The 105931-nt window shown below is 63.1% G+C and carries 100 protein-coding genes, 5 pseudogenes and 1 other annotated feature (1 of these 106 running past the window's edge); of the genes and pseudogenes, 57 read left to right on the top strand and 48 right to left on the bottom strand.

The genetic code is table 11. The features are described from left to right. Window positions 1–78 (top strand) — a sequence feature (AL1L pseudoknot). This feature is flagged as partial in the annotation. After that, window positions 1–910, top strand: a 910-nt coding sequence (locus NOF55_RS08610; RefSeq protein WP_306410931.1) for an IS3 family transposase, incomplete at its 5' end; no start/stop codon positions are given. (Overlaps the previous feature by 78 nt.) 46 nt (window positions 911–956) lie before the next feature. Next, a complete protein-coding gene (locus NOF55_RS08605; RefSeq protein ID WP_306410930.1) occupies window positions 957–2513 on the top strand; it encodes an ATP-binding protein in 1557 nt (518 codons plus the stop codon). Between the two features lie 4 nt (window positions 2514–2517). On the opposite strand, the gene NOF55_RS08600 is transcribed toward NOF55_RS08605, so the two are convergent. Further along, window positions 2518–3450, bottom strand: a complete 933-nt coding sequence (locus NOF55_RS08600) for a LysR family transcriptional regulator (RefSeq protein WP_306410929.1) — start codon at window positions 3448–3450, stop codon at window positions 2518–2520. Between NOF55_RS08600 and NOF55_RS08595 the strand changes: the two genes are divergently transcribed. The 7 genes from NOF55_RS08595 (at window position 3443) to NOF55_RS08565 (ending at window position 11110) form a co-directional block, all read left to right on the top strand. Beyond that, on the top strand, window positions 3443–4390 hold the full coding sequence (locus tag NOF55_RS08595; protein WP_306410928.1) for an ABC transporter ATP-binding protein: 948 nt from the start codon (window positions 3443–3445) through the stop codon (window positions 4388–4390). The two genes, NOF55_RS08600 and NOF55_RS08595, sit on opposite strands and share 8 nt — an antisense overlap. Continuing rightward, entirely contained in the window at window positions 4380–5222 is an 843-nt protein-coding gene (locus tag NOF55_RS08590; protein ID WP_306410927.1) for an ABC transporter ATP-binding protein, read from the top strand. The genes NOF55_RS08595 and NOF55_RS08590 overlap by 11 nt, the downstream gene beginning before the upstream one ends. Before the next feature lie 19 nt (window positions 5223–5241). Then, complete coding sequence (locus tag NOF55_RS08585; protein WP_306410926.1) at window positions 5242–6756, top strand: ABC transporter substrate-binding protein; 1515 nt, start codon at window positions 5242–5244, stop codon at window positions 6754–6756. 63 nt (window positions 6757–6819) lie between these two features. After that, the gene (locus NOF55_RS08580) at window positions 6820–7737 is read left to right on the top strand and encodes an ABC transporter permease (RefSeq protein WP_306410925.1); all 918 of its coding nucleotides are present in this window, start codon (window positions 6820–6822) and stop codon (window positions 7735–7737) included. 2 nt (window positions 7738–7739) lie between these two features. Continuing rightward, a complete protein-coding gene (locus NOF55_RS08575) occupies window positions 7740–8627 on the top strand; it encodes an ABC transporter permease (RefSeq protein WP_306410924.1) in 888 nt (295 codons plus the stop codon). Between the two features lie 21 nt (window positions 8628–8648). Beyond that, window positions 8649–10061, top strand: a complete 1413-nt coding sequence (locus tag NOF55_RS08570) for an amidase (protein WP_306410923.1) — start codon at window positions 8649–8651, stop codon at window positions 10059–10061. Beyond that, window positions 10061–11110, top strand: a complete 1050-nt coding sequence (locus NOF55_RS08565; RefSeq protein ID WP_306410922.1) for an AbrB family transcriptional regulator — start codon at window positions 10061–10063, stop codon at window positions 11108–11110. The genes NOF55_RS08570 and NOF55_RS08565 overlap by 1 nt, the downstream gene beginning before the upstream one ends. Window positions 11111–11131: 21 nt before the next feature. Here NOF55_RS08565 and NOF55_RS08560 read toward each other — a convergent pair whose 3' ends face one another. Together NOF55_RS08560 and NOF55_RS08555 are read right to left on the bottom strand one after the other, a co-directional pair. Beyond that, the gene (locus NOF55_RS08560) at window positions 11132–12502 is read right to left on the bottom strand and encodes an amidase (protein WP_306410921.1); all 1371 of its coding nucleotides are present in this window, start codon (window positions 12500–12502) and stop codon (window positions 11132–11134) included. A 113-nt stretch (window positions 12503–12615) separates the two neighbouring features. Beyond that, complete coding sequence (locus NOF55_RS08555; RefSeq protein WP_306410920.1) at window positions 12616–13545, bottom strand: LysR family transcriptional regulator; 930 nt, start codon at window positions 13543–13545, stop codon at window positions 12616–12618. A gap of 218 nt (window positions 13546–13763) precedes the next feature. Between NOF55_RS08555 and NOF55_RS08550 the strand changes: the two genes are divergently transcribed. The 9 genes and pseudogenes from NOF55_RS08550 to NOF55_RS08510 all read left to right on the top strand — a co-directional run. Beyond that, window positions 13764–14561 (top strand): substrate-binding periplasmic protein, encoded by a 798-nt coding sequence (locus NOF55_RS08550; protein ID WP_306410919.1) that lies wholly within the window; start codon window positions 13764–13766, stop codon window positions 14559–14561. Window positions 14562–14576: 15 nt separating this feature from the next. Next, entirely contained in the window at window positions 14577–15224 is a 648-nt protein-coding gene (locus tag NOF55_RS08545; RefSeq protein ID WP_306410918.1) for an amino acid ABC transporter permease, read from the top strand. Continuing rightward, window positions 15221–15988: an AroM family protein gene (locus NOF55_RS08540; RefSeq protein ID WP_306410917.1), complete on the top strand. Its 768-nt coding sequence runs from the start codon at window positions 15221–15223 to the stop codon at window positions 15986–15988. Before NOF55_RS08545 ends, NOF55_RS08540 begins: the two co-directional genes overlap by 4 nt. Further along, window positions 15985–16638 carry an amino acid ABC transporter permease gene (locus NOF55_RS08535; RefSeq protein WP_306410916.1) on the top strand — a complete coding sequence of 218 codons (654 nt, stop codon included), beginning with the start codon at window positions 15985–15987 and terminating at the stop codon, window positions 16636–16638. The genes NOF55_RS08540 and NOF55_RS08535 overlap by 4 nt, the downstream gene beginning before the upstream one ends. Then, a complete protein-coding gene (locus NOF55_RS08530) occupies window positions 16635–17456 on the top strand; it encodes an amino acid ABC transporter ATP-binding protein (protein WP_306410915.1) in 822 nt (273 codons plus the stop codon). The genes NOF55_RS08535 and NOF55_RS08530 overlap by 4 nt, the downstream gene beginning before the upstream one ends. A 30-nt stretch (window positions 17457–17486) precedes the next feature. Continuing rightward, a complete protein-coding gene (locus tag NOF55_RS08525; RefSeq protein WP_306410914.1) occupies window positions 17487–18848 on the top strand; it encodes a dihydroorotase in 1362 nt (453 codons plus the stop codon). 10 nt (window positions 18849–18858) lie between these two features. Continuing rightward, the gene (locus NOF55_RS08520) at window positions 18859–19785 is read left to right on the top strand and encodes a dihydrodipicolinate synthase family protein (protein WP_306410913.1); all 927 of its coding nucleotides are present in this window, start codon (window positions 18859–18861) and stop codon (window positions 19783–19785) included. Further along, window positions 19785–20543 (top strand): SDR family oxidoreductase, encoded by a 759-nt coding sequence (locus tag NOF55_RS08515; RefSeq protein WP_306410912.1) that lies wholly within the window; start codon window positions 19785–19787, stop codon window positions 20541–20543. The genes NOF55_RS08520 and NOF55_RS08515 overlap by 1 nt, the downstream gene beginning before the upstream one ends. A gap of 214 nt (window positions 20544–20757) precedes the next feature. Beyond that, a pseudogene (locus NOF55_RS08510) lies at window positions 20758–21003 on the top strand (transposase); the annotation flags it as partial. Between the two features lie 208 nt (window positions 21004–21211). Here NOF55_RS08510 and NOF55_RS08505 read toward each other — a convergent pair. The 8 genes from NOF55_RS08505 to NOF55_RS08470 are packed head-to-tail and all read right to left on the bottom strand — an operon-like array spanning window position 21212 to window position 29549. Continuing rightward, window positions 21212–21604 carry an acyl-CoA thioesterase gene (locus NOF55_RS08505; RefSeq protein ID WP_306410911.1) on the bottom strand — a complete coding sequence of 131 codons (393 nt, stop codon included), beginning with the start codon at window positions 21602–21604 and terminating at the stop codon, window positions 21212–21214. 17 nt (window positions 21605–21621) lie between these two features. Continuing rightward, on the bottom strand, window positions 21622–23604 hold the full coding sequence (locus tag NOF55_RS08500; protein ID WP_306410910.1) for a 3-hydroxyacyl-CoA dehydrogenase NAD-binding domain-containing protein: 1983 nt from the start codon (window positions 23602–23604) through the stop codon (window positions 21622–21624). Window positions 23605–23612: 8 nt separating this feature from the next. After that, on the bottom strand, window positions 23613–24008 hold the full coding sequence (locus NOF55_RS08495; RefSeq protein WP_306410909.1) for a RidA family protein: 396 nt from the start codon (window positions 24006–24008) through the stop codon (window positions 23613–23615). A gap of 4 nt (window positions 24009–24012) precedes the next feature. Further along, window positions 24013–24417 carry an acyl-CoA thioesterase gene (locus NOF55_RS08490; RefSeq protein ID WP_306410908.1) on the bottom strand — a complete coding sequence of 135 codons (405 nt, stop codon included), beginning with the start codon at window positions 24415–24417 and terminating at the stop codon, window positions 24013–24015. A 2-nt stretch (window positions 24418–24419) separates the two neighbouring features. Beyond that, complete coding sequence (locus NOF55_RS08485; RefSeq protein ID WP_306410907.1) at window positions 24420–25580, bottom strand: acyl-CoA dehydrogenase family protein; 1161 nt, start codon at window positions 25578–25580, stop codon at window positions 24420–24422. Window positions 25581–25583: 3 nt separating this feature from the next. Further along, window positions 25584–26435 carry an enoyl-CoA hydratase family protein gene (locus NOF55_RS08480; RefSeq protein ID WP_306410906.1) on the bottom strand — a complete coding sequence of 284 codons (852 nt, stop codon included), beginning with the start codon at window positions 26433–26435 and terminating at the stop codon, window positions 25584–25586. Then, entirely contained in the window at window positions 26432–27220 is a 789-nt protein-coding gene (locus tag NOF55_RS08475) for an SDR family NAD(P)-dependent oxidoreductase (protein WP_306410905.1), read from the bottom strand. The genes NOF55_RS08480 and NOF55_RS08475 overlap by 4 nt, the downstream gene beginning before the upstream one ends. Before the next feature lie 13 nt (window positions 27221–27233). After that, the gene (locus tag NOF55_RS08470; protein WP_306410904.1) at window positions 27234–29549 is read right to left on the bottom strand and encodes a bifunctional salicylyl-CoA 5-hydroxylase/oxidoreductase; all 2316 of its coding nucleotides are present in this window, start codon (window positions 29547–29549) and stop codon (window positions 27234–27236) included. 385 nt (window positions 29550–29934) lie between these two features. On the opposite strand from NOF55_RS08470, the gene NOF55_RS08465 reads away from it, so the two are divergent. Both NOF55_RS08465 and NOF55_RS08460 read left to right on the top strand, forming a co-directional pair. Continuing rightward, window positions 29935–32088: a ferredoxin family protein gene (locus NOF55_RS08465; RefSeq protein ID WP_306410903.1), complete on the top strand. Its 2154-nt coding sequence runs from the start codon at window positions 29935–29937 to the stop codon at window positions 32086–32088. Between the two features lie 10 nt (window positions 32089–32098). Continuing rightward, window positions 32099–33649 (top strand): indolepyruvate oxidoreductase subunit beta family protein, encoded by a 1551-nt coding sequence (locus tag NOF55_RS08460; RefSeq protein ID WP_306410902.1) that lies wholly within the window; start codon window positions 32099–32101, stop codon window positions 33647–33649. Window positions 33650–33697: 48 nt separating this feature from the next. Here NOF55_RS08460 and NOF55_RS08455 read toward each other — a convergent pair whose 3' ends face one another. Next, window positions 33698–34204, bottom strand: a complete 507-nt coding sequence (locus NOF55_RS08455) for a MarR family winged helix-turn-helix transcriptional regulator (RefSeq protein ID WP_306410901.1) — start codon at window positions 34202–34204, stop codon at window positions 33698–33700. 165 nt (window positions 34205–34369) lie between these two features. Here NOF55_RS08455 and NOF55_RS08450 point away from each other — a divergent pair, with 165 nt between their 5' ends. Then, a complete protein-coding gene (locus NOF55_RS08450) occupies window positions 34370–34531 on the top strand; it encodes a hypothetical protein (protein ID WP_306410900.1) in 162 nt (53 codons plus the stop codon). Here NOF55_RS08450 and NOF55_RS08445 read toward each other — a convergent pair whose 3' ends face one another. Continuing rightward, complete coding sequence (locus NOF55_RS08445) at window positions 34532–35317, bottom strand: cyclase family protein (RefSeq protein WP_306410899.1); 786 nt, start codon at window positions 35315–35317, stop codon at window positions 34532–34534. Between the two features lie 421 nt (window positions 35318–35738). Here NOF55_RS08445 and NOF55_RS08440 point away from each other — a divergent pair, with 421 nt between their 5' ends. Both NOF55_RS08440 and NOF55_RS08435 read left to right on the top strand, forming a co-directional pair. Next, entirely contained in the window at window positions 35739–36275 is a 537-nt protein-coding gene (locus NOF55_RS08440; RefSeq protein ID WP_370868947.1) for a MarR family winged helix-turn-helix transcriptional regulator, read from the top strand. A gap of 150 nt (window positions 36276–36425) precedes the next feature. Beyond that, a complete protein-coding gene (locus NOF55_RS08435; RefSeq protein WP_370868959.1) occupies window positions 36426–37112 on the top strand; it encodes a GntR family transcriptional regulator in 687 nt (228 codons plus the stop codon). A gap of 76 nt (window positions 37113–37188) precedes the next feature. On the opposite strand, the gene NOF55_RS08430 is transcribed toward NOF55_RS08435, so the two are convergent. After that, window positions 37189–39147 carry an alpha/beta hydrolase domain-containing protein gene (locus NOF55_RS08430; protein WP_306410897.1) on the bottom strand — a complete coding sequence of 653 codons (1959 nt, stop codon included), beginning with the start codon at window positions 39145–39147 and terminating at the stop codon, window positions 37189–37191. 114 nt (window positions 39148–39261) lie between these two features. Here NOF55_RS08430 and NOF55_RS08425 point away from each other — a divergent pair, with 114 nt between their 5' ends. Both NOF55_RS08425 and NOF55_RS08420 read left to right on the top strand, forming a co-directional pair. Further along, the gene (locus NOF55_RS08425; RefSeq protein ID WP_306410896.1) at window positions 39262–40383 is read left to right on the top strand and encodes a succinylglutamate desuccinylase/aspartoacylase family protein; all 1122 of its coding nucleotides are present in this window, start codon (window positions 39262–39264) and stop codon (window positions 40381–40383) included. A 69-nt stretch (window positions 40384–40452) separates the two neighbouring features. Continuing rightward, window positions 40453–42039 (top strand): ABC transporter substrate-binding protein, encoded by a 1587-nt coding sequence (locus NOF55_RS08420; protein ID WP_306410895.1) that lies wholly within the window; start codon window positions 40453–40455, stop codon window positions 42037–42039. 196 nt (window positions 42040–42235) lie between these two features. Here the strand turns inward: NOF55_RS08420 and NOF55_RS08415 are convergent, their stop codons facing one another. From NOF55_RS08415 to NOF55_RS08400, 4 genes are all read right to left on the bottom strand, one after another. After that, window positions 42236–43354 carry a pyridoxal phosphate-dependent aminotransferase gene (locus NOF55_RS08415; RefSeq protein WP_370868946.1) on the bottom strand — a complete coding sequence of 373 codons (1119 nt, stop codon included), beginning with the start codon at window positions 43352–43354 and terminating at the stop codon, window positions 42236–42238. A gap of 84 nt (window positions 43355–43438) precedes the next feature. Continuing rightward, window positions 43439–45472: an alpha/beta hydrolase domain-containing protein gene (locus NOF55_RS08410; protein WP_306410893.1), complete on the bottom strand. Its 2034-nt coding sequence runs from the start codon at window positions 45470–45472 to the stop codon at window positions 43439–43441. 8 nt (window positions 45473–45480) lie between these two features. Then, window positions 45481–46404, bottom strand: a complete 924-nt coding sequence (locus NOF55_RS08405; protein WP_306410892.1) for an NAD(P)-dependent oxidoreductase — start codon at window positions 46402–46404, stop codon at window positions 45481–45483. Beyond that, window positions 46401–47684, bottom strand: coding sequence for an NAD(P)/FAD-dependent oxidoreductase (locus NOF55_RS08400; protein WP_306410891.1), 1284 nt, complete (start codon window positions 47682–47684; stop codon window positions 46401–46403). Before NOF55_RS08400 ends, NOF55_RS08405 begins: the two co-directional genes overlap by 4 nt. Window positions 47685–47777: 93 nt before the next feature. Here NOF55_RS08400 and NOF55_RS08395 point away from each other — a divergent pair, with 93 nt between their 5' ends. After that, window positions 47778–48155: a RidA family protein gene (locus NOF55_RS08395; RefSeq protein WP_306410890.1), complete on the top strand. Its 378-nt coding sequence runs from the start codon at window positions 47778–47780 to the stop codon at window positions 48153–48155. A gap of 38 nt (window positions 48156–48193) precedes the next feature. Here NOF55_RS08395 and NOF55_RS08390 read toward each other — a convergent pair whose 3' ends face one another. Next, entirely contained in the window at window positions 48194–49234 is a 1041-nt protein-coding gene (locus tag NOF55_RS08390) for an ABC transporter ATP-binding protein (protein WP_370868945.1), read from the bottom strand. Further along, window positions 49231–50148: an ABC transporter ATP-binding protein gene (locus NOF55_RS08385; protein ID WP_306410958.1), complete on the bottom strand. Its 918-nt coding sequence runs from the start codon at window positions 50146–50148 to the stop codon at window positions 49231–49233. Before NOF55_RS08385 ends, NOF55_RS08390 begins: the two co-directional genes overlap by 4 nt. A 304-nt stretch (window positions 50149–50452) precedes the next feature. Here NOF55_RS08385 and NOF55_RS08380 point away from each other — a divergent pair, with 304 nt between their 5' ends. The 3 genes from NOF55_RS08380 (at window position 50453) to NOF55_RS08370 (ending at window position 54049) form a co-directional block, all read left to right on the top strand. Next, window positions 50453–52054, top strand: a complete 1602-nt coding sequence (locus NOF55_RS08380; RefSeq protein ID WP_306410889.1) for an ABC transporter substrate-binding protein — start codon at window positions 50453–50455, stop codon at window positions 52052–52054. Window positions 52055–52115: 61 nt separating this feature from the next. After that, the gene (locus tag NOF55_RS08375) at window positions 52116–53093 is read left to right on the top strand and encodes an ABC transporter permease (RefSeq protein ID WP_306410888.1); all 978 of its coding nucleotides are present in this window, start codon (window positions 52116–52118) and stop codon (window positions 53091–53093) included. Beyond that, on the top strand, window positions 53090–54049 hold the full coding sequence (locus NOF55_RS08370) for an ABC transporter permease (RefSeq protein WP_306410887.1): 960 nt from the start codon (window positions 53090–53092) through the stop codon (window positions 54047–54049). Before NOF55_RS08375 ends, NOF55_RS08370 begins: the two co-directional genes overlap by 4 nt. A 116-nt stretch (window positions 54050–54165) precedes the next feature. Here the strand turns inward: NOF55_RS08370 and NOF55_RS08365 are convergent. Then, window positions 54166–54939 (bottom strand): annotated as a pseudogene (locus NOF55_RS08365) (integrase core domain-containing protein); the annotation flags it as partial. A 77-nt stretch (window positions 54940–55016) separates the two neighbouring features. Here NOF55_RS08365 and NOF55_RS08360 point away from each other — a divergent pair. Next, window positions 55017–56135 (top strand): baeRF11 domain-containing protein, encoded by a 1119-nt coding sequence (locus tag NOF55_RS08360; protein WP_306410886.1) that lies wholly within the window; start codon window positions 55017–55019, stop codon window positions 56133–56135. Between the two features lie 49 nt (window positions 56136–56184). Here the strand turns inward: NOF55_RS08360 and NOF55_RS08355 are convergent, their stop codons facing one another. The 3 genes and pseudogenes from NOF55_RS08355 to NOF55_RS23445 all read right to left on the bottom strand — a co-directional run. Then, entirely contained in the window at window positions 56185–57075 is an 891-nt protein-coding gene (locus tag NOF55_RS08355; RefSeq protein WP_306410885.1) for a universal stress protein, read from the bottom strand. A gap of 99 nt (window positions 57076–57174) precedes the next feature. Continuing rightward, a pseudogene (locus NOF55_RS08350) lies at window positions 57175–57381 on the bottom strand (ATP-binding cassette domain-containing protein); the annotation flags it as partial. After that, a pseudogene (locus NOF55_RS23445) lies at window positions 57380–57814 on the bottom strand (sulfonate ABC transporter permease); the annotation flags it as partial. The pseudogenes NOF55_RS23445 and NOF55_RS08350, both read right to left, overlap by 2 nt. 645 nt (window positions 57815–58459) lie before the next feature. Here NOF55_RS23445 and NOF55_RS08340 point away from each other — a divergent pair. Genes NOF55_RS08340 through NOF55_RS23440 form a run of 3 tightly spaced genes read left to right on the top strand, consistent with a single transcriptional unit; the run spans window position 58460 to window position 59527 of the window. Next, window positions 58460–58957 (top strand): hypothetical protein, encoded by a 498-nt coding sequence (locus NOF55_RS08340; RefSeq protein ID WP_306410883.1) that lies wholly within the window; start codon window positions 58460–58462, stop codon window positions 58955–58957. Beyond that, complete coding sequence (locus NOF55_RS08335; RefSeq protein ID WP_503128508.1) at window positions 58881–59135, top strand: Na+/H+ antiporter subunit E; 255 nt, start codon at window positions 58881–58883, stop codon at window positions 59133–59135. The genes NOF55_RS08340 and NOF55_RS08335 overlap by 77 nt, the downstream gene beginning before the upstream one ends. After that, entirely contained in the window at window positions 59132–59527 is a 396-nt protein-coding gene (locus NOF55_RS23440; protein WP_370868944.1) for an MrpF/PhaF family protein, read from the top strand. The genes NOF55_RS08335 and NOF55_RS23440 overlap by 4 nt, the downstream gene beginning before the upstream one ends. Here the strand turns inward: NOF55_RS23440 and NOF55_RS08330 are convergent. The 5 genes from NOF55_RS08330 to NOF55_RS08310 all read right to left on the bottom strand — a co-directional run bounded on the left by NOF55_RS08330 (window position 59411) and on the right by NOF55_RS08310 (window position 64043). Further along, window positions 59411–60067, bottom strand: coding sequence for an ATP-binding cassette domain-containing protein (locus tag NOF55_RS08330; protein ID WP_306410881.1), 657 nt, complete (start codon window positions 60065–60067; stop codon window positions 59411–59413). The two genes, NOF55_RS23440 and NOF55_RS08330, sit on opposite strands and share 117 nt — an antisense overlap. Further along, complete coding sequence (locus NOF55_RS08325) at window positions 60067–60813, bottom strand: ABC transporter ATP-binding protein (protein ID WP_306410880.1); 747 nt, start codon at window positions 60811–60813, stop codon at window positions 60067–60069. The genes NOF55_RS08330 and NOF55_RS08325 overlap by 1 nt, the downstream gene beginning before the upstream one ends. Beyond that, window positions 60810–61742 (bottom strand): branched-chain amino acid ABC transporter permease, encoded by a 933-nt coding sequence (locus NOF55_RS08320; RefSeq protein ID WP_306410879.1) that lies wholly within the window; start codon window positions 61740–61742, stop codon window positions 60810–60812. The genes NOF55_RS08325 and NOF55_RS08320 overlap by 4 nt, the downstream gene beginning before the upstream one ends. A gap of 2 nt (window positions 61743–61744) precedes the next feature. Further along, window positions 61745–62644 carry a branched-chain amino acid ABC transporter permease gene (locus tag NOF55_RS08315; protein WP_306410878.1) on the bottom strand — a complete coding sequence of 300 codons (900 nt, stop codon included), beginning with the start codon at window positions 62642–62644 and terminating at the stop codon, window positions 61745–61747. A gap of 94 nt (window positions 62645–62738) precedes the next feature. Then, complete coding sequence (locus NOF55_RS08310) at window positions 62739–64043, bottom strand: ABC transporter substrate-binding protein (protein WP_306410877.1); 1305 nt, start codon at window positions 64041–64043, stop codon at window positions 62739–62741. 234 nt (window positions 64044–64277) lie between these two features. Between NOF55_RS08310 and NOF55_RS08305 the strand changes: the two genes are divergently transcribed. Both NOF55_RS08305 and NOF55_RS08300 read left to right on the top strand, forming a co-directional pair. Beyond that, entirely contained in the window at window positions 64278–64964 is a 687-nt protein-coding gene (locus NOF55_RS08305; RefSeq protein ID WP_306410876.1) for a DUF2848 domain-containing protein, read from the top strand. A 148-nt stretch (window positions 64965–65112) separates the two neighbouring features. Continuing rightward, complete coding sequence (locus NOF55_RS08300) at window positions 65113–65811, top strand: GntR family transcriptional regulator (RefSeq protein WP_306410875.1); 699 nt, start codon at window positions 65113–65115, stop codon at window positions 65809–65811. On the opposite strand, the gene NOF55_RS08295 is transcribed toward NOF55_RS08300, so the two are convergent. The 4 genes from NOF55_RS08295 to NOF55_RS08280 are packed head-to-tail and all read right to left on the bottom strand — an operon-like array spanning window position 65795 to window position 69614. Next, window positions 65795–67165, bottom strand: coding sequence for an amidase (locus NOF55_RS08295; RefSeq protein WP_306410874.1), 1371 nt, complete (start codon window positions 67163–67165; stop codon window positions 65795–65797). The two genes, NOF55_RS08300 and NOF55_RS08295, sit on opposite strands and share 17 nt — an antisense overlap. Window positions 67166–67190: 25 nt before the next feature. Then, window positions 67191–67571, bottom strand: a complete 381-nt coding sequence (locus NOF55_RS08290) for a cupin (RefSeq protein WP_306410873.1) — start codon at window positions 67569–67571, stop codon at window positions 67191–67193. A 14-nt stretch (window positions 67572–67585) separates the two neighbouring features. Beyond that, the gene (locus NOF55_RS08285; protein ID WP_306410872.1) at window positions 67586–69064 is read right to left on the bottom strand and encodes a 4-hydroxyphenylacetate 3-hydroxylase family protein; all 1479 of its coding nucleotides are present in this window, start codon (window positions 69062–69064) and stop codon (window positions 67586–67588) included. A gap of 28 nt (window positions 69065–69092) precedes the next feature. Beyond that, window positions 69093–69614, bottom strand: coding sequence for a flavin reductase family protein (locus NOF55_RS08280; RefSeq protein ID WP_306410871.1), 522 nt, complete (start codon window positions 69612–69614; stop codon window positions 69093–69095). Between the two features lie 121 nt (window positions 69615–69735). Between NOF55_RS08280 and NOF55_RS08275 the strand changes: the two genes are divergently transcribed. Next, complete coding sequence (locus NOF55_RS08275; protein WP_306410870.1) at window positions 69736–70287, top strand: MarR family winged helix-turn-helix transcriptional regulator; 552 nt, start codon at window positions 69736–69738, stop codon at window positions 70285–70287. A gap of 314 nt (window positions 70288–70601) precedes the next feature. Here the strand turns inward: NOF55_RS08275 and NOF55_RS08270 are convergent, their stop codons facing one another. The 4 genes from NOF55_RS08270 to NOF55_RS08255 all read right to left on the bottom strand — a co-directional run bounded on the left by NOF55_RS08270 (window position 70602) and on the right by NOF55_RS08255 (window position 75812). After that, window positions 70602–72749, bottom strand: coding sequence for a methyl-accepting chemotaxis protein (locus NOF55_RS08270; RefSeq protein ID WP_306410869.1), 2148 nt, complete (start codon window positions 72747–72749; stop codon window positions 70602–70604). Window positions 72750–72763: 14 nt separating this feature from the next. Continuing rightward, window positions 72764–73693, bottom strand: coding sequence for a substrate-binding domain-containing protein (locus NOF55_RS08265; protein ID WP_306410868.1), 930 nt, complete (start codon window positions 73691–73693; stop codon window positions 72764–72766). Between the two features lie 298 nt (window positions 73694–73991). Continuing rightward, window positions 73992–74657: a GntR family transcriptional regulator gene (locus NOF55_RS08260; protein WP_306410867.1), complete on the bottom strand. Its 666-nt coding sequence runs from the start codon at window positions 74655–74657 to the stop codon at window positions 73992–73994. Between the two features lie 81 nt (window positions 74658–74738). Beyond that, on the bottom strand, window positions 74739–75812 hold the full coding sequence (locus NOF55_RS08255; RefSeq protein WP_306410866.1) for a glycerol dehydrogenase: 1074 nt from the start codon (window positions 75810–75812) through the stop codon (window positions 74739–74741). Between the two features lie 529 nt (window positions 75813–76341). Between NOF55_RS08255 and NOF55_RS08250 the strand changes: the two genes are divergently transcribed. The 8 genes from NOF55_RS08250 (at window position 76342) to NOF55_RS08215 (ending at window position 83900) form a co-directional block, all read left to right on the top strand. After that, window positions 76342–77238, top strand: coding sequence for a transketolase (locus tag NOF55_RS08250; RefSeq protein ID WP_306410865.1), 897 nt, complete (start codon window positions 76342–76344; stop codon window positions 77236–77238). 1 nt (window position 77239) lies between these two features. After that, window positions 77240–78223 carry a transketolase family protein gene (locus NOF55_RS08245; RefSeq protein WP_306410864.1) on the top strand — a complete coding sequence of 328 codons (984 nt, stop codon included), beginning with the start codon at window positions 77240–77242 and terminating at the stop codon, window positions 78221–78223. 283 nt (window positions 78224–78506) lie between these two features. After that, on the top strand, window positions 78507–79769 hold the full coding sequence (locus NOF55_RS08240) for an ABC transporter substrate-binding protein (RefSeq protein ID WP_306410863.1): 1263 nt from the start codon (window positions 78507–78509) through the stop codon (window positions 79767–79769). 122 nt (window positions 79770–79891) lie between these two features. Next, window positions 79892–80773, top strand: coding sequence for a branched-chain amino acid ABC transporter permease (locus NOF55_RS08235; protein WP_306410862.1), 882 nt, complete (start codon window positions 79892–79894; stop codon window positions 80771–80773). A 10-nt stretch (window positions 80774–80783) separates the two neighbouring features. Then, a complete protein-coding gene (locus tag NOF55_RS08230; protein ID WP_306410861.1) occupies window positions 80784–81776 on the top strand; it encodes a branched-chain amino acid ABC transporter permease in 993 nt (330 codons plus the stop codon). Continuing rightward, window positions 81773–82507 carry an ABC transporter ATP-binding protein gene (locus tag NOF55_RS08225; protein WP_306410860.1) on the top strand — a complete coding sequence of 245 codons (735 nt, stop codon included), beginning with the start codon at window positions 81773–81775 and terminating at the stop codon, window positions 82505–82507. Before NOF55_RS08230 ends, NOF55_RS08225 begins: the two co-directional genes overlap by 4 nt. After that, window positions 82488–83204 carry an ABC transporter ATP-binding protein gene (locus NOF55_RS08220; protein ID WP_306410859.1) on the top strand — a complete coding sequence of 239 codons (717 nt, stop codon included), beginning with the start codon at window positions 82488–82490 and terminating at the stop codon, window positions 83202–83204. The genes NOF55_RS08225 and NOF55_RS08220 overlap by 20 nt, the downstream gene beginning before the upstream one ends. A 3-nt stretch (window positions 83205–83207) precedes the next feature. Further along, window positions 83208–83900 (top strand): SDR family NAD(P)-dependent oxidoreductase, encoded by a 693-nt coding sequence (locus NOF55_RS08215; protein WP_306410858.1) that lies wholly within the window; start codon window positions 83208–83210, stop codon window positions 83898–83900. Window positions 83901–83928: 28 nt separating this feature from the next. Here NOF55_RS08215 and NOF55_RS08210 read toward each other — a convergent pair whose 3' ends face one another. After that, window positions 83929–85146 (bottom strand): LysR family transcriptional regulator, encoded by a 1218-nt coding sequence (locus NOF55_RS08210; protein WP_306410857.1) that lies wholly within the window; start codon window positions 85144–85146, stop codon window positions 83929–83931. A gap of 232 nt (window positions 85147–85378) precedes the next feature. On the opposite strand from NOF55_RS08210, the gene NOF55_RS08205 reads away from it, so the two are divergent. The 10 genes from NOF55_RS08205 to NOF55_RS08160 all read left to right on the top strand — a co-directional run bounded on the left by NOF55_RS08205 (window position 85379) and on the right by NOF55_RS08160 (window position 93983). Then, the gene (locus NOF55_RS08205; RefSeq protein ID WP_306410856.1) at window positions 85379–86431 is read left to right on the top strand and encodes an ABC transporter substrate-binding protein; all 1053 of its coding nucleotides are present in this window, start codon (window positions 85379–85381) and stop codon (window positions 86429–86431) included. Next, the gene (locus NOF55_RS08200; protein ID WP_306410855.1) at window positions 86428–87420 is read left to right on the top strand and encodes a PhnD/SsuA/transferrin family substrate-binding protein; all 993 of its coding nucleotides are present in this window, start codon (window positions 86428–86430) and stop codon (window positions 87418–87420) included. The genes NOF55_RS08205 and NOF55_RS08200 overlap by 4 nt, the downstream gene beginning before the upstream one ends. A gap of 51 nt (window positions 87421–87471) precedes the next feature. Continuing rightward, the gene (locus NOF55_RS08195; RefSeq protein ID WP_306410854.1) at window positions 87472–88353 is read left to right on the top strand and encodes an amidohydrolase family protein; all 882 of its coding nucleotides are present in this window, start codon (window positions 87472–87474) and stop codon (window positions 88351–88353) included. Further along, a complete protein-coding gene (locus NOF55_RS08190) occupies window positions 88346–89257 on the top strand; it encodes a substrate-binding domain-containing protein (protein WP_306410853.1) in 912 nt (303 codons plus the stop codon). Before NOF55_RS08195 ends, NOF55_RS08190 begins: the two co-directional genes overlap by 8 nt. Window positions 89258–89286: 29 nt before the next feature. After that, window positions 89287–90099: an ABC transporter ATP-binding protein gene (locus tag NOF55_RS08185; RefSeq protein ID WP_306410852.1), complete on the top strand. Its 813-nt coding sequence runs from the start codon at window positions 89287–89289 to the stop codon at window positions 90097–90099. A 25-nt stretch (window positions 90100–90124) separates the two neighbouring features. Then, window positions 90125–90970, top strand: a complete 846-nt coding sequence (locus NOF55_RS08180) for an ABC transporter permease (protein ID WP_306410851.1) — start codon at window positions 90125–90127, stop codon at window positions 90968–90970. Window positions 90971–91122: 152 nt separating this feature from the next. After that, on the top strand, window positions 91123–92178 hold the full coding sequence (locus tag NOF55_RS08175) for an amidohydrolase family protein (protein ID WP_306410850.1): 1056 nt from the start codon (window positions 91123–91125) through the stop codon (window positions 92176–92178). Next, a complete protein-coding gene (locus NOF55_RS08170) occupies window positions 92175–93032 on the top strand; it encodes an HpcH/HpaI aldolase family protein (protein ID WP_306410849.1) in 858 nt (285 codons plus the stop codon). The genes NOF55_RS08175 and NOF55_RS08170 overlap by 4 nt, the downstream gene beginning before the upstream one ends. Window positions 93033–93205: 173 nt before the next feature. Next, a complete protein-coding gene (locus NOF55_RS08165) occupies window positions 93206–93373 on the top strand; it encodes a hypothetical protein (protein ID WP_306410848.1) in 168 nt (55 codons plus the stop codon). Then, the gene (locus tag NOF55_RS08160; RefSeq protein ID WP_306410847.1) at window positions 93363–93983 is read left to right on the top strand and encodes a helix-turn-helix domain-containing protein; all 621 of its coding nucleotides are present in this window, start codon (window positions 93363–93365) and stop codon (window positions 93981–93983) included. Before NOF55_RS08165 ends, NOF55_RS08160 begins: the two co-directional genes overlap by 11 nt. 338 nt (window positions 93984–94321) lie before the next feature. Here the strand turns inward: NOF55_RS08160 and NOF55_RS08155 are convergent, their stop codons facing one another. The 5 genes and pseudogenes from NOF55_RS08155 to NOF55_RS08135 all read right to left on the bottom strand — a co-directional run bounded on the left by NOF55_RS08155 (window position 94322) and on the right by NOF55_RS08135 (window position 97919). After that, complete coding sequence (locus NOF55_RS08155) at window positions 94322–94717, bottom strand: hypothetical protein (RefSeq protein WP_306410962.1); 396 nt, start codon at window positions 94715–94717, stop codon at window positions 94322–94324. Between the two features lie 136 nt (window positions 94718–94853). Then, window positions 94854–94997 (bottom strand): annotated as a pseudogene (locus NOF55_RS08150) (ATP-binding cassette domain-containing protein); the annotation flags it as partial. A 14-nt stretch (window positions 94998–95011) separates the two neighbouring features. After that, window positions 95012–96250 carry an amidohydrolase family protein gene (locus tag NOF55_RS08145; protein ID WP_306410846.1) on the bottom strand — a complete coding sequence of 413 codons (1239 nt, stop codon included), beginning with the start codon at window positions 96248–96250 and terminating at the stop codon, window positions 95012–95014. Between the two features lie 10 nt (window positions 96251–96260). After that, complete coding sequence (locus NOF55_RS08140) at window positions 96261–97460, bottom strand: amidohydrolase family protein (protein ID WP_306410845.1); 1200 nt, start codon at window positions 97458–97460, stop codon at window positions 96261–96263. Window positions 97461–97559: 99 nt separating this feature from the next. Beyond that, the gene (locus NOF55_RS08135) at window positions 97560–97919 is read right to left on the bottom strand and encodes a DUF4186 domain-containing protein (RefSeq protein ID WP_306410844.1); all 360 of its coding nucleotides are present in this window, start codon (window positions 97917–97919) and stop codon (window positions 97560–97562) included. A 196-nt stretch (window positions 97920–98115) separates the two neighbouring features. Here NOF55_RS08135 and NOF55_RS08130 point away from each other — a divergent pair, with 196 nt between their 5' ends. Then, a complete protein-coding gene (locus NOF55_RS08130) occupies window positions 98116–98676 on the top strand; it encodes a DsbA family protein (RefSeq protein ID WP_306410843.1) in 561 nt (186 codons plus the stop codon). A 132-nt stretch (window positions 98677–98808) separates the two neighbouring features. Continuing rightward, a complete protein-coding gene (locus NOF55_RS08125) occupies window positions 98809–99309 on the top strand; it encodes a lactoylglutathione lyase family protein (protein WP_306410842.1) in 501 nt (166 codons plus the stop codon). A 140-nt stretch (window positions 99310–99449) separates the two neighbouring features. On the opposite strand, the gene NOF55_RS08120 is transcribed toward NOF55_RS08125, so the two are convergent. Both NOF55_RS08120 and NOF55_RS08115 read right to left on the bottom strand, forming a co-directional pair. After that, complete coding sequence (locus tag NOF55_RS08120; protein ID WP_306410841.1) at window positions 99450–100475, bottom strand: aldo/keto reductase; 1026 nt, start codon at window positions 100473–100475, stop codon at window positions 99450–99452. A 98-nt stretch (window positions 100476–100573) separates the two neighbouring features. Continuing rightward, window positions 100574–101575 (bottom strand): zinc-dependent alcohol dehydrogenase family protein, encoded by a 1002-nt coding sequence (locus NOF55_RS08115; protein ID WP_370868958.1) that lies wholly within the window; start codon window positions 101573–101575, stop codon window positions 100574–100576. A gap of 145 nt (window positions 101576–101720) precedes the next feature. Here NOF55_RS08115 and NOF55_RS08110 point away from each other — a divergent pair, with 145 nt between their 5' ends. Next, window positions 101721–102626 (top strand): LysR family transcriptional regulator, encoded by a 906-nt coding sequence (locus NOF55_RS08110; RefSeq protein ID WP_306410839.1) that lies wholly within the window; start codon window positions 101721–101723, stop codon window positions 102624–102626. 70 nt (window positions 102627–102696) lie between these two features. On the opposite strand, the gene NOF55_RS08105 is transcribed toward NOF55_RS08110, so the two are convergent. From NOF55_RS08105 to NOF55_RS08095, 3 genes are all read right to left on the bottom strand, one after another. Further along, entirely contained in the window at window positions 102697–103374 is a 678-nt protein-coding gene (locus NOF55_RS08105) for a PA3715 family protein (protein WP_306410838.1), read from the bottom strand. A gap of 260 nt (window positions 103375–103634) precedes the next feature. After that, on the bottom strand, window positions 103635–105464 hold the full coding sequence (locus NOF55_RS08100; protein WP_306410837.1) for an ankyrin repeat domain-containing protein: 1830 nt from the start codon (window positions 105462–105464) through the stop codon (window positions 103635–103637). Window positions 105465–105569: 105 nt separating this feature from the next. Further along, window positions 105570–105931, bottom strand: the 3' portion of a protein-coding gene (locus NOF55_RS08095) for a hypothetical protein (RefSeq protein WP_306410836.1). Its footprint extends 85 nt past the window's final position; only the last 362 of its 447 coding nucleotides appear in the window; the start codon falls outside the window, past its right edge — the gene reads right to left on this strand; the stop codon is at window positions 105570–105572.

Below are 105931 nucleotides of genomic sequence, written 5' to 3'. Positions count from 1 at the left end.
AGTGATGGTGTCGTTCATCGACACGCACCGGGTGATGCATGGGGTCGAGCCGATCTGTAGCGTGCTGCCGATCGCCCACTCCACCTATTACAGCCATCTGGCGAAGCGGGCCGATCCGGCGCGGCAGTCCGACAGGGCGCGCCGTGACGATGCGCTGCGCCCCAAGATCCTGCGGGTTTTTGAAGAGAATTATCGGGTCTATGGCGTGCGCAAGATCTGGCGGCAACTGCGCCGCGAAGGCTTCGATGTCGCCCGTTGCTCGGTGGCGAGGCTGATGAGGGGGCTGGGTATTCAGGGCATCATCCGTGGCAAGCCGCACAGGACGACGATCCCAGACCGCTCAGCCCCGCGGCCGCTGGACAAGGTGAACCGCCAGTTCCGGGTGCCTGCGCCGAACATGCTCGGGGTCAGCGACTTCACCTATGTCGCCACTTGGAAGGGATTTGCTTACGTCGCCTTCGTGATCGACGCCTATGCCCGCAAGATCGTCGGATGGCGTGTCAGCACCTCGGCTCACGCGGGGTTCGTTCTCGATGCCCTGGAGCAGGCCGTGCATGATCGGCAGCCCGCCAAGGGGATGGGGCTGGTTCACCACTCGGACCGCGGCTCGCAATATTTGAGCATTCGCTACAGCGAACGTCTGGCCGAAGCGGGCATCGAGCCTTCGGTTGGGAGCGTTGGCGACAGCTATGACAATGCCTTGGCTGAGACAATTAATGGCCTGTTCAAGGCCGAGGTGATCCATCGCCGCAGCCCTTGGCGCAGCTTCGAAGCGGTGGAATACGCCACACTTGAATGGGTGGACTGGTTCAACAACCGCCGACTGCTCGAGCCGATCGGGAACATCCCGCCAGCCGAAGCTGAGGTGAACTTCTACGCAGCTCTGGAAAATGAATCTAGGGCAGCGTAACTAACGAAAATCAGCCTCCGGCAAACCCGGAGCGGTTCACTCCTTTATGCAAGTTGTTTCCAACGTTGATGCCGACGGCCCTCGGTTGGAGCTTGGATCCTACACGCTTGATGAAGGAGCTGCCGCCTATCTGAATGGGAACAGGCTGTTCCAATGGCATGCTGTCGTGGTGGGAAGTACGGGTTCGGGTAAGTCAGTCACGACAGCCCGCCTCCTTGATCAAATTGCAGCCTTGCCGCTCGCAAATGCCATCCTTTTCGATATCCATGGTGAGTACGGCACGCTGCAAGGCGATGAGTTTCGCCATCTGCGCATTGCCGGGCCAGCCGATCTGGATCAGGGGCGAGGACTGGCGGACGGCGTTCTTTATCTGCCATACTGGTTACTCGGATATGAGGCCATGGTCTCTTTGTTCGTCGATCGGACGGATCAGAATGCCCCTAACCAGGCGATGGTCATGTCGAGTTGCATCACGGCGTCGAAAAGGGCATTTCTCGAAGCAGGCGCACATGCGGATATTCTTGCGAACTTCACGGTCGATAGCCCTGTGCCGTTCGACATCGACAGCGTCCTAAATGATTTAGTGCGTCTGGATACTGAGAGAGTCCCGGGCGCAAAAGCTGGCACGGATAAAGCTGGAGACTTCAATGGAAAGCTCAGCCGCCTGATCGCCAGATTTGAAGCAAAACGTGCGGATCGTCGCTTGGGTTTCCTCTTCCAGCCACATGCCGAATGCATGAAGATGGACTGGCTTGTCCAAATGGCCCATTGTTTGGTCGGCGGACGAACCGACCAGGCAGATGGCCGTGGGGGAATAAAGATTATCGATTTCTCCGAGGTTCCATCGGATATCTTGCCCTTGATGGTCAGCCTCCTTGCCCGGCTGATCTTCAATATCGCGCAATGGACACTTGCCGACCGACGGCATCCGGTCGCACTGTTCTGCGACGAGGCCCATCTCTACATTCCTGAACATTCGAAACGGGATTCCGTCGATGACATTTCGGTCGGGATATTCGAGCGAATTGCCAAGGAAGGCCGAAAGTATGGGGTCGGACTGGTTGTGATCAGTCAGCGACCTGCCGAGGTGAACAGAACGGTCCTCAGCCAGTGCAATAACGTCATCGCGATGCGGTTGACCAACGTTGACGATCAAGCGGTTATTCGGCGTTTGCTCCCCGACAGTCTTGGCGGTTTCGGTGATCTACTCCCGGTACTTGATATCGGCGAAGCTCTTGTGGTTGGAGATGCCAGTCTTCTGCCAAGCCGTGTGAGAGTGGCTGAACCGCGCTTCTGGCCGAACAGCGCGACCGTTGAATTTTGGACGAGATGGGCACAAGGGCCATCAAACATAGATACCGCAAGTTCCAATCTCTGCCTGGAGACGGCAGAGCGCGCGGTAGGATGTGCCGCATTTCCAGTCGCCAACCCTGTCAAGAAAAAGCTTGGTGGCAACTGCTACATAATGGCGGAAAACTTCGATGCCTTCATCGCTTCCGCTCCTTCTCCCAGCCGGGAAATTATCGCAGAAAACTCCAATTATGAACGATCCAGTTTTTGGGGAGCACGTCAAGCGGAGAGGACACCATATCCCTGTTCATAATCTCCTATATGAGGCATTCGCTTTCCAGTCCCCGATCCTGAAGCTCCTGGTTGAAGCTCATGATACTCTTGCGCAATATTGCCTCGAATTGCAGAACAATGCGCGAAACGGGTCTGTTGCGCGAATAAAGAAGCGCGAAAGTCAGGGGGACCTGACGTTCGTAGGGAATGGCGACCACTTTTCCCAGCGGATCGTGGGCCAGTACGAGCGGGTGGGCAAATGCGATGCCCAGTCCGCTTTGCGCCATGTGCATCGAGGTCACAGACTGGTTCGTCGTCAGAACCTGAAAACCCGCGACCTCTTCACCCAGACTTTCGCGCAGGATAAAGCCCGGAGTGGTTTCCGCGCCATGAACGATGATCGTTTGCTTCATCAGGTCGGCGGCGGTGATGATGTCATTGCCGGCGAGAGCGTGCCCGGCAGGTACAAGGCACACCATCGACATGCGCAGGAGCGGCTGCACTGAAACGCCGACCTCGTCGAGCGGCATGAACGCAAAACCTATATCGCAGTATTCCTGACGGATTTGCCTTACGACATCGCTGGCTGTGTGTACCTCGGTGCGGATTTTCACCTGACTGCGCGCCGCCCTGAACGTTTTGATGGCGTCGGGCAGTATTTGCGCCGTAAATGAAGGGACCGAAGCAATCGACAATGCGCCGGCCCGGTTGTCCTTCAGTTCTTCGGCCTTGCCTCGCAGCGATGCCATCTGGGCGAAAAGACGTTCGATTTCCGGCAATACGTTATTGGCCTCGACTGTCAGCCGGGTCCTGCCGTTCGAACGCACGAAAAGAGCAAAACCGAATTGCCCTTCCAGCTCTTTCAGCGTTTGGCTGACAGCCGGCTGCGAAACGCGCATCAGGCGTGCCGTTTCGGTGACGCTCTGCGTACGTGCGAAAAGGCGGAATGTCTCCAACTGGCGGAGGCCAATGTTCATAACCGATTCCTTATGTCGACATAGAGGTTTTGTATTAGTTCTAATGGAAAAACTCTGCAATTGTCCTTACCGGGAACAAAATAAAGAAACCGGACAGGATCAGAAAAGGTTGGATACTCTCCTCGATATCGGTGGCCTTGAGGTCGATTTCTCTCTGAAGGAAGGTCTCCTGCATGCTGTAAAGGGCGTTTCCTTTACGGTCGGGCGTAGCGAAACCCTGTGCCTTGTCGGTGAATCCGGATCCGGAAAATCGCTGACCGCGCTTTCCGTTCTCGATCTGCTGCCCGCCGGAGCGACCCGCCGCATGGACCGTGCGATCTTTGCCGGACAGGATATTTCCCGCTACGGGGAGCGGCAGATGCAGGATCTGCGGGGACGTGCGATCGGCATGATCTTCCAGGACCCGACGATGGCCTTCAATCCGACCATGACGATTGGCAGGCAGCTCGAGGAAGTGTATCTGCGCCACGTTTCGCGCGACCGGCGGAAGGCCCGTGCAAGGGCAATCGGCCTGCTGGACCGGGTTGGCGTCACCAGGCCCGAAACACGTATGGATGAATATCCACATCAGCTTTCGGGCGGCTTGCGCCAGCGGGCGATGATCGCCATGTCGCTGATGTGCGAGCCGCAGCTTCTCATTGCCGACGAGCCGACGACGGCACTGGACGTTACCATGCAGGCCCAGGTCCTTTCGCTCCTGAAATCCGTACAGGAAAGTTTCGGAATAGCGATCCTGTTCATTACCCATGATCTCGGTGTCGTTGCGGCGATTGCCGACAGGATCGCGGTGATGAAATCCGGCCTGATCGTCGAAACGGGCGATGTCAGGCAGGTGCTTGGAAACCCGCGCGAGACCTACACGAAAGCCCTGATCGCCGCCGTGCCGAAGGCGCCGGGCCTTGCTCACTTCCCGCGCGTGGAGACTGCCCATGCTGGTTAATACTGCACGCACGATTGCGCTCGAAGCGGCCATGACCACCCGCGAATTTGCCGTCAAGGGCCGCAAGGAGCCGTTCATTGCCGTCAATGAGGTCAGTCTGAGGCTTTACGAGGGAGAATCCCTCGCGCTGGTCGGTGAGTCCGGTTCGGGCAAGACGACGCTTGCGCGCATGATGCTCGGTCTGCTCGAACCTACCCGCGGCGACTTGCAGGTTTTCGGGCGTGAAATCAGCACCTATTCGCGTCTTCATCTGGCCTCTCTCGTCCAGCCGGTCTTTCAGGATCCCTATGCCTCGCTCAATCCGCGCAAGCGTCTGGTCGACATCATCTCGATGCCGTTGCGTGCCGCACACAAGGTGAGCAGGGACGAGGTGGAAGCGCGGGTGGAAGACATTCTGCGGAAGGTCGAATTACCGGCATCCTTTGCCCGGCGCTTTCCCCACGAACTTTCCGGTGGCCAGCGTCAGCGCGTGGCCATTGCGAGGGCGCTGATAAACGAGCCCAGAATTCTGGTCTGCGACGAACCGACGTCGGCGCTCGACGTATCCGTGCAGGCGCAGATTCTCGAATTGCTGAAACAGCTCAGGGTCGAATTTGGACTGTCCTATCTCGTTGTCACGCACAATATCGGTGTCGTCTCCGAACTGTGTGACCGGGTTGCCGTCATGTATCACGGAAAGCTCGTGGAGGACGGCCCGGTCGGGAATGTGCTGCGCGCGCCTGTGCATGACTATACGCGCCGCCTGCTGTCTGCTGTCCTGCCCGTGGATCCCGACCAGGCGCGCGCGCTTCTTCTTGCTGCTTTCATTCCTCTTGAAAACCGCCCGTCCTGAAATGGAGAATGCCATGACCATGAGCCTCAGAAAAAATGTTCTGTCGCTGCTTGCCGCAACGATTGCCTTCTTGCCGGTGCATGCCTTCGCAGGCAAGGATAACGATACGCTTGTCGCCGCCTTCCAGGCGAAACTCCCGAGCCTCGACCGTTATCATTCCCCGGGGCGCGAGGGTTTTCTTCTCGGTCTGCTCGCCTATGACGCGCTGGTCTATCGCGATCCGAACACATTCGAACTGAAGCCCTTGCTCGCGACCGCGTGGCGGCAGGTCGATGACAAGACCTGGGAGTTCGATCTTCGCCAGGGCGTGAAATTCCACAACGGCGACCAGATGACGGCAGAGGATGTCGCCTACAGTCTGATGTATGCGGCCGATCCTGAAAACAAGGTCTTCAACCGCATGACCGGCGGCTGGATCGAGCGCGTCGATATTCTCGATCCGTACAAGGTTCGCATTGTCGGCCACGATGTCGCGCCTCTGGCGCTGGAATACATCATCCAACTGCCGGTCGTACCGAAAAAGTACCGTGAGAGTGTGGGAATTCAGGCGTTTTCCGAAAAGCCTGTCGGAACCGGCCCCTTCATGATTGCCGAGCGCAGCGGCAACGATGTCGTGTTCAAACGCAACGAGGATTATTTCGAGGGTGGCGGCAAGAGCAAGCCCGCGATCGGTACGTTCATCTACCGCGCCATCCCTGATGTGAACACCCAGGTGGCCGAGCTGATCAGCGGTGGCATCGACTGGGCCTATTACATTCCTTCCGATCAGGCTGAAAAGCTCAAGCGCATGCCGATGGTCGATGTCATCAACGCCGAAACCTTCCGCATCGGCTTCCTGACGCTCGATGCGGCCGGCTTGTCGGACCCGGCGAGCCCGCTGAAAGACGAACGTGTCCGCCAGGCGATTGCCTATTCGATGGATCGTGAGGCAATGGCCAAATCGCTGGTCGGCGGCGCTTCGAAGCCGATCCCGTCGGCATGCACGCCTTCGCAGTTCGGCTGCTTTGCCGATGTGACGCAATATCCCTATGACGTCGAGAAGGCGAAGGCGCTGATGGCCGAGGCCGGTTACGCCAACGGTTTCGATATCGATATCTACGGTTATCGCAGCCGCCCCGTGGCCGAGGCCATCATCGGCTACCTGAATGCTATCGGCATCCGCGCGAACCTTCACTGGTTGCAATATTCGGCAGTGATCCAGGCACGACGCGACCACAAGACCCCGATCGTCATCGACGATTTCGGCTCGGCCGGCGTGAACGATGTCGGCGCCATCCTGCCGTTCTTCTTCGCCGAATCTCCCGACGACCAGTCCCGCGATCCTGTCGTGACGCAGGCCGTGAAGGAAGCGGGTACGATTGCCGATCAGGACAAGCGCAAAGCCCTTTACGAAACAGCCCTGAAGCAGATTGCCGACAAGGCTTACTGGGCGCCGTTGTTCAGCATGCCGGTCAACTACGTCATGTCGAAAAGCGTCGATGTGCCGGTTCCGGCCGACGAGAATGTCGAATTCTGGCGTGCAAACTGGAAATGAGGATGGTCCGCCCCGCATGCTTTCGCAGCGGGGCGGAATTGTTCAATGCAGGGATAAATGCCGATGGCCTATTACATTGCCCGCAGACTGGGTCTCGCCGTACTGGTCATGCTGACGATCTCCTTCATGAGTTTCCTCATGCTGAAAATGTCGGGCGACCTGGCGATCTCGCTGGCCGGCGAGGGAAGCGGCGCGGATTACGTGGAATTCCTGCGCAAGACCTATGGCTGGGACAAGCCGCTGCCGGTGCAATACTGGAACTGGCTCATCAAGGCGCTCCAGGGCGATGTGGGAACCTCGTTCTACTATGGCAGCCCGGTGCTTTCGCTGATTGCCGAACGCCTGCCCGCGACACTTTCTCTTGGAGCCATGGCCATTGCGATGGCGCTTGCCATTGCCATACCTCTCGGAATGGCCGGGGGCCGCGCTCCCGGAAGCATCATCGATCGCATTGCCCTGTTCATCGCTCTTCTCGGCGTCTCGACGCCGATCTTCTGGCTGAGCTTCCTGCTGATCCTCGTCCTTGGAATACAGTTTGCGGTCCTGCCTATCTCGGGGGGAGGGTCTGTCCGGCATCTGGTGATGCCGGCCATGGCGCTGGCCTTCTACTCGATGCCGGCCATCATCCGTATTTCCCGGGCGGGCATGATCGAGGTCATGCGTTCGGAATATATCCGCACCGCGCGGGCCAAGGGGCTGCGTCCCTGGCAGATCTATCTGCACCACGCCCTGCGCAACACGCTCGTGCCGGTCGTGGCCGTCGCTTCGGTCCAGTTCGGCTTTCTGCTCGGCGGTTCCGTCGTGGTGGAAAACATCTTCGCAATTCACGGGATCGGCTATCTCACGTGGGAAGCCATCAATCAGAATGACTATCCGGTGGTGCAGGCCGCGCTGCTGGCCGTTTCGGCGGCCTATGTCGTGCTGACGCTGCTTGCCGATATCGTCAATATGATGATCGATCCCCGCATCAAACTGGAATGACCATGAACTCTCGGATTACCGGCAGCGCCCCTGCCGCACGCCTTTGGAAAGGGCCACGTATCCCCGTCGGGCGCTGGGGTCTTCTGACCGGCGCCCTGATTATCGGCTTCATAACGCTGGTCGCCATCCTCGCGCCGTGGATCGCTCCTTACTCGCCTTATGAACAATCTCTGGCCAATCGCCTTGTCCAGCCGGTTTTCATGGAAGGCGGAACGTGGAATCATATACTCGGTACCGATCATCTCGGACGCGATTATCTCAGCCGCCTGATATATGGCGCGCGGCTTTCGCTTCTCGTCGGTTTCGGAACGATCGTGCTTTCAGCAGTCATGGGCATAGGGCTCGGCCTGCTGGGAGGGTATTTCGGCGGGCGCGTCGATATGGCGGTCATGTTCCTGCTGACCGTGCGGCTCAGTCTCCCCATCATGCTGGTGGCGATTTCCCTGGTCGGTCTTCTCGGCAATTCCCTAGGGCTGATGATGCTGATCCTTGCCTGTTTTCTCTGGGACCAGTTCCTTGTCGTGACGCGATCCCTGACGATGCGTTTTCGTAATGCCGAATTCGTGCTTGCAGCCAAGGCGGCGGGCCTTTCCAATGTGAGGATCATGATCGGAGAGATCCTTCCCAATCTTGTCAGTCCGTTGATCGTTGTCGGCACGCTGGAAATGGCGCACGCGATCCTGCTCGAGGCTGCGCTGTCCTTCCTTGGGCTGGGTATCCGTCCGCCGGACAGTTCATGGGGATTGATGATCGCCGAGGCCAAGGATTTCGTTTTCTTCGAATCCTGGCTGGTGAATATTCCCGGTCTTGCAATGTTCGTTCTGGTTGCCGGGATCACGTTCCTCGGCGAGGGGCTTCGCGCCTGGCTTGCTCCGGATTCCTCACAGTAATCGCATAGACAGGTCATTGATATGAAAGACTCGATATACCGCCTGAACCTGCGTCAGCTCGGTGCAGCATTGCGAGAAGGCTCGCTGTCGTCGATTGCTGTTCTGGAGCACTATCTCGAGCGCATCGGACGTCTGGACGGCGAGTTGAACTGCCTTGTGCATCTCGACGCCGAAGGTGCGCGTGCGGCGGCCCGGCAGGCGGACGAGCGTTTTGCCACCGGAAAGCCGCTCGGGCCGCTCGACGGCATTCCTGTCGCCATCAAGGACAATCTTCTGGTGGCGGATATGCCCTGTGTCTGGGGAACGAAGCTTTATCGCGACTATATTGCTGCGGAAGACGAACTGCCGGTACGGCTTCTGCGCCAGGCAGGGGCCGTTATCGTCGGCAAGACCAACGTTCCGGAATTCACGCTGCGGGGCTTCACAGGAAACGCGGTTTTCGGCTCGACCGGAAATCCCTGGAACCCGGCGCTGACGCCGGGCGGCTCCAGCGGCGGTTCGGTCGCGGCCGTGGCGGCCGGGCTTGTGCCGTATTCGCTGGGAACGGATGGCGGCGGCTCGATTCGCCGCCCTGCCGGTTACACCGGGATTGTCGGCCTCAAACCGTCGATTGGCCGCATTCCGCGGCAGGGAGGTCTTCCACCGCTTCTGGCCGATTGCGAGGTCGTCGGTCCGCTGGCCCGCACGGTCGACGACGTCCGTCTCATCATGAGCGTTATCGGCTGCGCCAATTCCGGGGATCCGCGCTCTTTTGGCTTTCCGGATATCGGCGCCGCCTCTGCAACGCCGGAGCGCAAGCGTATCCTGTTCGTGGAGCGGTTCGGGGATGCGCCGGTCGATCCGGAAATCGTCGCCCTGTGTTCAAGAGCCGCAGACCGGTTCGCAACGCTCGGGCATGAGGTCGAACGTGGTCCGCTGCCGCTCGATCTCGCATCGGTGAATGCCGGCTGGCCGATTCTCGCCAATACCGGGCTCGCGAAGATGGCCGCGCTCGACGCACGGTTCCACGAACTGGTTTCTGTGCCGTTTTCCGACCAGGCGAAAGCCGGAGCGAAGCTTTCCGTGACCGACTACCTGACATTCATCGAGACGCTCGACGCATTTCGCGTCGCTGCCGCAAGGCTTTTCAAGGATTTCGACGTGGTTCTCACGCCAGCATCGGCGGCGCACGCCTGGCCCCGCGACTCCCAGTTCCCACCGGTCATCGACGGGAAGGAAGCAGGTCCGCGAGGCCATGCGGTCTTCACCAACTGGGTGAATGCCTGCGGTCATCCCGGCATTTCAATCCCTGTCGGTCGGGGAGCCGGCGGTATGCCGGTCGGTTTGCAGGCCGTCGCAGCATTCGGCGCGGATGACGCTCTTCTCGATCTCGCGGGATCGTTCGAACAGGCGTATCCCTGGGCAGATCGCTGGCCGGAACTGGCTCTACGGTAATGGCCGGAAAATTGTCGGGCCTTTACGACCGCAGCTTGTGGATGCGCGTCGCGGAAACCCTTGCCATCGGGGTGGCCGGCGGGTCGCTTCTGGAACTGGCAGGCATGCCGGCCGGCTGGCTGTGCGGGTCGATGATCGCGGTCATTGCCGCTGTTTTTGCAGGACGCCCGCTCAAGATTCCCGATCGGCTGCGCAGCGCGGCCTTTATCTTGCTCGGCGCCTCGATGGGGGCGGGGCTTTCTCCTGAAATGCTCGGCAAGCTGGAAAAATGGCCCGTCAGCATTATCCTGCTTGCACTGTCGGTCATTGCGACGATGGTGGTCGGCACGCAATATCTGGCGCGGCGGCATCGATGGGACAGCGCTTCGGCCCGCCTCAGTTCGGTGCCCGGAGCGCTCTCGGCGGTTCTGGCCATAGCAAGCGACAGCCGCGGCGATCTGATGCGGATCACGGTCAGCCAGACGCTTCGCCAGATCGTGCTGGTTTCTCTCGTGCCGGTCCTGCTCCTTGTCAGCCCGGCCCTTCCCGAAAAGGCACATGCGGTCCTGGCCGGTCCGGCCGATATTTTCCTGATGCTTGCCGCCGCAGGCGCCGGCGGGCTGGCCTGCGCGCGACTGCGCATTCCGGGAGGATTATTGCTGGGGGCTCTACTCGGCAGCGGCATTCTCCATGCCACGGGGGCGGTTTCCGGCGTGTTGCCCGGAGCCGTGCTGATCTCCGCCTATGTCATCGTCGGCTCGGCGATCGGCGCGCGCCTGCGCGGAACGGATCCGGCGGCCATCATCGCCGTGCTGCGGCCTGCGATGGGAAGCATCGCCGCGGCGATTGTCATTGCGGCGATTTTTGCGGCGCTGGCTTCGTTTCTGACAGGCTTGCCGTTCAACGAGGTATGGCTGGCCTTCGCACCCGGCGGCGTCGAGGCGATGACGGTTCTCGCCTTCGCCCTCAATCTCGATCCCGGTTTCGTCAGCGGGCATCACCTGATCCGGCTAGTCGGGCTGATGCTGCTGAGCCCGCTCTGGACGGCGGGGCTGAGGCGCGGCGACTGAATTGCCGCCGCGCCCGATCCGTCAGATTTGCGGGCGACGGTCGGCCCACGGATGGTTCTGCTCGTAGAGCGCTGCGACCGACACAAGATTCCAGTCCTTCCCGAAGGGAGCAATCAACTGGAAGCCGATGGGCATGCCGTCTTCGGCAGGATCGCATGGTATGCTGATGCCCGGCAGACCCGCGGAATTTACGAAGCCCGTGAAAGCGCGGTGGTAGGGAGGGCCGAACTCTTCCGCCTTCCACGGCATGGCGCCCGCCGAAGGCGTCATGATGAAATCGTACGTATCGAAAGCGATGGCAAGCTGGGCGTAGATCGTTCGGAAAGCCATGAGCGCGTCGACATAATCGACAGCGGAAAGCGACTTGCCCTTCTCGATCATCGGCGGGTAGGCTGCCCCGATCCTACCTTCCCAGTCCGTGTCCTTCAGAAGCCAGGCAAGGCCCGATCCTCCGATAGACGGCCAATGCTTCTCGAACAGGGCAACCTCGAACGGCGCTTCGCCCGTCTCCACCTCGAAGCCGAGTGCTGCCAGATTTTCGGCGGCCCGGGCGCAGGATATGCGGATCGGCTCCTCCACCTTCATATCGGCAAGCTGCGGTACATAGAGCACCTTCAGACCCTTGCGGACAGGCTCGATCTTACCTTTGGTGAAGCCAAATGAAAGCCGGTCATGCGGGTGCGGACCCTCTGTTGCCGAAAGGGCCATCGCCAGATCGGCAGTCGTGCGGGCGATAGGCCCGATGATCTCGAAATCATGAAGAATGGGCGGCAGGCCATTGATACGGGCGACACGGCCGGTCGAGGGCTTCAGCCCCACAAGGCCGTTATGGGCGGCCGGGCGGCGGATCGAGCCTCCGCCATCGGTGCCGAATGCGATGGGGGCCACACCCGCCGCGGTGGCTGCGGCACCACCGCCCGTCGATGCGCCGCTCGTCAGTTCCGGATTCCAAGGATTGCGCGTGGTTCCGAAGGCCAGTGTGCTGACATTGCCGCGACCGAGCGTGAATTCGGAAACATTGGTCTTGCCGAGAATGACGGCACCCTGGGCGCGAAGGCGCGCGACCGGCAACTCGTCCTCTTCGGAAATCTGGTCGAGATAGAGATTGCTCCCCCAGGCACAACGCAGACCCTTGACGTGAATATTGTCCTTGATGGTTACGGGAATACCATCGAAATCGCCGAGCGGTTCGCCGCGTTCGAAACGCGCATCGCTTTCGGCCGCCGCAGCGCGCGCACCTTCCACATCCAGCGTCGCAAACAGGTTAAGGCGCGGGTCAACCACGGCGTTGCGTTCCAGTACCGCTTCCAGCACTTCGCCGGGGCGCAGCGTCCCCGCCCGGTAGGCGTCACGCAGACGGGTTGCAGAAAGGGTCCATAAGGGTTCGGTCATCGCATTTTCCTCAAGGCATGCAGGATTACATCGTGACCAAGGCTGCTCCCGCCGGAGGGTCCTGTCCAATAAGAAAGGCGGATATTTGTATAGGTGATCGCTAATACCGGCACTCAGCCGGGTTTGACGAAAAGGCCGAGTGAGTCCAGATGTGCGGCGAAGCTACGGGTTTCCTCGCGTACCTGTGCGAGAAACGCCTTGCCGAGCGCCGAAAGACCCGGTTTCTTGAGGTAGATCGCCACCAATGATCGGCGAATCTCCGGTCTGAAGGCGGAAACGGCGATGTCCTGCGTCATTCTGGGCGTGAGAACGAAGGGCAATGTAATGGCGATGCCCAGGCCTTGCCGTACCAGGTCGGCGGATACGACCGAGAGGTTCGTCGTCAGAAAGCGGCCAGCCTCGTTACCCCGCTCGAAAGACAGGCGAACGTCGAATTCCTGGCGCACCTGCTGACCGAAAGTGATGACCGTTTCGTTTTCAAGCGCTTCGGGGGTCAGTTGCACGGTTCCTGCAAGCGCGTGATCTTTCGGCAGCAGACAGACCATCGCCGTTGTCAGGAGTGGCCGGACGACCATATCGAGATTCTCGACCGGCAGGAATGTGAAACCGATATCGGCGGTGCGGTCCTGGACGTGCTTTATCACCTCGCGGCTGGAATAGGCCTCGAGCCCGATGCGGGTCTGGGGATGACTACCCTTGAGCCTCCCAAGCGCCTGGGGCAGTATCCAGCTCGTGAGGGGGTGCACAGAGGCTATGGCAAGGCTGTTATCCTGCTCGCCGCGCAATCGGGCCGCACGCTCGCGCAGGGCCTGCATGTTGTCGAGAACATCTTCCATGTTCTTCAGCAGAAGCTCTGCATTGGCTGTCAGCTTCAGAGGCCCCTGTCCGCGAATGATCAGCTCCACGCCAAGCTGGTTTTCGAGATCGCGCAACGCCTGACTGACCGAAGGCTGGGTAATGCGCAGAAGACGCGCCGTTTCGGTTACGCTCATGATGCGTGAGAAAAGGCGAAAGACCTCAAGGTGGCGAAGGTTCGGATTCATTGCGGATCCATCAACGATTGGACGGCGTCAGGGCACGATTGTTTGGTCCCCTCGCACACCATAGGCATTTCCCTATGAAAATATAGAAGGAAAATATTGGACGGAACGAGGCTCCCTGCGGTCCAATCACGCTTATGGGCAAACGGCGCCTGTCGATTTCCGCATGGCGGTCTCAAGGCAATGCCGGCTCCCCAACGACAATCAGAGGGAAACTCGTCATGAATCTGAGAATGCCCGGCTTTGCCGTTCCTTTCATGCTTTGCGCATTCGCTGTGGCGCCTGCACATGCCGCCGGACCATCCTATGCCGAAAAGCTGGCCACATCCGGCACCATCACCATCGCCACCACCGGCAACGCTCCGCCGATGACCACCGTCGGCACCGATGGCAAGCTGACGGGCTTCGATGTAGAGCTTTGCCGCAGGATCGCCGAAGGGCTGGAACTGAAAACCGAATTCGTGCGCGTGGACTTTTCCGCGACCATCCCTGGCCTGAAAGCCGGCCGTTTCGACATGATCTGCTCGGCCACCGCGCGCACGCCCCAGCGTCTCGCATCGCCCGATCTCTCCATGAGCGAACCGACGATCGAGAATTTCTCGACGCTGCTGGTCAAGGCCGGTGAAACGACGATCGCGACCGTTGCGGATGCGAAGGGCAAGACCGTGGGTACGGTTCGCGGTGGCCAGGAGAACAAGCTGCTCGCCGACATTTTCGGATCCGATATCACCATCACGACCTATCCGGGCATTGCCGAGGAGATTCTCGATCTCAAGAATGGCCGCATCGACGCGGTCGCGATCAATTATGTGACCGCAAGCCAGCACGTGAAGGACGACGCAGCGCTAAAAGTCCTCAAACCCGGTTTCGCGGTCGATGGCGTATCGCCCTACACGCATGCGCTGATCGTCAGCCGCAACCAGCCCGAACTGCTCGAGGCCGTGAATACGGAACTGAAGCGCCTGAAGGATAGCGGCGAACTTGCCGCGCTGGAGAAAGAGTGGATCGGCGGCAACTGATCCGGGCTGACGGCAATGGATTTCGCATTTCTTCTGGAGAACCTGCCCGCATTGTTGCGGGCAGCATGGACGACGGCCTGGCTGACCCTCGCAACGCTGGTTCTGTCGACGCTGATCGCGCTTCCATTGGCCGTCAGTGGGCTGCGGCGGGAAACGCCTCTGTCGCGTGGTCTTGCCGCAGCCAGCACGTTGATGCGCTCGATACCGACCCTGGTGATCCTGTTCCTGGTCTATTACGGCCTGCCGCAGGTCGGACTGGTCCTGCCTGCTCTCACCACGGCGCTGGTCGGGCTGACGCTCTCGGCGGTCGCCTATACGATGGAAATCCTCCGGGCCGGGCTCAAATCCGTCGATAGCGGGCAATATGAAGCGGCCGCCGCGCTCGGTCTGCCCGCATGGCTGATCTGGGGTCGCGTGATTTATCCGCAGGCCCTGCGCGTCATCGTCCCGACGTGGCTCTCCAATGCCACACTCATCCTGAAGGGAACATCCGTGGCCTCCATCATCACCATTCCCGAACTGACGGCGATCGCCAACGAGATCGTTTCCGAGACCTATCGCCCCTTCGAGATACTGCTGTCGACGGCGGCCATCTACATCCTGCTCGGCAGCGCGCTTGCCCTTGCGGCGCGCGCATCGGCACGCCGGTGGAGCCATCCATGACGACCGAAAACCGTTCAAAACCACGTATCGGCTTCATCAGTCTCGGGCAGGGGCCGAGACCCGACCTCGATACGTTTCACAGAGAACTGCTGGCAAAAGCCGGCCGGGATATCGGGGTCGTCTGGCGTCATGCCCTTGAAGGTCTCGGACCGGACGAACTGAATGCGATGTCAGCCCGTGAAGGTGTTCCCGCCATCCGCTCGAATATACGCGAAAACGGCGCCCGGGGACCACTCGGCGCGGGCTGGGCGGCCAGATGGTTCAACCGCGACAGCTTCATCGGGCCGGTTCAGGCATCGATCCGGGAACTCGAAACCGACGAAAATGTCGACCTGACGGTCGTTTGCGCCGCGGAGGAGTTTCCCGACGGCAGTTTCGTTTCGACAAGGCCGGTGATCTTTCCGCCGCTGGCCCTGTCGTCCTATGCCCACGCTCTTTCGATGACCAGGCCATCAGCGAAAGTCGCCTTGCTGGTCTATGGCGACAGGCAGCGCGATCAGCAGAAAGCGGGCTGGGCGGCAAAGCCTTGGGCGCGCGGTCTCGATCTGGTTTTCTGTGGTCACGGAGGCGATATCGATGCCGCGGGCGCGGAACTCGCGCTGCTCTCTCCGGATATCGTGCTGGTCTGGGCCTATGGCGCTGCCGTCGGCGGAGGAGATGCCCTGTCGGCACGTCTTGGCGTTCCGGTCATTACCGCTGCATCGGCCTCCGTCGCGATGGCGCTCAATCTCCTTCCCGCCACAGACGCGGAGACGAGGCCATGAGTGCTTTCATGACAGCCGTCGCCGACGGGTTCCCGGTCTTCGGACAGGCATTGCTCAACGCGTTCATCCTGCTGGCGACGAGCTGTGTCCTGTCCACCTTTCTGGGGGCGTTGCTATGCGTCGTCGATATCTGCGCCCACAGGTCAGTCGGCCTTCTGGTGCGTATCTATAGCTGGCTGGCGCAGACCACGCCGCCGCTCATCCTGCTGTTTCTGGCCTTTTACGGCTCGACCATGATGGGCCGCGCCATCAGTCCCATGACGGCGGCGATCATCGCTTTTGTATTCTTCGCGACGGCCTACTATTTCGAGATCTTCCGCGCCAGCTACGAGGGTGTGCCGCGCGGCCAGTTCGAGGCGGCGAGGGCGCTGGGCATACCGCCCTTGCCCTTTGCAACAGGCGTGGTCGTGCCGCAGGTCATCCGCATCGCGGCAGGCCCCTTTGTCGGCCGCACCACAGTGCTTTTCAAGGAAACCTCGCTCGCATCGGCGATTTCCGTCAGCGAGATCATGAGCACGGCCAGCGCCTATATCTATTCGGGAGCCAGCCCGTTGCTGATGGTGGCGATCGCCGGCGGCATCTACGCGGTCATCAACATCGCCCTGATCGCGCTTGAAAAGCACCTGACGCGGAAGGCAGCCGCTGCATGAGCACGCCGGAGATCCATACCCGCCCGCGGCCACGCTCCTGGCCGCAGAGGCCCGATCCGGGAATTGCCGTCGAGTTGCGCGACCTGCGTCTTTCCTACGGTGCTCACGATATTCTCAAAGGCATCGACCTTACGGTTCGCGAAGGGACGACGACGGCGCTCGTCGGGCCGAGCGGCTCCGGAAAGACCACGCTCCTGCGTTGTGTGAACTATCTCGCAACGCCAACGGCGGGCGAGGTCTGGGTGGATGGCGAACTGGTCGGTCGCGAGGAACGCGGCGGGCGGCTCTATCCGGCCCGCGAACGCATTCTGCGGGGCCATCGCCGGCGTACCGGAATGGTTTTCCAGCGATTCAATCTGTTCGCCAACCTGAGCGCGCTCGCCAATGTCGCCTTTGCTCCGGTTTCCGCCGGGCTTTGCAGCCGCGCCGAAGCGCAGGAAAGGGCGAGTGTGCTTCTCGCCAGGGTCGGGCTTTCGCATCGGGAAAATGCCTTGCCTCCGCAGCTTTCCGGTGGCCAGCAGCAGCGGGTCGCCATCGCGCGTGCCCTCGCCATGCAGCCGAAAGTCATGCTCTTCGACGAGGCGACATCGGCGCTCGATCCCGAACTGTCGCGCGAGGTTCTGGCGGTGATGCAGGAGCTGGCGCAAACCGGCATGACCATGCTGGTCGTAACCCACGAAACCGGTTTTGCCCGCACGGTGGCCGACGACATCGTTTTCATGGAGGCCGGGCGGATCGTGTCGCAGGGGTCGCCGGAGAGGATGTTCTCGGACGATGCGCCCGAGCGGGTCCGCCGTTTTCTCGGTCACGCCCGATAGCAGGTTCTTTGATTGAAAGGACAGGATACGATGTTTGATCTTGTGATACGCGGAACGCTGGCGCTTCCGGAGGGCGCTCTGCCCGGAGGCTGGATCGCGGTTTCGGACGGCGTCATCCGCGCGATCGGCAATGGTGCGGCGCCCGAAGCCGCAGAGCTTTTCGAGGCGGACGAGGGGATCGTCATCCCCGGCGTCATTGACGGGCAAACGCATGCGACGAGTTATGGCGGGTTGCCCGGTATCGGGCCGACCACGCGTTCGGCCGTCGCCGGCGGCGTCACGACCATCGTCGACATGCCGTATGACAATCCGGCTCCACTCAATTCGGTCGAACGGTTGCGGGAAAAGGTCGAGGCGATCGGGCAGCATGCCCATGCCAATGTCGCCCTTTACGGCACGGTCATGCCCGGTCAGGGCATGGAGGTCGTGGACGAGCTTGTTCGCGAGGGCGTCGTCGCCTTCAAGATCTCGACATTCGAAAGCAGCCAGACTCGGTTCCCGCGCATCGGCGCCGACCAGATACTGTCGATTTTCGATGCCCTGGCGGCAACGGATATTCCGCTGGGCGTGCATAACGAGGATCAGGAAATCGTCAGTGCCTTCGTTGCAAGGGCGAAGGCAGAAGGACGGGACGGCATCGCCGCCCATTCACAAAGCCGCCCGCCTGCGGCCGAACTGTCCGCGACGGCGCAATTTCTCGAACTCGGCGCGGCAGCTAGCGCCCACGCCCATATCGTGCATCTCAGCACCGCACGCGGTTTCGGCCTGGTGGATAACTATCTGCTCGACGGCTTCAGGGCCACGGGCGAACTGTGCGTCCACTATCTCTGGTTCGATCCCGAACGTGACGGGGCGGAACTCGGGGCGCGCATGAAGGTGAACCCGCCGATCCGCCCCGGCCAGATCGAGGCCCTGTGGAACGAGATCATCGAAGGCCGCGTCGCTTTCGTCAGCTCCGATCACGCGAGCTGGCCGGTCGACAACAAGAATACCGCCTCGATATTCGAGGCGGGCGCCGGCGTGCCTGGCCTCGAAACCCTGTTGCCGGCATTTTACACGGTTGCGGATGAACGCGGCCACGATGCGCTCGCCCTGACGGTTGCCCATCTCTGCGAACGCCCGGCGCGGTTCTTCGGTCTGTGGCCGGAAAAAGGGGCCATTCGCATCGGCGCCGATGCCGATCTCGTGGTGATCCGCCCCGACGCGCAGATATGGAATTCGGCCAATGCGCATGACGGGCTCAACTGGAGCCCGTTCGACGGACGGCGTTTTTCCATTTCCGTTGCCCGTACATGGGTCGGCGGACATCTGGCCTGGGACGGCACCGATATCGTCAATGCGTCTGGTACAGGCCGTTATGCAAGGCGGGGCTCCTCCCGCTGGTTCGAATGAGGATAGCAATATGACGCCAGTTAACACGGCCACGAAGGGTGTCTTCGTGATCGCGGTGACGCCTTTCAAGGAAAATGGTGCGCTCGACCACGACAGCATCGACCGGATGGTGGATTTCTATTACGAAAAGGGTGCGGACGGCCTGACCATTCTCGGCATGATGGGGGAAGCGCCGAAGCTGACCCAGGCCGAATCCATCGATATCGCCCGTCGCACGATCAGCCGCTCCGCCGGCAGACCGGTCGTGGTCGGCGTTTCGGCTCCGGGTCTGGCCGCAATCGGCGAATTGACCAAGGCGGTCATGGATCTTGGCGCTGCCGGCGTCATGGTTGCGCCGCCGTCATCCTTGCGGACCGACGAGCAGATTACCGGCTATTACCGCAATGTCGTGGCAACGGTGGGTGCGGATGTTCCGGTCGTTCTTCAGGATTTTCCACTGTCGACCGGCGTGCAGATATCCTCCCGCACCCTGGGTGCAATTATCGAGGAAAATGCCGGCATCGTCATGGTCAAGCATGAGGATTGGCCCGGACTTCAGAAGATTTCCGATCTGCGCGAAGCCGAGGCGAAAGGCCGGCGCCGGGTCTCGATCCTTTGCGGCAATGCGGGCGTGTTTCTTCCCGAAGAGATGCAGCGCGGAGCGGATGGTGCCATGACCGGTTTCGCCTATCCGGAAATGATGAGAGATGTCTGCCGCCTCTGCGAGGCAGGAGATCAGGACCGCGCCCAGGACCTTTTCGATGCCTATCTGCCACTGGTGCGTTATGAACAGCAGCCTGGCATCGGCCTTGCCGTGCGCAAATATATTCTGGCGAGGCGGGGAGCGATCACCAGCGCCGTCCAGAGGCGGCTGGGTGCGACACTGAACGCGCTCGCCACTGCCGAGGTCGAACGACTTGTAACCCGCCTGGAACGACGCCTGAAGGAGCTTGGCTGATGGAACATGGACTTCGCGGTAAAACCGCACTGGTGCTGGGCGCGAGCCGCGGACTGGGAGCGGCGATTGCCAAAAGCCTTGCCGACGAGGGCGTGCAGGTCCACGCCGCATCACGCAACGCCACAGTTCCGGATGCAAACGGAACGATCATCCCGGAAAAGGTCGATCTCGGCGACAGGGCTTCGGTAGATGAGCTGATCGAACGGATGCTGGCCGCTGGCGGCGTCGATATCCTGGTCAACAATTCCGGCGGGCCGAAGGCCGGACCGGCGCTTGGCCAGCCATCTGAGGCATGGCGCTCGGCTTTCGAGGCGATGGCGGTGTCGATCTTCGCAATCACGGATGCGCTCGCCCGCGGCATGATCGAGCGCAAGTGGGGACGCATCATCACTATCGGCTCGTCCGGCATCGAGCAGCCTATTCCCGGCCTGGCCCTGTCGAACGGGGTCCGTGCGGCCGTTGCGGGCTGGTCGAAAACGCTGTCCTCGGAGCTTGCGCCCCACGGCGTCACTGTCAACATGATCCTTCCCGGCAGGATCGACACCGACCGCGTTCGCGAACTGGACGGCACAAAGGCGAAGAATACCGGGCTTGAGATCGGTGCGGTGCAGGAAGCATCCCGCAAGGACATACCAAGCGGGCGTTACGGACAGGCGGAGGAATTCGCCTCTGTCGCCACTTTCCTCGCCAGCGAACGGGCGAGCTACGTCACCGGATCGATGCTTCGCGTCGACGGTGGAGCAATCCGTAGCGTGTAAGGCCAAATGGCCAGTCCATCGTGACACAATCGCAGGGCGTGCGCGGGGTAGAGCTGGCAAAGCAAGCATCGATACGGGAGAAGGACATACAATTACCTTCTGGAGGAACACCGAAGGCATCGTCGTCATGGAACACATTGCGATTGCAGGCATGGCTCATGGAATGCCGATCGATGTCGTCGGTGGTGACGTGCTCTCCTGGAATGTCCTCGTTTTGAGCTTAGTCTGTTCTCCGGAGAAGGAGACGGCGAATGCAGCGTTCCGTTTGAGCGACGAGCAGATCATCGGTATTTTGAAGGAGCATCAGGCCGGACTTTCGATTGTTGGGCTATGTCGCAAATCCGGCATCAGTGATGCAGCATTTTATAAATGGTGCTCGAAGTATGGCGGTATGGAAGTGGCTGAGGCTAGGCGGCTGAAAGCGCTTGTAGAGGAGAACGCCAAGTTGAAGCGCACTCTCGGTGCAGACGAGTCAATGAAGACAAACGCCAACGCAAGCACCTCGGAGGAACCGGACGCTGCCGCCTGTCGAATTCGAGAAGCAGCAGAAAATCCAACTCGAGAGTGTCTACGAAACGCGGGGCTATTCATGCCAACACTTTCTGCCCCTGCTGTAGAAGACCGGCCTCAGGGAGTGAGGGCAGGTCGCCCAAGGTTCAGGATGCGTTTTACGCGAGATCGACCGGGCGGGACGCGCCGTTTTCGTCGAGCGCGACCATGATGAACGAGGCTTCCGTAACCTTGCGGCGGCCGGTTCCATAGCGGCGATGCCGCGTCCAGCATTCGACGGAAATGGTCATCGAGGTGCGCCCGACCTTTACGATGTCGGTGTAGACGCAAAGCGTGTCGCCGACCTGCACCGGTTGCTTGAACACGATTTCTCTGACGGCGACGGTGGCGACGCGTCCGCTGGCGCGTTCCGCCGAGCGAATGCCGGCGGCGAGGTCCATCTGCGACATGACCCACCCGCCGAAAATATCGCCGGCGGGATTGGCGTCGGCAGGCATGGCGAGGGTGCGCAGGGTAAGGTCGCCCTGCGGCTGCTCCAGGTCGCTGGTCATGGTATTTCCTTTCTGTTTCAGGTTTTCCTGCGGGACGCGGCGAACATCGGGCCACCCCTGGCAGCAGGAAAGCCGTAGCCATTGACGAGAATGAGGTCGATGTCGTCTTCGTGACGTGCAATGCCCTCTTCGGTGAGCGCCCGGCCCTCCCGAGACATGGCGGAAAGAAGCCGGTCCATGATCTCGGCTTCCGTGAAATTGCGTGGGACGATGCCCTTGCGTGTGCGGAAATCCTCAATCAGTGCTGCGACGTCCGGATCAGGCGCGCGAGCGCCGCCGGAATAGTCGTACCAGCCGCGTCCCGTCCGGGCTCCGAAGCGCCCGGCCTCGCACAGCCGGTCGGGGACATCGAAATAGAACGCCGCCGGATCGCGGCTTGCCGCCGTGCGCTTGCGCCGTGCCCAGGCGATTTCGAGTCCGGCCATGTCGTTGACCGTGAAAAGCCCCATAGCGAAGCCGTAAGCCTCCATTGCGCGGTCGATAACTTCGGGCGAGGCGCCTTCGGCCAGCATCTTTTCCGCTTCGGCGCGATAGGCCGAGAAGATGCGGTTGCCGATGAAGCCCTCGCAGACGCCGGTCACGATCGGCAGCTTGCCGATCTTGCGGGCAAACGCTATGCCGGTGGCGAGCGCCGTATCGGCGGTTTCCGCGCAACGCACGACCTCCACCAGCCGCATGATGTTGGCCGGAGAGAAGAAATGCAGGCCGAGAAAACGCTCGGGCCGCGATGTGACGGCGGCGAGCGCGTCCGGATCGAGGTAGCTGGTATTGGTAGCGAGCAGCGTGTCCGGTTTCAGCAGACGGTCCAGTTGCCGGAACAGGTTCGCCTTGGCGTCGAAATCGTCGAAAACGGCTTCTATGACCAGACCGGCTTCCGCCAGCTGATGGACATGGGTGGTGATTTCGAGGTTCGAAAGCCCCGCCTCGACCTGTTCCCGGGTCATCTTGCCGGCGATGACCGCTCGGCGGAGGAGATCGGAGATACGGCCTTGGCCGGCGATGGCGGCCTCTTCCCGCGGCTCGTAGCCGACGACCTTGTAGCCGGCCGCAAGGCAGGCCGCTGCGATGCCGGAACCCATCAGGCCGATGCCGGCGATGCCGATGGTGGAAAGAGGCAGCGCTTCGGCGCAAAGGCCTTCGACCTTGCCGGCATTGCGTTCGGCAAAGAAAAGATGGCGAAGGGCCGCGGCCTCCTCGCTGTCGCGCAGACGAAGGAAGGTGGCTCGCTCCTCTGCAACGGCATCCTCGAAGGGCAGGGCGAACGACAGGCCGACGAGGCGTGCGGCCTCACCGGGGGCATGCGCGCCGCGCGCCCTGGAGACGATTTTTTTCGTGGCTTCGGCAAAGATCCGGGTGTCGGGCACGGCAACGGCAAGCATGCCGGTGCGGCGGATCGGCGAGCCGGTCAGCGATATGGCGAACGCGACCGCTTCCGCCATGAGTTCGGCGTCGCAAATGCGATCGACAAGTCCGAGCGCCAAGGCTTCGGCGGATTTAACGGTGCGGCCGGTTGCGGCGAGATCGAGCGCGGCGAGCGCGCCGACAAGGCGTGGAAGGCGTTGTGTGCCGCCGGCGCCGGGCACGATCCCGAGTTTGACCTCGGGCAGCGCGAAGCTGGCGTCCGGGATGGCAATGCGGCCGTGGGCGGCCAGTGCCACTTCCAGTCCGCCGCCAAGGGCTGCGCCGTTCAGCGCAGCGACGACAGGCTTTTGCATCTTCTCGATCAGGTCAATCACCGTCGGCAGGCTCGGTTCTAAAGGAGCTTTGCCGAATTCGCGGATATCCGCGCCGCCGATGAAGACCTTGCCCGCGCCGGTCAGCACGACGGCCCGGATCGTGCCGTCGCGGGCCGCATGATTGAGTGCCGCGACAAGACCGGCGCGCACCTGGGCGGAAGTGGCGTTGACCGGTGGATTGTCGATGGTCACGATAAGGACATCGGAAACGATCCGGCCGCTGACCGTGGCGGCAAAGGTGAGGGGAGCCGGTGTGTCGTTCATATCGTGTCTCAGTCCGGGATGACGGCGTAGGCCTGGATCTCGATCTTGGCGCGGTCCTCGACGAGGGCCACGACCTGCACGGCGGCCATGGCCGGGAAATGGCGGCCGATGATTTCGCGATAAACCTTGCCTATGCCCTTGAGGTTGGTAACGTATTCGGCCTTGTCGGTGAAATACCAGGTCATCGACGTGATGTGTTCCGCCCGGCCGCCGGCTTCCGCCAGAATGGCGATGATATTCGTCAGCGTCTGCGCCACCTGTTCCACGAAATCGTCCGTTTCGAACTGCTGCTGGTTGTTCCATCCGATCTGGCCGCCGATGAAGATGGTACGGCCGCGTGCTTCCACGCCGTTTGCGTATCCGATCGGTCGGGCCCAGCCCTGCGGCTGCAAAGTCTTGTGCATGATGTTATGTCTCCAGATGGGGCAGTAGCTTTTGGCGCAGGTCGTCAGGCCAGGGGCGGGATGTGTGGGTGTCGAGGTCTGTGGCGACGAGCCGGTGACGCGCGGTCCAGAGCGTGTCACCATTGGTGGAAACCGTATGGCCCAGATCGAGCGAGGTGCGGCCTATGGTTCGGACCGCGATCGCGAAATGCAGGATATCGCCCTGAAAGCCGGGCTTCAGGAAGGTCAGTTCAAGCGTGATCGTCGGCGTCCCGATCCGCGTCTCCTCGATCATCCGGCGGCGCGGCGCGCCGAGGCTTTCGAAAAAATCCTCGATCGCGCCGTCCATCAGCTTGAGATAGGACGGGTAATAGGCGATCCCCGAGGGGTCGCAATCGCCAAAGCGGAGCGGGAGTGTGGTCCGGAACATGATCAAACGGCCTTCAGCAATTCCCGGGCAACGATCAGCTTCTGCACTTCCGTTGCACCTTCGTAGATCCTGAGCGCCCGGATCTCGCGATAGAGACGCTCGACGATTTCACCGCTTTTCACGCCGCGGCCGCCGAACATCTGCACGGCACGGTCGATCACGGCTTGCGCGCTTTCCGTCGCTGTCATCTTCGCCATCGCTGCTTCCCGGGTCGCCGGAAGCTTCTGGACGTCGCGGCGCCAGGCGGCGCGATAGGTGAGAAGTGCGGCCGCATCGATGGCCGTGGCCATGTCGCCGAGCGCGGCCTGCGTCAGTTGCAGATCCGCGAGCGTGGCGCCGAACATCGGCCGTTCGCGGGCATGGGCGAGCGCCTCGGCAAGCGCCCGGCGGGCAAGGCCGAGCGCAGCAGCGGCGACCGAAGCGCGGAAGATATCCAGCGTGCGCATGGCGATCTTGAAGCCTTCGCCCGGCGCGCCAAGCCTGCGCGAGGCCGGAATGCAGCAGGCGTCGAAGCGGATCGTTGCCAGCGGATGCGGTGCGATGACGTCGATGCGCTCCGCAATCGAGAAGCCGGGATCGTCGGCGAAAACGGCGAAGGCGGAAATGCTGCGCGTACCCGGCGCTTCTCCGGTGCGGGCGAAGACGGTGTAGACATCGGCGATGCCGCCGTTGGAAATCCAGGTCTTCTCGCCGTCGAGCACATAGGAGTCACCCTCAAGGCGGGCGGCGCAGGTCATGGCGGCGACGTCTGAGCCGGCAAGCTTTTCGGAAAGCGCGAAGGCGGCGAGCCATTCGCCGGCCGCCACTTTCGGCAGCACGGCCTGCTTCAGCTCGTCCGAACCAGCGAGGCTTATCGCGCCGGTGCCGAGGCCCTGCATGGCGAAGGCGAAATCGGCGAGACCGTCATGGAAGGCGAGCGTTTCCCTCGCAATGCAGAGCGCGCGTGACGAAATGCCCTCGCCGCCGGTCTGGCCGACGGCGGCGTGAAGGAGGCCGGCCTCGCCCAGCGCCTTCACCAGCGTCCGGCAGGCCTTGTCCGTGTCCCTGTGATCGACGGCGGCGAGCGCCGGGCCGGTTGCGAATGCATCGAGCCGGGCTGCCCATCCGGCATGGGCGGCATCGAAGAATGGCCAGTCGAGATGATCGCGGGAGAGGGCGGCCATCGCTCAGTTCCCCGCAAAGACTGGTTGCCGCTTGCTGGCGAAAGCCTCGAAGGCGCGCCGGAAATCCTGCGTCGCCATGCAGACGGCCTGCGCCTGCGCCTCCGCCTCGATCAGTTCGTCGATGCCCATCGCCCATTCCTGGTTGAGCATGGTCTTGGTCATTCCATGCGCGAACCACGGACCGTCGGCAATGGCGCGGGCGAGCGCCTGCGCCTCCCCGAGGAGTTCGGCCTGCGGATGGAGCGCGTTGTAGAAGCCCCAGCGCTCGCCTTCCCCGGCGCTCATGAAGCGGCCGGTATAGAGCAGTTCGGCAGCGCGGCCCTGGCCGATGATCCTCGGCAGAATGCCGCAAGCACCCATGTCGGCGCCGGCAAGGCCGACGCGGGTGAAGAGGAAAGCCGTCTTGGCTTCCGGCGTGGCGAGACGCAGGTCGGAGGACATGGCGAGGATGGCGCCCGCGCCGGCGCAGATGCCGTCCACGGCCGCGATGATCTGCTGCGGGCACTTGCGCATGGCGCGCACCACGTCGCCAGTCATGCGGGTGAAGGCCAGAAGCTCCGGCATCCTCATGTGCGTCAGCGGCTCGATGATGTCGAACACATCGCCGCCCGAGCAGAAATTGCCGGCAGCGCCCGTAAGAACAACGGCGCGGATATCGGACGCCTGTTTCAGCGCCAGGAACAGGTCGCGCAGTTCGGCATAGCTTTCGAAGGTGAGGGGATTCTTGCGCTCGGGATTGTTCAGCGTGAGGGTTCCCACGCGGCCGTCGTCGCTCACCTCCCAGAGAAAGTGACGAGCCTCATAATTGCTGAAAGAAACCGTTTCGCCCGGCGGCCACGTCCTTTTCCCGGTCATCCTGTCATTACCTCCCCACCGGCGACCGCGATCGCCTGTCCGTTGATCGATTGCGCCGTCGGCCTTGTGAGCCACAGCACCGTTTCGGCAACCTCCTCCGGTTGCACCAACCGCCCTTGCGGATTGGATTTCGTGAACTCGGCCAGAGCCTCCTCGGGGCTGCGGCCGGTTTTCTCGACGATCGCCGCGATGGAACGGGCGATGATCGGCGTGTCGGTGAAGCCGGGGCAGACGGCATTGACCGTGATGCCCTTTTTCGCCAGTTCAAGAGCCAGCGCCCGCGTCAGGCCGACGACCCCGTGCTTGGCGGCGCAATAGGCGGAAACGTAAGGATAGCCCATCAGTCCCGCTGTCGAGGCGATGTTGACGATGCGGCCCCCTGCGCCATAGGCCTTGAGGTCCGGCAGAACGGCCTGCGTCACGTTGAAGACGCCGGTCAGGTCGACGGAAAGCACATGGTTCCAGATGTCCGGCGTCGTCTTATCGAACGGCGCGCTCGGCGCGTCGCCCGCATTGTTGATGAGAATGTCGACGGGGCCGAAGACCGCGCGGGCGCCGTCCAGCCCGGCGGCAATGGCCTTGCGGTCGGTCACGTCGAAACCACCGGCGATGAACGTCTTCTCGATGCCGAGTTCCAGCGCCAGCGCCTCCAGCGGCTCGCGCCGCCGGCCGGCCAGCGTGACGCGGGCGCCGGCGGCAACCAGCGCCCGGGCAATGGCCGCGCCGATGCCGCTGCCGGCGCCGGTGACGAGGGCGTGACGCCCCTGAAGGCTGAGTTCCGCCATGCGCGCCCGCCCCTTACGTGCCGGTCTGGGTGGCGCGGGCGAGATTGGTCTCGTATTGGACCTTGCCCGACAGGTACTGTTTCGGCCACGGCACCGATTTCAGACCGATCTTCGCCGCTTCGTGCAGCGACCATGCCGGATCGGCCAGATGCGGCCGGGCGACGGCGCAAAGATCGGCGCGCCCGGCGGCGATGATCGAGTTGGCGTGGTCGGCTTCCGAGATCGCCCCGACGGCAATCGTCGGAATGTGGATCTCGTTGCGGATCTTGTCGGAGAAGGGCGTCTGGAACAGGCGGCCATAGACCGGCTTTTCCTCCTTCCATACCTGCCCGGACGAGCAATCGATCAGGTCTGCACCGGCTGCCTTGAACATTTCAGCGAAGATCGCCGCATCTTCCTGCGTATTGCCGCCCTCGAACCAGTCGTGGCAGGACAGGCGCACCGAGATCGGCCTGTCTTGCGGCCATACGGCACGGATCGAGGCGAACACGTCTAGCGGATAGCGGGCCCGGTTCTCGTGGCTACCGCCATATTCGTCGGTCCGCCGGTTGGTGAGCGGCGAAAGGAAGGAGGATATGAGATAGCCGTGGGCGGCGTGGAACTCCAGCCAGTCGGCGCCCGCCTCCGCCGCGCGTCTGGTGGCGGCGGCGAAATCGGCCTTCACCCGGTCCATGTCGGCGCGGTCCATTTCCTTCGGCACCTGGCTGTTCTTGAGATAGGGCAGGGCAGAGGCGGAAATCAGCGGCCAGCCACCCTCTTCGAGGGGTTGGTCGATGCCGTCCCAGGCCAGCTTGGTCGCGCCCTTGCGGCCGGCATGGCCGACCTGGATGCCGACCTTGGCCGTTGTGTTGGCGTGGACGAAATCGATGAAGCGCTTCCAGCCGGCCTTCTGTTCGTCGTTCCAGAGGCCGAGGCAGCCGGGGGTGATGCGGGCATCCGGTGAGACGCAGGTCATTTCGGCGAAGACGAGACCCGCACCGCCCAGCGCGCGGCTGCCCAGATGAACCATGTGGAAGTCGTCGAGAAGGCCGTCCTTCGCCGAATACATCGCCATCGGCGAGACGACGATGCGGTTCGGCAGCGTTACGCCGCGCAGGCGATAGGGGGTGAACATCGGCGGCAGGCAGCGCTCGCCGTCCTTGACGTTGAGCCCCTGTTTCGCCGCGAACCAGCGTTCGTAGCCTTCCAGCCATGTCTTGTCGCGCAGGCGCAGGTTCTCATGGCTGATGCGCTGCGAGCGCGTCAGCATCGAATACATGAACTGTTCCGGCTCCAGCGTGTCGGCATAGCGCCGCCCGACGACCTCGAACCATTCCATCGCATTGCGGGCGGCGTTCTGGATGCGGGCGACGTCGACGCGGCGGATGTCCTCGTAGGCGGCAAGAACGTCCGGAATGGTTTCTTTCGCATGGCCGATCTTCTGGAACTGGTTGGTCAGTTCGATGGCGTCGTCAATGGCGAGCTTGGTGCCTGAACCGATGGCGAAATGCGCCGTATGGGCGGCGTCGCCCATCAGCACGACATGGGACTGGCCGTTGAAATGGCTCCACTTGCCGCAGATCAGCCGGTTGAAGTTCAGCCAGGCCGAGCCGCGCAGATGGCGCGCATTGGTCATCAGCCGGCCGCCGTCCAGAACTTCGGAGAACACCTTTTCGCAGAAGTCGATGGAACCCTGCTGGTCGAGATCGCCCAGCCTGTGCGCCTCATAGGCCTCTTCCGTGGTCTCGACGATGAAGGTCGATGTCTCGTCGTCGAACTTGTAGATATGCGCCTGGAACCAGTCGTCGCCGACCTTGCGGAAATCGAAGGTGAAGGCGTCGTAGAGCTTGTCGGTGCCGAGCCAGATGTAACGGTTCGGGCGGACGACGAGGTCTGGCTGGAAAATGTCGGCATACCGGTTGCGGACATTCGAGTTGAGGCCGTCCGAGGCGATGATGAGGTCGGCATCGGGGAATTCGAGGTCGCTGGCGACGTCGGTTTCGAAGACGAGTTCGACGCCGAGCGCCTCGCAGCGCGCCTGCAGGATGTTGAGCAGCTTCTTCCGGCCGATGCCGACGAAGCCGTGGCCGGTGGTGCGCTGGCGGGTGCCCTTGAACAGAACCTCGATATCGTCCCAGTGGTTGAAGGCATCCTGGATCTCGGCGGCGCTCTCGTCGTCCCAGACCTTCATGGCCTCCATCGTCGCATCGGAAAAGACCACACCCCAGCCGAACGTATCGTAGGGGCGGTTGCGCTCGACGACCGTGATCGAGTGTTCCGGGTGAAGCTTCTTCATCAGCAGGCCGAAATACAGTCCGGCCGGGCCGCCGCCGATACATACGATGCGCATTCTCGTCCCCCGCGATTGGGTCGTCCGGATCGGCGACCTGATATATTTTAAGTTTAAAGTATATGGATGAAGCGAAACCCGTCAAGCATTAAAGTGCCGGCCCGTGCGCTGCGTCCCCGTTGCGTGCTTCCGGTGTGCACTCCATCCCTTCCGCGGCTTTGGTGCGAGCAGGCGAAATCTTTCGCGACGGGGGTCGAAATTGCCGAAAAATGCGGCAAAAGCCAATCTAGTGTTCATTGAAAAACATGCACATGCAATCGAATAAACCGTCGCATTGCTCGTTTTCGTCTGAAATCCGCGCGATAAAAGTTGATTGTTGACAGAAACAGAAAAATATAAATATGCTTTTGCATATAAATAGAAATCAACAAAAAAGGGGATCATCATGGCTGAGCGGTCGTTCGCCCGTGAAGTCGAGGATCTGAAGCTCGGCGAAGGGGATATCTTCAGCGGCGAGGGCATCCTCGCCATCACCAAGGCGCTCCTCCAGTCCGGTGTGTCCTATGTCGGCGGCTATCAGGGCTCGCCGATCTCGCACCTGATGGATGTGCTGGCCGACGCCAAGGATGTCATGGACGATCTCGGCGTCCATTTCGAATCCTCGGCTTCGGAAGCCGCCGCCGCGGCCATGCTGTCGGCCTCGGTGATGTATCCTGTGCGCGGCGCGGTGACGTGGAAATCCACCGCCGGCACCAATGTCGCCTCGGATGCGCTGTCGAACCTTTCCTCCGGCGGCGTGACGGGCGGCGCGCTCGTCATCATCGGCGAGGATTTCGGTGAAGGCTCCTCGATCATGCAGGAGCGCAGCCATGCCTTCGCGATGAAGTCGCAGATGTGGTTGCTCACGCCGCGACCGAACCTGCCGTCGATCGTCGATGCCGTCGAAAAGGGCTTCGAGCTTTCGGAAGCCTCGAACACGCCGGTCATGCTCCAGGTCGGCATTCGCAGCTGTCACGTTCACGGCCAGTTCGCGGCCAAGGACAACAAGCGCCCGGAATATACACTGAAGCAGGCGCTGGAAAATCCGCGCCGCGACGTCAGCCGCATCGTGCTGCCGCCGGCCTCCTTCCTGCACGAGAAGGAGAAACTGGAAAAGCGCTGGCCGGCGGCGGTCGAATTCGTCAAGGCCAACAGGCTCAACGAATTCTTCGGTCCCGAGGATGGCGAGATCGGCATCATCCTCCAGGGCGGCCTCTACAACGGCGCCATGCGCGCGCTGCAACAACTCGGCCTCGCCGACGTCTACGGTACAAGCCGCGTGCCGCTTTATGTCATGAACGTGTCCTATCCGATCATCGACGACGAGGTTGTCGCCTTCGCGGCCGCTAAGAAGGCCGTGCTGATGCTGGAGGAGGGCGCGCCGGAATACATTGAGCACGCGCTGCACACGCTGGTGCGCCGCCGCGACATCCAGACGAAGATCTCCGGCAAGGACATCCTGCCGCTCGGCGGCGAATATACGACGCTGGTTCTTTTGAAGGGGTTCACCACGTTTCTGGAGGCAAACGCGCCGCATCTGCTTGGCAACCGCCCGCCGGTGCCGGACCCGACGCCGGTGCTCGACGATCCGAAGGTGAAGGCGCTGGCAGAAGTGGTGCCGCCGCGTCCCGCCGGTTTTTGCACGGGCTGTCCCGAGCGGCCGATCTTCGCGGCCATGAAGCTGGTCGAGCGTGAGCTGGGCGAACACCATGTCTCCGCCGATATCGGCTGCCATCTTTTCTCCATCCTGCCGCCCTTCAACATCGGCGGCACGACGATGGGCTATGGTCTGGGTCCGGCCTCGGCCTCGGCCTTCAATGTCGAGGCCGGCAAGCGCTCGATCTCGGTGATGGGCGATGGCGGCTTCTGGCACAACGGGCTTGCGACCTCGGTCGGCAACGCAGTCTTCAACAAGCAGGACGGCGTCATCCTCGTGGTCGACAATTTCTATTCCTCGGCGACCGGCGGCCAGGACATCATGTCCTCGCGCGCGCTCAACCCGCGCCGCAAGACCAACAACTCGGTCGTCGACGCGGTGAAGGGCATTGGCGCCACCTGGGTGCGCCAGATCGACCGAACCTACGACGTCGCGAAGATGCGCGACACGCTGAAGGAAGCGCTGACCACATCGGAGAAGGGGCCGAAGATCATCGTCGCCTCTTCCGAATGCATGCTGAACAGGCAGCGCCGCGTGAAGCCGCAATTCGCCAAGGCGGTGAAGGACGGCAAGCGCATGGTGAAGGAGCGCTTCGGCGTCGACGAGGACGTGTGCACCGGCGATCACGCCTGCATCCGCCTTTCCGGCTGTCCGTCGCTCTCCGTCAGGCATACGGACGATCCGCTGAAGGACGATCCGGTGGCATCCATCGACAATTCCTGCGTCGGCTGCGGCAATTGCGGCGAGGTGTCGGAGGCCGCCGTGCTCTGTCCATCCTTCTATCGGGCCGATGTGATCCACAATCCCACCGCATGGGACCGTTTCGTCCACCGGGTCCGTTCCACCGTCATCGGCTGGCTGCAGAAGCGCCGCCAGGCCGGTCGCATCGCCTTTGCAGACTGAGGAGCCCGTCATGGACATGCAACCGACCGCCGCTGCCGCCACGCTCTCCTCCGACAAGCCTTTTTCGGTCGCCATCCTCGCTATGGGCGGGCAGGGCGGCGGCGTTCTGGCCGACTGGATCGTGGCGCTGGCCGAAAGCCAGGGCTGGGTGGCGCAGACCACCTCTGTGCCGGGCGTCGCTCAGCGCACCGGCGCCACGATCTACTATCTCGAAATGCTGCCGGCAAAGGATGGCGTCGCGCCGATCCTGTCGCTGATGCCGACGCCGGGCGATGTCGATGTGGTGATCGCCGCCGAACTGATGGAGGCCGGACGCTCCGTCATGCGCGGCCTCGTCACCCCGGACAAGACGCTGCTGATCGCCTCCACCCATCGCTCCTATGCCGTGGGCGAGAAGGAAAAACCGGGCGACGGCATCGGTAATCCGATCACAGTTGTCGATGCGACCGAGTTTGCCGCGCGGAAGACGATCGCCTTCGACATGGATGCGCTGGCGGTGAAGAACGGCAGCGTCGTGTCCTCGGCGCTTTTCGGCGCGCTTGCCGCCTCCAGGGCGCTGCCGTTCGACAGGCAGGCCTTCGAGGCGACGATCAGGGCCGGCGGCAAGGGGATCGAGGCGAGCCTGAGGGCGTTCGACGCTGCCTACCAGCGGGCGCTGACGGGCGAGAACGAGAAGCTTTCGGCGACACCCGCCAAGAAACTGGAAGCTCTGCCGGCAACCGCCGGCCACCCGGAGCTGGATGTGCTGCTCGATCGTATCCGCGCGGAATTTCCAGCCGCCGTACATTCCATGCTCTATGCGGGGGTGAAGAAGCTCGTGGATTTCCAGGATCCGGCCTATGCCGACGAATATCTGACGCGGGTCGCCGAACTTCATGCAGCGGACAAGGCCAATGGCGGTGCGGAGAAGGATTTCGTCTTCACGCTTCAGGCCGCGAAATATGTCGCCGTCGCCATGACCTATGACGATGTGGTGCGGGTCGCCGATCTGAAGGTGCGCGGCTCGCGCTTCGAGCGCGTGCGCAAGGAGGTCGGCGTGAAGCAGGACCAGATCCTCTACACCACGGAATACATGCACCCGCGCATGGAGGAAGTGTGCGGCACGTTGCCGAAGGGGCTGGGCCGCTGGATCGAGAACCGGCCGGGCCTGTTCCGGTGGCTCGACAGGCGCATCAGCAAGGGCCGCCGCGTCAAGACCGGCACGCTTTTCTGGTTCGCCGGCCTTTATCTGGTATCCGGCCTGCGCCGTTTCCGCAGGAGCAGTTTGCGCCATCACATCGAAACGGAACATCGCGAGGCCTGGCTTGCGAGGGCGCTGGCCGTGCTGCCGAAAAATTACGATCTCGCTGTCGAGGTGCTCGGCTGCCGCCGGCTGGTCAAGGGCTATTCCGACACCCATGCCCGCGGTCTGTCGAAGTTCGACCGCGTGCTGTCCGCCCTGCCGGTGCTCGAAGGGTGGGAGGACGGCGCTGTCTGGCTGAGGCGCCTGCGTCAGGCTGCGCTTCTCGACGAGCAGGGCATCGCGCTCGACGGCGCGTTGAAGACGGTGGCGACCCTTTGACGAGGGGCGCCGGCCTTCGAGGGCATGTGGACGGGATTTCGGCCGGAATCAGATCTCGTTCTTGCGCACGTTGCGCAGGATCTTCTGCAGGGTGCCGACGAAGGCGCGGTGCTCGTCCTCGCCGATGCCCTCGAACATCTGCAGCAGGAAATCGTACATGATCGGCCAGACCTTGGCGAAGGCGGCGCGGCCTTCCTCGGTGATGGTCACGTCGCGCACGCGCATGTCTTCTGCGCGCGGCTGGCGGCGGATATAACCCTGCTCTTCCAGCGAATCGAGCGTGCGGCTCATGGTCGACTGCTCGGTGACGGCAAAGACCGACAGTTCGTTGATGGTAGCCGAAGGGGTGACGCTCAACACGGCCAGCGTCCGCACCTTGGCCGTGGTCATGTCCATGTGCTTCAGCTCTTCGGCCAGATTGGCGTTGTAGCGCGCCATCAACCGGTTCATCAGATAGGGCGCGAAATTGTTCAGGCCGATTTCGCCAAGGCTGCGCTTGACCTCGGCATTCTCGTCGTCCGGTCGCAGGACTGCTCCTGAAAAGCGCTCCGCCATTCAATTCCTCTTATTTCAGCGACGAGGCAGCAGGAAACCTGAACCGCCGGCAAGCTCCGGTCCCGCAGATGCCGCTATGAAACGATCCCGGGACATCCGTCTTGTGGTTAACGCCCGTTTTGAGCGGATGCCAGCGAAAAACGAATCGAAACCGCAGAAACGGTCATGGAGATTGCCGACAACCGGGTTGACGCTCACGTTTTCCAGATCGGCCGGCGAACGAAACCTGGGGTGGTGATGATCGGATCGAGCGCCGCCACAGTATTCTCCCGGCATGCGGGACAGGATGGCATCCGGCGCCAGACGGGCGCGCCGGATTTTCGATGATCAGGCGATCAAAGCCAGCGCGCGCACGGGCGACCCCGTTCCCTTGACGAACTTCAGCGGCGCCGCGATCAGGATCGCGCCCTTCGGCGGAAGCTGGTCGAGGTTGGAAAGGCTGGCGAGGCCATACTTGTTGGCCGCATGCATCAGGTTATGGGCGGGGAAGGGCGGTTCCATGCCGCCGGCTGCGCCGGCATCGGTGCCAACGGTTTCCTGGCCCCAGCCGATGATGCCCTTGGAAAGCAGGTACTTGATGGCTTCGGCCGTCGGTCCCGGCGAATGCGGGCCGTTCTCGTCGGCGTTGAGGAAGGTCTCGGCCGAGCCGTTGCGCTTGTACCAGTCGGTGCGCAGCAGCACCCAGCTTCCGGCCTCGATCGCGCCATGCTCGGCTTCCCATGCCTCGATGCTCTCGACGGTCAGCAGGTAATCCGGGTTTTCGGCGGATTCCTTCGAGCGGTCGATGACGTTGACCGGAGCGACGAAGTTCTGCGGCGGGATCGTATCCGTGGTGTTGTTCGGATTGTCCTTGCCAGTGATCCAGTGACAGGGCGCATCGAAATGGGTGCCGGTGTGCTCGCCCAGTTCGATCCAGTTCCAGGCCCAGAACGGACCGTCCTGATCGTAATGAGAGATTGTGTGGACCTTCACGTTGGGTGTGTTCTTGCCGAACTGCGGCGGCAGGTACAGGACCGGCGTTTCCGGACCGAGCGGTGCGGTGATGTCGACGACCTTGACGCTGCCGGACAGAAGCGCCGCGCCGAGTGTGCTAAGAATTGAACTGTCGCTCATGTCATTCCCCTTTTGTCGCCCGGAGCCGGCACCGGCACCTTGCCTGCGGTCTTGATCAACCGGTCTCTTTTCGGGCGTTGCGGCCAGCCTATGAAATAAAATATGATGCTGCAAGTATTTGTCGGCCGAATTTCGCCGGCAAATAGACGGGTGGCAGGACGGAATTTCCGTCGTATACGGTAATTTATCGGCAATAATTCCGAGGCGCACCATGTTTTGTTTCTCGTCTGTCCGTCGTTTCGTATGTCTGAAAATATATGCGTATAAGTATAATTTAAAACGAGAAAGCGACGATGATGGCAATGGCGGGGAAGGGCGCGCGCGGCGGAGCCTCGCGCGGCTCGGTTTCCGTCGATTTGGTTTACGTTTGAAATAGCCGGGTCTTGACGCCGGCGTCCGGCTCCTGCACGCAGAAAGGTGAGTGCAGGACATCGCAGGGGACGTGACCGTGGCAGCCGATCTGGAAACCATCGCCGACGACAAGCCGGAAGGCACCAAGCAGGAGCTTCGGCTCTGGCTGCAGATGCTGTCGACTACCAAGCTCATTTCCCAGGAAATCCGCCGCCGCCTGCGGAGCGAGTTCGGCGCGACGCTGCCGCAATTCGATTTGCTGGCCCAACTCTACCGCGAGCCGGACGGGTTGAGGCTCGGCGAACTGTCGAAGCGGACGATGGTGACGAACGGCAACATCACCGGCCTGGTGGAGCGGCTGGAGGCGGACGGTCTGGTGCGCCGCGAAACGCCGGGTGCCGACCGGCGCGTGACCGTCGCCCGGCTGACCGATACCGGCCGGGAAGCCTTTGCCCGCATGGCGCTTGTGCATGAAAACTGGCTGTGTGACATGATGAAGGACATCGACAGCGCGATGATCCGGACCCTGTTCGCCGAGATGGAAACGCTCAAGAAGTCGGTCCGCAATCACCTTTCCGAAGGGGAAGCAGGTCCCGCCGATCGCTGAGCGGCGGAGAACCGAAGGTGGTAGCGAGTGACGAAAGATCTTTCGCGGATGGAGAACGCTATGATTGATCTTGTGTCCTGTGATCAAAAAATCATTTCTCGGCCGTCGGGTTTGCGTGTAACGTCGGCTATCGAAAAATTTGAGATCCGTATGATTAACGTCGAGTTGCTTAAAGTTTCCTCCAGAACGACTGTGCAGGACAGTGTCTACGAGCAGTTGCGGAATGCCCTTATGTGGGGCGAGTTCGAACCGGGGCAGGCTGTGACTATCGCCTCGCTGGCGAACCAGTTCGGAACAAGCCATATGCCTGTGCGCGAGGCCTTGCGGCGGCTGGCGGCGGAGAACGGTCTCGAGGTCGCCCATAACGGTTCGGCGCGGGTTCCGGCGGTGTCGCGCGAAAGACTGGACGACCTGTGCCGGGTCAGGTCGAACCTCGAGGGACTGGCGACGGAACTTGCCGCACAGCGCATGACGACAGACGAGATCGACCATTGCCTCGCTCTTGCGCAGGCGCATGAGGCGCTCGGACGCGAAGGCAAGGTCCGGCAGATGCTTCGCAAGAACCAGGAGTTTCATTTTTCGATCTACGAACGCTCGGGGTCGGAAGTCCTGCCGCAGATGATCGAGGTGCTCTGGCTGCGCTACGGTCCCTATATGCGGATCCTGTCGAATCTCGTCGAGCAGCAGCTGGATGCCGGCGTCATTCATCCCTATTCGACCTATCATTATGAAATGATAGATGCCTTCAGGGCCGGCGACGCCAAGCGGGCCGGCGCATTGATGGTCAAGGACATCGAGGCGACGCAGGTGCTGCTGCACGGCATGCTCGATCCTTGAAATGCCTTTCCCCGGGCTGTGCAAGTTCGGGGAAGTGCGTCGCCTGTCCGATGTGAACGGACAGCGGTCGGCAATATCAGATGAAGTTGAATGTCGTGAAGTAGCCGGCTTCGGCGCGTTCCAGTATGCGTGCCTTGTCTTCCTCCAGCAGGAAGCCTTCGTCGGCCAGCCCTGCCAGTCCCTCGGCCAGGGCGTCGCGCCAGGCCTGCTCGCTGCCATAGCGCTCTTCCAGCGACGGGCGGGAATCGTTGTCCCGCAGGCGGTCGGCGCGCGTCGCCGCGAAGGGCCAGTAGGAACCGAAGACATTGAAGAGTTCGCCCTGGGCATAGCCGGCCTTGCGTATCTGCCAGCCGGTATGGGTTCCCGCCGGGGCGATGAGCAGCGGATGGGGGACGCCGCCGATGCTGTTCCCGTCGCTATCGATTGCGCTGATGCCTACCCGGTACTGCTGGCCTGTCGCGGGCGGCATGGAGGTATGATCCGTCAGCCGGAGTGCGTTGATATGGGCCGGAAATTCGGCATTGCCGATCTTGGGGAAGGCCTGTGCCGCGATCTCCGGATCGACCAGCGTCCCTGCCGCGCGGGTCGGGTAGACACTTGACGGCGGGAGTGTGCCGTTTTCGATCCACTCGACCAGCGCATCGATCAGCGCCCGCGTCAGCGTCCCGTATGTCAGGGTGTTTCCTTTCGCCGAGGCGATTTCCGGCGGCAGGGCGTAATCGCCATGCGCCACGCTGGAGGCGAGGTAGAGCCTGACATTGTCCGGCAGGGCGACGTCGTTTCCTTCGGCATCCGTCGTGACCAGCGACGAGCGCGCGGACATGTACTCCGAGTCGGTGTCGACATGCATGATCTTCGGGCAAACGCCGTCCGCAACCGGACGGTTCAGGATACCGTCCGTCCTGCCGCTGACGGGATCGAACTGGTCTGCATAGCCGAAGGGAAACTGGTCGCCGGGAAACGTGTGATCCTCGTGCTGGCGCGAAAACCGGCCCGGCTGGCTGAAGGGCTCGTTCAGGAAGATCTTGCGGGACCCGGCGATGAGCGGCATCACGGCGTCGAAAACGGGACGGCCGGCAAGATCGGCGTTGAAGCCGCGGTGGAGAAAGTCGCGCAGGAAACGACCGCTTTGCGAGAGGCCGAAGCCCAGCGCCTTGCGATAGGACGCCTTGAGGGGATGCGGCGTGCCGTCCGCCCCGCCGTAGCGCAGGAACGACAGCGTATCGCGCACGGCGCTGAACCCCAGCCCCATCACCACCGGGTTCCTGGCCGTGTAGATGAATTCGTAGATCGCGCCGCGGTCGAAGACGAAGTTTGCCGGATGCTCGATCTCGATCGTGGTTTCGTCGAGATAGCGCCAGGTCAGGTCGGCCGGAGTCTGGCGCGGATCGGCCTCGTTCTGGCGCACCGTCAGGCTGGCGGAGGCGTCGGCGATATCGGCGGCGGGATAGGCAAGGCGATAGCGGAAGAGGCTGTCCGAAACCTCTTCGATGGTATCCTCGCGGATGGCCGCGCGAGCATCCTTGATGAACTCCTCACGGGAGGCGCCCGTGTAGGGCCCATCGGGCCTTGCCGCGACCGGCAGCTTCGCCAGCATCCGTCCGGCGCCAGCCGGGACGTCGCCCTGCCATGAACTCCAGACGACGGTAAAGCCCCTCTCCAGAAGATAGGCGGTTCCGAGATGCTCATTTGCGAACGGCATGTTGGTCGCCGGCCCCGTGTTGATGCGCTGGATTGCCCGCTTCGTGCCGCGGTTCAGCACATCGTAGAGAAGCCACCCGTTGCCTCTGCTCTCGTCGACCGGTTTCAGAATCTCGATTTCGGTTTCGTATTCGACGAAGCCGCCTGCGTTTCGCGGTGCCAGATCGAGAAGGGCAATGTCCCTGTTGCGCGGACTGTCCGGATCGATCTCGCAATTGAGTGTGCCGAAAACCCATTCATACGGCCCGGCGGTTCCAAATTCCCGCCCGTCATAGGCGGGCGAGATGCGCTTCGTTTCCTGAAACGAGATGAGGGGGCGGGCAGATGAGGACATGGGGACAATCTCGACGAATTCAAAATTGCGGGGCGCGGGACGCGATGACTATTGACAATAGGAAAGATTAATAGATCATTTGATCACAACATCAATATAAAATCGAGTTCCTCCATGACTTATCTTGCCGAGCAAATCGTTCTGAAGGCTTCCAATGCCGGCGTCGAACGCAGCCTTACGGTTCATCGTTTCGGTGAGCGGGGCGCCCGCCCCAAGGTCTATATCCAGGCGGGGCTTCACGCGGCGGAGACGCCGGGCATGGTCATCGCCCATCACCTGCTGCCGATGCTGAAGGAGGCGGATGCCGCCTCGCGGATCGCCGGCGAGATTATCGTCGTTCCGGCCGCTAATCCGATCGGCCTCGGCGATACCGTTCTGGGCGTGCATCTGGGACGTCATTCGCTGGCGTCCGGTGCCAATTTCAACCGCGGTTTTCTGGATCTGGCGGCCGTTACCGCGCCGCAGCTTGAGGGAGCCCTGACGCAGGATGCCGACAGAAACGTCGCTTTCATCCGCAAGGCGATGAAGGATGTGATCGCATCGCGCGTGCCGAAGACAGAGCTTGACGACCTGCGCCTCACGCTACTCGGGCTCGCCTGCGATGCCGATTACGTCTTCGACATGCATGCCGAGGAGGATGCGATCTTCGCTGCGGTTCTGGCGCCCTGGACGCTGCCCTTCAAGGACAGGCTGGCCGGACATCTCGATCCGCAGCTGATCTTTTATGCGGATTACCCGCCGCTTTTCGATACGGCGTGCAGTCGTCCGTGGGCGGATCTCGCCAGGCATTTCGGAGCGGGCATTCCCATCCCGCAGGCCTGTCTGAGCGTCACGCTGGAACTGCGCGGGTCGGGCCATGTCGACGACGCGCAGGCGAAGGCCGACGCAGGCAACCTGTTCGCCCTGCTCACCGCGAACGGCTGCGTGGCGGGAAGCGTCCCGCCCGCAAGGCCTCTGGTGGAGGCAATCCGTTTCGAAGGCGTTGAGTTCATCCGCACGCCGGTGCCGGGGATCGTCGTCTACAAGCGCCGTCTCGGCGAATTCATCGAAAAGGGCGAGGTGATTGCCGAGGTCGTCCAGCCCTTCGTCCGCGAGATCGATGCCGTGCGTCACCCGATCCGCAGCGCGACTGCCGGCCTGTTGTTCGCCTGCCGCCATGCGGTCGTCGCCCAGGCCGACGATGTCGTCGGCAAGGTGGCCGGCAAGGACCCGCTCCCGGACCCGAAGCACTACTGACAAGGGGGCCGCTCCATTCGCTTTCAGACTGCGGACGTATGTCCGGAACCAAAAAAGGGGAATGAACACATGAAACGATTTCTTGCCTGTACGGCGCTTGCAATCTCGTTGCTAGCTGGTGGTGCGAACGCGGAGGCGCTCCGGTTCGCAGGGCCGGTTTCACCGCTGACCTTCGATCCGCACGGTACCAACGACTTCACCACGACGGCGCTGTTCCGACAGGTTTACGACAGTCTCGTCGCCTTGACGCCGGATATGAAGCCCGCCCCGGGGCTCGCCGTTTCCTGGACGAAGAAGGACGACCTCACCTGGACCTTCAAGATCCGCGAAGGCGTGAAGTTCCATGATGGGAGCCTGATGACCGCCGAGGATGTGGTCTTCTCCATCATGCGCTCGAAGGATAGCGGCTATTATGCCGCGTATTTCGGCCAGATCGAGAAGGCCGTGGCCGTCGACGCGACGACCGTCGACGTGACCAGCAAGCAGCCGGATCCGATTCTGCCGGACAAGATGGTGCGCATGTTCATCATGTCCAAAGCCTGGTCCTTAGCCAATGGCCTCGAGGCCATTCCGAGCCTCGGTGCGACCGGAACCGAGGCCTATTCTCTGCGGCATGAGAACGGCACGGGCGCCATGCGGCTGAAGCAGCACGACCCGAATGTGAGGACCGTTTTCGAGCGGTTCGACGATTATTGGGGCGAGGCAAGCGGCAATGTGACGGAGGCGACCTATGTACCGATCACCTCCACGCCCACTCGCGTTTCCGCGCTGCTGTCCGGCGAGGTGGACCTGATTTCCGATGTTCCCTATCAGGATATCGAACGCATCGAGGCAACGCCCCAACTCCAGATCAACAAGGCGCCCCAGCTTCTGTGGATGCAGTTCGAAATGGATGGCAGCCGCGATGTCGCCCTCGATGTCTGGGACAAGCAGGGCAATCCGCTGAACGCCAATCCGTTCAAGGATGTCAGGGTGCGCCAGGCGATCGCCCAGGCGATCGACGCCGATGTGATCGTCAGCCGCATCATGCGCGGCAATGCCCGGGTTGTCGGAATACCCTCCATTCCCGGTTTCGGCGGCTATCAGGAAGATCTTGACAAGCGCTGGCCCACCGATGTGGAAAGGGCCAAGGCGCTGCTCGCCGAGGCCGGCTATCCCGATGGTTTCGCCGCCCAGCTCAACTGCCCGTCGGAACGCTATGCGAATGCCGAAGACATTTGCAAGGCGGCGGTCTCGATGCTCGCGCGCATCGGCATCGATGTCCGGCTGAAAACCTATGTCTGGCCGGAATTCGCCAAACTGCTGGTCAATGGCCCGAGTTCGAGTTTCCATCTGATCGGGGTGGCGAGCAGCTGGGATACCCAGGACGCCTTCACGTCTTTGATGATGACCCGCAATCCCGAAGCCGGCGAAGGCTTCTTCAACTGGGCACTCTGGCATAACGAGGATCTGGACAAGGTCGCCCGTGAGATCCGGATCACCTTCGATCCGGCCGAGCGGCAGGAACTTTACAGGAAGGGCATCGAAATCGGCAAGGAGCAGGTCTACGCCGTTTTCCTGCACCAGCCCTTCCTCGTCTGGAGCGCCAAGGAGAACATAGAGGGCGTGATGCGGCCCGATTCGACCCTTCTGCTGAAGGATCTGAAGGTCAACTGAGAAGAAGCGGCGCGGTGGATGAGAGGCGGCGGATCGTGATCCGCCGCCTCTCTTTTTTCGAAGAGGCTTCCCGTCTTCCCACGGCAGAGTGCGTGCAAATGGCTTTAGGTGCTTTACTGAAATCACGGCAGGCATGAAAAAGCCCGCCATCCGGATGGGATGGCGGGTGCAAGAGGTTCGCTCCAGGGGGGAACTGTTACAACGAGCCGAAGAAGCGCTGTAGCCTGTTCATCGCTTCCGTTACGCGTTCGGTCGACTGGGAGCCGAAGCAGACGCGCAGATGTCCCTCGCCGGTCGAACCGTAGAAACTGCCCGCCTCGACAACGACATCGGCCTTGTCCAGGATGGTTTCGGCCAGCGACTGGGCCGGGATGCCGAGAGCGGCGACATTCGGGAATGCGTAGATGGTGCCTTCCGGCCAGTCACAGGTAACGCCCGGCATCTGGTTGAGGCGGCTGACGACGATGTCGCGCTTGATCCTGTCCTCCTCCACGAGGTCATGAAGCACGTCCGAAGGCCCGGTCACTGCCGCATAGGCGCCCTCCTGGATGAAGGTATTGACGTGGGTGACGTCGTTGGTGGTGATCTTCAGGATGCCCTCGATGAGGTTCGACGGCGCCGTCAGGTAGCCGATCCGCCAGCCGTCCATCGCAAAGCTCTTGGTGAAGGCGAACATCGAGATCGTGCGTTCGCGCATGCCCGGCAGCGAGGCGATGGAAATGTGCTTCGCATTGTCGAAGAGGATTTCCTCGTACACCTCGTCGGAGGCGATCAGCAGATCGTGCTTGATCGCGAGATCGGCAAGCCCCTGTAGTTCCTCGCGGCTATAGACGCGGCCCGTCGGGTTGCAGGGGTTGATCAGCGCGATCATCTTCGTCTTCGGCGTGATCTTTTCCTCGATCAGCGCCGGATTGATCGAGAAGCGGTTGGCCGCATCCAGCCTGGCGAAAACCGGCTTGGCGCCGGCGAGTTCGATCTTGCCGACATGCTGCGGATAATAGGGTTCGAGCAGGATCACCTCATCGCCCGGATCGAGCAGCGCCATGAAGGCAGCGAACGAGGCATGGGTCAGGCCGTTGGTGACGACGATCTCGTCGGGCGTGTAGTCGAGGCCGTTCCTGGCCGAGAGCTTCTCCGCCAGCGCCTTGCGCAGCTTGGGTATGCCCTGGAAATGCGAATAATGCACGTCGCCGGCGAGCAGGGCCCGGATGGTCGCCTGCTTGATGCCGTTTGGCGTGTCGGCATGCGGGCTGCCGAGTTCCATGTGGATGAGATCGCGGCCGGTATCGTGCAACGCCGCGGCCCGGGCGTACATGCCGAAGGATTTTTTCGAACTTCCTGTAATTCTCTTGGCTAGGTACTTCATGACTGTCTTTCTTGTAGAGGCCGTTCCCGGCGGTCAGGTCGAGAGATCGTGGAGATGGTTGACCGCCCCGAAACCGAGCGTCATGGCTGTTGCGAATTCGATATCGTCAGGGTGGTAGAAGCCTTCGGCGCACAGTGTCTCCGCGGCGCGGCGGATGGCGTCCGAATAGTCTTGCGGGGTATCGAACCGTTCCAGGATCGCCGGCCGGGGATCGCCGGTCAGCGCTCGTTCCTCAGCGCTCACGGGGAAGGGGATATAGCTGCCGGAGAAATCGTGCAGCGCACCGTAGCCGTGGCCCCGGCCGCGCAGGTTCCAGCCCGTGTAGGTTCCGAGCGGCACCTGAACCATTGGCGCGAGAAGGCCGGCGCGATCGTTTCCATCGGCATCGGTGGCTGGCACCAGAACGGCATAGTGCCTGTTCGCATCGACGGCGGGATCGGCCGGGGCGGGCGCGCCCTCGTCGAAGCCCGGTCCGTAGTCGACAGCGGGCAGAAGATTGGGCTCCCTTGGAAGCAGAGTGCCGGGAATGGCGGGAAACGCCGCCCGCCATTCCTCGAAGCTTACCAGCGTCCCGTCGGCCTTCTTCGGATAGCGGCTCGGCGGCGGTGCTTCGCCTTCCAGCCACTTCTGCATCAGGAGCAGTGTGCCGCGGAAGAAGGCCACCGTCGAGACGATGTTCTGATGGTTGGTGCAGATGCCAAGCGGCGGCTTTGCCGGCGTGGGATCGGACCAGTGCTGCGAGCTGGCCCAGTAGTAGTAGCGGACGGTTTCCGGCAGTTCGAGGTCGTTGCCCCGGCTGTCCGTATGCACCAGCGATCCGCGCCGGTGCCAGTATTCGGAAGCCGTCTGCGTGTGGATCACCAGCGGATCGGTCTCCGGCCGTTTGAGGATGGCGTCCTTGCGGCCGCTGATGTGATCGCGGCTCATCGCATAGGAGAACGGGAAGCGATCGGCCGGATTGAGATTGTCCTCATATTGCCGCGAGGCCGCCACGACGAGGTTGGCGAAGCGGTTGAGCATCGTTTTGCCGGCACCGGAAATATGCGGAAGCATGCCGTCGAAAACGCGCCGCCCCGCGTAATCCGCATTGAAGCCGCGGTAGATGAAGTCGCGGATGCAGCGTCCGGACTGGGAGCGTCCCCATGCGATGGCGAATTTCGGCAACGTGCCGCCGGCAGCGAGCGGATTGGCCGGGCTGCGGTCGTTCTTGAAAAAGGCGATCAGCTCCCGCACGGCGATGAAGCCCATGTCGAACACGAGCGGCCGCGTCGCCTCATAGGTCAGTTCGTAGATCCAGCCCGGCCGGAAACCTTCCGGCAGGTGGATATGCGAGGCGGACGGTATTAACGCCTGCTCGCCGCCCTGCACGTCGCCGCGCGCCAGGCCACCGCCATTGCCGAGAACCTGCGTGAAGGACCAACGATCCGAACCGAGGGTTTCCGGCTGCGCATGGGGATAGCGGCGTCTTTGCAGCCGTGCGGCGGCGGGATCGAGCGACCGCGCCGGATAGCTGTAGGTACCTGTCTTGCCGGAGAGCGGCAGGCAGGTCACGCCGGGCGTATCGCAGATGAACTCGACCTTGATGCGGGCGGAAAGCGGCGTTCCGTTTCCGGTGGCTTCGGGCACCTTGATGGTCATGCGGCCGTCGCCCGGCAGGACGTCGCCCTGCCATGCGGCGATGACGACCGTGTAACCCTGCCGCATCAGGAAGCCGTTGCCGGCGTCGGCGGCGGAGGACGGGCGGTTGGTCGGCGCGCCGTTGTTGAAGAATTGCAGGCAGCGCTTGTTGCCGCGGTTGACGAATTCGAAAAGGATCGTGCCGTTGGCCTTTGCCGGATCCTTGGGGCGCAGGATCCAGATGTCCGTCTGCGCGCTGACGTGGCCGTCATCGTCACGCCCGGCCAGCGCCATATCGTAGGCATGCGAAACAGAAGGATCGGCGGGGTCGACGGAAATCTCGGCTTTTCCTGACAGCGTTTCATAGACGCCGGTGTCTCCAAACGAAACGCCGTTTGCGAAATCCGTTTGCGTCAGGTCGGTGATCTTGATGCGGGGCGGGGTGGTCATGATGCTCCTCATTCTTGCGCGGCGTCTGCCGGAATTGCCTTGAGGCAGAGGGTGAGATCGCTGATCGCCGCCTCCGCACCGCCTTGTGCCGCCGCCTGCGCAACGCGGCCGGCGATGGTTTCCGCCACGGGAATCCCGCAGCCAAGCTGCCGGGCCTGGGCCGTCAAGGCATCGAGATCCTTGGCAACCGTCGCAAGCGACAGTTTGCGGCGTGCCGCGCTGTTCGGCCCTTCGATCTCCGCGGCGGACATGGCCTGGAACGTCCGGCTGTCCGCGCCCGTGCCGGTGATCATGGCCTTGAGCCTGCCGGGTGCGATGCCGGCTGCCGCGCAGAGCAGGAAGGCTTCGCTCGACAGCATGGCCATGCCGTAGCCCATCAGGCCGCCGATCAGGCGCAGCATGTGGCCGCTTCCGGTTTCGCCGGCGGGGATGACCTCGCTCGCATAGGCTTTCGAAATGGCCTGCATGCGTTCCAGCAGCTCCGGCGTGCCGCCGCACAGCAGTTTCAGCGTGCCGCTGCGGGCGAGATCCGGCGTGCCGGAAATCGCCGCATCGACGAACGCCCCGCCAAGCGCCCGCCATTCGCCGGCGAGCCTGCGGGAAATGTCGGGATCGCCGCTGGTGTGATCGATGTGAAGGATGCCCTGCCGCCCGGAAAGGCCGGAAAAGAAACCGGTCTCGCCGGTCAGAACCGTTTCCACCTCCGCCGAAGAGGGCAGGCAGGTGATGAGAATGTCGGTCCGGGCGGCTAGCGCCGCGCCGGTGCGGGCAACCGCGCAGCCCGCCGCCGCCAGTTCGTCTGCCAGCACGCCCCGTGCGCGCGGCGAGGGGAGGATGGTGACCGTATGGCCCGCTGCGCGAAGGCGCAGGCAGATCGGCAGCCCTATCTTGCCGGTGCCGGCAAATCCGATCCTGTTTCCGTTCTCGTTCATCGTGTCATCCAGTCCGTGAAGCGGGCATGCGCCAGAGCTGCCGAAACGACGATCGGCGTGAAGGAATGGAACGGCAGCGTCCGCGCCTTCACCATCGGAACCGGCAGGTCGCCGGGCGGCTCGCCGAGCGCCGCCCGCGCCAGCACGCGGCCCAGTTGGGCCGTCATGGCGATGCCGCGGCCATTGCAGCCGATGCCACCGTAAAATCCCTCGCCGAATTCATGGATGCGTGGCAGGAAATCCGGCGTCATCGCCGCCACGCCCGTCCATACGACTTCGACGCCCGGATGCCGTTCGAGCTTCAGTTCCGAAACGAGGCGGTCCACGACAGCCTTGCCGATCCGCTCGAAGGCGCCGAGCGGAACGATCGCCATGCCGCCGCTGATCAGCCGGTTGTCGCGGTCGAGCCGGTAGGTGAAGAGGTTGGAGCGCGTGTCGCCAACGGGGCGGCGCTGCGGCGAGATGCGCTCCACCGTTTCCGGCGGCAGGGGCCGCGTCGCGACCTGATAGACGCGCAGCGGCACGACAGTCCGCCCCATTCGGCCGGCGGCGCCGGAGGTATAGGCATTCGTGCAGAGGAGCACGGTGCCCGCCCTGACCTCGCCGCCGCTGAAGGAAACGGTCCAGTCGGCACCGGCCTTGCCGATGTTTCGGACCTCGGCCCCTTCGCGGATGACGCCGCCGTGGCGGATGACCGCGTTCGCCAGGCCGAGTGCGTAGTTCAGCGGATGGATCGTGCCGCCGGACTCGTCCAGCAGGCCGCCGGAATAGATCGAAAGACTGGTCTGCTGCTCGATTTCGGCGGGGGAGAGAAAGCGCACGGGCCTGCCGAGCGCCTGCCAGTCGGCGGCGCGCTGGCGCAGAAGGTCGGCGGTTGCGGTGCCGTAGGCCGGTTGCAGCCAGCCGACCTGGCTGGCGTCGCAGGCGATGTTTTCCTCGCGGATGGTGGAGAACACGGCATCCGCGCCTTCGCCCACGAGTTTCAGCAGGGCCTCGGCCTTTTCGCGGGGAAGCTTCTGGTACACGGTGGCGGGGTCCGCCTTGGCGAAATTCGGCACGACGAAGCCGGCATTCGTGCCGCTTGCGCCCGCGCCTATCGAGGTGCCTTCGAGAACGACGACCTTCTTTCCGGCCCTGGCAAGCGCGAGGGCGGCGGTCAGCCCGGTGAAACCCGCACCGATGACGACCGCGTCGGCCCGGGCGGGAACCGCGGATTGCCGGAAATCCGGCGCCGGATTGCCCGTCATGGTCCAGAGTGTTTTCTGTCCTTCAATCTGCATAGAACTTTCCTTCAGGCGGGAATCGCGCCTTGCCAGTTCGAAAGATAATGGGATACGATCAATTGATCAAATATAAACATACAAGGAGTCATCATGTCGCGCCGCCTCATTTCCTCAGGCTCTCCGTTTGAAAAAATTGCCGGCTATTCGCGCGCCGTCGTCCAGGGCGACTGGGTTTTCGTTTCCGGCACCGCCGGTTACATCAAAGGCGAAACCGATCCCGACGATGCCGCCGCCCAGACCCGCAAGGCCGTCGAGATCGTCGCCGACGCGCTGTCGCAGGCGGATGCCGCCCTTGCGGACATCGTCAGCCTTCGCATCTACGCCGCGCGCCGCGAGGACATCATGGCGATTTCCGAAGTGCTCGGCGAAACCTTCGGCGAGATACGCCCGACCAACACCACGGTCGTCTGCGGCTTCGTCAACGACGACATCAAGGTTGAAATCGAGGCGGTTGCGCTCAAGCATTGACCTTGTCGCGGGCGGCCCGGGGTCGCCCGCATCTCCTTTCAGTTGATGTCCTCGGCCCGGTGACAGGCGACCTGCGTTTCACCGATCCGGCGCATTTCCGGCTTGCTTTCCGCGCAGGTCGACGTCGCGAAGGGACAGCGCGTGCGGAAGGCGCAGCCCGAAGGCGGGTTCATCGGGTTCGGCAATTCGCCGAGCGGCGGTTGCAGTTCCGTCTCTCCCACGCTGACGCGCGGCACGGCGCCGAGAAGCAGGCGCGTATAGGGGTGCATCGGCTTTTCGAAAAGCGTCTCGCGATCCGCGACCTCGACCAGATTGCCGAGATACATCACGCCGATGACGTCGGACATGTGGTCGACGACGCCGAGATCGTGGCTGATGAACAGGTAGGTCAGGCCGAACTGGTCCTGCAGGTCCTTCATCTTGTTGAGGATCTGCGCCTGCACGGACACGTCGAGCGCCGAGGTCGGCTCGTCGCAGATGATGAAGCTCGGCCGCGACGACAGGGCCCGCGCGATGGCGACGCGCTGGCGCTGGCCGCCCGAGAACTCGTGCGGAAATTTTTCGGCATCGGCCGGTGAAAGGCCGACAGTCGTCAGCAATTCGGCCACCATGTCGCGGATGACCCGCCCGTTCTTCTCCAGCCCGAGGGTCCTGATCGGATCGGCGATCGAACGGCCGATGCGCCAGCGCGGATTGAGGGAGGCATAGGGATCCTGAAAGATCATCTGGACCTCGCGCCGCTCGGGCAGGGATTTCGCGGCGATGTCCGTCATATTCTTGCCGCGGAAGATGACCGCGCCGGAACTCGGCGTGTAGAGGCCGGCGGCGCAGCGCGCCACGGTGGATTTTCCGCAACCGGATTCGCCCACCAGCGCCATCGTCTTGCCGGCCGCAATCGACAGGTTCACCGCATTGACGGCGTGGAGATAGCGCTGGGGCTGGCGCTTGACCAGCCTGTCGATCCAGCTGGATTTGACCGGAAAACGCATCGAAAGGTCGCGCGCCGTAACGAGCGGCTCCTGCTGCGCCGGGGATGATTGGAACTGCATATCGTGCTTTCTGGCGAGGGAGGATTTCATGACGCTATTCCGTCCGTTGCGAGCCAGCAGGCGGCGGTGTGATCGGCGGCGCCCGCAAGCTCCGGACGCTCGACGCGGCAGCGGTCGAACGCCACGGGACAGCGTGGCCAGAACGAGCAGCCGGTCGGCAGGTTTCCGGCACGTGGCATCGCTCCGTCGATCTGCTGCAGGCGCCGCAGGCGGTGCCCGATCTCCGGAATGGATTTCATCAATCCGCGTGTATAGGGATGCCTGGCGTTGTCGATCACGTCCCTGACGGGGCCGTTCTCCACGATCCTGCCGGCATACATGACCGCCACCCGGTTCGCCGTCGTGGCGATCACGCCCATGTCGTGCGTGATTAGGATGACCGCCGTGCCCCGCTCGCGGCAAAGCTTCTTCAGCAGCATGATGATCTGTGCCTGGATCGAAACGTCGAGCGCCGTCGTCGGCTCGTCGGCGATGATCAGCTGCGGGCGTCCGGCGAGCGCCAGGGCGATGACGACGCGCTGGCGCATGCCGCCGGAGAACTCATGCGGATAGCTGTCCATCCGCTCGCTGGCGGCGGGAATGCCCACCTGCTGCAACAGCGAGACGGCTTCGTCGAAGGCGGCCGCGCCGCGCAATTCGGTATGCTGGACGATGGTTTCGATCAGTTGCCGCCCGATGGTAAAAACCGGATTGAGCGAGGTCAGCGGGTCCTGGAAGACCATGCCGATCTCGGCGCCCCGGATCTTCGCCATTTCCCGTGCGGAAAGTGTATCGATCCGGCGGCCGTTGAGGCTGATCTCCCCGCCGGTGCGCACCAGTGCACCCTCCAGCAGGCCGGTTATGGCCGTGCCGGTCATCGACTTGCCCGCGCCGGATTCGCCGACGATGCCGAGCACTTCTCCTTTGCGGATGTCGAAGGAAATCCCGTGGACGAGGGGGACCATGCGATCCGGATAGCGAAGCCCAACCTTCAGTCCCTTGACGGAAAGAACCGGAACCTGCTGCGCGCCGGCATCGCCGAAAGCCGGCCGCGCGATGTTTCGAGGTTCGCCGGAGGTCTTGGCGTCCCGGGATATGATCATTCTCTTCAAGCTCCCCGATCGCGTGCCGCCAGGAAAGCTGCCGCGATTTTCGCTGTTTTTTTGCCGCTAATTATTTTCATTCTGCGTGAAACGGGCACGGTTGTAAAGTGTCTTGATCAAATGATCGTTTCATGTAGAAATAGCCGCGCTACTAAAGGAGACAATAATGAAACCAAGGGGAACTCTCATCCTTCTCGCCACGGCTGCGGCCATCGGCCTTGTCCAGCCGGTCATGGCGGAAACCCTGAAACTGGCGGGAACCACGGCGGCACTGACCTTCGATCCGCATTCGACCAACGATTTCGTGACCACCAGCATCGTCCGCCAGGTCTATGAAAGCCTGGTCGAACTCGACGCCGACATGAGCACGGTGCCGGGCCTCGCGACCGCATGGGAGGCGGTCGGCGACAACACCTGGCGCCTGACATTGCGCCAGAACGTCAAATTCCACGATGGCTCGGCCATGACGGCGGAAGACGTGGCCTTCTCCGTCAAGCGGCAGGCATCCGCCGCACTTTACAAGACGCTGTTCGGCAACATCGCCGACGCGAAGGTCGTGGATGCGTCCACGGTCGATATCGTTTCCAAGGGGCCGGACCCGATCCTGCCGGTCAAGCTGACGCGGCTTTTCGTCGTCTCGCAAAAATGGGCGGCGGATCATGCGGTGACGGAGGTTCCGAGCCTCGGGACCGAGGGCACGGAAGCCTATTCGCTCCGGCACGCCAACGGCACCGGCCCGATGCTGCTGGTCGATCAGGTTCCCGGCCAGAAGACGGTCTTCAAGAAGAACGACGCCTGGTGGGGCACCTTCAAGGGTAATGTCACCGATGCCGTCTATACGGCCATCGGCTCGGCGCCGACGCGCGTCGCTGCCCTGCTTTCCGGCGAGGTGGACATGATCACCGACCTGCCGTTGCAGGACATCCCGCGCGTCGAGCAGACCTCGGGCATGGCTGTCGTGGACGGGCCGCAGCGTCTGTTCATGGAACTGGAAATGGACGGCAGCCGCAACGTGGCGCTGGCGACCTACGACAAGTCCGGGCAGCCGCTCCCGTCGAATCCTTTCAAGGACGTGCGCGTGCGTCAGGCAATCGCGCACGGTATCAATGCGCAATTGATCGTCGATCGCATCATGCGCGGCAAGGCCAAGGTGATCGGCACCGGTTCGGCACCGGGTTTCTCCGGCTATCAGGCCGACCTCGACAGCCATTGGGACTATGACGTCGACCTGTCAAAAAAGCTTCTGACGGAGGCGGGCTATCCGGACGGTTTCTCGACCACGCTGAATTGTCCCCTGGAGCGCTACGTCAACACCGACGAGATCTGCAAGGCCGTCTCCTCCATGCTGGCACGCGTCGGCATCGACGTGAAGGTCAATGCTATGGTCTGGCCCGAATTCGCCAAGATGCTGACGAACGGGCCGAACTCCAGTTTTCACCTGATCGGCGCGGCCGGCAATTCCGGTGACGTGCAGGACACTTTCGTCGCGGTCATGGCCACCCGCGACAAGGACAAGGGCAGGGGACAGCAGAACTGGGCGCTGTGGACCAACCCGCAATTCGATGCCATTGTCGATGAACTCGTGGGAACTCTCGACGCGAAGAGGCGGACCGAACTTTATCGCGAAGGGCTGACCATCGCCCGCGACAATGTCCACGCCGTTTATCTGCATCAGCCGTTCCTGACCTGGGCAATGAACGCATCGGTCAGCATCCCGGTTCGGGCCGACAGCACGGTCATGTTCCAGAACGTCGAAATCAAGCGATGATGAAAGCCGGGCCGGCGCCATCGGGGTGCCGGCCCGCATACCGATCGATTGGACCGTCGCCGTGAATACCAGCTATCTCATCCAACGTTTCCTGCATGCCGTCCTCGTCGTGTTTGTCGTCAGCATCATTGCCTTCCTGCTGGGAAGCTTTACCGGCGATCCCGTCACCAGCGTATTGGGTGTCGATGCGACGCCGGAAGCGCGGGCGACGCTTCGCCAACAGCTCGGTCTCGACGATCCGCTGGTGCTGCAATATGTGCACTATCTCGGCCGGGTGTTCACCGGCGATTTCGGCATGTCCTACATCGCGCAGCGTCCAGTCATCGACGTCATTCTGGAACGCGTTCCGGCAACCCTGGAACTCGCCTTCGTCGCGCTTCTCGTCTCGCTCGGGCTCGGCATCCCGCTTGGGGTGATCGCCGCCGTGCATCACCGGAAGCTGTGGTCCAGCGCGCTGATGACCACCTCGGTTATCGGCGTGTCGCTTCCCACATTCGTCGTCGGCATCTTCCTGATTCTGATCTTCTCCGTGACGCTGGGCTGGCTCCCCTCTTTCGGGCGCGGTGAGGTGGTGAGGATCGGCGGCTGGGAAACCGGCCTCCTGACGGTTTCCGGGCTGCGTTCGCTGATCCTGCCGGCGATCGCGCTTGCCATCAGCCAGGTGGCGCTCGTCGCCCGTCTCGTCCGGGCGGAAATGCTCGAGGTCCTGCGTACCGAATACATCCGCTTCGCGCGGGCGCGGGGCATACCCGACCAGCGCGTCAATTTCGGGCATGCGCTTCGCAACACGCTGATCCCGATCATCACCGTCAGCGGCATCCAGCTCGGCTATCTTCTGGCCTTCGCCGTGGTGGTGGAGCAGGTCTTCCAGTGGCCGGGCCTCGGCACGCTGTTCCTCAATGCGCTCACCCAGACCGACGTTCCGGTCATCACAGCCTTCCTCATGGTCGTGGCGACGTTCTTCGTCCTGACAAACCTGATGGTCGATTTCCTTTATGCAATGGCCGATCCGCGGCTCAAGATGGGAGCGAAGGCATGAGCATCGTCGACAGCCAGAACAGCATGGGAAAGCGGTCTTCCGTCATGGGCTTCTTCAGGGCCATCGTCTCCAGCAATGTCTTTCGGTCGCTGCGCTGGCGGCCCGCGGCGGCGATTGCCGGGTTCGTGTTGTGCATCATCGTGCTGGCCGCGGTCTTCGCGCCGTGGCTGGCACCGCAGGACCCCTACGACGTTTCCAGGCTTGATCTTCTCGATTCCCATCTTCCGCCGGCCTGGCTTGCCGACGGGGACGTGCGCTTCCTGCTGGGCACCGACAGCCAGGGCGGCGATCTTCTCTCCCTCCTCCTCTACGGCTTGCGCACATCCCTGATGGTGGGCGTGCTGGCGGTCACGGTCTCCGTGTCGCTCGGGCTCCTGATGGGCTTGCTGAGCGGCTATTTCGGCGGGCTGACGGATGCGGTCATCATGCGGATGGCGGACATTCAGTTCACTTTTCCGGCCATGCTGATGGCGCTTCTGATCGGCGGTATCAGCAAGTCCCTTCTGCCGCTCGCCGTGCAGGACCGCTATGCGATGGTCGTGGTGATCTCAGCGCTCGGCGTTTCCCACTGGCCGCATTTCGCCAGGCTCGTCAGGGCAGCGACGCTGACCCAGCGCAACAAGGACTATGTTGCCGCCGCCCGGCTGGTCGGCCACAGCCATGTTTCGGTAATCGCCCGGCAGATTCTGCCGAACGTGCTCAACGCCGTCTTCGTGCTCGCTACGATGGATATCGCCTTCGCCGTCATGACGGAGGCGACGCTGTCTTTCCTCGGCTTCGGCATGCCGACGACCCAGCCGTCGCTCGGCACGCTCATCAAGATCGGCTACACCTATCTCTTCTCGGGAGAATGGTGGGTCGTGGCCTTCCCGAGCGGGCTGCTGGTCGTCCTGCTGATCTCGATCAACGTCTTCGGGGACTGGGTACGGGATTACTTCGACCCCAAGCTGCGGTAGGCCAAGCCGAAGTTTTCCCCTTTCCTGGGATTACTCCAGCCCCGTCGGAATCCCGGCGGGGCTTTGCTTGTCTTCCTCCGCCAGCTGCATGACCGCACCAAGCTGCGCAAGGCTCGCTTCTGTCGGGACCAGCGGTTTTTGGTTTCTGTATTCGGGTCGGTCGCGGCGGGCTGCAGTGCGGAGCCATTTCGGCTGCGCAGCACCGCACCACGTCGAGGATTGATGGCTTGAGCAAACTCGGTAGGTGTCAGCCAACCGAGGCCAGAGGGCGGTCGGTGATCTTTGTAGTCGCTGCGCCAGTCTGAGAGCGTTGCGCGGGCATGGGGCAGAGACGAGAAGAGGGGGCTCATTCAGGAGTTCGTCGCACAGCCGATCATTGAAGCTTTCGGATAAAGGCGTTCTGGCTCGGCCCACCAGACGCGATGTAGTGCCACTCTGTCTTGGCCCGGTCCGTCTATTGCAGGATCGCGTTGCTGGTGAACTCGCTGGACGATCATCCTCAGTTTGCCGCGCCCCTCGATGATCCGATCAGGCTTACGGGCAACCCGCAGACCGGAAAGCGATGTATCGGCGACGAGTGTCAGGCATTCCCGCGTGCAGTCGACGACGACCGTCAGCACCCGGAACCTGCGCCCATCGGTGAATTGATCCGACACGAAGCCAAGCGACCGACGATCATTGGCTGCCATCAGCATCGGCATCGGTGCGCGTGTGCCTATCGCGCGCTCCCGGCTGCCACGCTTGCGCACTGTCAGCTTGTCCTCCCGATAGAGCCGGAAGAGCTTCTTGTGGTTCACAAGGTGACGCTCGCACCGCAGCAACACATGAAGGCGTCGGTACCCGAAGCGGCGTCATTCATGCGCCAACGTCTTCATTCGATTGCCGAATGAGTGAGTTTTGGCCTTGCAGCGACTCTTCGTATAGGGTTCGAGACCCCATGTGATCTATCAGCCGAAGGAGATACCCCATGCTCTATGTCGACACCCCAACATCCCGTGACCTGGCCTTTCTGAACGAGCTGCGTGCGGATGTCTGCATGTCGATCTATCTGCCGACGACGCCGATCACCCAGGATATCCAGCAGTCGCGGATCGAGTTTTCCAATCTTGCGAAGGAGGCGGTCAGGCAGCTTAACGAGGCCGCAACGGACAAGAGGCGGCTGGCGGCCCTGCAAGAGCATCTGGATGATCTGGCAGACGACGAGGAGTTCTGGCGGTTCCAGGCGCACAGCCTTGCCGTCTTCGTCACCCCGGATTCGTTGCGCACGTACCGGCTGGCCAACAAGCTGAGCGCGATCGTCGAGGTGTCGGACCGCTTCCACCTCAAACCGCTGATCCGCGCCATCACCTTCCCGCACGCGGCGTATGTGCTGGCGATTTCGGAAAATGCGGTGCGGCTGGTGGAGGTTTCCGCCGACCTGCCTGCGGCGACGGTGAAGGTGCCCGATCTGCCGAAGGACGCGGCCAGCGCCGTCGGCAAGTCTACGATCAACGATCGTTCGCCGAGCGGCCGCGTTCAGGGCGGCGAGGGACAGAAAACGCGGCTGGCGCAATATGTGCGCAAGGTCGATGCAGCCCTGCGTCCGATCCTCGCCGTCAGCGACATTCCCGTCATTCTTGCCGCGACACAGCCCGTCGAGGCCATTTTCCGCGCCGTAAGCGCAATCACCGTCCTGCCGCAGGCCATTTCGGGAAGCCACGACAGAACCAGCGACGCCGATCTCGCAAGTGCTGCGCGCCCGATCCTCGACGCGTATTACGAAAAGCAGATCGCGGACTTCCGGGCTCTTTTCGAAACGCGCAAGAGCCAGCGCCGCGCCACGAATGACATTTCCGACGCCGCCCGGGCGGCAACGTTCGGCAACATCGACGCCTTACTGGTGGACATCGACAATGTCGTGGACGGCAGGGTGGACGAAGAAACCGGCGCCGTGACGTTCGACGAGACCGGTGACGCTCACAATTACGGCGTCGTGGATGAAATCGCCGGCCGAGCGCTGCGATCAGGTGCAAAGGTGCTCGGGGTGCGCAAAGACGACATCCCGGACCAGAAATCGCTTGCCGCGATTCTGAGAAGCCCGCTCTAACGGCTGCGGCCAAGGAAGTCTCAGGGCAGGCTCCACACGCGGCTCCCTTTCATTGCCGGCCGGGTACGACCAGGACGTCGCAGGAGGCCTGCCCGAGCACACGCCGCGCCACGCTGCCGAGAAGGGCTTGCAGAGCCGCGCCTCGTCCGTGCGAGCCCAAGGCCAGCAGGTCGAGGCGCGCGCTTTTCGAAAGGCGCACCAGGGCCGGACCGGGCTCGCCATCGAGGACGTGGACGGGAAACGTCTCCGCTCCCGGGAGCGCGCGCTGGAAGGTGGAAAGCTCCTCACGCGCCTTGTCGGCCCGCGTCGCGCGGTATCGTTCCATCTCGGCCTGCGACGTCCCGGCGCGCAGCAGTGCCTGCTGGAACGTGAGCGGAATGTCGGCGGCGTGAACCAGTTGGAGGGCGGCGTCCGGCACCAGCCTGCGGACTTCGGTGAAGGCTCTTGCCGATAGCGGCGAGCCGTCGATGGCGACCGTCACGCTTCGATAAGGCTCCGCCGATGGCTTTCTGACGACGAGAACCGGCGCAGCGGATGCCCTGATGACCCTGTCCGCCGTCGAACCGAGGATCTTGTCCTTGAGGGTGCGGCCCTTACCTGGCCCGACAACGACGACATCGGCGTGCTGCTCGCGCGCCACATGCGTGATGACCTCGTGCGGCGATCCGAATGCCACACGCACGTCAGTTCGGCGCGTCCGGTCGTTTTCGATCAGTTGCGTCTCTATTGCGGCAATCGCCTGTCGTTCGAACGTCGCTCGCAATTCGCTTTCGGTGAGATTCATGTGGGCGGCAGTCGGCGGCAACGGTTCCGCTTCTATGACGTGCAATACGACCAGCCACGCCGCATGCGCACTTGCGAGCTGTACCGCCCGGGCCAGCACCGCATCGCCGCCGGCCTCGAGATCGAGCGCGGCAAGAACCGTGTTTATCTTTTCCATCGTCGCTGCCTCCTGCGTCATGGGTTGTCCAGGCTGAACACATGCATGTGGTCGTCATAGGCGAAGATTTCTGCATAGCGAATAGGCGGATTCGAAGCCGTCCAGCCCGAGCTGCACGTTCTCCAGCACGGTGAGCCAAGGGAACAGGGCGGAACTCTGGAACACCATAGCGACGCCCGGCGGCGGTGCTGTCACTTCCCGTCCGAGATAGGTGATCACGCCGGCCGAAGGCTCGGAGAGGCCGGCGATGAGCCGCAGCAGCGTCGACTTGCCCGAGCCCGACCGGCCGAGCAGGCCGACGATCTCGGCTGGTGAAGATGGCGAAGACGGCGGCCATCTCGGCCCCCAGCATCCGCCCCGGTGCCAGCGACATGAAGAACACCACGCTGACCGAAATGAAGCCGAGGATCGGCACCGACTGGAGGATGCCGAGCAGCGGGATCAGCACCTGTTCCGCCCGCCGGATCTTCGCCGCCCAGGTGGCATAGGTGAAGGTGAAGAGGAGCGAGAGCGCCATCGCCGCCAGCATCCTGAGCGAGGTGCGCAGCGCGTATTCCGGCAGGGCGTGGGGATCGAGGCTAATCGCACCGACGCCCGGCCCGGGCAAAGGTTGCAGGAGGCCGCGGCTGCCCTGCGCGAGTAGGACCAAGCTGGCCAGGACGAGCAGCATGGCGACAAGATCCCACAGTGCCAGAGCGCGATGCGATGCCCTGGAGGAGGTGGTGGGCGGAAAGATCATCCCGGCGCTCCTGTCGGCTGCGTTGCATGAAACGCCCCCCGAAGCCAGGAAACCAGGCAGGCAACAGGATGGACGTCGACTGGCGAAACGCAGACCATCGGGATCATGCACGGTCCCCTGATTACGGCAGGAAGCACCGGGACGGTCGGCAGATCAGGCCCGGATCGTTTCCTGCATGCTGGAAGATCGACTGCCGTCGTTCATTGCCTGTTGATCCTCTCCCGGCGCCGGGACGTGCCCTGAAGCACCCATGCCAGCTTCCGGTAACATCGCCGCGGTGTAAAGTCACCTCCATCATCGGCGCTGCGCTTCATTTCCAGATTTGCAGACTTTTGTATCCGCCAGCCAGGAAGCTGGTGCAGCCGGATAGAGCATCATCTCAGTGAAAGGTTGGAAACTGAGGAATCCGGGGCCGCCAATTGCCTCTCAAATCCATCGGACGGCGGTGCGGCAATCGGCGGCGAATGGCGGGCAGTGAACGATGAAACGGAGAACGACATTTGCGCTATATCTATCCCCCACGGGGAGGATCGGTTGCGATTGCGACGACATGGGCTATGTCACCAGTCTATTCTCTCAGTGCTTCACTCGGGTTGGCCCCACGGGATAAGGCATTTCCGGAGGGTCTCCGCCAGTATGGAATAGGTGTTTTGCCGCGGTGAGGAACTGCGCCAGACCATAGTATTATCCGGCGCACTCGCCTCTCTTGTGCTCGCCGGCCTGCTGGCGGCCGAGGTCGTTGCGCATGGCGTCATTGCCGGGCAGATGAGCGGTTGGGCCGCCCCGTTCGGCATTACGCTGGTTGCCGATTATCTTGCCGCCGCAATGGTGACGATCACCGCAATCATCGGCCTTGCGGTCGCCGTACGGTCACTGGCCGAGATCGGACAGGCAAGCGCACGGTTCGGCTATTACGCGCTGCTCCAGACCTTGCTGGGCTACTGTGCCCTCTGGTTCGGTCGCGATCTGATCGGCCGTAATGGCGACACGGGGTATTTCCGCGCCCTGCTGCAAGGCTTCGTGCTGGCGGCCTATTTCGTGAAGGAACTGGTCCTGTCCTGCATCCATGTGGCGCGACTGCATCGCGCCACGGCCAAAGCTGCATCCAGCTATCGTCACCATGCCGCTCGACGTGCAGAGTGACCTTGAAATCTTCCTTGTCGCCAACCTGATCTCGCTCACCCCCGGCACGCTGACGCTGGACGTGGCGCCGGATCGCAGTTTTCTCGCCATTCACTCGATCTATGCCGAAGATCCGGACGCCCTCGTCGCGGAACTCAAATCCGGCATGGAGTATCGCGTTAGGGACATATTCCGATGACCGCTCAGGGGTTTCTGGATGTCTGCGTGAAGATCGGGCTGACCCTGATCGTGCTCTCTATCGCAGTCGGGTTCATCCGGCTCCGGCGGGGACCGTTGCTCGCCGATCGGATGATTGCGCTCGACATGATGACGGCGGCGATCATCGCCTTCTGCGCGATCTTTGCGGTGCAGTCAGGCGTTGGGGCCTTCCTCGACAGCGCCGTGGCGCTGGCGCTGGTAAGCTTCGGTTTGGAAAGATGGCAAACCCGGCGGCATGGCCGCCGGAAATGTCCGCTAACTGTTTTCGATGGAGCCGCGCTCGATGCGAAGCATCACGTCGGTGATCTTTTGCAGGAGGTTCGGGCTCGATTCCGTGACGAACAGGGCGAGCGACGGTTTTTCCTTGCGTAGCCGGTCGAGCGTGCGCGCATATTCAAGCGCCAGCGCCGGAGCCAGACCCTGGAACGGTTCGTCCAGCATCAGCACCTTCTCGGCCACCATGAGCGCGCGCCCGAGCGCGACCATCTTGCCCTGGCCGCCGGAAACACCGCCGCCCGGACGCTTGCGCATGGCCTGAAGTTCCGGCAGCAGCGTATAGACCTCGTCCAGCCGCCGGCGGGTCTCGGCGGCGGGAAGCTTCAGGGCGAGGGCGGGAAGCGTGATGTTGTCCTCCACCGAGAATTCCGGGATGAGCCGCCGGTCCTCCGGCGCATAGCCGATGCCGTGGCCGGCGCGGGCGAAGGCGGGCTCGGCGGCAAGATCGGCACCGCCCAGCGACAGGCTGCCGCTTTTCAGCGGTAAAAGGCCCATGATGGTTCTGAGCAGGGTGGTCTTGCCGGCGCCGTTGCGGCCGATCAGCACGGTGGTCAGCCCCGGTTTCAGCTCGAAGGTGATATCGCGCAGGATCTGGATGCCGGCGATCTCGACATTAACGGACGAAAGGCTCAGCATCAGGCTACCCCCACCACATTCTCGATGACACGCGGGTCGTTGAGCACGACGTCGGGCTTGCCCTCCGCCATGACATGCCCGCGCTCCCAGACCACCACGCGGTCGGCATAACGCGCCACGACGTCCATGTCGTGCTCCACGAAAAGCGCGGTGACGCCCGCCTTCTTCAGGGCACCCATCAGTGTTTCCATCAGGCCGAACCGCTCGATGGCGCTGACGCCGCTGGTCGGCTCGTCGAGCAGCACCAGCCGGGGCTTCAACGCCATCGCGATGGCGATGTCGATCAGCTTGCGGCGGCCTTCCGGCAGCGTCATGGCGATGTCTTCGGCGCAGCTGGCGAGGTTGAACATCTCCAGGAGCGCCATCGCCTCGTCGCGCCATTGCGGCCGGTCGAGGGGGCGCAGGGCGTCCCACAACCCGCTGCGCGCCGCGATGGAGAGCATGAGGTTGTCGATCACCCGCTGGTCGGAGAAGAGCTGCGGGATCTGGAAGGCGCGGGCGATGCCGCGCCGGGCGATGGTGCGCGGCGCCAGCCGGGTGATCGGCCGACCGTCGAGATAGACTTCGCCCGCGACGGGGCGGATATAGCCGGTGCAGAGATTGAGGAAGGTCGTCTTGCCCGAGCCGTTCGGGCCGATGATCGCCAGGAACTCGCCTTCGGCGATCTCCATGTTGACGCCGTCGGCAGCCTTCACGCCGTGGAACGACACTTGCAGGTTCTCGGCTTTGAGAAGCGGCGCGCTCATGCCACGGCTCCCTTGCTTTTGCGGTTGAGCAGCCCGTAAAGGCCGCTCGGCAGGAAGAAGATGACGACAAGAAGGGCGATGCCGACGATCATGCTCCAGGCGTCGGTATAGCTGGCGGCGATCGTGTGGACGATTTCGAGGAAGATCGCGCCGATGAAGGGGCCGCTCACGCCGCCGATGCCGCCGAGCGCCGCAACCAGGATCAGGTGGCCGGATTCCGTCCAGAATGCCATCTCCGGCAGGACATGGCCGATGGTCAGCGCCGCAAACGCACCGCCGAGCCCCGCCAGCGCCGCCGAGACGACATAGGCGACCAGCAGCACGCCGCCGACCGGCACGCTCAGATATTCGAGCCGCACCTCGTTGGTGTGAACCGCCGAAAGCGCATGGCCGAGCGGGCTTTTCAGATAGGCATGAACGAGGAGACCGACGACGAGAATGAGGGCGAGGCAGGCGAGGAAAAGGATCAGGTCGATGGCCTGCTCGCCAGGTGCGAGCCCGAAGAAGGTCGGGCTGACGACGCGCATGCCGTCGGTGCCGCCGGTCACGTTGTAGAGCTTCGACAACAGCGAGAACAGCACCATCGAAACGGCGAGATTGAGCATGGCGAAGAAGATCGCCCGGTAGCGAACCATGAAGGCGCCGACGACGAGGCCGGCCAGCCCCGAAACGACCGTGGCCGAGACGAGGAGCAGGATGAAATCGCTCACCCCGGCGTCCCGCCCGAGAAAGGCGACGACATAGGCACCGATGGCGAAGAACATGGCATGGCCGATGGAAATCAGCCCGGCGCGCAGGAGCACGGCAACGCCAAGGGCGGCGAAGCCCTTTGCGACGGACAGGGTGAGCATGAATTGCAGCCAGGGCGCGGCGATGCCGACGACCGCGATGGCCGCAACGCCTGCGATGGCGAAGAACGTGGTACGCATGGTCAGATCCTCCTCGTCGCGACGGAGCCGAACAGGCCGTAGGGGCGGATCAGCAGAACGACAAGCATGACGATATAGGGGGCGACGGCATCGAAGGCCGGGGCGTAATAGATGGCGAGCACGCGCACCACCGCGACGATGACGGCGGCGACCGCCGCACCCTCGATGCGGCCGAGGCCGCCGATGGCCGCAACCGCGAAGGCCAGCACCATCGTATCGGCGCCCAGCCCCGGTGTGACGCCGGAGGTGGGCGTGGCGAACGCGCCGCCCAGCGCCGCCAGGAACACGCCGAGCGTGAAGGCGAGCATGAAGACGCGGTCGGTGTTGATGCCCATCGCCTGCGACACCTCGCGGTCGGCGACGACGGCGGCGATCAGCCTGCCGATGCGGGTATGGCCGATCAGGAGCTTCAGGCCGACGATGGTCAGCACCGCCAGAGCGATGAGCAGGAGCTGGTAGTTGAGATAGACGACGCCGCCGATTTCGATCGAGCCGAGAAGCTGCATGGGCGTGTCCTCGTAAAGGGAATTCACGCCGAAGACCATGCGCTGCAAATCTTCCAGAATGAGAAAGAGGCCGAAGGTGACGAGAATCTGCACCGCTTCCGACTTGCCGTAGGTCCAGCGCACCAGCCCCTTTTCCATGAGGGGACCGAAGAGGCCCGCGACGAGGGCGGCGCTGAGAACCAGCGAGGGAAAGGTGAGCCAGCCGGGCAGGCCCGCGCCGACGATCCACAATCCGATCGAGGCGGCGGCATAGGCGCCGATGGAATAGAAGCTGCCATGCGCGACATTGAGGATGCGCAGCACGGAGAAGACCAGCGTCAGGCCCACGGCGACGAAGAAGATCAATGCCGCGTTGGCGAGTGCATCGATCAGCAGGGGAACGAGGATTTGCAACATCTGAGACTCCAGCCCCGCCAGGACACACCGGTCCTGCGTGCGTAACGGCGCGGGAGGCGTTGACGGCCTCCCGCGCAAAGAGCGGGCGACGGGTTTACTTGTAGGAGCCGGGCTTCGGCTGCGAGGCGAGGAGATCGGCCGGCAGGGTCGAGATCCAGGCGATGGGATCCTCTCCGACCGGCGGCATCAAGGCCTCGCCGTCGTAGCGGACCATCTCGCCGAGAACCGGGAAGTCGAAGTCGGGCGACTTGACGGTCACGCCGACGATCTGGTCGACGATGCCGTCATTGTCCTCGCGCGTCACGGTCGTGCCGGTGAAGGTCTTGACGGTGCTGCCGCGCATGGCTTCGGCCACTTCGTCGCGGCTCGGCCAGGTGCCGCCGTTTTTCTGCATGGCCGTCTCGTAGGCCTGCTTCAGGTAGAGGAAGCTGTTGGCCATCTTCATGGCCGGGAAGACGGGATAGCTGCCGTATTTGGCGCGATAGGCTTCGGCGAATGCCTTGGTGTCCGGGTTGGCGGCGGCGTCCGGCGAGTTCCACCAGCCGTCGCCGAGCACGCCGATAATCGCGCCTTCCGGCATGGCGACATTCTGCAACGAGGATTCGCCGAGCGCGAAGATCGCCTGGCTCGACCGGAACAGGCCGCGCGGCGTCGCCTGGCGGACGAAGTTTTCGAGGTCGCCGCCCCACAGATTCGAGAAGATCACATCCGGGCGGGCCGTCGTCAGACGGGAGATTTCAGTCTGGAACGTGGCCGAGCCGAGCTTCGGGAACAGCTCCGCGACCACCTGGACGTCGGGCTTGAAGGTCTTCAGGGCCGCCTTGAAGATGTTGGCGGCGTCATGGCCGAAGGCGTAGTCGGGGTTGATGATGGCCACCGTCTTCACGTCCGGCTTCACCGAAAGCATGTAGAAGGCATAGGCGAGGAATTCCGGCACGGTGTTGCCGTTCGGGCGGAAATAATAGGGGTGAGCGCTCTTGGCGAAAAGCTGATGCGTGTCGCAGTTCCAGCCCACCGTCGGGATCTTCAGTTCGTCGACCACCGGCGCCAGCGCCATGCAGTTGCCGCTTGAAAGCGCGGCGATCATCGCCTGGTTGGCCGGATCGGCGGCCAGCTTGCGGAATTCGGTGATGACGCCTTCGGTGCCCTGTCCCTCGTCCACGTAGGACGCCTTGAGCGGCACGCCGGCGATGCCGCCATTGGCGTTGATCGTCTCGATCATCAATTCGGCGGCATTGCGGCCGGGCACGCCATAGGCCGCCGTCGCACCGGAGGTGAAGCTGAACACGCCAACGCCGAGCGAGGCGGGCTTTTCCTGTGCGTGAGCGGGAACGGCAAGGCCGAAGGCCGTGAGCGAGATGGCTGCGGCTGCCATATATTTCTTGAAAAACAAAGACATGATGACCCCTCTTTCGGGTTGCTTCTTGCGGGACGGCTTTTGCCGCAATGGGCGGTGATCCGTTTTTTATGCATCTTGATCATTGCTCGAATCCATGAGATGTGCAACATAAAATTACAGTGAAATTTCACAGAGACAAAATTTGTGCTTTCGTGAAGTTGCCTATCAATGCGGCGAACACTCTTCCACAGCCTTCGGAGAGACTCGCGGCGCCATGCAAGGAGAGCGAGGAATATGAGCCATTTGGAGTTCACACTGGTCAGTGCCGCGGGCGAATCCGATGTCGCGTTCGACATATCGGAGATGGTCATCGCCGGGTGGGCGGGGCGCGATGCCGAGGCGATGGAGCACCATATCCGCGAGCTGGAGGCGCTCGGCGTCGCCCGGCCCGCGTCCACGCCGACCTTCTACCGGGTCGCCGCCGCCCGCCTGACGCAGGCTCCGGAGATCGAGGACGCCGGCCCGAACGGTTCGGGCGAGGTCGAGACGCTGCTTATCGCCGCGCATGGCAGGCTCTATGTCGGGGTCGGTTCCGACCATACCGACCGCAAGGCGGAAACGGTGGGCGTCACGCTTTCCAAGCAGATGTGCGACAAGCCGGTCGCTGCGAGCCTCTGGCCCTATGAGGAGGTCGCCGGCCACTGGGACAGCCTGATCCTGCGCAGCCATGCCTTGATCGACGGGGAGATGGTGCTTTATCAGGAAGGGCCGGTTTCCGGCCTGCTCGCGCCGCAGGACCTGATCGGCCGCTACGCCCCGGATGGCAGGCTTGCCGACGGCACCGCCATGTTCGGCGGCACCATGCCGGCCATCGGCGGCATCCGCCCGGCCAGCCGCTTCGAGGGCGAACTGGTCGATCCGGTGCTGAACCGCCGTCTCGCCTTCGGATATGATGTCCGGGTGCTGCCGGTGCGCGGATAAAGCCTGTGGCCGGGCAGTAAAACCCTGTTGCGCGACGGAGCCCGCTCCGCCTATGTCTTGGCTGGGCCGTGCGGGTGTGAAAGCCTGCCGGCTCACAGGGGCTGGGTCGGCAACGAGGACAAGAAGTGCCCGGGAGCGAGGAAACGGGATGACCGCAAATCTAGGCACCAGCGACGACCTCCGGGAAACGGCCCGGCCAAAACGATCCTCCGGGCGTGCGCCATCTCTGCGCGACCGGGCCTACGAGAAGATCAAGCATCTCATCATCACTTGCGGGTTGAAGCCGGGCGAGGTCCTCAGCGAGGCGGCACTGAGCGTCAGCCTCGACATCGGCCGCACACCGGTCCATCAGGCCATCGACCGGCTGGTGACTGACGGGCTGATCGACGTCATGCCGCGCAAGGGCATCATGGTGAAGCCGGTGAGTCTCGACGAGATCTTCGATATCATCGATGTGCGGCTGATCAACGAATCCTATTGCGCGCGCCGCGCCGCCGCGCGCGCCGAGCCCGCGGACATCGCCCGCATGGTCGCCAATCTCGATGCGATGTGGGACGCCGCCAAAGCCCGCGCCATCGAAACGATGATGGAACTCGACCGCGAATTCCACGCGATGCTTTCCGGCACGACGCGCAACAAGGTCCTGTCGGAAATCCTGCGCAACCTGCACGACCGCTCGACGCGGCTCTGGTTCATCTCGCTGCGGGCGGGCGAGCAGCACATGCGCGTCTGCGAGCAGCACGCCGCCATCATCGACGGCGTGCGCCGCAACGATCCGGACGCGGCCGAGCAGGCGATCCGCGCCCATATCGAGGCGTTCCGCGAAAACGTCACGCGCCAGCTCTGATGGGGTCGGCAAGCGCCGCCTCTACGGCTCTGGCGGCGGCGAAGAGCGCCGCATCCTGCCCGCCGCGCGCCGAGAGCATCAGCCCCGCGGGGGCTTCGCCCGCCTCGTGCATCGGCAGCGAGATCGAGCAGCCGTCCATCATGTTGATCAGCGTCGGATTGCGCAGCATCGCCAGGTTGACGCGCGTGAAGAGGTCGTCGTCGGCCTCCAGCGCGGCGATGGGCGGTGCGACCGCCGGCACGGTGGGCATGGCGATGACGTCATAGGCGGCAATCGCCGCCTCGACGCGCCGCACGAAATCGGCTCTGCGTTCGAGAAGCTCGATATAGTCGGCGGCGCTCTGGTCCCTGCCGCGCAGGATGCGTTTCAGCACGCGGGGATCGTAGTCCCCGCCCTTTTCCGCAGCCAGGCGGGCATGCCAGGCATAGGATTCCGCGGCGGTGAAGCCGCCCTTGGCGTTGATCGCGGCGACCTCGGCGAATTCGGCGAGCGGCACGAAGACGATGCGCGCGCCGGCGGCTTCGAGCTGTTTCAGCCGCCGCTCGAAAAGATCGGCCACATAGGGCTCCAGCCCGTCGAGCGCCACGGTCTGCGGCACGGCGATGCGCAGGCCGGCGACCGGGCGCACTGGTGCGGCATCGAGCGGCGCGCCGCTCAGGATCGTATGCAGGATGCGGCAGCATTCGACGCTCGGAGCCATCGAGCCGATGGAATCGAGCGTGGTCGAGAGCGGCAACGCACCGTCGAGCGGCACGGCGGAAGCGGTCGGCTTGTAGCCGACCGTGCCGCATAGCGCCGCCGGAATGCGGCAGGAGCCGCCGGTGTCGGAACCGGTCCCGGCAGCGGCCATGCCATCGGCGACGGAAACGCCCGCGCCGGAGGAGGAGCCGCCCGGAATGCGGCGCGTCTGCCGGTCCCAGGGGCTTGCCGGCGTGCCGTAATGCGGATTGAGGCCGAGGCCGGAAAAGGCGAATTCCGTCATGTTGGTGCGGCCTACGACGACGAAGCCTGCCGCCTTCAGCCGGGCGATGGCGGGCGCGTCGCGTCCGGCCGGGGCGGCGCCGGCGAGCGCCTTCGAGCCAGCGGGAGTGGCCTCGCCCTTCAGGTCGAACAGGTCCTTCACCGAAATGGGGATGCCGGCGAAGGGGGAGGGGGCGGCGCCTGCCGCCCGCAACCCGTCATGGGCGGCCGCGGCCGCGAGGGCCTGTTCCGCGTGGACCTTGACGAAGGCGCGCGCTCCTTCGCCGTCGGGGTCGCGGATGCGGTCCAGTGCGTCCTGCACCATCTGCACCGCACTCATGCGCCCGCTGTCGAGCGCCTCCGCCCGCGCCGTGAGGGTCTCGCGCATCGTCATGGTCATTTTCCTTTCAGGCTGCCGGTCAGACCGGATCGAAGTAATGGATTTCGAGCAGCACGCAACCGTTTTCCGACTTGAAGGGGCCGTGCGGCGCATGTGGCGGACGGCAGGCATAGGTGTTCGGCGGGAAAGGCGTGCCGCCCTTGCCCTCGGTATCGTTGCCGACCGTCAGGTCGCCGGAGACCAGATAGACCTCTTCCCAATATTCGTGTTCGAAGGGCGCGGTGGTGAAGACGCCGGGATCGAAGCGAAGAAGGCGGGTGCGGGTGCCGCGCCGGTTTTCCTCGTCCAGCGCGCCGGAGATGATCTTCTGCTGGATGCCGCTCGGATAGCCGGGCGGCACTTCCCAGCCGGTGCTCATGTCGAGGGTGTAGAATTCGTCGTGCTTCTTGTTGACGGGCATGGCGTTTCTCCTGTTCAGGCGGCTTTTTCGGACGCTTCGAGGCTTTCCTCGAGCGAGTAGCTGTCGAGCATGGACTGGAGCAGGCCATTGGCGCGGTCCCAGTCATAGGTGCGGAAGGAATGACCCTTGGTGACGAAGGTCGCCCCCGCATAGAACATTTCGTACTGGTGGTGGCGCGAGCCGAATTCGGAGCCCACCGCATCCCAGGCCAGCTTGTAGAACTTGACGCGGTCGAGCGAGGACGCCGCCGGCGACTGCTGGGTCTTGTTGATCAGCGCTGCCAGTTCCGGGTTGGCAAAATCCGCGACGGAGGAGGGCAGCATGATCATGCCGCCGCCGGCCAGATCGCGGATGGTGTTGAGCACTTTCGGGTAAAGCTGCTGGCTGAGCACCTGCGCCGTATAGAGCGTGTGCGCATGCGGCACGTAGTAGGGGCCCACCTGACGGCCATCGGCCTCCATAGCGGACACGAGCGCGTCGATCATGCCGGCCTCGGCGGCGAGCTGGCCGAGCGTTTCGCGCACCTGCGGGAACTGGGTGACGCCGTTGGTGTCGGCAGCGCGCCTGGCGAGCGCGATCAGGAAGCGCAGCTTCACCGAAAGGCGGATCATCGCCTGATAGTTCTGGTAGACATGCGCGGGCGTGGCGTGGAACTGCTTCTGGCACATGGCGATGTCTCCGTCGATGAAGACGCGCTCCCACGGCACCTTCACATCGTCGAAATAGAGCACCGCGTCGTTCTCGTCGAAACGGCTGGCGAGTGGATTGTCGAAGACGGACGTCGCGCCTGCCTCGTAGGATTTGCGCGACAGGATTTTCAGGCCCTTGGCGTTCATCGGAATGGCGAAGGAGACGGCATAGTTCTCGTCGCCGGCCTTCAGCGGCTGGATGCAGGTGACGAAGACCTCGTTGGCCACTACGCCGCCGGTCGCCAGCATCTTCGCGCCGCGGATGGTGATGCCCTCGGCGTCGCGGTCGACGACGCCCGCCGTCAGGTAGGGATCGGCCTGTTCGGCGGCGGATTTGGAGCGGTCCGCCTGCGGGTTGATGATGACATAGGTGAGATAGAGGTCGTTGTCGCGGGCATAGCGGTAGTAGTCGGCAAGATGGCCGGCGAATTTCGGATTGTAGGCTTCGAACACGTCGAGGCCCATATACATGCCGGCGATGCAGGAGGCGACGTGATCCGGCGCGCGGCCCATGAAGCCTCCATGCAGGTTCGTCCAGGCTTCCAGCCCGGCGCGGCGCTTCTTCAGCGCGGCGTAGCTGCCGGGAAGCTCCCAGATGCGGTTGGCGTGGCCGCCTTCCGGCGTTTCGAACGTCATGAGATCGCGGTTCGCCGGCGCGTTGGCGAAATCGAACATGCGGCCGACCGAGGCCGCCACGTTGCGGAAGGCGGGATGCGTCGTCACATCGGCGACGCGCTGGCCGTCGATGAACAGTTCGCGCCCGTCGTTCAGGCTCTTGATATGCTCTTGACCCGATTTTGTCATGGTTTTCAGGTTCCTCTCTGGTTGAGCGTCAATAATGGATCGCAAGAGGCCAGTCGGCCTCCATCTGCCAGTCGTTTCGCACGCGGCGATAGCGTCCGCGCAGAAAGAGAAGGGGATCGTGCGCGCCCGGCCGCGCCGAAAAGCGCGCCACGCGCACCACGAAGATGATGTGATCGCCGCCGTCGAATTCGGCATGCGGGGCGCATTCGAAATGCGCGAGTGCGCCTTTGAGAAGCGGCGCGCCGCCGAGGCCCGGCGTATAATCCACGCCGGCCCACTTGTCGGTGAGCGGCCGTGCGAACTGGTTGGAGAGCGCTTCCTGGTCGCTGGCGAGCACGTTGATCGCCACATGGCCGCTTGAACGGAACGCCTGGAGGCTGTGCGCCTGCCGGCCGATGCTGAACAGCACCAGCGGTGGATCGAGCGAGACGGCGCTGAAGGAATTCATGGTCATGCCGGCCAGTTCGCCGGAAGCGCCCTTCGCCGTCACCACGACCACACCGGTCGCGAATTCTCCGAGCGCGTTGCGCAAGCGACGCTGATCGTCCATAGCCGTTCCCGTTTCTTTTGATTTGTCAATTTAGCTTTGTAATAAAGCTATTTTAGAAGGGTGTCAACCGTGCTATGAAGAGCCGCGATCAGGGGCGGACCGCCCGGGAAACGGATGGAAAATGACGAAGAAAAACAGCAAGACGCCGCTGACGGTGAGCCGCCCCGACCTTCTGGTGGACGGCTCCGACGAGGCCTTCCGCGATCTGCTCAGCGATCTTTTTGCCTTCTCCCAGCATTTGCAGGAAACCCGCGCCCGTTTCGCCGGTTTCGTCGGCCTGTCGCCGGCCCAGTACATGATCCTGATCGCCATCGACCGGCTGGAAGACAGCGGTGACATGGGGATCAACCAGGTGGCGGCGCATCTGCACTATTCCGGCGCCTTCGTGACCATCGAGGTCAATCATCTGGTGAAGGCGGGGCTGGTGGCGAAGGCGCCGCATCCCACTGACGGGCGGCGCGTCGTTCTCAGGGTCACGCCAGCCGGCAGGGCGACGCTCGCCCGTCTGGCCGCGTTTCAGGCGCCGGTCAACGATGCGCTGTTCGCACCGCTCGATGCCGAGAGTTTCTCCAGTCTGTGCCGCATCATGCAAAGCCTTTCCGATAATGGGGACAAGGCGGTCCGCCTTGCGGAATATCTGCATCCCGCCACGGAAGACCGTTTCGGCGGCTGATATCAGCCATCGAAGGGACCCTTTTTGCCGCTTCAGGTGGACAGGGTGCGGGGCATGATGGTGGTGTGCGGGGGGAAGGCCGAGGAGGGGAGCAGATCAGCGAAGCGCCTGACAACGAATACGTCATGCGCGACGGCGCATCGGCTTGTATCCGTCAGGAGCAGTAGCGGGGTAAAACCGGGCGGGAAAGCCGGTGGCCGGGTGGCCACCGGTGTCGAGGACGGGGCGGATGTCGCCTGTCGATCTTCCGCGGGTCATCTGTCTAGGTCCAAGAGGCGTCGAAGATTTGTCGTCGCCAGCGCGATGCGCGGGCCTTAACTCGCTTGCGCGTATTCCGCGAAAGAATGCTCCTCGCGTGTGCCTTTCGCCCGGAATTTCTGTGTCAGGAGGGAAAGGGTTTCCATTTCGCGCGACAGGCTCTGCGCCGCCGCCGTCGTTTCCTGAACCATCGCGGCATTCTGCTGCGTCACCTCGTCCATCTGGGATGTTTCCGCGGAAACTTCCTTGAGGCTGTTGGCCTGATCATGCGAACTGACCGCAATGTCGCTGACGATGGAACTCATGTCGGCGACCTGATGCACGATTTTTTTCAGGGAGCCGCCGGTGTCGCTGACGAGCTTCACGCCGGTTTCCACCTGCGTGGAGGACGCCAGGATCAACGCCTTGATCTCCTTGGCGGCGTTGGCGGAACGCTGGGCCAGTTCGCGGACCTCCTGTGCGACGACCGCGAACCCCTTGCCGGCGTCGCCGGCCCGCGCGGCTTCCACACCCGCATTGAGCGCGAGCAGGTTCGTCTGGAACGCGATCTCGTCGATGACGGAAATGATGCTGCCGATTCGCTCGGAGGAACTCTGGATCGCCGTCATCGCTCCGATGGCTTCGGCCACGACTTTTTCACCCGATTCCGCGTTGCTTCTGGCCAGTGCGACCGCATTTTGCGCCCGACTTGCGCTTTCTGCCGTTTCATTGACGCCACGCGTTACATCGCCGAGCGCGGTCACGGTTTCTTCCAGCGAGGCGGCCTGCTGTTCCGTTCGAACCGCGAGATCGTTCGAGGCGTGGGAGATTTCCTCCAGGCCGGAGCGCACCGTTGCCACCGCCTGGACAACCGAATGAATCGCCTGTTCGAGCGTCGCCACGGCGCCGTTGAAGTCGTTGCGAATGGGCTGGTAACGGGAATCCACGTCTCCGATCCGAACGGTCAGGTCGCCATGAGCCAGCGCGGTCAGGCCCGCCGATATCTGCGAGAATGCCTGTTCCATCACCCGCGCATCGGCAAGCCGGCTGCGCTCCTGCGCCAGGCGCTCTTCCTCCGCCGTCAGGCGCGCCTGTTCCGCTCTGGCCTCCGCGACGAGCTTGGCGCGGCCTGTTTCCTGAAAGATTTGCAGGGATCGCGCCATCGCGCCCAGTTCGTGACGGTGTTCCGTTCCTTCGATGACGATGTCGTCGTCGCCATTTGCAAGACGTTCCATCGTGCTGGCCAGCGACCGGACCGCGTGCGAGATCAGCCGTCCGATGACGTAGGCCAGAACCAGACCCGTGAGGATGAGCGCGAGACTGATCAGGACGGTCGTCGTCGTCGCGGAGCCCACCATCTCGGTCACGGAACGGTCGATCGCGTTCTGCTCGCCGGCGATCTTCTCCTCGAGGCTGGCGAATCCGCTGGCGATCTTCGGCGCGAGCACGTCGAGCCTGTTCGTCTGGATCGTCTGGATTTCCGTCAGCACGGTGCGCAGATCGGCCAGGCGCGCCCTGTAGTTCTCCATGAGCCTTGCGGCGTTGTCGACCTTGGCCTTCTGGAGGTCGTCGGAGGTGAACAGGCCGAGGCGGCCGTTTTCCGCGGCGGCGGTTTCGAGCATGTCCCGCGCCGTGATGTAGGTGGCGACTTCCTTGTTCCGAACGAAATGTTCCGCTGCACTCAGGCTTTGCGTCAGCGCGTCGAACACCCTGGTCGCCTGATAGAGGCTTCGGGTGTCGGCCTGGCGCCAGGCGCTTCTCATGATGTCGTTAAGCGCGACGGCCGTCCAGGGGCCGAATTCGGTCACTTGCGCGATGAGCTTGTCGCGCGTGCGGCTCAGCACGACGGTTTCCTCGAATGCGTTGCTGTATTCGCCGATATCGGCCCGTATCCCGGTCATGCCCGATTTGAGCGCGGCGTTGCCGTCGATCCGGGGGTCGTCGATTGCGAAGGCTTCGGCGCCCTCGCGAAAGGCGGTGACGGCGGCATCCGAATTATCGGTGCGATAGGTCTCCACCGCGCTCTGGATCTTGTGCAACTGGTCGGAATATGCGGAAACCGCCATCGTCTGGCCGACGGTGTCGCGATAGGAGGCGAAGATCGAGCCCAGGCCGTTCATTCCGCTGATGGCGGACACGGACAGGAGACTCATTAAAATCACCAGAGGCAGAAAACCGGCCGTGATCTGGCTGCGGATGCCAAGCTTTTTCCAGGTCTTATTCATCGGATGCGCCCCAATCACTGGCTTTTCGGCAGATACTGCGAAAGATTATTCTTCGTCACGAGTTCAAACGGAACGTAAATCCGCTTGTCCAGCGTCTCGCCCTTGATCAGGCGCAGGGCGGCCTTGACGGAGCCTTCTCCCTGCCCGACAGCGCTCTGAAGCACCGTGGTGTCCAGATCGCCCGCAACCATCGCCGCGAGGGCGTCTTGCGTCGCATCCACGCCTGCGACGACCACATTGTCGACGGGCCTGCCGAAATCCTTGATGGCGCGGATGGCGCCGAGCGCCATGTCGTCGTTGTTGGCGAGGACCGCATCGAACCTGACGCCGTGATCCAGCCATTCCTTCATCTGCTTTTGAGCCAGGTCGCGCTGCCAGTTGGCCGATTGCTGTTCCACCACCTGGATTCCCTTGCAATCGTCCTCGGCCAGTGCCTGTTTCGCCCAGTAGGTGCGGGCCCTTGCCGCGGAGTGGAAGTACTCGCCGACAAGAATGACTGCCCTGCCTTTTCCTCCGAGGAGACGACAGACCTCGCGTCCCTGAAGCAGGCCGGCATCCTTTTCGTCGGATGCGACGAGGGTCTGCGAAGGGGGCAGTTCGTCGATGTTGATCGGTTCGTTGTTGAGATAGACGAGCGGAATTCCGGCCTCGACGGCCATTCGGGTGATTTCGGTGCCCCGGTCTCCGTCCACCGGCCCGACGATGATTGCGCTGACTTTGGCGTCGATGAAGCTTCTGATGCTGGCGACCTGTTTGTCGTAGCTGCCCTCGGCGTCCTGGATATCGACCGTCAGGCCGGGAACCGTCGCAGCATAATTGGCGATGCCGTCGCGCAGCAAAGTCTGAAACGTGTCGAATTTCGCAATCGTGACGCCGATCGTCTCGGCGCGGGACGCTGTCGCCGAAAGTAAAATGGCGGCCGCGATGGTAATGAACCTGCGCATATGACCCCTCCTCCAAGAGTGTATTGCAACGAATATTGCCCGGAGGGATTAATTATGAATTTATATTGCCGGAAAAGATTTCATCCTGAACAAGTCTCTCCGGCCGGCGATTGCGTCGCTGTCGGGCAATCCACGGGTGGGGAAGGCGTTGCGCACGACGTGACCGGGCCGGCACCATTTCGGATTGCAACAAAACCGAAACGGCTCGCGCCATCGCTCTTGTGTGGGATGCAGCCGGGGGAATTGCGGAGAACGGCCCGGCTGCGGGTTTGTTCGTTTCCGCCTCACATGCCGTGCGTCAGGCCTTCTTCTCCAGCCACTCCACCAGGATGTGACCCCATTCGATGTCGGCCTGGATGGCGCGGCGCGCGGCTTCCGGATCGCGCCGGCGCAGGGCATCGAGCACGGCGAAATGCTTGTGGTCGCCGCCGGTGATCTCGCGCCGGGGCAGGAGCGAATTGAACACGAGGAGAAGGGGCCCCATCTTGGTCCACAGATTCTCGACGATGGCCTCGACCAGCGGCAGGCCGGAGGTGCGCAGCAGGAAGAAGTGGAAGTCGCGGTTCCTGATCGAGGCCAGCCGCGAATCGTGGTGGGCCGCCTCGATGAAGGCCGTCTGGATCGCCTCGGCCTCGGCCATCTGCTCATCGGTGACGCGGGCGGCGGCGTGGGCGGCGGCCTCGCCCTCGAGATGGCTGCGGATGAGCTGGATTTCCTTCAACTGCCGCGCGTCGATGCGGGGCACGTAGATGGCCGTCGCGGCCTTCATTTCCAGCGCCTGCTCGCTGACCAGCCGGAAGATCGCCTCGCGCACCGGGGTGATGCTGGTGCCGAGCTGTTCGGCCAGCGCCGCGATCCGCAGCCGGTCGCCGGGCTGGTACTGGCCGTCGATCAGGGCGCTCCGGATCGTGTGATAGACTTTTTCCGAGAGGTTTTCCTTCTCGATCTGCTGCAACCCTGCCATCGTTGTCCAAATCCCGGCCGAACCTGTTATTCGTCCGGCAACCTATCCGACTGTTCCGCGGAATGAAACGGATATATGATGTCACTTCACCATCGCCTCGATGCGGCGCATGGCGTGCGCCACTTCGCGTGCTGAAAGCGTTCGCGGAAAGTGGCGGATGTGCGGGGCGGTCATGGTGAGCCGCGCGATGGTCTCGAACGTCTCCTCCGAAGGGGCGACGCCGCCAAGCTCGGCGAGGCTGCGGGGCAGGCCGATGCGACCGTAGAAGGCTGCCAGATCGCCGATCTCGGCTTCCGGCCGGTCCTCCAGCGCGATCTGCACGAGGTTGGCATAGGCGACCTGATGGCCGTGCATGCGCTCCTTCCACGGGGCGAGCGCGGTAAGACCGCGCGTCATCGAATGGGCGATCGAGAGGCCGCCGCTCTCGAAGGCGAGACCGCTCATCAGCACGGTCGCCTCCACCACCATCTCGAAGACCGGATCGGTCTTTCCGCGGTCGATGGCGCCCAGCGCGTCCTCGGCGTGGCGCAGGAGGATGTCGTGGCTGGCACGGGCGAGGACACGGGCCGACCAGGCGGAGGTGCCGCCGAAGACGTTGACGCCGCCGTTGCGGGCACAGGCCTCGACCTCGTAGATCTTGCCGATCGTGTCGCCGATGCCGCCGAGGAACATCTGCTTCGGCGCGCGCACGATGATCTCGGTGTCGACCAGCACGAGGTCGGGATTGCGCCGCAGCTTTTCGACGCCGAGCATGCGGTGATCGGCCCCGTAGAGCACGTAATTATGGCTGGTCGGGGCATCGGTCGAGGCGACGGTCGGAATCGTGACCATCGCCGCGCCGCTGCGGTTGGCAAGTGCCTTGCCGGCATCGATGCACTTGCCACCGCCGGCTGCGGCCACCACCGGCGGAGCCTCGCCCGCCAGCGCGGCAAGCCGGTCCACCTCTTCGGGCGAGCTTTCTCCGCCGAAGGTCAGAAGCGTCAGTTCCACTCCCGCGCTGCGGCAGGAGGCGGCGATCGCTTCGCCGTAGGCGTCTTCTATGAAGGAGTCCACCACCATCGTCGCCCTGCCGGAAAGCCGCGCCAGCTCCGGTCCCATCTCCGCCAGCAGGCCCGGACCCTGGATATAGCGCGCCGGCGAACCGAAAATCATCATGGAAAGCTCCCTTTCGTTCCTCGTGACGTTTCGAGGTGATTTAGTATGATATATGATGCATTATAGTGCCAGCTGAGGCTTTTCAAGCCCTGACCGGACGCGAAGGAAATGGAAATTGCGTGTGAGGGCGGGTGCAGCCGCGTCATCGTGCATCCGGCCTGGCCGGCGTCTGCCTGCCCATATCCTCCTTTTTCAATCCGTGTCGGCGGCTAGGGGAGGCCGAACCCGAGGTCCGCCACGTCGTCATCAATACCGCCGCGTCGGAATCGAAGCGGGGGATCCCGTGCCGTTCGACCCCGTGCGCTTCCGTTTCCGGGGTGCTTGCGGCCGAAGCGGCGATGAACCCGGACGGTGCGTTCATCGGACGGTGGCGCGCGGTATCACCATTCACCGTGGCGAACACATGATCAGGGCGCAGACCGACCTGTTCGCCGCTGTCCTGCTGGGGGCGAAAATTTCTGTTGACAATAATACATGATATATGATGTTTGATGACAAGGCCAAAGCCAAACGCATTTCGGGAGGGATCATGACTGTCAAGGAAACGCCGGGCGCGACAGCGCCCGACCGGGAGGGCTCGAATCTGTCGCTTTCGCCGGCGCAGCTCGCTTATCTGCGGGAAAAGGCGCAGTTCATCCGGTTGGAGACCATCCGGCTGATCGAGATCGCCAAGACCGGCCATTACACGTCCGTCTTTTCCGCCGCGGAGATTTTCGCCGGGCTTTACTATGACGTGATGAACCTTCGCGAAGGCGAGCCGAAATGGCCGGATCGCGATCGTTTCCTGATGGGCAAGGGCCATGCCGCGGTCGGGCTCTTCCCGATCCTTGCCGAATACGGCTTCATTTCAAAGGACGTGCTGGACGGCTATACCCGTCTCGGTAGTCCGCTCGGCGATCATCCCGACATGACCAAGGTGCCGGGCATCGATTTCTCCTCCGGCTCCATCGGCCATGCGCTTTCGAACGGGCTGGGCATGGCGCTCGGCGCCCGCATCCAGGGTCGCGACTTCACCACTTTCGTCATGCTCGGCGACGGCGAGATGCAGGAGGGGCAGGTCTGGGAAGCCGCGCTTTCGGCCGCTCATCACCGGCTCGGCCGGCTGGTGGCGATCATTGACCGCAACGGCTACCAGCTCGACGGCGCGGTCGACGACGTGATCGGCATCGAGCCGCTCGATGCGAAATGGCGCGCCTTCGGCTGGGAAGTCCATGACGTCGACGGCCACGACCTGTCCGCGCTCGTGCCGCTGCTGCGCCGCGTCAAGGCCGACGCGTCCCGCGAGAAGCCGTGCTGCATCATCGCCCGCACCGTGAAGGGCAAGGGCGTTTCCTACATGGAGACCGAACCCGGCTGGCATCTCGGCTATCTCGACCCGTCCGACGCGGAGCGGGCGCGCCTTGAAATTCTGTCCAGGGAGATCTGAGATGAACGCCCCCCAGTCGCCGAATTCCTGGCACTATCGCGAACTGAATGCCCGTAATCCCGGGCTCAACCATCTGTCGGACGGGCTGCTGGCGCTCGTCGAGGCTGGCCATCCGGTGGTCGCCGGCTCGGCCGACCTGCAATATTCGAACGGGCTGGTGAAGTTCGCGCAAGCGCATCCGGACCGCTACATCCAGTTCGGCATTTCCGAACAGAACATGGTCAGCGCCGCCGCAGGCCTCGCCACGACGGGGGCGATGCCCTTCGTCGCCACCTTCGCCTCCTTCGTCGGCCTTCTGTGCTGCGAGCAGATCCGCATGGACGTCGCTTACTGCAAGCTACCGGTGCGAATGATCGGCCATCACACCGGCATTTCGCTCGGCTTCTACGGCACCTCGCACCACGCCACCGAGGATATCGGCACGATGCGCTCCATCGCCGGCCTGACGGTGGTCTCGCCCTCGGACGGCCACCAGCTCGAAGCCGCCATCCGCGCCTCGGCCGACTGGCCGGAGCCGATCTATTTCCGCATCGGCCGGGGCCGCGACCCGGAGATCTACGGGCCGGACGCCGACTTCGTCTTCGGCAGGGCCATCGAGCATTTCGCCGGCGAGGAGATCACCGTCATCGGCTGCGGCCAGCCGGTTCATCCGGCGCTGGAGGCGGCGCGCAGGCTCAATGCGGAAGGCCGTTCCGTCGGGGTCATCGACATGCCGACCGTCAAGCCCATCGACCGCGATGCGATCCTGGCGGCGGCCGAACGGTCGCGGCTGATCCTGACCGTCGAGGAGCACAACATCATCGGCGGGCTGGGCGCGGCCGTCGCGGAAGTGCTGGCCGAGGCCGGCACGGGCACGCGGCTCATCCGCCACGGCATCCGCGACGAATATAGCCTCATCGCGCCGCCGACGCATCTCTACGCCCATTACCGGCTGGACGCGCAGGGCATCGAGGCGGTGATCCGCGAGGCGCTGCAACCGGCGTGACCGGTGGGGAAGGAGCGGGCGCCGCGCTTCAGCCGCCGGTTGACAGGTGGGCAGCCGTCTGCACGACGGCCTTTGCGTCCGGGTGAGCGCTGTTCGGCATCCTTTCGGGCGGGACGGGTTTCCTTTCTAAGCGGCGGGAATGGTGATGGAGGCCGCCGGGGACGAGGACGAACACCGGAAGGTGACGCTGGAATTCGCGTGAGGAGGCGAATCTGAATTATCGCATTCATTAAATCATGATGCATCATGCATCATTATTGCAAGCTCTGGGAGGAGTGCTATCATGACGTCCAAGATCAACCGAAGAAATTTCATGGTGACGGCCGGGGCGATTTCGCTGCTTGCCGCCGCCGCGCCCGCCGCCCTTGCGGCCGAAAACGTGAAGGTCGGCGTCGTCCTGCCGCTCACCGGCATTTCGGCGACGATCGGCAACCAGACCATGAACGGCGCGAAGGCCGCCGCTGACCAGATCAACGAAAAGGGCGGGGTCGCCGCGCTCGGTGGGGCGAAGCTGGAGCTGGTCTTTGCCGATTCCCAGTCCAAGCCCGATATCGGGGCCTCGGAAGTGGAGCGCCTGATCCAGCGTGAGGGCGTGGTGACGGTGCTCGGCGCCTATAATTCGGGCGTGACCTTCCCGGCCTCGGAAGTGGCAGAACGCTACAAGACGCCGTGGATCGTCACCGGTGCGGTGAAGGACGAAATCACCGAGCGCAATTTCAAATACGTGTTCCGTCCGGCCAACAAGGCGATCTATGACGCGCGCGAACAGCTCGACGCCATCCAGATGCTGACGGAGGAGTTTGGCACCGGCCCGAAGACCATCGGCCTGTTCTACGAAGGCACCGACTGGGGCCGCAGCCACGCCGCCAACGTCAAGACGCTGGCCGCGGAGCGGGGCTTCACCATCGCGCTCGACGAAAGCTATCCGCCCGCGCAGGTGGACTTCACCGCGCAGATCCTGAAAATCCGCAGCACCCGGCCGGATGCGCTGATCGTCGCGGCCTACACGCCCGACCATATCCTGTTTTCCCGCCAGATGTTCGAGAACCGGATTCTGATCCCCTTCGGCATTCATACGGTCGGCGGCGGGGCGGAGGATCCGGCCTATTACGAGGCCGTGCCGGCCCGGGCCAACGAATACATGTTCATCCAGGAAGACTGGCGCATCGACAGCCTTTCCAACAATCCGGATCCCGAACTGGTCGAGATCAACGAGCGCTACAGGAAGCTCGGCAAATACGATCTCAATTCCTTTGCCTCCCAGGGCGTCGGCGCGGTCTATCTTCTGAAAGATGCGCTGGAGCGGGCCGCCAGCGTGGACAAGGAAGCGATCCGCGCCGCGCTGGCGGACACCGACATCACCTCTGGTCTGGCACTTGCCCAGGGCTTCGACCGCATCAAGTTCGACGAGCAGGGGCAGAACACCTTCGCCCACGGTGTGATCTCGCAGACGCTCGACGGCCAGCGTCTCACCATCTGGCCGGCGGAAAGCCGCGCTCCGGGCGTCAAGCCGGCATGGCCGGTTCCGGAGTGGTCGCAACGCTGACCGTCCGTTCCGCAGTCGAATGAGGAGCGGGGCGCATTCCGCGCCCCGCCCGTTCGATCCGTGCGTGTTCGCTGCCTCTGCCGGCGGTCGAACGGCCCTTCTCTCCTTCCGGGAGCTTTGACATGGACCTCTTTACGCTTGCCTACGCGCTGGTGAACGGCATCCTGATCGGCGGCATCTATGGCGGCATCGCCCTTGGCCTCAGCCTGATCTTCGGCGTCATGCGCGTCATCAACTTCGCGCACGGCTCCTTCCTGATGCTGGCCATGTATGTCGCCTACATGCTTTGGGCGGTTTTCGGCCTGCATCCCTACGTCTCGGTGATCGGCTCGGTGCCCATCCTGTTCTGCATCGGCTTCGCCGTTCAGCAGGTCATCATCTCGCCGCTGTTCAAGCGCGAGCGGGCCGGCGTCGTCGAGCCGACCTCGGCATTGCTTCTGACGGCAGGCGTCTTCCTCGTGATCGACAATCTCGTGCTGATGGTCTTCGGTCCGGACGTGCGGTCGGTGAATGTCGACATCACCTATGAATCGATCTTCCTCGGCGACGTGCCGGTCAACCTCGCCAGGCTCATCGCCTTCGTTGCGGCGGTCGTCGTGGCCGCGGGGCTCGCCTGGTGGCTGAAGCACTCCGAAATGGGCCGCTCGATCCGCGCCACGGCGCAGAACCGCGATGCCGCCGCCCTGTCCGGCATCAACGTGCCGCTCGTCTACAACGTCACCTTCGGCATCGGCTGCGCGGTGCTCGGCCTGTTCGGCGCGCTGCTCCTGCCCTTCTTCTCGCTCACGCCCACCATCGGCCTTTCCTTCGGCATCAAGTCCTTCCTGGTCGTGGTGCTCGGCGGCATCGGCTCCATTCCGGGCTGCATTCTCGGCGGCATCGTGCTCGGTATCTTCGAGAGCGTCGCCTCGCAATTCGTCACCGCGACCTCGGCCGCCATCTTCTCGTTCGGCCTGTTCATCGCGATTCTCCTGTTCCGGCCAACCGGCCTTCTCGGGCGCTGAAGGAGCAATCATGCGCAACAACATCAATCTCGTGCTCGGCCTGCCGCTTCTGGTCGTCGCCGCGCTCCTGCCGGTCGTGTTCCCGGATTCCTATTTCCTGCACTCGGCCGCGATGATCCTCTATTTCGCCTACATGGCGACGGCGTGGAACTTCGTCTGCGGCTATGTCGGTCAGCTCTCGCTCGGCCACGCCGCCTTCTCCGGCGCGGCGGGCTATGTTTCGGTGCTGCTGTTCACCGGCCTCGGGCTTTCGCCGTGGATCGGCATGGTGCTGGGCGGCCTGTTCGCGGCGGCGCTGTCGGTGCCCGTGGGCTATGCCACCTTCCGCCTGAAGGGGCCGTATTTCACGCTCACCACCATCGCCTTCGCCGAAATCCTGCGCATCTGGCTCGAGAACACCGACGTGTTCCTCGGCATCTCGCTGAAGGGCGCGCAGGGGCTGACGGTGCCGCCGGTCGGCGGGTCGAGCTTCCTCGCCTTCCAGTTCGACGGCAAGGCGCCCTATTACTACATCATCCTCGCCATGCTGGTGCTTGCCATGCTGGCGACGGCGGTAATGGAGCGCTCGCGCCTCGGCTTCTACCTGAAGGCCATCCGCGGCGACCGCGACGGCGCGGAATCGCTCGGCATCGACCCGACGCGCTTCTCGCTGACGGCGCTCGCCATCTCCGCCTTCATGACCGGCCTCGGCGGCGCCTTCTACGCCCAGTTCTTCCGCTACATCAATCCGGAGCGCAACATGGGCATCGACCTGTCCATCGACATGGCGATCATGACCATCGTCGGCGGGCAGGGCACCATTCTCGGCCCGGCGCTCGGGGCACTGCTCCTGCATCCGGTGGCGGAATTCATGCGCGCCTCCTTCGGCGGGCAGATCCTCGGCCTGCATCTGGTGATCTACGGCATCGCCCTGATGCTCGCCGTTCTCTACTTCCCCAAGGGTATCATCGCGCCCCTCGGCCGCTTTCTGGACAGGCGCGCGAAACGCGAGGTGCAGGCATGAGCAAACTTCTCGAAGTCAAGGGCATTTCCAAGCGGTTCGGTGGTTTGCAAGCCGTCTCCGAACTCTCCTTCGACCTGAACGAAGGCGAAATCCTCGGCCTGCTCGGCCCGAACGGCGCGGGCAAGACCACCGCCTTCAACATGATCGCGGGCGCGCTCAGGACCGATACCGGCGACATCCTGTTCGACGGGCAAAGCCTCGTCGGCAAGGCGCCGTGGGATATCTGCAAGCTCGGCGTCGGGCGTACCTACCAGCTTTCCAAGCCCTTCGGCGGGCTGACGGTGGTGGAGAACGTCATGGTCGGCGCCTTCGTGCGCACCCGCTCGGAGGCCGAGGCGCGCAGGGAGGCCGAGCAGATCGTCGACTTCCTCGGCCTTTCGGACAAGGCCGGCATCGATGCCGACGACCTGACCGCGGTCGACCGCCGCAAGCTGGAACTCGGCCGCGCGCTGGCGACCAAGCCGCGACTGCTGCTGATGGACGAGGTCGTGGCGGGAGCGACGCCGCAGGAGGCGGGCGAGATGGTGGAACTGGTCAAGCTGGTCCGCGACCGGGGCGTCACCATCCTGATCGTCGAGCATGTGATGAAAGTCATCATGGGGCTGTCGGACCGCGTGATCGTTCTCGATTACGGCAAGCTGATCGCCAATGGCGTCCCCCGCGACGTCGTCAACCAGCCCGAGGTGATGAAGGCCTATTTCGGAGAACGCTATGTCCAGTCCCGCACTTGAAATCCGCAACCTCCGGGCCGGATACGGCGACCAGCAGGTGCTCCAGGGCGTCGATCTCACGCTCGATCCCGGTTCCATCGTCGCTCTCATCGGCGCAAACGGGGCCGGGAAGTCGACCCTGCTGCGCACGATTTCCGGTCTCGTGAAGGTGAGGGAAGGCGAAATCCTGCTGGAGGGCAAGCCGCTCCAGTCGCTGCCGCCGCACAAGATCGTCGAGGCCGGCTTCGTGCAGTCGCCGGAGGGCAAGCAGCTCTTCCTCGACATGACCATTCTCGACAACCTGCTGATCGGTGCGAAGAACCGCCGCGCAAGGGGGCGGCGCGAGCAGACCCTGCGGGAGGTGTTCGAGCTTTTCCCCATTCTGGAGGAGCGCAAGCATCTCAACGCCTCGACCCTTTCGGGCGGCCAGCAGCAGATGGTCGCCGTCGGCCGCGCGCTGATGGCCCTGCCGCGCGTGCTGGCGCTCGACGAGCCCTCGCTCGGCCTCGCGCCGATCATGACGGACCGGCTTTTCGAATCCATCGCCAAGATCCGCAACCGCGACCTGACGATCCTGATCATCGAGCAGAACGTGTTCCAGGTGCTGGAAATGGCCGATTACGGCTATGTGCTGGAAAACGGGGTCATCTCGCTTCAGGGCACGGGGGCCGAGCTTCTGGCCGACGATCATCTGCGTGCAAGCTATCTGGGACTGTAGACCATGACAAAAGGCGCACTCATCACCGGCGGCGGCACCGGCATCGGCCGGGCGACGGCGGAGAAACTGGCGGCGGCCGGCTATGCCGTGACCTGCTTCGGGCTGGAGAAGGACGAGGATCTTCCCGCCGGCATCGCCTTCGTCCGGGGCGACGTGACCTCGAAGAACGATATCGACGCGGTGCTGGACGGCATGCCGACGGTCGCCGCCATCGTCAACTGTGCGGGCATTCTGCGGCATGGCCGCGAGTGGCAGACGGACGACTTCGAGCAGGTCATCCGCGTCAATCTGACGGCGGCGCTCACGCTTTGCACCGCCGCGCTGCCGAAGCTGGAGGAAAGCCGCGGCGCCATCGTCAACATCGCCTCGATGTGGAGCTTCTTCGGTTCGAAGCTCTCGCCCGCCTATGCGGCCAGCAAGATGGGCGTCGTGGCGCTGACCCGCTCGATGGCGGTGAACTGGGGGGCGAAGGGCATTCGTGCCAATGCGGTCGCCCCCGGCTGGATCGACACCAACATGGCGGCCAAGGCCAAGGCCGACCCGGAACGGTCAGTGCGGATCAACGAGCGCATCGCGCTGGCGCGCTGGGGCACGGCGGAGGAGGTGGCGTCCGTCATCGCCTTCCTCTGCTCGCCGGAGGCGAGCTACGTGACCGGCTCCCTGATCACCGTCGACGGCGGCTATTCCATCGGCTAGGGCATTTCCGGCGAAAAGCGGATACACCCTAATGGCCCGTCTCGTTCTTCGTCAAGTCCGTCAGAAGCGCGAGGAAATTCCTCTGGAGATCGGTCGGAAGCCAGTCCGAACGCGCGATCGACCCGATGACGCGGTACGAGTTCGGCAGGGCGACCGGCAGGATTTTCAGAAGGCCGAGGCGTTCCTCAAACAGGATCTGGTCGCGTGACAGAAGCGTAAGGCGATCGCCGTTCAACAGGAGATCCCGCGTCAGTGCCATCGAGCTGGTTTCGATCGGTGTGTGGGGCGGCGTGCCGAAGCGCCTGAACAGCGCCTCGATGGCGATGCGCCTCGGCGTGTCCTGGCGCGGCAGTATCCATTCGTACCTGACAAGATCGATGTCGGCGATGCTGCCGGCATCGCACAGCGGATGGCCCTTGCGCACCACCACGCAATAGGGGTCGGGAAAGAGCGGCCGTTCCGTGACGTCGCCCGTCAGCGGCTTCGGACGCAAGGTGCCGATGATGATATCGATGGTGCCCGCCCGCAGCCGTTCCAGAAGCGCCTCGAAAGGACTTTCGATGATGCGCACCCGCATTCTCGGAAAGGTCAGCGATAGCTGGCCGAGTGCCTGCGAGACCAGAAGCGAGGCGCCGAGCGGCAGAATTCCGATGACGATCGTTCCGTGGCCTTCCCCTTTCAGCACGGCAAGCTCTTCGCGTCCGTACTGCACTTCCTTCATGGCAAGCCGAAGCTCGCGGGCCAGAGCGCGGCCGATGCGCGTCGTTGCCTTTCCCCGCGGTGTTCGTGAAAAAAGGGTCCGGCGCAGGATGGTCTCTATATCGCGGGCGTGCCGGTTCAAAGCCGGCTGCGAGACGCCGAGCGCGGCTGCTGCCGCCGAATAGGAACCGTGCTCGTCGATGGCGATCAGCGCGGAAATCTGCACCGAGGTGACGTTTCCCGGCATCGGTGCTCCCGCCCCCTTCACCGTTCGCCCGCCTTCGGCGACCGACGCCAGCGCGGCATCGATCCGGCGCAATGCCCGCTCGACACGGACCAGGAAAGCCTCGCCCTCGCGCGTCGGGAAGCTGCCGTTGCGGCGGCGCTGGAAAAGGGCCGTTCCCAGCGAGGCTTCCAGACTGGCGATCGACTGGCTGACCGCGGACTGGGAAAGATGCAGACGCTCCGCCGCCCGGCTGATGCTCGTCAGCGCCGCCGTTGCTTCGAATGCCCGAAGCTGACGCAGGTTTGTCTCATCCGTCCTCATGATGCGTTCATCTCGAATGTAACCAAATCTTATGGCTGTGATTAGTCAATTAATTTTGCAAAAGCAAATTTTTCAGGCAGGCTTGTCTTCGAGGAGCAGCCAGTGGCTGTGGAGGATTCGCCCGATCCGGCTTTGAGGAGAGCTGGTTTCGAGGTGCAACTATCCAGAATCGGGAAGATCGAGCGAGGCCCTGGTGCCGCGTGCGGCTTCCTTTGTCTATCGGGAGGATGACATGAAAACTGATGGCTTGTGCCTGTCACGCAGGAATTTCGTCAGGGTGGGAGGCGGCGCTCTTGCGCTGGCCGCCGCATCGCCCTTCAGCCGGCTCATGGCGGCCGGTGCTGCCGAATTGCCGGATCTGCCCTACACCGTCAATATCGTGAATACCGGCTCCAATGCGACGCTGGTCGTGCAGGCGCTGCTCGATCAGCTGGGCTACCTGGACACGTTCAACGTCAAGACGACGACGACGAATGTCTCCGACGGCACGCGGCTGATGGGCAGCCTGATCAGCGGAGAAAGCGACATCTGTATTCTCTCCGGCTTTTCGCAGGTCTTGCCGGCCATCGAAAAGGGGGCGGGCCTCAAGGTGGTTGCCGGCGCCAACCAGCTGATCGCCCAGGCCCTTTACACCAGCAACCCCGAGATCAGGACGGTCGAGGACCTCAAGGGCAAGACCATCGGCACCGGCGCGATCGGCGCCCTTCTTCATCAGATGGTGGTCGCGCTGCTGCGCAAGCACGGGGTGGACCCGGCGGAGGTGCGGTTCGTGAACATCGGAAGCAGCGGCGCCGTGTTCAAGTCGGTCGTCGCGGGCAAGGTCGATGCCGGCCCGGCGATGACCGACGTCTACGACCAGCAGGAATTCTACGGGGTCCGCGCGATCGCCGATTTCTGGAGCGAGCTGCCCGAATATCCGTATCAGGGCTCCTATGCTTCTCAACGGGCCGTCGAGGCCAAGCCGGAAGGCCTGATCCGCGTTCTGGCCGCCTACGGCAAGATGTACCGCTTCATGATGGACGACCCCGGCGCGGAGGAGGCCTTCATGAAAGCCTATCAGTCGGTCGTCGGCGCGGCGGACGAGGCGCAGGGCCGGATGATGATCAAGTTCACCCGGGATTACCAGACCTACTCGCGCGATCTCATGCTGACGCAGACGCAGATCGACTACATGCAGGATCTCAATCTCGAATTCGGCATCCAGAAAGAGAAGCTGCCCTTCGACAGGGTTGTCGATCTTTCTTTCGCAGAAGAAGCAAACAAGTTGATCGAGGCCACCCAATGAGCAGTCCTTCCCTTAGCATGGCGATCGCGTCCTACGGATGCACGCGCGCGATCAAGAATGGCGATGTCCCCTTGCGGGGCGTCGATGTGAGGCCGGTGGAGGTTTCGCCGATCATCGCCGCCTTCCGGCGGATGGTGCGCGACCTCGAATTCGACATCTGCGAACTGGCGCCGACGACCTATGTGATCGCCAGGGCGGCGGGCGTTCCGATCACGGCCCTGCCGATCTTTCTCAGCCGCCGGTTCCATCATTCGGGGCTTCAGGTTCGCACCGATGCCGGCATCGACGCGCCGAAGGACCTCGAGGGCAAGAAGGTCGGCGTGCGGGCCTATTCGGTGACGACCGGCGTGTGGACCCGCGGCATCCTGGCGAACGAATACGGTGTCGACAACGACAGGATCGAGTGGATCGTCGATGACGAGGAACATGTGACGTCGCTGAAATTGCCGCCGAATGTCTCGCACGCGCCCGAAGGGAAATCGCTGAGCGCCATGATGGCGAGCGGCGAAATCCAGGCGGGGTTCACCAGCCGGGCCGGCATCGGGCGCAGCGGCGCGCCCACCGCCGGATGGGAGGCGGCCGGCAAGGACGACACGCCCGGCTACCGGGAATTGTTCGACAATGCCCCGGAACTGGAGGCGGCCTGGTATCGCAAGACCGGCGTCTATCCGGTTCATGGCTGCGTCGTCGTGCGCAACGATGTTCTGAGAGCATTTCCCTTCCTACCGGATGTGCTGTTCGAGGCTTTCGAGGAGGCCAAGCAGCGATGGCTGGCGGATTTGCGCAGCGGCGCCCCCGATGTGCCCGATCGTGACAAATATGCCGGCGTCATTCCCTTCGTGGGAGAAGACCCCCTGCCGAACGGGCTGGAAGCCAACCGCGCCACCCTCGAAACGCTTGTCACCTATGCCTGGCAGCAGAAACTCATTCCGCGCCGGATACCGGTCGAGGAACTCTTCCTCGACACGCGGAAAGCGAACGCTGCCTGAGGAATATCCGGCATTGCCGGAGGCATCGAAACAATCATGGAAGATAGAACAATGCGACCTGCCGTCATTGATATACATCCGCACGTCATTTCGACCGATACGGCCCGTTTTCCAAGGGCGCCGCTCGGAGGACACCAGTCGTCGTGGTCGGCCGAGCGGCCGGTTTCCTACCAGCAGCTTCTGGCCGACATGGACGAGGCCGGCGTCGACAAGGCCGCCATCGTCCAGGCCTCCACCTGCTACGGGCATGACAACAGCTATGTCATCGAAGCCGTTCAGGCCCACCCGGATCGTTTCACCGCCGTCGGGTCCGTCGACATACTGGCGGACGATGCCGTCAGCCAGATCGAACAGTGGCAACGCCGGGGCATGACGGGGCTCAGGCTGTTCACGACAGGCAGCACCATGCCCGGCCAGGCCACCTGGTTCACGGACGAGAGGTCATATCCCGCATGGGAATATGCGCAAGCGACGGGACTTCCGGTTTGCATGCAGATGACGCAAGACGGGCTCGACGACCTGCGGACCATCATCGGAAAGTTTCCGCAGGTTCGTCTGGTGCTCGATCATCTGGCGCGGCCCGACCTGTCGGGCGGTCCGTCCTTCCCGAAGGCTGCCGGGCTTTTCGATCTCGCCGACAATCCGAACATCTATCTGAAGCTGACCGTGCGGGCGCTGGAGGCGCTGGACAAGGCCGGCGCATCGTCGGCGGATTTCTTTCCGCTGCTGGTTTCCCGCTTCGGGGCGTCGCGCATCGCGTGGGGATCGAATCACCCCGCGTCTCCCGGAGGGCTCAAGGCGCTCCTCGGCGCCGCCAGGGATGCGCTCGCCTGCCTGAGCGAGGAGGAAAACGCATGGATTTTCGGCCGGACCGCCGAGACCCTCTATCCGGTGCTCGCCGCCGCAGAACCGGCGGAGGTCCGTCATGGATAAGCCGGTTTTCGCCAGGGATGACAGGCCCGTCAGCATCGCCGTCGCCGACTATGCCATCACCGGCCCCCTGAAGAGGGCGGCTTCGGCCGACGGCGACGATACGATGCGCTTCGAGGCGGTTTCGCCGATCACCCGCGCCTTCAGGCCGATGGCCCGCGAGCAGGCATACGATATCTGCGAAATGGCGATCGTGACCTATTTGCAGGCGCGCGCCTACGGCAAGCCGGTCTGGCTGCTGCCGATCGTCCTGCTTGCCCGCTTCCAGCATCGCTGCATCGTCTGCAATTCGGACCGGGCGATCCTGCGTCCGAAGGATCTGGAAGACCGTACGGTCGGCGTGCGCGCTTTCTCCCAGACCACAGGCGCCTGGGTGCGGGGCCTACTGGCCAACGAATATGGCGTCGATCTCGAAAAGATCGACTGGATGACCTTCGAGGACGGGCATGTGGCGGAATACGCCGATCCACCGATCGCACGGCGCGCGCCGGAAGGCCGCAAGCCGGGCGAGATGCTCCAGGCCTGCGAGCTGGACGCCGCGATCCTTGGCAACGACCTGCCGAAGGACGAGCGTCTCGTGACGGTCATTGCCGATCCGGCAGGCGACGCCAGACGCTGGTACGAGCGCACGAACGTCATTCCGATCAACCACATGGTCGTCGTCAGCGAGGACCTGCTGCAACGAAGCCCCGGAGCCGCCGCCGGCTTCTTCGAGGCGATCGCCGAAAGCAAAAGGGCCGGAAACGGCATCGTCGAGGACGGTGTCGACATGAATCCGCTGGGCGTGGAGGCGCTTCGCCCGTCGCTCGAGATGATCATCGACTACAGCCTTCAGCAGGGCCTGATACCGCGCCGCCTTACGGTCGATGAGCTTTTTCACCACGCAACACGGGATTTTGGACGATGAAACAATCGGTATTGTACAAGGAGGATGTCATGGCCGACACGGCGCCCGAGAGGGTCAAGCTCGGCGTCTCGGAGATCAGCAAGACCTTTCGCGTTCGAAACGCGCCGGGCGATCCGGCTACGCTTCTGCCTGTGCTGCGCGATATCAACTTCGATATCTACGAGAACGAGGTCGTCTCCCTCATCGGCGAGAGCGGCTGTGGGAAAACGACTCTGCTGCGCATCATCCAGGGCCTGATACGCCACGATGCCGGCACCATCAGCGTCGACGGAAAAGAGGTGAACAGCCCGGGCCGAGACCGCGGCTTCGTCTTCCAGCAGCCGAGCCTGCTTCCGTGGCGCACGGCGCGCGAGAATGTGGAGTTCGGTCTGGAACTGCACGGAATGGCGGCCGAAGAAAGGGCGGCGCGGGCGAGAAAGCTGCTGGCGCTGGTGGGGCTCGAACATTCGGCCGAGCAGTTTCCGCACCAGCTGTCGGGCGGCATGCAGCAGCGCATCGGGCTTGCCCGGGCGCTGGCCATCGACCCGGCAATCCTGCTGATGGACGAGCCGTTCAGCGCACTGGACGCGCAGACGCGGGAGGTGCTCCAGAAGGAGCTTCTGCGCATCCAGGCCCAGACCCGCAAGACGATCCTTTTCGTCACCCACGACCTCGACGAGGCCATTTACCTCTCCCACCGCATTATCGTGCTGGGGGCGAAGCCGGGCCGGGTGAAGGAGATCATCACCGTTCCCTTTCCCTCCGAGCGGCCGGAACTGCCTCTTATGAGGGGCGATCCGGCATTCCAGGCGATCCGCGGACGTATCTGGGAACTGATACGGAACACGCCTGCAAGCAACTGAACATACATTCGATGGGAGGATCGAAATGACCAATACAGGTTTTCTGGCCGATACGGCCGGCAAGGCGAACGGTGCCATCGAGGAGGATGCCATCGAGGATATCGAGCCCGTCGCACCCGTAAGGCTCTACTGGCTCGTCCGCGTGGCGTCCATCGCCGTGGTGCTCGGCCTGTGGGAAGTGCTCGGACGGCAGGTCGACCCGCTGTTCATGGCCTATCCGAGCGACATCGTCGGCGCGGCCTACCGGATGATCGCAAGCGGGGAACTGGTCTCGGCCTTCCTCGAAAGCATGAAGACGCTGACGCTCGGTTTCGTCACCGCCTGCATCGTCGGTGTCCTGCTCGGCCTGCTGATCGGCCGCTACCGCTATGTCGACGCGGCGACCGACTGGCTCGTCAACGCGCTCTATGCCACGCCGCTCGTCGCCATCACGCCGCTGGTGATCCTGTGGTTCGGACTGGGATTCGAGGCGAAACTCTTCATCGTCTTCATCCTCGCGGTGTTTCCCGTGTTGATCAATACAGCCAGCGGCGTTCGCAACGTGGCGAACCAGCTCGTCGACGTCGGTACGGCCTTTGCCGCGACGGAAACGCAGATCTTCACCAAGATCATCCTTCCCGCCGCGCTGCCCTTCATGATGACCGGCATCCGGCTCGGCATCGGGCGCGCCATCATCGGCATGGTCGTGGCCGAGTTCTTCACGGCGATCAACGGGCTCGGTGCGCTGATCATCAAATACGGCAACCAGTTCGAGACGGCGGCGATGTTCGTGCCGATCCTGTGTCTCATGCTGATGGGGATTGTCTACACGACGATCGTCCTGCGCTTCGAGCACTGGGTCGCGCCCTGGCGCTTCACCGACGACGAGTAAGGCCGGATCGGCCTCTCTCATCCGACCCCCAGGAGCGTTTCCGTTTTTCCGCGACATCCGGAAACGCTCCATCCCTTTGTTTTCAGGCCATTCCGGCAAGACCGCGTTCCCGCACCCTTGCCGGCATCGCTTTAAAGAGGAGCGATCCTGCGATGATCATCGACATTCACGGACATTACACGACAGAGCCGCCGGCACTCGGTCTTTTCCGCGACCGGCAGCTTGCCGGCCTTGCCGACGGGACGCGAAAGGCGGTGCGGGCATCGCTGCAAATCTCCGACGAGGAGCTGATCGAGAGCGTTCAGCCGCAGATCAGGAAACAGAAGGAGCGGGGCGGCGACCTGACCATCTTTTCGCCGCGCGCCTCGGGCATGGCCCATCACGTCGGCTCGCCGGAGATTTCCGCCGAGTGGACGGCCATCAGCAACGATCTCATCTACCGGATCTGCGAACTCCTGCCGCACAACTTCGCGCCCGTGGGGCAGCTGCCGCAGTTTCCCGGCCGCGATCCGTCCGAGTGCATTCCCGAACTCAGCCGGCTCGTGAACGAACTCGGTTTCGTTGGCGTCAACCTCAATCCCGATCCTTCGGGCGGGCACTGGTCCGGGCCGCCGCTCACCGACCGGAGCTGGTATCCGCTTTACGAGAAATTGTGCGAATTCGAGGTGCCGGCAATGATCCACGTATCCTCGTCGTGCAATCCGAACTTCCACGCCACCGGCGCGCATTACATCAATGCGGACACGACGGCGTTCATGCAGCTCATCCAGGGCGACCTGTTCGCGGATTTCCCCGAACTCAAATTCATCATTCCGCATGGCGGCGGCGCGGTTCCCTATCATTGGGGGCGCTATCGCGGCCTTGCGCAGGAACTGAAGCGGCCGACGCTCGATACGCATCTGCTCGATAACGTGTTCTTCGATACCTGCGTCTATCATCTGCCGGGCATCGAACTGCTGACCCGGGTGATCCCCGTCGACAACATCCTCTTTGCCTCCGAAATGCTGGGCGCCGTCAAGGGCATCGATCCCGAAACGGGCCATTTCTTCGACGATACGAAACGCTATATCGACGCTCTCGATTTTCTCGAGGAGGATCAGCGCCACAGGATCTTCGAGGGCAACGCCCGGCGGGTCTATCCCCGCCTCGACCGGCGGCTCAGGGCGCTGGAGCAACACGATTCGGTCGGGCGGAGGGCGGCACAATGACTGCGGCCAGACTGAACGGCATCATCGCTAGGCTGGAAAGAAACGAGACCGCGTTCTCGCTGTTTTCCCCGGTCAACAGCGACTTCGCCGTGGAATTGCAGGCCTCGGGTTACGACGGGGTGGTTTTCGAAGGCGAGCATCGCGGCTGGGACATCGTCGGCCTGCGCGACAGCCTGCAATATCTTCTCAACCGTGCCCAGATTCTTGCGGGCGGGTCGCCGGCGCCGGCCGTCACGCCGCTGGCGCGCATTCCGTCCAATGGAGGCGAGTTCAACCAGTTCCTGGCCAAACAGGCGCTCGATGCCGGCTGTTACGGCGTCGTCTGGCCGCATGTCAGCACCGTGGAGGAAGCCTATAACGCCGTCGCGGCCTGCCGCTATCCGAGGCTCAAGGACAAGCCGCTCTACGAGCCGGCGGGCATTCGCGGCGACGGCCCCGCGCAGGCGGCGCGCTACTGGGGCCTGTCGCAGCAGGACTATTATCGGCGGGCCGATGTCTGGCCGCTCGCACCCGAAGGCGAGATCCTCGTCGTCATCCAGATCGAGGATACCAAGGGCATCGACAATCTGTCGGACATGCTGAAGTCCGTACCGGGCATCGGCGCGGTCCTGATCGGGGAGGGCGACCTCAGCCAGGAACTGGGGTATCCCCGCCAGACCGAGCATCCGGCCGTGCTCGAGGCGATGGCGGCGATCGTCGCCATCTGCAACGAAAACGGTGTCGTCGTCGGACATCCGCATGTCAGCGGAACGAATGCGGCGAGACTGACTGCCGAAGGCTTCCGCTTCATGATGTGCGGCGCACCCCGCTCCTTCGCGACGCTCGAGGCGGCCAGAAGAGCCGCCGCTAAATAGAGCGCTCGGCCTTCACGCCTCGCGTGCTTGCGCTTTCGGCGACGATGGCGGTCGATGGGTTAACCGGGTTCCGGCGAAAAGCGTTTCCCGTTCGGGGGTGAAATTGTGTGGGCTTGCCTTTGATTCCTTGTGTATGCGGGGCATATTTTCGCGCATAACACACGGAGACGCAGATGGCTGTCCAGAGTGCGCAGGTCATAGATTTGCAAGCATATCGCAATGCGAAGATCCAGCATGCAGACGTTCAGGCAACGCCTGCGGTGTATCAGCCCGTCCTGATGTGGATGCCCGTCTGGGCTTTCGTGCCCATGACGATGGGGCCGTGGAATTATGGCCGTTGACGATGCGCCCCTGCCTGACGAATCGGAATTCGACCCGATAGAAGCGATCGGGGTAAGGACCGGACGGAACCTGCGCCGGTTGCGGACAAGGCGGGGTTATTCGCTGGATCGTCTGGCGAAGCTTTCGGGCGTCAGCCGGGCGATGCTCGGGCAGATCGAGACGGGCAAGAGCAGCCCGACGCTGAGCATCCTCTCGAAAATCTCGGCGGCGCTCGAAGTGCCGTGCGGTTCCCTGATCGTGGAAGCCGAGGAGGACGGCACGGCCGTGCTGACCCGGGCCTCCGCGAAAATCCTCTATGGCAGCGATGGCAAGTTCCAGACCCGCGCCCTGTTTCCTTTCGAAAGCGACCGGACGGTCGAGTTCTACGAGGTGCGGATTGCGCCGCACCACACCGAAAAGGCGGAGGCGCACCGGCATGGCACGGTGGAAAACATCGTCGTGGCGGTGGGGACGATCGAAATCATCGTCGGCAAGCAGGCCCCGTATATTCTGGGCGAGGGCGATGCCATCGTTTTCGAGGCCAACGTTCCGCATGTCTACCGGAACATGACCAGCGGCGATGCGCTCTTTTACCTCGTGTCGACCTTCCGCGAGGCCGTGCATATCTAGGGTCAGGATCTATTAAATTGACGCGTTCTGTTAGATCACATGAGATTGGATGGAAGTAAACAAGCGCAAGGCAAAACTAGATGGTCTTGTCGAGCATTGTTTGCGATCAGCCGGCCCATGTGATCGAACCCGCAGGGCGTTGCGGATTTCGCGCCCGGACGTCGTCGGAAAGATTTGAAAATGATCGGCATTTCCTGCCTCTTCCCTCCTCGTCGGACACGAAATCCGCAACGCAGAATGTGTCAATTTAATCGGTCCTGACCTTAGTCATCTGTAGATGCGGCGGAAAAGAAAAAGGCCCCGAACGGAGGGGCCTTCCTTCATGAAAGACGTGTCGCTCAGGCCGTCTTGCAGCACGTCATCATGCCGCCGCACATCATCATCATGGGCATGCCGGACTGCATCATGGACATCATGTTCTTGCAGCATTCCATGAACATGTCCTTGTTCATGCCGTCCATCGGCATCATTTCGCACATCATGCCGTTCTCGGTCATGGTGCACTTCATCATGCCCGCCATCATCGGCATCATCATGGGCATGCCGCCCATCATCATGGGGTTCATCATCGGCATCATGCCATTCATCATGGGCATCATGCCGCTCATCATCGGGTTCATCATGTTCATGGCCGTGTTCATCTCAGTCGCTCCTGCCGCAAGGCTCGTTTTATGTTTCTGTGATCTTGAGGTAAAACTGCCAATCGGAAAGTTCAATATAGAATAATATTCCAATAATCTTTCCTCTGATGGAAAAGGACATGCTTCTTATGGGGTGGCTGGAGTTTGGTGAGTATATTGGAATAGTTTCCATTTTAGCGGAATTTGCGCATTCTTCCTGAACGACGGCCGATTGAAGGGCAGGGGCGCGGAGCAGTTGCAGGATTTCCCTTGCCACGAGCGGATCGAACGCGGATGTCGGCCTGTCGCAAACGATCGCGTTCGGGCGGGCAGCCAGCGCCCGCGCAATGCACATGTGCTGCTTCTGCCCGCCGGACAGGGCATGCGGCAGCCGCGTATCCGGTGCGGTCAGGCTTGGCTGCGCGGAGGAAAGAGGCTCATCCGGCCGTTCCAGAAGCTCCTGCGTCCCCGTTTCCATCCGCCGATCACCCGGGCCACCTCGCGCACGGCTGCGGCGGGGTCCGGGCAGTCCAGCAGCACGACAGTCGCCTCCGTGCCGACTGCCAACCCGGAGGGCGCGCGCAGAAGGTGTGCCGCGGCGGTGGAGACCATCGAGAATACCAGCCGCATGTCGTCATCGCGGGAAAGCTGGACGACGTTCGCATAGAGGTTGGCCATGCGGATCAGCGAGGCGTCGCCATAGGGCGTGAAGGGATTGAGCACGTTGTTGGTGGCGATCGACGTGACGACGCCCGCCGCCGCCAGACGATGGGCGGGCGCCACGCCGCGCGGCACGAGCGTCTCCGCGCCCCGGCCGTTGAGGAAAAGATCGGTCGCCGGCAGCACGGTGAGGGCGATGCCCGCCGCCGCAAGCCTGTGGCCGATGGCGTCGACCGCATCGGCGGGCATGGCCGAGAGATTGGTGACGTGGCCGATGGAGACCCGTCCGCCCCAGCCGCGCCGCTCCGTCTCGTCGATCACGGCCGGCAGGTTCGTGCGGTTCGGATCGAGGTCGAAATCGAGGTGGAAATCCACCGCCACATCGTGCTTCTCGGCAAGGTCGAAGATCAGCGCGACGTGGCGGGCCGGATCGGGGTCCGTGTAAGGACAGCCGCCGACGAGGTCGGCGCCTTCGGCAAGGGCGCGGTCGAGCATGGCCAGCGTCTCCGGCTCCTGCGTCAACCCTTCCTGCGCGAAGGCGCAGAGTTCGATGTCAATGGCGAAGGCGTAGTCCGCCTTCACCCGCTTCAGCGCCTCGAAGGAGCGGAAGCCTGCGCGCGGGTCGATCTCGACGAAGCTGCGCATGCGGGTGGTGCCGTGGGAAATCGCCTTCTCGACCACACGGGCGGCGCGGGCATGGACGTCCTCGGCCGTAAAGCCCGTCTTCGCCTTCGCCGTTTCCCGCACGGCTTCGGCCAGCGTGCCCTCGCACATCGCGCAGCGGTCGAGAATGCAGGCCTTGTCGAGATGGACATGGCTGTCGACAAAACCGCCGAAGGCATAGGCGCCGGCAACATCCGTCTCCTCCACCGCCTCGCAGCGCAGACCGGGGCCGATGGCCGCGATCAGGCCGTCCTTCACGGCGATATCCACCGGCGTTTCCGCCCCGTCGGTCCGCGCATTGCGGATCACCAGATCGAAGAGCATGCCGCCTCCTTCAGCGCAGCACCCGGCCGTTCTCGGCCACGAGGCGGCCCTGCTTGAAGACCCGCCGGTTTTTCGGCACGGCGACGACGGCCTGCGGCACGTGCTCGGCGTCCAGCGTCACGAAATCCGCCTTCGCGCCCACTTCGATGCCGTAGTCTTGCAGCCGCAGCGCCTTCGCGCCGCCGGCCGTCACGATATCGAAGGCCAGGGCCAGGTTCGGGTCGGTGTAGAAGCCGGAGCGGTAGCCGATGATCTCGGCGCGGCGCAGCATGTCGCCGTCGCCATAGGGCCACCAGGAATCGCGGATGTTGTCGCTGCCGGAAAAGACGGTCACGCCCTCGCCACGCAGAAGCGCGACCGGCGGAAAAGCGTGGTTGCCGGGGGCGTTGGTCATGATCGCCACGCCGCTTCTGGCGATCAGGCCGGCGATCTTCAGGGCCGCGTCGTGCGAAAGGTCGCCGAGGCCGTAGGCGTGGCTGACCGCCACGTGGCCCTGCATGCCGAGTGCCGTGGTGCGGGCGCAGATTTCTTCGATGGTGAAGGCGCCGAGCGTGCCGGCATCGTGAAGATGGATATCGACATCGACGCCGCGTCTTTCGGCGATGCCGAAGACGACGTCGAGATGGGCGGTCACGTCGCGGTCGAAGGAGGCGGGGTCGAGGCCGCCGACCAGATAGGCCCCAAGGCCGATGGCGGCGTCGAGCAGGTCCGGCGTGCCGGGGCTTTTCAGGATGCCGCTCTGCGGGAAGGCAACGAGCTGGATGTCGATCAGGTCGCGGTATTCCTCGCGCACGGCGAGGATGGTCTCCAGCGATGCCAGTCCCACCGAGCCGTCGACCATCACATGGCTGCGCATCTGCAACGCGCCGTTGGCGATGCACAGGTCGAGCTGGTTGCGGGCGCGCTCCTCCATCGGCGCGGCCTTCGCCATGTTCCCGGCCTGGAAGGCGACGCGCTCATGCACGTCGAAACCGTTGGTGCAGGGGCGGTGGGGCACCCATGCGTCGCCGTAGAAGCTCGTGTCGAGGTGGATATGGCCTTCCACGAAGGACGGCACCAGCAATTGCCCGGCGATGTCGAATTTCGCCGCCGCCCCGGCGACGGTGCCGGCGGGGTCTATGGCGGCGATGCGCCCGTCCGCGACAGTCATGTCGACCAGCCGCCCGTCCGCCAGCCGGGCATTGGTGAAAACGGTTCTGGTAAGGCTCATCGGTTCTCCCTCTTTGTTCTGGAGCATGTCCCGTGTTTCCCGGAGAAATGGCAGGTGACGAGGTGCCCGCCGTGGTTTCGCAAGGCTGGCACGGCAGCGCTACTTCCCCGTTTGTCTTGCTATCCATTCCATGATGACGGCGACCACATAGTCGCGCTGGGCGGGGTCCAGCGCCCGGTCTTGGGGAATGCGGTGCCACTTCCACAGGCAACCGCGGCAGCAGGTTGCGGTTGCATGCTGAGCGATAAAGACGGGGTGGCCCCGCATCGGAGTCTGCTTCCCGTCATTGGCAGGGTTGGCCGGAGCCAGCCGCTGGACGATGAAATCGTCGGCGTGGCTTTTGATCAGGGGAACACCCTTTTCCTCAAGATAGGCGCGTTCGCGCGGGCCGAGACGAAACCGGCTCCGGAATGTCGATTTCGAGAGGCGCCCGAACAGATCATCGAACATGGAAGACATGAAATATTCCATACGCCCGGAGCGGGACGGTGTAAACGAATGCCGGGAAAACACCTCCTCATACCCCGGCGCGGGCCTCAAGAAATCCGATTTGCCTGCCGCCTGTGTGATAGACTCCGTGTTGCGATTTCAGCAAAACCGTTTGCGTGAGACAGATTGCTCCCGCGGCGCGACAGCAAAATGCGAGGGAAGAAGCATGACGAAAACCGCCTGCAATGCCGAGCCGCTCGTCTGGGGAAACGGACCGCGTATCCTCGAAGTCTTTCTGGAGCCGACGTGCCCTTTTTCGGTCAAGGCCTTCAACAAGCTGGCGGCGTTTCTCGATCAGGCCGGCGAAGACAGGGTCACGGTGAAAATCCGGCTGCAATCGCAGCCCTGGCACATGTATTCGGGTGTCGTCGTCCGCTGCATCGTCGCCGCCTCGACCCTTCCGGGCGGCAAGGAAACCGCACGGAAAGTGATGGCCGCCGTCGCCGCGCATCGCGAGGAATTCGAATTCGTCCATCACGCCGGCGGCACGAACATGGATGTCACGCCCAACCAGATCATCGAGCGTCTGGAAGGCTATAGCGGGGTGGGGCTGAAAGAGGCCTTCGCGATTGCCGATCTCGACCGGGAGATCAAGTGGCACAGCAAGTATGCCCGGCAAAACGGCATCCATGTCTCGCCGACTTTCATGATCGACGGCCTTGTCCAGCCGGACATGAGCAGCGGCGACGACGTGGAGAGCTGGGTCGGGAAGGTCGTCGGAAGCTAGGGTGGGAGCCGGTTTTGCGCCGCAATTGCACAAAAACAATGAGATGGAGCATTGAAGGTGATCCCGTTTTCACCGGAAACGCTCTGTAAAACGTCTCTGCCTACATCGGCAGCATTTTACACGGAGCACATCATGCCTGACGTCTATCCCCGCACATTCTCCCATATCGGCCTGTCGGTCACGGATCTGGACAAGGCCGTCCAGTTCTATACCGAAGTCATGGGCTGGTATCTGATCATGCCGCCGACCACGATTTCGGAGGACAAGTCCGCGATCGGTGTGATGTGCAGCGATGTGTTCGGCGAGAAATGGGGCTCGTTCCGCATCGCCCATCTCTCGACGGGAGATCGGGTCGGCGTGGAAATCTTTGAATTTCCCAATGCAGAGCGCCCTCAGAACAATTTCGAATACTGGAAGAGCGGCATCTTCCATTTCTGCGTCCAGGACCCGGATGTGGAGGGGCTGGCGGAAAAGATCGTCGCGGCCGGCGGCAGGCAGCGCATGCCGGTGCGGGAATATTTCCCCGGCGAGAAGCCCTACCGCATGGTCTACATGGAAGACCCGTTCGGCAACATTATCGAAATCTACAGCCACAGCTACGAGCTGACCTACTCGGCCGGCGCTTACGCATGACGAGCGATGCGGGAGCGAGCCGCCTCACCAACGCGAGACATGCGCATTGCCCTTGCTGATCCGCGCCCTGCGGCAGGGCGGGCCCGGACGCGAATCCGGGCCATCCCGCCAATGGAGATGGCTTCAGCCGGCCGGCTGCGTCAGGAAGGGAGGCGGTACTGCGCCTGCCTCTCCAGCATCCAGCCGGGATATTCGGGCGGGAGTTTCGTGACCGCGTCGAGCGCGGCCAGATCGTCGCCCGAGAGCTTGACCTCGGTGGAGTGGATATTGTCCTGAAGCTGCTCGATCCGCTTCGCGCCGACGATGACGCTGGTCACGACATCCTGATGCAGCAGCCACGCAAGCGCCACCTGCGCCACACTGCATCCTTTCGCTTCCGCAATGCCCCGCATGACCCCGATGGCCGCATCGCCCCGGTCGAGGTCGACGGGCGGGAAGTCGAAGCTTGCGCGCCGGCCCTCGGCATTGGCGGTACTGCCGCCGCTGTACTTGCCCGACAGGAAGCCGCCGGCGAGCGGGCTCCACACCATCAGCCCGATCTTCTCGGACTTCAACATGGGGACGATCTCACGCTCGAGGTCGCGGCCCACAAGGGTGTAATAGGCCTGGAGCGACAGGATGGGGGCAAGCCTGCGCGCCTCGGCAATGCCGACGGCCTTGACGATCTGCCAGGCGGCCCAGTTCGACAGGCCGACATAGCGGACATGGCCGTGCCGGACGAGGGTATCCAGCGCCTCCAGCGTTTCGGTGATCGGCGTCAGCGGATCGAAGCCGTGGATCTGGTAGAGGTCGATATGGTCGAGCTGAAGCCTCTGGAGGCTGGCCTTGGCCTGCTCGAGGATGTGGTAGCGCGAGGCGCCGCGTGCGTTCGGCCCTTCGCCCATCGAGCCGAGCACCTTGGTGGCGATCACCAGATCGTCGCGGGCGAGGCCGAGATTGCGGATCGACCGGCCGAGGATGCGCTCGCTCTCGCCGCCGGCATATACATTGGCGGTGTCGATGAAGTTGATGCCGGCATCGACGGCGGCCTTGACCAATATGTCGGCTTCGTGCTGACGGAGCTGGCCGATCTGGCCCCACATGCCTTCGGAGCCGCCAAAGGTCATGGTGCCGAGGCAGAGTTCGGAAACGAGAAGCCCGCTCGGGCCAAGGGTGCGGTATCGCATGCTGTATTCCTCCATGCAGGATTGGATTGCCGGGGACGAGGATGCGCCCGAATTGAGTTCGAACATAGGCCCCGACTGGCTCCCGGCCATCCCGATCCTTACACCAGGTCGATGACAATCTTGCCGAACGGGCCGCGTTCGAGATGATCCAGTGCGGCGGGCAGCTCCGCGAAGCCGTAGCGCCGGTCGATCACGGGCTTGATGCCCGTCCGGTCGATGGCACGGACCAGATCCTCCAGCGCCCGGCGATGGCCGACGCTGATCCCGGAAATCGTCGGGGTCTTGAGCAGCAAGGGGCTCGCCGGGCCGGATATTTCGAAACCGTCCAGCACGCCGATCACCGCGATATGGGCGCCGACGGCTACCGCCTGCAACGATTTGCCGAGGTTCGCGCCGCCGGCCAGTTCCAGAATCTGGTCTGCGCCACGGTCGCCCGTCAGCCGCCAGACGGCTTCCGCCCAGTCTTCCGCCGTCCGGTCGACGCCATGATCGGCACCGAGGGCGCTGGCGCGGTCGAGTTTCGCGGCGCTGCCGGAGGTCACGATGACTTCGGCTCCATGCGCCCTGGCGATTTGCAGCCCGAACAGCGCAACGCCGCCGGTTCCCTGCACCACCACCGTCTGGCCGGCATGCAGGCGTCCGCACTCGACGAGCGCGAACCAGGCCGTCAGTCCGGCGCAGGGCAGGGTGCTCGCCTCGCCGTCGTCGAGTGATGCCGGTGCTGCGACGAACCAGTCCTCGGGAAAGCTGACATAGTCCGACAGCACGCCGGGATGGGAGCCGCCGAGCGTCCGGTAGGGCAACGTGCGGGCATTGCCGATTGCAAGCTTGCCGTCGATCCAGCCCGGCGAGAAGGTCGAGATCACCCGGTCGCCCGGCCGGAAACGGCCGGCGCCATCCCCGACGGCTTCCACGGTGCCCGCCATGTCCGAGGCGGGGGTGAAGGGGAAGGCGAGGTCGAAGCCCATCCCATTTTCGATCACCAGCTTGTCGCGGTAGTTGAGCGAGACAGCGGAAACCCTGACCAGAACTTCTCCGGGGCCGGGTGAGGGGATCGGGGTTTCGGCAAGCGTGAGGTTGTCCCGGCCGAAGCCGGTCATCTGCCAGCGTCTGGCAAGGGTCTGTGCGGGTTTGATCGTGACGGTCATGGCGTCTCCTTTCGTTTCCACCGGACAATAGCGTTGAAACGATTGCGCCAGTTGCGATATGATTTCCGTTGATTGGTTCCTAAAAGGCTACAAACATATGTCCGAGGCATTGAACGGCATCGGCGTTTTCGTCGCGGCGGTCGAGAGCGGCAGCTTCTCGTCGGCGGCCGAGCGACTGCATCTTTCCCGCTCGGCCGTCGCCAAGACCATTGCGCGCATCGAGGCGCGGCTGGATGTCCGGCTGTTTCACCGCACGACGCGCAGCCAGACGCTCACCGAGGACGGGCAGATCTATTACGAGCGCTGCTTGCGGGCGCTGGAGGAAATCCGTGCCGGCGAGGCGGTGCTGGAATCGGGGCGCCGCGAGGCGGTAGGGCGGTTGAGGGTTACCATGCCGGTGCTGTTCGGCCGCCGCTGCGTCGCGCCGGTCCTGGTGCGGCTGGCGCAGGCCCATCCGAAGCTGGAACTCGACCTGTCCTTCAACGACCGGGTGGTCGACGTGATCGAGGACGGTTTCGATCTGGCGATCCGCAACGGCCCGCCGGGCGATGGCGCCGGGCTGATGATGCGCCGGATCGGCTTGCAGAGGATGACCGTCTGCGCCGCGCCGGATTATCTGGCCCGGCGGGGAACGCCCGCGGAGCTGGACGATCTGCGGAGCCACGAGGCCGTGACCTACGGCCGGGCCGGGCGTGTCCGGCCCTGGCTTTTCCCGATGGAGGGCGGAAAGCCGCTGGACATCACCCCGCCGAGCCGGATGCGGTTCGAGGACATGGAAGCGATTGCCGATGCCGCTGTCGCCGGATATGGCCTCGCCTGGCTGCCCTGCTGGCTGATCCGTGAGCGGGTGCGGGCGGGATCGCTCGTGCCGCTCCTGGCCGACCAGCCGAGGCTGGTGTTCGAAAGCCACGCGCTCTGGCCACAGACCCCGCATCTGCCGCTCAGGGTGCGGCTTGCCATCGATGCGCTGGCGGCGGAACTGCCGGCGCGCGCGGAGTTCTGAGCGGCAGACCTGTTCGGAAACGGATGCGCCGGACAGCGGCCGGTCGGCCTGCTTGTCCCGATGGCACCGCTTACTTCAGCCCCTTCAGGGCCCCGGGAACCACATATTGGCTGCCGTCGTAGGTGAGCCGGATTTTCGCAGGGTCGCGGCTGGTTTCATATTGGCGGCACTGGTCGCCGTTTTCGACCTTCGAAACGGTGTAGAGAACATTTTCCGTGACAACGATATCGGCGGCCCCTTTGTGGGTACGTGAATCCATCGACAGCGTCCGTGTCGTTTTCTCGAACTCTCCCGAGCACATCGTGTCCCATTCGCCGGCGTTCTGCCGGACGACGATGCGGTCGAGAACGGGAACCAGCCGGTCGCCCTCGATGGCATAGAGCCGAAGGGTCACTTCCTCGAACGGATTGGCGCGTGAACTGCCTTCGAGGCTGAGGCGCAGGCCGAAGGCCATCTTGTCCGGGGCCAGCCGGTAGCGGGCCGTGTCGAAAGCAACGCTGCGGATCCGGATCGCATCGTCGGACATTGCGTCGTCCAGGCGCAGCCGGTGGGTGACATGGAGTGTGCGGCTGTCGAGCACCAGCAGGTCGAGAGCGCCTTCGTTGCGGTCGTCCAGCTGTTCCTTCATGAGCGGCACGGCCACCAGCATCAGTTCGGGCCGCGCAGGCCAGATGCGGCAAACGACGGCATGCGGATGGAGGCCGATATAGTCGCTCTGCGGCAAGGTGATCGTCGCGCCCTCTGCCATGAATTCGTGATCCGATGTTTTCTCGGCCGCCGGATAAGCTGCCCGGACGATATCCTCTCCCCGTGTGCCGCATTGGTTTTCCGCAGCGTGGGACACCTGCGCGCCGAGAAAAATGCCGGCGACCGCGAAAAGAGCGCCGATTGTGCCTCTCCGGCGGGAGGTTTTCATATGTCCGGGCATTGTCGTGTTCCTCGATTTTGCGTGAAGCGGTTGCATGCACCGTGTTCCACTCTCTCACATCATAAGGTTCAGCCGGCCGATTACCGGTCGCACGGCACCTGCCTGACGACAGGGTCGCCGTCATTGCCTTCGAAAGTCACCTCCTCGCAACGCGCCGACCTGTATCGCACGCCGTCGAAACGGTAGGTCGTCGTGACATATTGCCCTGATGCAACCCTTGCACTGACGCTCAGGTCGGCCCATTCGCGGTGATGCGAGGCAATCGGCCGGACGGTTCCGAAATCGCTCAGCACGACACGCCATCGGCGGTCGATCCTGTGGAGGACGGCGAAGGGGCAGTCCGGGCTGCCGCATCCGTCCCAGACGACATATTCCGGCTGCCCGTCTCCGTCGAGATGTTCCTCGCTCAGGTTGAAGTTCCAGGGTGCGTCTTCATATCCCTCTTCGAAGGGAAGCAGGCCCGGCGCAAAGCCGGCGGCGATCCGAAGCCTGCGGACGAACCAGAAAAGCTTCACGTCGTCCGGCATTTCCGTTGCCGTCGCGCCCGCCTGCCGTAGAGCGTTTGCGATGTCGTCGCGATCGAAGAGGCCGGCGATGGCCAGGGGCGGCGCGCCTGCGACGGCCACGTCCGGATCGGCGCCATGCTCCAGGAGCCGGGAGAGGATTTTCATCTCGCGGCTGCTGGCGTCCTTCGCGTCGCGTGGCTTGAGGCACCCGAAAAAGCGGTCGAGGCCGACCGGAACGGCCGCCTTTTGCAGCAGGCCGGTGGCCAGCGCCTCGTCGCCCTCGCAGATGGCTGCGGACAGCACGTTTTCCGCGTTGGCCAGGGAGACGTTCCGGCGCAGCGCCTCTGCGGCAAGATCGCCGCCGCCCTGAGATACGATGTCCGCCCACGGCAGATTTGTGAGCAGGGCGGGATCGCAATGGTCGATCAGCCATCGGGTGGCCGCATGCAGAAGCATATGCCGCGGATCGCCATCCGCGCGCTGCCCGTCGAAATAGCCGTTTCGCCAGTTGTCATAGGCTTCCGAAACGTTCAGGGCGACGCAGGCTTCGTTGGGCCGTCGATGAGTGGCGACAACCGAACGCCAGTTCGGCATCGCCGCGAGATTGGTCTGGAGCGGACTTCCGAAACGCTGAAGGGACCTGTTGAGAAGAAACGCGAACAGGCTGCCCGGCCTGTAAGCGTAACCGTCGAATGTGTCGCGGGGCAGGAGCGCGTCCAGATCGACGCCTTGCAGGATGCGGGCGACGACAGCCTTTCCTGCATCGTCGGCAGGCAGAACGGTGAGGATACTGGCGGCATGCGCCGGCCCGGGCATCATGCCGGCCGAAAAGAGCGGCTCAAGACGGGCGGGAATGGCGTCGGTCTCGGTCAGCCGGATTGCAAGCCGGAAGAGATCGAGGCAGGCTGCCGATCTTCTTTCGGCTTGTGGAACCGCCGCCAGCGCCGCCATCGCGTTTTCCCATTGTCCCTCATTGCTGTCTTGCGCCATGTCGGCAAGAACGGCGCAGCGTCTCTCCGGCGGTATATCGGCGATCAACTCGATCACGAGGCCGCGTTCGCCTGGAATGCGGCCGATCCACGTCAAGGGCAGGCCGATGGGCTCGCCCGGAACCGTCTCGAACGGCTTGTCGAGCCGAGCGCCCGACGAGATGAGAATGCGGATGATGTCGCGCGACCGATCCTTGCCCGGGGGATCGCTGTCCCTCAGTCTCTCGATCGCCTGCATCAGAAGAGGCCGTCGAGCAGGAGCGTCGATCGGGCCGGAACCCTGTTCAAGCGCCAACCGCAACGCCTCGATATCGGAATTGGCGATGGCGCGTTCTACGGCGGTCTGTTCGGCGGCCAGGGCCGGTCCGGTCAGAAGCGTGGCGACGAGCAGCATGCTTCTCAGAAACGTCGTCATCGGCCGGAATGTCCGCCATGATCGAAACAGGTGCCCGTCGGGATGCGGTTGTCCGTTTGCCATCGTTCACTGCCTTGGTCCGGGGCGTTTCCTTTTTCGTCGGAACTATGCGTCCGGCCTTTTCCGGGGCACGATCAGAATGTCCCGGATATTGCCTCCCTTGTCGCGATGGCCCCACCACAGATGCACCATGCTCCCCAGGAGAATGGCAAGGCCGAGCAGCCACAACGCCGTCGGGAAGATGAAGTATCCGGCAGCCAACAGCAGCAGGAAGCAGAGAATGAGGCAGGTGAGCGGGCCGGCACGCCTCAGCGCCATCCACCAGACAAGTGTCAGGGCGAGCGTTGCGACCGGCGTGAAGACGAACAGCGCCATATAGCCGCAAGACCCCTCGAAACATGAGCCGAAGAAGCCCGGTGCGAACAGTGGGATGACCAGAGCCAGAAACAGGGCTGACAGGGCGGCCA

The sequence above is a fragment of the Ectorhizobium quercum genome, from assembly GCF_026552795.1.
GTDB lineage: Bacteria > Pseudomonadota > Alphaproteobacteria > Rhizobiales > Rhizobiaceae > Ectorhizobium > Ectorhizobium quercum.
This window is presented reverse-complemented; position numbering and strand designations above follow the sequence as displayed.

What these genes read in the sequence shown, in the direction of transcription:
- NOF55_RS08605 (WP_306410930.1), top strand. Translation starts at nt 957, where the DNA reads ATGCAAGTTGTTTCCAACGTTGATGCCGACGGCCCTCGGTTGGAGCTT.
- NOF55_RS08595 (WP_306410928.1), top strand. Translation starts at nt 3,443, where the DNA reads ATGTTCATAACCGATTCCTTATGTCGACATAGAGGTTTTGTATTAGTT.
- NOF55_RS08600 (WP_306410929.1), bottom strand. Translation starts at nt 3,450, where the DNA reads ATGAACATTGGCCTCCGCCAGTTGGAGACATTCCGCCTTTTCGCACGT.
- NOF55_RS08590 (WP_306410927.1), top strand. Translation starts at nt 4,380, where the DNA reads ATGCTGGTTAATACTGCACGCACGATTGCGCTCGAAGCGGCCATGACC.
- NOF55_RS08585 (WP_306410926.1), top strand. Translation starts at nt 5,242, where the DNA reads ATGAGCCTCAGAAAAAATGTTCTGTCGCTGCTTGCCGCAACGATTGCC.
- NOF55_RS08580 (WP_306410925.1), top strand. Translation starts at nt 6,820, where the DNA reads ATGGCCTATTACATTGCCCGCAGACTGGGTCTCGCCGTACTGGTCATG.
- NOF55_RS08575 (WP_306410924.1), top strand. Translation starts at nt 7,740, where the DNA reads ATGAACTCTCGGATTACCGGCAGCGCCCCTGCCGCACGCCTTTGGAAA.
- NOF55_RS08570 (WP_306410923.1), top strand. Translation starts at nt 8,649, where the DNA reads ATGAAAGACTCGATATACCGCCTGAACCTGCGTCAGCTCGGTGCAGCA.
- NOF55_RS08565 (WP_306410922.1), top strand. Translation starts at nt 10,061, where the DNA reads ATGGCCGGAAAATTGTCGGGCCTTTACGACCGCAGCTTGTGGATGCGC.
- NOF55_RS08560 (WP_306410921.1), bottom strand. Translation starts at nt 12,502, where the DNA reads ATGACCGAACCCTTATGGACCCTTTCTGCAACCCGTCTGCGTGACGCC.
- NOF55_RS08555 (WP_306410920.1), bottom strand. Translation starts at nt 13,545, where the DNA reads ATGAATCCGAACCTTCGCCACCTTGAGGTCTTTCGCCTTTTCTCACGC.
- NOF55_RS08550 (WP_306410919.1), top strand. Translation starts at nt 13,764, where the DNA reads ATGAATCTGAGAATGCCCGGCTTTGCCGTTCCTTTCATGCTTTGCGCA.
- NOF55_RS08545 (WP_306410918.1), top strand. Translation starts at nt 14,577, where the DNA reads ATGGATTTCGCATTTCTTCTGGAGAACCTGCCCGCATTGTTGCGGGCA.
- NOF55_RS08540 (WP_306410917.1), top strand. Translation starts at nt 15,221, where the DNA reads ATGACGACCGAAAACCGTTCAAAACCACGTATCGGCTTCATCAGTCTC.
- NOF55_RS08535 (WP_306410916.1), top strand. Translation starts at nt 15,985, where the DNA reads ATGAGTGCTTTCATGACAGCCGTCGCCGACGGGTTCCCGGTCTTCGGA.
- NOF55_RS08530 (WP_306410915.1), top strand. Translation starts at nt 16,635, where the DNA reads ATGAGCACGCCGGAGATCCATACCCGCCCGCGGCCACGCTCCTGGCCG.
- NOF55_RS08525 (WP_306410914.1), top strand. Translation starts at nt 17,487, where the DNA reads ATGTTTGATCTTGTGATACGCGGAACGCTGGCGCTTCCGGAGGGCGCT.
- NOF55_RS08520 (WP_306410913.1), top strand. Translation starts at nt 18,859, where the DNA reads ATGACGCCAGTTAACACGGCCACGAAGGGTGTCTTCGTGATCGCGGTG.
- NOF55_RS08515 (WP_306410912.1), top strand. Translation starts at nt 19,785, where the DNA reads ATGGAACATGGACTTCGCGGTAAAACCGCACTGGTGCTGGGCGCGAGC.
- NOF55_RS08505 (WP_306410911.1), bottom strand. Translation starts at nt 21,604, where the DNA reads ATGACCAGCGACCTGGAGCAGCCGCAGGGCGACCTTACCCTGCGCACC.
- NOF55_RS08500 (WP_306410910.1), bottom strand. Translation starts at nt 23,604, where the DNA reads ATGAACGACACACCGGCTCCCCTCACCTTTGCCGCCACGGTCAGCGGC.
- NOF55_RS08495 (WP_306410909.1), bottom strand. Translation starts at nt 24,008, where the DNA reads ATGCACAAGACTTTGCAGCCGCAGGGCTGGGCCCGACCGATCGGATAC.
- NOF55_RS08490 (WP_306410908.1), bottom strand. Translation starts at nt 24,417, where the DNA reads ATGTTCCGGACCACACTCCCGCTCCGCTTTGGCGATTGCGACCCCTCG.
- NOF55_RS08485 (WP_306410907.1), bottom strand. Translation starts at nt 25,580, where the DNA reads ATGGCCGCCCTCTCCCGCGATCATCTCGACTGGCCATTCTTCGATGCC.
- NOF55_RS08480 (WP_306410906.1), bottom strand. Translation starts at nt 26,435, where the DNA reads ATGACCGGGAAAAGGACGTGGCCGCCGGGCGAAACGGTTTCTTTCAGC.
- NOF55_RS08475 (WP_306410905.1), bottom strand. Translation starts at nt 27,220, where the DNA reads ATGGCGGAACTCAGCCTTCAGGGGCGTCACGCCCTCGTCACCGGCGCC.
- NOF55_RS08470 (WP_306410904.1), bottom strand. Translation starts at nt 29,549, where the DNA reads ATGCGCATCGTATGTATCGGCGGCGGCCCGGCCGGACTGTATTTCGGC.
- NOF55_RS08465 (WP_306410903.1), top strand. Translation starts at nt 29,935, where the DNA reads ATGGCTGAGCGGTCGTTCGCCCGTGAAGTCGAGGATCTGAAGCTCGGC.
- NOF55_RS08460 (WP_306410902.1), top strand. Translation starts at nt 32,099, where the DNA reads ATGGACATGCAACCGACCGCCGCTGCCGCCACGCTCTCCTCCGACAAG.
- NOF55_RS08455 (WP_306410901.1), bottom strand. Translation starts at nt 34,204, where the DNA reads ATGGCGGAGCGCTTTTCAGGAGCAGTCCTGCGACCGGACGACGAGAAT.
- NOF55_RS08450 (WP_306410900.1), top strand. Translation starts at nt 34,370, where the DNA reads ATGGAGATTGCCGACAACCGGGTTGACGCTCACGTTTTCCAGATCGGC.
- NOF55_RS08445 (WP_306410899.1), bottom strand. Translation starts at nt 35,317, where the DNA reads ATGAGCGACAGTTCAATTCTTAGCACACTCGGCGCGGCGCTTCTGTCC.
- NOF55_RS08435 (WP_370868959.1), top strand. Translation starts at nt 36,426, where the DNA reads ATGATTAACGTCGAGTTGCTTAAAGTTTCCTCCAGAACGACTGTGCAG.
- NOF55_RS08430 (WP_306410897.1), bottom strand. Translation starts at nt 39,147, where the DNA reads ATGTCCTCATCTGCCCGCCCCCTCATCTCGTTTCAGGAAACGAAGCGC.
- NOF55_RS08425 (WP_306410896.1), top strand. Translation starts at nt 39,262, where the DNA reads ATGACTTATCTTGCCGAGCAAATCGTTCTGAAGGCTTCCAATGCCGGC.
- NOF55_RS08420 (WP_306410895.1), top strand. Translation starts at nt 40,453, where the DNA reads ATGAAACGATTTCTTGCCTGTACGGCGCTTGCAATCTCGTTGCTAGCT.
- NOF55_RS08415 (WP_370868946.1), bottom strand. Translation starts at nt 43,354, where the DNA reads ATGTACGCCCGGGCCGCGGCGTTGCACGATACCGGCCGCGATCTCATC.
- NOF55_RS08410 (WP_306410893.1), bottom strand. Translation starts at nt 45,472, where the DNA reads ATGACCACCCCGCCCCGCATCAAGATCACCGACCTGACGCAAACGGAT.
- NOF55_RS08405 (WP_306410892.1), bottom strand. Translation starts at nt 46,404, where the DNA reads ATGAACGAGAACGGAAACAGGATCGGATTTGCCGGCACCGGCAAGATA.
- NOF55_RS08400 (WP_306410891.1), bottom strand. Translation starts at nt 47,684, where the DNA reads ATGCAGATTGAAGGACAGAAAACACTCTGGACCATGACGGGCAATCCG.
- NOF55_RS08395 (WP_306410890.1), top strand. Translation starts at nt 47,778, where the DNA reads ATGTCGCGCCGCCTCATTTCCTCAGGCTCTCCGTTTGAAAAAATTGCC.
- NOF55_RS08390 (WP_370868945.1), bottom strand. Translation starts at nt 49,234, where the DNA reads ATGAAATCCTCCCTCGCCAGAAAGCACGATATGCAGTTCCAATCATCC.
- NOF55_RS08385 (WP_306410958.1), bottom strand. Translation starts at nt 50,148, where the DNA reads ATGGTCCCCCTCGTCCACGGGATTTCCTTCGACATCCGCAAAGGAGAA.
- NOF55_RS08380 (WP_306410889.1), top strand. Translation starts at nt 50,453, where the DNA reads ATGAAACCAAGGGGAACTCTCATCCTTCTCGCCACGGCTGCGGCCATC.
- NOF55_RS08370 (WP_306410887.1), top strand. Translation starts at nt 53,090, where the DNA reads ATGAGCATCGTCGACAGCCAGAACAGCATGGGAAAGCGGTCTTCCGTC.
- NOF55_RS08360 (WP_306410886.1), top strand. Translation starts at nt 55,017, where the DNA reads ATGCTCTATGTCGACACCCCAACATCCCGTGACCTGGCCTTTCTGAAC.
- NOF55_RS08355 (WP_306410885.1), bottom strand. Translation starts at nt 57,075, where the DNA reads ATGGAAAAGATAAACACGGTTCTTGCCGCGCTCGATCTCGAGGCCGGC.
- NOF55_RS08335 (WP_503128508.1), top strand. Translation starts at nt 58,881, where the DNA reads ATGTGGCGCGACTGCATCGCGCCACGGCCAAAGCTGCATCCAGCTATC.
- NOF55_RS23440 (WP_370868944.1), top strand. Translation starts at nt 59,132, where the DNA reads ATGACCGCTCAGGGGTTTCTGGATGTCTGCGTGAAGATCGGGCTGACC.
- NOF55_RS08330 (WP_306410881.1), bottom strand. Translation starts at nt 60,067, where the DNA reads ATGCTGAGCCTTTCGTCCGTTAATGTCGAGATCGCCGGCATCCAGATC.
- NOF55_RS08325 (WP_306410880.1), bottom strand. Translation starts at nt 60,813, where the DNA reads ATGAGCGCGCCGCTTCTCAAAGCCGAGAACCTGCAAGTGTCGTTCCAC.
- NOF55_RS08320 (WP_306410879.1), bottom strand. Translation starts at nt 61,742, where the DNA reads ATGCGTACCACGTTCTTCGCCATCGCAGGCGTTGCGGCCATCGCGGTC.
- NOF55_RS08315 (WP_306410878.1), bottom strand. Translation starts at nt 62,644, where the DNA reads ATGTTGCAAATCCTCGTTCCCCTGCTGATCGATGCACTCGCCAACGCG.
- NOF55_RS08310 (WP_306410877.1), bottom strand. Translation starts at nt 64,043, where the DNA reads ATGTCTTTGTTTTTCAAGAAATATATGGCAGCCGCAGCCATCTCGCTC.
- NOF55_RS08305 (WP_306410876.1), top strand. Translation starts at nt 64,278, where the DNA reads ATGAGCCATTTGGAGTTCACACTGGTCAGTGCCGCGGGCGAATCCGAT.
- NOF55_RS08300 (WP_306410875.1), top strand. Translation starts at nt 65,113, where the DNA reads ATGACCGCAAATCTAGGCACCAGCGACGACCTCCGGGAAACGGCCCGG.
- NOF55_RS08295 (WP_306410874.1), bottom strand. Translation starts at nt 67,165, where the DNA reads ATGACGATGCGCGAGACCCTCACGGCGCGGGCGGAGGCGCTCGACAGC.
- NOF55_RS08290 (WP_306410873.1), bottom strand. Translation starts at nt 67,571, where the DNA reads ATGCCCGTCAACAAGAAGCACGACGAATTCTACACCCTCGACATGAGC.
- NOF55_RS08285 (WP_306410872.1), bottom strand. Translation starts at nt 69,064, where the DNA reads ATGACAAAATCGGGTCAAGAGCATATCAAGAGCCTGAACGACGGGCGC.
- NOF55_RS08280 (WP_306410871.1), bottom strand. Translation starts at nt 69,614, where the DNA reads ATGGACGATCAGCGTCGCTTGCGCAACGCGCTCGGAGAATTCGCGACC.
- NOF55_RS08275 (WP_306410870.1), top strand. Translation starts at nt 69,736, where the DNA reads ATGACGAAGAAAAACAGCAAGACGCCGCTGACGGTGAGCCGCCCCGAC.
- NOF55_RS08270 (WP_306410869.1), bottom strand. Translation starts at nt 72,749, where the DNA reads ATGAATAAGACCTGGAAAAAGCTTGGCATCCGCAGCCAGATCACGGCC.
- NOF55_RS08265 (WP_306410868.1), bottom strand. Translation starts at nt 73,693, where the DNA reads ATGCGCAGGTTCATTACCATCGCGGCCGCCATTTTACTTTCGGCGACA.
- NOF55_RS08260 (WP_306410867.1), bottom strand. Translation starts at nt 74,657, where the DNA reads ATGGCAGGGTTGCAGCAGATCGAGAAGGAAAACCTCTCGGAAAAAGTC.
- NOF55_RS08255 (WP_306410866.1), bottom strand. Translation starts at nt 75,812, where the DNA reads ATGATGATTTTCGGTTCGCCGGCGCGCTATATCCAGGGTCCGGGCCTG.
- NOF55_RS08250 (WP_306410865.1), top strand. Translation starts at nt 76,342, where the DNA reads ATGACTGTCAAGGAAACGCCGGGCGCGACAGCGCCCGACCGGGAGGGC.
- NOF55_RS08245 (WP_306410864.1), top strand. Translation starts at nt 77,240, where the DNA reads ATGAACGCCCCCCAGTCGCCGAATTCCTGGCACTATCGCGAACTGAAT.
- NOF55_RS08240 (WP_306410863.1), top strand. Translation starts at nt 78,507, where the DNA reads ATGACGTCCAAGATCAACCGAAGAAATTTCATGGTGACGGCCGGGGCG.
- NOF55_RS08235 (WP_306410862.1), top strand. Translation starts at nt 79,892, where the DNA reads ATGGACCTCTTTACGCTTGCCTACGCGCTGGTGAACGGCATCCTGATC.
- NOF55_RS08230 (WP_306410861.1), top strand. Translation starts at nt 80,784, where the DNA reads ATGCGCAACAACATCAATCTCGTGCTCGGCCTGCCGCTTCTGGTCGTC.
- NOF55_RS08225 (WP_306410860.1), top strand. Translation starts at nt 81,773, where the DNA reads ATGAGCAAACTTCTCGAAGTCAAGGGCATTTCCAAGCGGTTCGGTGGT.
- NOF55_RS08220 (WP_306410859.1), top strand. Translation starts at nt 82,488, where the DNA reads ATGTCCAGTCCCGCACTTGAAATCCGCAACCTCCGGGCCGGATACGGC.
- NOF55_RS08215 (WP_306410858.1), top strand. Translation starts at nt 83,208, where the DNA reads ATGACAAAAGGCGCACTCATCACCGGCGGCGGCACCGGCATCGGCCGG.
- NOF55_RS08210 (WP_306410857.1), bottom strand. Translation starts at nt 85,146, where the DNA reads ATGAGGACGGATGAGACAAACCTGCGTCAGCTTCGGGCATTCGAAGCA.
- NOF55_RS08205 (WP_306410856.1), top strand. Translation starts at nt 85,379, where the DNA reads ATGAAAACTGATGGCTTGTGCCTGTCACGCAGGAATTTCGTCAGGGTG.
- NOF55_RS08200 (WP_306410855.1), top strand. Translation starts at nt 86,428, where the DNA reads ATGAGCAGTCCTTCCCTTAGCATGGCGATCGCGTCCTACGGATGCACG.
- NOF55_RS08195 (WP_306410854.1), top strand. Translation starts at nt 87,472, where the DNA reads ATGCGACCTGCCGTCATTGATATACATCCGCACGTCATTTCGACCGAT.
- NOF55_RS08190 (WP_306410853.1), top strand. Translation starts at nt 88,346, where the DNA reads ATGGATAAGCCGGTTTTCGCCAGGGATGACAGGCCCGTCAGCATCGCC.
- NOF55_RS08185 (WP_306410852.1), top strand. Translation starts at nt 89,287, where the DNA reads ATGGCCGACACGGCGCCCGAGAGGGTCAAGCTCGGCGTCTCGGAGATC.
- NOF55_RS08180 (WP_306410851.1), top strand. Translation starts at nt 90,125, where the DNA reads ATGACCAATACAGGTTTTCTGGCCGATACGGCCGGCAAGGCGAACGGT.
- NOF55_RS08175 (WP_306410850.1), top strand. Translation starts at nt 91,123, where the DNA reads ATGATCATCGACATTCACGGACATTACACGACAGAGCCGCCGGCACTC.
- NOF55_RS08170 (WP_306410849.1), top strand. Translation starts at nt 92,175, where the DNA reads ATGACTGCGGCCAGACTGAACGGCATCATCGCTAGGCTGGAAAGAAAC.
- NOF55_RS08165 (WP_306410848.1), top strand. Translation starts at nt 93,206, where the DNA reads ATGGCTGTCCAGAGTGCGCAGGTCATAGATTTGCAAGCATATCGCAAT.
- NOF55_RS08160 (WP_306410847.1), top strand. Translation starts at nt 93,363, where the DNA reads ATGGCCGTTGACGATGCGCCCCTGCCTGACGAATCGGAATTCGACCCG.
- NOF55_RS08145 (WP_306410846.1), bottom strand. Translation starts at nt 96,250, where the DNA reads ATGCTCTTCGATCTGGTGATCCGCAATGCGCGGACCGACGGGGCGGAA.
- NOF55_RS08140 (WP_306410845.1), bottom strand. Translation starts at nt 97,460, where the DNA reads ATGAGCCTTACCAGAACCGTTTTCACCAATGCCCGGCTGGCGGACGGG.
- NOF55_RS08135 (WP_306410844.1), bottom strand. Translation starts at nt 97,919, where the DNA reads ATGTCTTCCATGTTCGATGATCTGTTCGGGCGCCTCTCGAAATCGACA.
- NOF55_RS08130 (WP_306410843.1), top strand. Translation starts at nt 98,116, where the DNA reads ATGACGAAAACCGCCTGCAATGCCGAGCCGCTCGTCTGGGGAAACGGA.
- NOF55_RS08125 (WP_306410842.1), top strand. Translation starts at nt 98,809, where the DNA reads ATGCCTGACGTCTATCCCCGCACATTCTCCCATATCGGCCTGTCGGTC.
- NOF55_RS08120 (WP_306410841.1), bottom strand. Translation starts at nt 100,475, where the DNA reads ATGCGATACCGCACCCTTGGCCCGAGCGGGCTTCTCGTTTCCGAACTC.
- NOF55_RS08115 (WP_370868958.1), bottom strand. Translation starts at nt 101,575, where the DNA reads ATGACCGGCTTCGGCCGGGACAACCTCACGCTTGCCGAAACCCCGATC.
- NOF55_RS08110 (WP_306410839.1), top strand. Translation starts at nt 101,721, where the DNA reads ATGTCCGAGGCATTGAACGGCATCGGCGTTTTCGTCGCGGCGGTCGAG.
- NOF55_RS08105 (WP_306410838.1), bottom strand. Translation starts at nt 103,374, where the DNA reads ATGGCAGAGGGCGCGACGATCACCTTGCCGCAGAGCGACTATATCGGC.
- NOF55_RS08100 (WP_306410837.1), bottom strand. Translation starts at nt 105,464, where the DNA reads ATGACGACGTTTCTGAGAAGCATGCTGCTCGTCGCCACGCTTCTGACC.